Origin of the sequence: Comamonas nitrativorans, from assembly GCF_042654765.1 — a bacterium.
Taxonomy (GTDB): Bacteria; Pseudomonadota; Gammaproteobacteria; order Burkholderiales; family Burkholderiaceae_C; genus Comamonas; species Comamonas nitrativorans.
In genome coordinates this window covers 55,555-168,239 of the sequence record NZ_JBHSEW010000009.1, presented here as the reverse complement: position 1 = coordinate 168,239, position 112,685 = coordinate 55,555, and the positions used below count along the sequence as shown (strand labels likewise).

General features: G+C 65.4%; 104 protein-coding genes and 1 tRNA gene (1 of these 105 running past the window's edge). 75 read left to right on the top strand and 30 right to left on the bottom strand.

What is annotated here, in order from left to right; genetic code table 11:
• Both lpxC and ACFO3A_RS11495 read left to right on the top strand, forming a co-directional pair.
• Window positions 1-434, top strand: partial view of a UDP-3-O-acyl-N-acetylglucosamine deacetylase gene (gene lpxC, locus ACFO3A_RS11500; protein WP_377726506.1) — the final stretch only. 490 nt of this gene lie to the left of the window's left edge; 434 of the gene's 924 nt are visible here — the last part of the coding sequence; its start codon lies beyond the left edge, outside the window; it ends in the stop codon at window positions 432-434.
• 23 nt (window positions 435-457) lie between these two features.
• On the top strand, window positions 458-634 hold the full coding sequence (locus ACFO3A_RS11495; RefSeq protein ID WP_377726454.1) for a hypothetical protein: 177 nt from the start codon (window positions 458-460) through the stop codon (window positions 632-634).
• 13 nt (window positions 635-647) lie between these two features.
• Here ACFO3A_RS11495 and ACFO3A_RS11490 read toward each other — a convergent pair whose 3' ends face one another.
• Window positions 648-1,538, bottom strand: a complete 891-nt coding sequence (locus ACFO3A_RS11490) for an NAD(P)-dependent oxidoreductase (RefSeq protein WP_377726451.1) — start codon at window positions 1,536-1,538, stop codon at window positions 648-650.
• Between the two features lie 153 nt (window positions 1,539-1,691).
• On the opposite strand from ACFO3A_RS11490, the gene ACFO3A_RS11485 reads away from it, so the two are divergent.
• From ACFO3A_RS11485 to ACFO3A_RS11465, 5 genes are all read left to right on the top strand, one after another.
• Window positions 1,692-2,798, top strand: a complete 1,107-nt coding sequence (locus ACFO3A_RS11485) for a metallophosphoesterase family protein (RefSeq protein ID WP_377726450.1) — start codon at window positions 1,692-1,694, stop codon at window positions 2,796-2,798.
• On the top strand, window positions 2,795-5,479 hold the full coding sequence (locus tag ACFO3A_RS11480; RefSeq protein ID WP_377726448.1) for an AAA family ATPase: 2,685 nt from the start codon (window positions 2,795-2,797) through the stop codon (window positions 5,477-5,479). Before ACFO3A_RS11485 ends, ACFO3A_RS11480 begins: the two co-directional genes overlap by 4 nt.
• A 184-nt stretch (window positions 5,480-5,663) precedes the next feature.
• The gene (locus tag ACFO3A_RS11475) at window positions 5,664-8,117 is read left to right on the top strand and encodes a ribonucleoside-diphosphate reductase subunit alpha (protein ID WP_377726446.1); all 2,454 of its coding nucleotides are present in this window, start codon (window positions 5,664-5,666) and stop codon (window positions 8,115-8,117) included.
• A 20-nt stretch (window positions 8,118-8,137) separates the two neighbouring features.
• A complete protein-coding gene (locus ACFO3A_RS11470) occupies window positions 8,138-9,247 on the top strand; it encodes a ribonucleotide-diphosphate reductase subunit beta (protein ID WP_377726445.1) in 1,110 nt (369 codons plus the stop codon).
• Window positions 9,248-9,298: 51 nt separating this feature from the next.
• Window positions 9,299-9,556 carry a glutaredoxin domain-containing protein gene (locus tag ACFO3A_RS11465; RefSeq protein ID WP_377726443.1) on the top strand — a complete coding sequence of 86 codons (258 nt, stop codon included), beginning with the start codon at window positions 9,299-9,301 and terminating at the stop codon, window positions 9,554-9,556.
• A 271-nt stretch (window positions 9,557-9,827) separates the two neighbouring features.
• Here ACFO3A_RS11465 and ftsY read toward each other — a convergent pair whose 3' ends face one another.
• Window positions 9,828-11,144 (bottom strand): signal recognition particle-docking protein FtsY, encoded by a 1,317-nt coding sequence (gene ftsY, locus ACFO3A_RS11460; RefSeq protein ID WP_377726442.1) that lies wholly within the window; start codon window positions 11,142-11,144, stop codon window positions 9,828-9,830.
• 28 nt (window positions 11,145-11,172) lie between these two features.
• Here ftsY and ACFO3A_RS11455 point away from each other — a divergent pair, with 28 nt between their 5' ends.
• The 7 genes from ACFO3A_RS11455 to ACFO3A_RS11425 all read left to right on the top strand — a co-directional run bounded on the left by ACFO3A_RS11455 (window position 11,173) and on the right by ACFO3A_RS11425 (window position 18,307).
• Entirely contained in the window at window positions 11,173-12,609 is a 1,437-nt protein-coding gene (locus ACFO3A_RS11455) for a M16 family metallopeptidase (protein WP_377726441.1), read from the top strand.
• Window positions 12,610-12,635: 26 nt separating this feature from the next.
• Complete coding sequence (locus ACFO3A_RS11450) at window positions 12,636-13,961, top strand: M16 family metallopeptidase (RefSeq protein ID WP_377726439.1); 1,326 nt, start codon at window positions 12,636-12,638, stop codon at window positions 13,959-13,961.
• Window positions 13,958-14,674: a 16S rRNA (guanine(966)-N(2))-methyltransferase RsmD gene (gene rsmD / locus ACFO3A_RS11445; protein ID WP_377726438.1), complete on the top strand. Its 717-nt coding sequence runs from the start codon at window positions 13,958-13,960 to the stop codon at window positions 14,672-14,674. The genes ACFO3A_RS11450 and rsmD overlap by 4 nt, the downstream gene beginning before the upstream one ends.
• 8 nt (window positions 14,675-14,682) lie before the next feature.
• Window positions 14,683-15,171, top strand: a complete 489-nt coding sequence (gene coaD, locus ACFO3A_RS11440) for a pantetheine-phosphate adenylyltransferase (RefSeq protein WP_377726437.1) — start codon at window positions 14,683-14,685, stop codon at window positions 15,169-15,171.
• 13 nt (window positions 15,172-15,184) lie between these two features.
• Window positions 15,185-16,600: an aminotransferase-like domain-containing protein gene (locus tag ACFO3A_RS11435; RefSeq protein ID WP_377726435.1), complete on the top strand. Its 1,416-nt coding sequence runs from the start codon at window positions 15,185-15,187 to the stop codon at window positions 16,598-16,600.
• Between the two features lie 239 nt (window positions 16,601-16,839).
• Window positions 16,840-17,709, top strand: coding sequence for a DMT family transporter (locus tag ACFO3A_RS11430; protein WP_377726433.1), 870 nt, complete (start codon window positions 16,840-16,842; stop codon window positions 17,707-17,709).
• Between the two features lie 70 nt (window positions 17,710-17,779).
• The gene (locus ACFO3A_RS11425; RefSeq protein WP_377726432.1) at window positions 17,780-18,307 is read left to right on the top strand and encodes a DUF2628 domain-containing protein; all 528 of its coding nucleotides are present in this window, start codon (window positions 17,780-17,782) and stop codon (window positions 18,305-18,307) included.
• A gap of 31 nt (window positions 18,308-18,338) precedes the next feature.
• Here ACFO3A_RS11425 and ACFO3A_RS11420 read toward each other — a convergent pair whose 3' ends face one another.
• Window positions 18,339-18,962: a LysE family translocator gene (locus ACFO3A_RS11420; RefSeq protein WP_377726430.1), complete on the bottom strand. Its 624-nt coding sequence runs from the start codon at window positions 18,960-18,962 to the stop codon at window positions 18,339-18,341.
• A gap of 90 nt (window positions 18,963-19,052) precedes the next feature.
• Between ACFO3A_RS11420 and ACFO3A_RS11415 the strand changes: the two genes are divergently transcribed.
• Window positions 19,053-20,525: an aminotransferase-like domain-containing protein gene (locus tag ACFO3A_RS11415; RefSeq protein ID WP_377726429.1), complete on the top strand. Its 1,473-nt coding sequence runs from the start codon at window positions 19,053-19,055 to the stop codon at window positions 20,523-20,525.
• A 58-nt stretch (window positions 20,526-20,583) separates the two neighbouring features.
• Here the strand turns inward: ACFO3A_RS11415 and ACFO3A_RS11410 are convergent, their stop codons facing one another.
• The 6 genes from ACFO3A_RS11410 to gpmA form a co-directional block, all read right to left on the bottom strand.
• Window positions 20,584-20,820: a helix-hairpin-helix domain-containing protein gene (locus ACFO3A_RS11410; protein WP_377726428.1), complete on the bottom strand. Its 237-nt coding sequence runs from the start codon at window positions 20,818-20,820 to the stop codon at window positions 20,584-20,586.
• A 53-nt stretch (window positions 20,821-20,873) separates the two neighbouring features.
• Complete coding sequence (ccoG, locus tag ACFO3A_RS11405; protein WP_377726427.1) at window positions 20,874-22,334, bottom strand: cytochrome c oxidase accessory protein CcoG; 1,461 nt, start codon at window positions 22,332-22,334, stop codon at window positions 20,874-20,876.
• Window positions 22,335-22,463: 129 nt separating this feature from the next.
• Window positions 22,464-22,832 carry a YfeK family protein gene (locus tag ACFO3A_RS11400; RefSeq protein WP_377726426.1) on the bottom strand — a complete coding sequence of 123 codons (369 nt, stop codon included), beginning with the start codon at window positions 22,830-22,832 and terminating at the stop codon, window positions 22,464-22,466.
• Window positions 22,833-22,852: 20 nt separating this feature from the next.
• On the bottom strand, window positions 22,853-23,635 hold the full coding sequence (locus ACFO3A_RS11395) for a HesA/MoeB/ThiF family protein (RefSeq protein ID WP_377726425.1): 783 nt from the start codon (window positions 23,633-23,635) through the stop codon (window positions 22,853-22,855).
• 104 nt (window positions 23,636-23,739) lie between these two features.
• Window positions 23,740-25,200 carry a S41 family peptidase gene (locus ACFO3A_RS11390; protein ID WP_377726424.1) on the bottom strand — a complete coding sequence of 487 codons (1,461 nt, stop codon included), beginning with the start codon at window positions 25,198-25,200 and terminating at the stop codon, window positions 23,740-23,742.
• A gap of 75 nt (window positions 25,201-25,275) precedes the next feature.
• Entirely contained in the window at window positions 25,276-26,019 is a 744-nt protein-coding gene (gpmA, locus tag ACFO3A_RS11385) for a 2,3-diphosphoglycerate-dependent phosphoglycerate mutase (RefSeq protein ID WP_377726423.1), read from the bottom strand.
• Between the two features lie 247 nt (window positions 26,020-26,266).
• Here gpmA and ACFO3A_RS11380 point away from each other — a divergent pair, with 247 nt between their 5' ends.
• From ACFO3A_RS11380 to secB, 3 genes are all read left to right on the top strand, one after another.
• Entirely contained in the window at window positions 26,267-26,674 is a 408-nt protein-coding gene (locus tag ACFO3A_RS11380; RefSeq protein ID WP_377726421.1) for a rhodanese-like domain-containing protein, read from the top strand.
• Between the two features lie 50 nt (window positions 26,675-26,724).
• Window positions 26,725-26,982, top strand: coding sequence for a glutaredoxin 3 (gene grxC, locus ACFO3A_RS11375; RefSeq protein WP_377726419.1), 258 nt, complete (start codon window positions 26,725-26,727; stop codon window positions 26,980-26,982).
• Between the two features lie 98 nt (window positions 26,983-27,080).
• Entirely contained in the window at window positions 27,081-27,542 is a 462-nt protein-coding gene (secB, locus tag ACFO3A_RS11370; RefSeq protein WP_377726418.1) for a protein-export chaperone SecB, read from the top strand.
• 66 nt (window positions 27,543-27,608) lie between these two features.
• On the opposite strand, the gene ACFO3A_RS11365 is transcribed toward secB, so the two are convergent.
• Window positions 27,609-28,763: a 3-deoxy-7-phosphoheptulonate synthase gene (locus ACFO3A_RS11365; protein WP_377726417.1), complete on the bottom strand. Its 1,155-nt coding sequence runs from the start codon at window positions 28,761-28,763 to the stop codon at window positions 27,609-27,611.
• Here ACFO3A_RS11365 and ACFO3A_RS11360 point away from each other — a divergent pair.
• Together ACFO3A_RS11360 and ACFO3A_RS11355 are read left to right on the top strand one after the other, a co-directional pair.
• Window positions 28,762-28,905, top strand: a complete 144-nt coding sequence (locus ACFO3A_RS11360; RefSeq protein ID WP_377726415.1) for a hypothetical protein — start codon at window positions 28,762-28,764, stop codon at window positions 28,903-28,905. The two genes, ACFO3A_RS11365 and ACFO3A_RS11360, sit on opposite strands and share 2 nt — an antisense overlap.
• Before the next feature lie 60 nt (window positions 28,906-28,965).
• Window positions 28,966-29,193, top strand: coding sequence for a hypothetical protein (locus ACFO3A_RS11355; protein ID WP_377726414.1), 228 nt, complete (start codon window positions 28,966-28,968; stop codon window positions 29,191-29,193).
• Between the two features lie 61 nt (window positions 29,194-29,254).
• Here the strand turns inward: ACFO3A_RS11355 and ACFO3A_RS11350 are convergent, their stop codons facing one another.
• Entirely contained in the window at window positions 29,255-29,896 is a 642-nt protein-coding gene (locus tag ACFO3A_RS11350; protein ID WP_377726412.1) for a response regulator transcription factor, read from the bottom strand.
• On the bottom strand, window positions 29,893-31,818 hold the full coding sequence (locus ACFO3A_RS11345) for a sensor histidine kinase (protein ID WP_377726410.1): 1,926 nt from the start codon (window positions 31,816-31,818) through the stop codon (window positions 29,893-29,895). Before ACFO3A_RS11345 ends, ACFO3A_RS11350 begins: the two co-directional genes overlap by 4 nt.
• A 124-nt stretch (window positions 31,819-31,942) precedes the next feature.
• Between ACFO3A_RS11345 and ACFO3A_RS11340 the strand changes: the two genes are divergently transcribed.
• Complete coding sequence (locus ACFO3A_RS11340) at window positions 31,943-32,983, top strand: c-type cytochrome (protein ID WP_377726408.1); 1,041 nt, start codon at window positions 31,943-31,945, stop codon at window positions 32,981-32,983.
• A 112-nt stretch (window positions 32,984-33,095) separates the two neighbouring features.
• Here ACFO3A_RS11340 and tldD read toward each other — a convergent pair whose 3' ends face one another.
• Window positions 33,096-34,556 (bottom strand): metalloprotease TldD, encoded by a 1,461-nt coding sequence (gene tldD, locus ACFO3A_RS11335; protein WP_377726406.1) that lies wholly within the window; start codon window positions 34,554-34,556, stop codon window positions 33,096-33,098.
• A gap of 38 nt (window positions 34,557-34,594) precedes the next feature.
• Window positions 34,595-35,767, bottom strand: coding sequence for a rod shape-determining protein RodA (rodA, locus tag ACFO3A_RS11330; protein WP_377726405.1), 1,173 nt, complete (start codon window positions 35,765-35,767; stop codon window positions 34,595-34,597).
• A 39-nt stretch (window positions 35,768-35,806) separates the two neighbouring features.
• Here rodA and ACFO3A_RS11325 point away from each other — a divergent pair, with 39 nt between their 5' ends.
• The 19 genes from ACFO3A_RS11325 to ACFO3A_RS11235 all read left to right on the top strand — a co-directional run bounded on the left by ACFO3A_RS11325 (window position 35,807) and on the right by ACFO3A_RS11235 (window position 59,799).
• Window positions 35,807-36,391: a YqiA/YcfP family alpha/beta fold hydrolase gene (locus tag ACFO3A_RS11325; RefSeq protein ID WP_377726403.1), complete on the top strand. Its 585-nt coding sequence runs from the start codon at window positions 35,807-35,809 to the stop codon at window positions 36,389-36,391.
• Window positions 36,392-36,445: 54 nt separating this feature from the next.
• The gene (locus tag ACFO3A_RS11320; RefSeq protein WP_377726402.1) at window positions 36,446-38,527 is read left to right on the top strand and encodes a ribonuclease catalytic domain-containing protein; all 2,082 of its coding nucleotides are present in this window, start codon (window positions 36,446-36,448) and stop codon (window positions 38,525-38,527) included.
• Window positions 38,524-39,369: an energy transducer TonB gene (locus tag ACFO3A_RS11315; RefSeq protein ID WP_377726401.1), complete on the top strand. Its 846-nt coding sequence runs from the start codon at window positions 38,524-38,526 to the stop codon at window positions 39,367-39,369. The genes ACFO3A_RS11320 and ACFO3A_RS11315 overlap by 4 nt, the downstream gene beginning before the upstream one ends.
• Before the next feature lie 90 nt (window positions 39,370-39,459).
• Window positions 39,460-40,308 carry a shikimate dehydrogenase gene (gene aroE, locus ACFO3A_RS11310; protein ID WP_377726400.1) on the top strand — a complete coding sequence of 283 codons (849 nt, stop codon included), beginning with the start codon at window positions 39,460-39,462 and terminating at the stop codon, window positions 40,306-40,308.
• On the top strand, window positions 40,305-41,036 hold the full coding sequence (mtgA, locus tag ACFO3A_RS11305; RefSeq protein ID WP_377726398.1) for a monofunctional biosynthetic peptidoglycan transglycosylase: 732 nt from the start codon (window positions 40,305-40,307) through the stop codon (window positions 41,034-41,036). The genes aroE and mtgA overlap by 4 nt, the downstream gene beginning before the upstream one ends.
• Window positions 41,037-41,134: 98 nt before the next feature.
• Complete coding sequence (gene ruvC / locus ACFO3A_RS11300; RefSeq protein WP_377726396.1) at window positions 41,135-41,692, top strand: crossover junction endodeoxyribonuclease RuvC; 558 nt, start codon at window positions 41,135-41,137, stop codon at window positions 41,690-41,692.
• A 42-nt stretch (window positions 41,693-41,734) separates the two neighbouring features.
• Complete coding sequence (locus ACFO3A_RS11295) at window positions 41,735-42,274, top strand: thermonuclease family protein (protein ID WP_377726394.1); 540 nt, start codon at window positions 41,735-41,737, stop codon at window positions 42,272-42,274.
• Window positions 42,275-42,333: 59 nt separating this feature from the next.
• Entirely contained in the window at window positions 42,334-42,945 is a 612-nt protein-coding gene (locus ACFO3A_RS11290; protein ID WP_377726393.1) for a hypothetical protein, read from the top strand.
• Complete coding sequence (locus tag ACFO3A_RS11285; RefSeq protein ID WP_377726391.1) at window positions 42,942-43,502, top strand: TlpA family protein disulfide reductase; 561 nt, start codon at window positions 42,942-42,944, stop codon at window positions 43,500-43,502. The genes ACFO3A_RS11290 and ACFO3A_RS11285 overlap by 4 nt, the downstream gene beginning before the upstream one ends.
• 148 nt (window positions 43,503-43,650) lie before the next feature.
• On the top strand, window positions 43,651-44,109 hold the full coding sequence (accB, locus tag ACFO3A_RS11280; protein ID WP_377726389.1) for an acetyl-CoA carboxylase biotin carboxyl carrier protein: 459 nt from the start codon (window positions 43,651-43,653) through the stop codon (window positions 44,107-44,109).
• A 114-nt stretch (window positions 44,110-44,223) separates the two neighbouring features.
• Window positions 44,224-45,579 (top strand): acetyl-CoA carboxylase biotin carboxylase subunit, encoded by a 1,356-nt coding sequence (accC, locus tag ACFO3A_RS11275; RefSeq protein ID WP_377726505.1) that lies wholly within the window; start codon window positions 44,224-44,226, stop codon window positions 45,577-45,579.
• Between the two features lie 137 nt (window positions 45,580-45,716).
• Window positions 45,717-46,604 carry a 50S ribosomal protein L11 methyltransferase gene (gene prmA, locus ACFO3A_RS11270; protein WP_377726387.1) on the top strand — a complete coding sequence of 296 codons (888 nt, stop codon included), beginning with the start codon at window positions 45,717-45,719 and terminating at the stop codon, window positions 46,602-46,604.
• A gap of 77 nt (window positions 46,605-46,681) precedes the next feature.
• Window positions 46,682-47,878 carry a zinc-ribbon and DUF3426 domain-containing protein gene (locus ACFO3A_RS11265; RefSeq protein ID WP_377726385.1) on the top strand — a complete coding sequence of 399 codons (1,197 nt, stop codon included), beginning with the start codon at window positions 46,682-46,684 and terminating at the stop codon, window positions 47,876-47,878.
• 15 nt (window positions 47,879-47,893) lie between these two features.
• Window positions 47,894-48,802 (top strand): carbohydrate kinase family protein, encoded by a 909-nt coding sequence (locus ACFO3A_RS11260; protein WP_377726383.1) that lies wholly within the window; start codon window positions 47,894-47,896, stop codon window positions 48,800-48,802.
• Between the two features lie 26 nt (window positions 48,803-48,828).
• Window positions 48,829-52,191, top strand: coding sequence for an MHYT domain-containing protein (locus ACFO3A_RS11255; RefSeq protein ID WP_377726382.1), 3,363 nt, complete (start codon window positions 48,829-48,831; stop codon window positions 52,189-52,191).
• 87 nt (window positions 52,192-52,278) lie between these two features.
• Window positions 52,279-55,113, top strand: coding sequence for an ATP-binding protein (locus tag ACFO3A_RS11250; RefSeq protein ID WP_377726381.1), 2,835 nt, complete (start codon window positions 52,279-52,281; stop codon window positions 55,111-55,113).
• Window positions 55,110-56,102, top strand: a complete 993-nt coding sequence (locus tag ACFO3A_RS11245; RefSeq protein ID WP_377726379.1) for an HD domain-containing phosphohydrolase — start codon at window positions 55,110-55,112, stop codon at window positions 56,100-56,102. The genes ACFO3A_RS11250 and ACFO3A_RS11245 overlap by 4 nt, the downstream gene beginning before the upstream one ends.
• A 266-nt stretch (window positions 56,103-56,368) precedes the next feature.
• Entirely contained in the window at window positions 56,369-58,015 is a 1,647-nt protein-coding gene (locus ACFO3A_RS11240; RefSeq protein WP_377726376.1) for a methyl-accepting chemotaxis protein, read from the top strand.
• A gap of 155 nt (window positions 58,016-58,170) precedes the next feature.
• Window positions 58,171-59,799 (top strand): methyl-accepting chemotaxis protein, encoded by a 1,629-nt coding sequence (locus tag ACFO3A_RS11235; protein ID WP_377726375.1) that lies wholly within the window; start codon window positions 58,171-58,173, stop codon window positions 59,797-59,799.
• 84 nt (window positions 59,800-59,883) lie between these two features.
• Here the strand turns inward: ACFO3A_RS11235 and queF are convergent, their stop codons facing one another.
• The 5 genes from queF to ACFO3A_RS11210 form a co-directional block, all read right to left on the bottom strand.
• Window positions 59,884-60,747 carry an NADPH-dependent 7-cyano-7-deazaguanine reductase QueF gene (gene queF, locus ACFO3A_RS11230; RefSeq protein WP_377726374.1) on the bottom strand — a complete coding sequence of 288 codons (864 nt, stop codon included), beginning with the start codon at window positions 60,745-60,747 and terminating at the stop codon, window positions 59,884-59,886.
• A 9-nt stretch (window positions 60,748-60,756) separates the two neighbouring features.
• Window positions 60,757-62,751, bottom strand: coding sequence for an OPT family oligopeptide transporter (locus ACFO3A_RS11225; protein WP_417286501.1), 1,995 nt, complete (start codon window positions 62,749-62,751; stop codon window positions 60,757-60,759).
• Window positions 62,752-62,769: 18 nt separating this feature from the next.
• Window positions 62,770-63,546, bottom strand: a complete 777-nt coding sequence (gene yaaA, locus ACFO3A_RS11220) for a peroxide stress protein YaaA (RefSeq protein ID WP_377726371.1) — start codon at window positions 63,544-63,546, stop codon at window positions 62,770-62,772.
• 100 nt (window positions 63,547-63,646) lie between these two features.
• Window positions 63,647-66,562: an Rne/Rng family ribonuclease gene (locus ACFO3A_RS11215; protein WP_377726369.1), complete on the bottom strand. Its 2,916-nt coding sequence runs from the start codon at window positions 66,560-66,562 to the stop codon at window positions 63,647-63,649.
• 140 nt (window positions 66,563-66,702) lie between these two features.
• Complete coding sequence (locus tag ACFO3A_RS11210; protein WP_377726368.1) at window positions 66,703-66,882, bottom strand: hypothetical protein; 180 nt, start codon at window positions 66,880-66,882, stop codon at window positions 66,703-66,705.
• Between the two features lie 233 nt (window positions 66,883-67,115).
• On the opposite strand from ACFO3A_RS11210, the gene ACFO3A_RS11205 reads away from it, so the two are divergent.
• From ACFO3A_RS11205 to ACFO3A_RS11195, 3 genes are all read left to right on the top strand, one after another.
• A complete protein-coding gene (locus tag ACFO3A_RS11205) occupies window positions 67,116-68,111 on the top strand; it encodes an RluA family pseudouridine synthase (RefSeq protein ID WP_377726366.1) in 996 nt (331 codons plus the stop codon).
• A gap of 10 nt (window positions 68,112-68,121) precedes the next feature.
• Window positions 68,122-68,781, top strand: coding sequence for an HAD family hydrolase (locus ACFO3A_RS11200; RefSeq protein ID WP_377726364.1), 660 nt, complete (start codon window positions 68,122-68,124; stop codon window positions 68,779-68,781).
• A 75-nt stretch (window positions 68,782-68,856) separates the two neighbouring features.
• Window positions 68,857-69,861 (top strand): S49 family peptidase, encoded by a 1,005-nt coding sequence (locus ACFO3A_RS11195; protein ID WP_377726362.1) that lies wholly within the window; start codon window positions 68,857-68,859, stop codon window positions 69,859-69,861.
• 89 nt (window positions 69,862-69,950) lie between these two features.
• On the opposite strand, the gene ACFO3A_RS11190 is transcribed toward ACFO3A_RS11195, so the two are convergent.
• The gene (locus ACFO3A_RS11190) at window positions 69,951-70,718 is read right to left on the bottom strand and encodes an SAM-dependent methyltransferase (protein WP_377726503.1); all 768 of its coding nucleotides are present in this window, start codon (window positions 70,716-70,718) and stop codon (window positions 69,951-69,953) included.
• A 26-nt stretch (window positions 70,719-70,744) separates the two neighbouring features.
• A complete protein-coding gene (locus ACFO3A_RS11185; RefSeq protein WP_377726360.1) occupies window positions 70,745-71,356 on the bottom strand; it encodes a Maf family nucleotide pyrophosphatase in 612 nt (203 codons plus the stop codon).
• A gap of 27 nt (window positions 71,357-71,383) precedes the next feature.
• Between ACFO3A_RS11185 and ACFO3A_RS11180 the strand changes: the two genes are divergently transcribed.
• The 15 genes from ACFO3A_RS11180 (at window position 71,384) to ACFO3A_RS11110 (ending at window position 83,712) form a co-directional block, all read left to right on the top strand.
• On the top strand, window positions 71,384-71,953 hold the full coding sequence (locus ACFO3A_RS11180; protein ID WP_377726359.1) for a YceD family protein: 570 nt from the start codon (window positions 71,384-71,386) through the stop codon (window positions 71,951-71,953).
• 94 nt (window positions 71,954-72,047) lie between these two features.
• The gene (rpmF, locus tag ACFO3A_RS11175; protein ID WP_207573806.1) at window positions 72,048-72,230 is read left to right on the top strand and encodes a 50S ribosomal protein L32; all 183 of its coding nucleotides are present in this window, start codon (window positions 72,048-72,050) and stop codon (window positions 72,228-72,230) included.
• Window positions 72,231-72,325: 95 nt separating this feature from the next.
• A complete protein-coding gene (gene plsX, locus ACFO3A_RS11170; protein WP_377726357.1) occupies window positions 72,326-73,366 on the top strand; it encodes a phosphate acyltransferase PlsX in 1,041 nt (346 codons plus the stop codon).
• An 8-nt stretch (window positions 73,367-73,374) separates the two neighbouring features.
• A complete protein-coding gene (locus ACFO3A_RS11165) occupies window positions 73,375-74,364 on the top strand; it encodes a beta-ketoacyl-ACP synthase III (RefSeq protein WP_377726356.1) in 990 nt (329 codons plus the stop codon).
• A gap of 57 nt (window positions 74,365-74,421) precedes the next feature.
• On the top strand, window positions 74,422-75,366 hold the full coding sequence (gene fabD, locus ACFO3A_RS11160; RefSeq protein WP_377726354.1) for an ACP S-malonyltransferase: 945 nt from the start codon (window positions 74,422-74,424) through the stop codon (window positions 75,364-75,366).
• Window positions 75,363-76,100 (top strand): 3-oxoacyl-ACP reductase FabG, encoded by a 738-nt coding sequence (gene fabG, locus ACFO3A_RS11155; protein WP_377726353.1) that lies wholly within the window; start codon window positions 75,363-75,365, stop codon window positions 76,098-76,100. Before fabD ends, fabG begins: the two co-directional genes overlap by 4 nt.
• A 115-nt stretch (window positions 76,101-76,215) precedes the next feature.
• Window positions 76,216-76,455: an acyl carrier protein gene (gene acpP, locus ACFO3A_RS11150; protein ID WP_019575021.1), complete on the top strand. Its 240-nt coding sequence runs from the start codon at window positions 76,216-76,218 to the stop codon at window positions 76,453-76,455.
• Between the two features lie 44 nt (window positions 76,456-76,499).
• A complete protein-coding gene (gene fabF, locus ACFO3A_RS11145; RefSeq protein WP_377726351.1) occupies window positions 76,500-77,744 on the top strand; it encodes a beta-ketoacyl-ACP synthase II in 1,245 nt (414 codons plus the stop codon).
• 75 nt (window positions 77,745-77,819) lie between these two features.
• Window positions 77,820-78,302 carry a hypothetical protein gene (locus ACFO3A_RS11140; RefSeq protein WP_377726350.1) on the top strand — a complete coding sequence of 161 codons (483 nt, stop codon included), beginning with the start codon at window positions 77,820-77,822 and terminating at the stop codon, window positions 78,300-78,302.
• Between the two features lie 31 nt (window positions 78,303-78,333).
• The gene (rpoE, locus tag ACFO3A_RS11135; RefSeq protein WP_377726349.1) at window positions 78,334-78,963 is read left to right on the top strand and encodes an RNA polymerase sigma factor RpoE; all 630 of its coding nucleotides are present in this window, start codon (window positions 78,334-78,336) and stop codon (window positions 78,961-78,963) included.
• 39 nt (window positions 78,964-79,002) lie between these two features.
• The gene (locus ACFO3A_RS11130) at window positions 79,003-79,644 is read left to right on the top strand and encodes a sigma-E factor negative regulatory protein (protein ID WP_377726347.1); all 642 of its coding nucleotides are present in this window, start codon (window positions 79,003-79,005) and stop codon (window positions 79,642-79,644) included.
• Between the two features lie 65 nt (window positions 79,645-79,709).
• A complete protein-coding gene (locus tag ACFO3A_RS11125) occupies window positions 79,710-80,516 on the top strand; it encodes a class I SAM-dependent methyltransferase (protein ID WP_377726345.1) in 807 nt (268 codons plus the stop codon).
• A 35-nt stretch (window positions 80,517-80,551) separates the two neighbouring features.
• Window positions 80,552-81,865, top strand: coding sequence for a DUF3422 family protein (locus ACFO3A_RS11120; RefSeq protein ID WP_377726344.1), 1,314 nt, complete (start codon window positions 80,552-80,554; stop codon window positions 81,863-81,865).
• Window positions 81,866-81,933: 68 nt separating this feature from the next.
• Window positions 81,934-82,839 (top strand): DMT family transporter, encoded by a 906-nt coding sequence (locus tag ACFO3A_RS11115; RefSeq protein WP_377726343.1) that lies wholly within the window; start codon window positions 81,934-81,936, stop codon window positions 82,837-82,839.
• Between the two features lie 48 nt (window positions 82,840-82,887).
• Window positions 82,888-83,712 carry an SDR family oxidoreductase gene (locus ACFO3A_RS11110; RefSeq protein WP_377726341.1) on the top strand — a complete coding sequence of 275 codons (825 nt, stop codon included), beginning with the start codon at window positions 82,888-82,890 and terminating at the stop codon, window positions 83,710-83,712.
• Window positions 83,713-83,756: 44 nt separating this feature from the next.
• Here ACFO3A_RS11110 and ACFO3A_RS11105 read toward each other — a convergent pair whose 3' ends face one another.
• Entirely contained in the window at window positions 83,757-85,139 is a 1,383-nt protein-coding gene (locus ACFO3A_RS11105) for a dicarboxylate/amino acid:cation symporter (RefSeq protein ID WP_377726340.1), read from the bottom strand.
• Between the two features lie 159 nt (window positions 85,140-85,298).
• On the opposite strand from ACFO3A_RS11105, the gene ACFO3A_RS11100 reads away from it, so the two are divergent.
• Entirely contained in the window at window positions 85,299-87,446 is a 2,148-nt protein-coding gene (locus ACFO3A_RS11100; RefSeq protein ID WP_377726339.1) for an ATP-binding protein, read from the top strand.
• Between the two features lie 21 nt (window positions 87,447-87,467).
• Here the strand turns inward: ACFO3A_RS11100 and ACFO3A_RS11095 are convergent, their stop codons facing one another.
• The 7 genes from ACFO3A_RS11095 to ACFO3A_RS11065 all read right to left on the bottom strand — a co-directional run bounded on the left by ACFO3A_RS11095 (window position 87,468) and on the right by ACFO3A_RS11065 (window position 96,189).
• Window positions 87,468-88,106 (bottom strand): response regulator, encoded by a 639-nt coding sequence (locus ACFO3A_RS11095; protein ID WP_377726337.1) that lies wholly within the window; start codon window positions 88,104-88,106, stop codon window positions 87,468-87,470.
• A 29-nt stretch (window positions 88,107-88,135) separates the two neighbouring features.
• Window positions 88,136-89,035, bottom strand: a complete 900-nt coding sequence (locus tag ACFO3A_RS11090) for a DMT family transporter (protein WP_377726336.1) — start codon at window positions 89,033-89,035, stop codon at window positions 88,136-88,138.
• 74 nt (window positions 89,036-89,109) lie between these two features.
• Entirely contained in the window at window positions 89,110-90,750 is a 1,641-nt protein-coding gene (locus ACFO3A_RS11085; protein ID WP_377726334.1) for a Na/Pi cotransporter family protein, read from the bottom strand.
• Between the two features lie 61 nt (window positions 90,751-90,811).
• Window positions 90,812-91,318, bottom strand: a complete 507-nt coding sequence (lspA, locus tag ACFO3A_RS11080) for a signal peptidase II (protein WP_377726332.1) — start codon at window positions 91,316-91,318, stop codon at window positions 90,812-90,814.
• Window positions 91,319-91,411: 93 nt separating this feature from the next.
• A complete protein-coding gene (gene ileS / locus ACFO3A_RS11075; protein WP_377726330.1) occupies window positions 91,412-94,279 on the bottom strand; it encodes an isoleucine--tRNA ligase in 2,868 nt (955 codons plus the stop codon).
• A gap of 110 nt (window positions 94,280-94,389) precedes the next feature.
• Window positions 94,390-95,448 carry a bifunctional riboflavin kinase/FAD synthetase gene (locus ACFO3A_RS11070; protein WP_377726329.1) on the bottom strand — a complete coding sequence of 353 codons (1,059 nt, stop codon included), beginning with the start codon at window positions 95,446-95,448 and terminating at the stop codon, window positions 94,390-94,392.
• A gap of 63 nt (window positions 95,449-95,511) precedes the next feature.
• A complete protein-coding gene (locus ACFO3A_RS11065; protein WP_377726327.1) occupies window positions 95,512-96,189 on the bottom strand; it encodes a YceH family protein in 678 nt (225 codons plus the stop codon).
• 44 nt (window positions 96,190-96,233) lie between these two features.
• Here ACFO3A_RS11065 and purN point away from each other — a divergent pair, with 44 nt between their 5' ends.
• Both purN and ACFO3A_RS11055 read left to right on the top strand, forming a co-directional pair.
• On the top strand, window positions 96,234-96,815 hold the full coding sequence (purN, locus tag ACFO3A_RS11060; RefSeq protein WP_377726326.1) for a phosphoribosylglycinamide formyltransferase: 582 nt from the start codon (window positions 96,234-96,236) through the stop codon (window positions 96,813-96,815).
• 9 nt (window positions 96,816-96,824) lie between these two features.
• Entirely contained in the window at window positions 96,825-98,096 is a 1,272-nt protein-coding gene (locus ACFO3A_RS11055) for an RsmB/NOP family class I SAM-dependent RNA methyltransferase (protein ID WP_377726325.1), read from the top strand.
• 135 nt (window positions 98,097-98,231) lie between these two features.
• Here ACFO3A_RS11055 and ACFO3A_RS11050 read toward each other — a convergent pair whose 3' ends face one another.
• Window positions 98,232-99,812 (bottom strand): methyl-accepting chemotaxis protein, encoded by a 1,581-nt coding sequence (locus tag ACFO3A_RS11050; RefSeq protein ID WP_377726324.1) that lies wholly within the window; start codon window positions 99,810-99,812, stop codon window positions 98,232-98,234.
• A gap of 271 nt (window positions 99,813-100,083) precedes the next feature.
• Here ACFO3A_RS11050 and rpsO point away from each other — a divergent pair, with 271 nt between their 5' ends.
• From rpsO to nuoI, 14 genes are all read left to right on the top strand, one after another.
• A complete protein-coding gene (gene rpsO / locus ACFO3A_RS11045; RefSeq protein ID WP_377726323.1) occupies window positions 100,084-100,350 on the top strand; it encodes a 30S ribosomal protein S15 in 267 nt (88 codons plus the stop codon).
• 232 nt (window positions 100,351-100,582) lie between these two features.
• The gene (pnp, locus tag ACFO3A_RS11040) at window positions 100,583-102,832 is read left to right on the top strand and encodes a polyribonucleotide nucleotidyltransferase (RefSeq protein ID WP_377726322.1); all 2,250 of its coding nucleotides are present in this window, start codon (window positions 100,583-100,585) and stop codon (window positions 102,830-102,832) included.
• 87 nt (window positions 102,833-102,919) lie between these two features.
• Window positions 102,920-103,669: a triose-phosphate isomerase gene (gene tpiA, locus ACFO3A_RS11035; RefSeq protein WP_377726320.1), complete on the top strand. Its 750-nt coding sequence runs from the start codon at window positions 102,920-102,922 to the stop codon at window positions 103,667-103,669.
• A gap of 36 nt (window positions 103,670-103,705) precedes the next feature.
• Window positions 103,706-104,050, top strand: a complete 345-nt coding sequence (secG, locus tag ACFO3A_RS11030) for a preprotein translocase subunit SecG (protein ID WP_377726318.1) — start codon at window positions 103,706-103,708, stop codon at window positions 104,048-104,050.
• A 125-nt stretch (window positions 104,051-104,175) separates the two neighbouring features.
• Window positions 104,176-104,260 (top strand) — tRNA-Leu (locus ACFO3A_RS11025).
• A gap of 74 nt (window positions 104,261-104,334) precedes the next feature.
• Entirely contained in the window at window positions 104,335-104,694 is a 360-nt protein-coding gene (locus ACFO3A_RS11020; RefSeq protein WP_377726316.1) for an NADH-quinone oxidoreductase subunit A, read from the top strand.
• A 30-nt stretch (window positions 104,695-104,724) separates the two neighbouring features.
• Window positions 104,725-105,204, top strand: coding sequence for a NuoB/complex I 20 kDa subunit family protein (locus ACFO3A_RS11015; protein WP_377726315.1), 480 nt, complete (start codon window positions 104,725-104,727; stop codon window positions 105,202-105,204).
• A gap of 9 nt (window positions 105,205-105,213) precedes the next feature.
• Complete coding sequence (locus ACFO3A_RS11010) at window positions 105,214-105,822, top strand: NADH-quinone oxidoreductase subunit C (protein ID WP_377726313.1); 609 nt, start codon at window positions 105,214-105,216, stop codon at window positions 105,820-105,822.
• A gap of 33 nt (window positions 105,823-105,855) precedes the next feature.
• The gene (locus tag ACFO3A_RS11005; protein WP_377726311.1) at window positions 105,856-107,109 is read left to right on the top strand and encodes an NADH-quinone oxidoreductase subunit D; all 1,254 of its coding nucleotides are present in this window, start codon (window positions 105,856-105,858) and stop codon (window positions 107,107-107,109) included.
• Complete coding sequence (locus ACFO3A_RS11000; protein WP_377726309.1) at window positions 107,106-107,597, top strand: NADH-quinone oxidoreductase subunit NuoE family protein; 492 nt, start codon at window positions 107,106-107,108, stop codon at window positions 107,595-107,597. The genes ACFO3A_RS11005 and ACFO3A_RS11000 overlap by 4 nt, the downstream gene beginning before the upstream one ends.
• Window positions 107,598-107,599: 2 nt before the next feature.
• Entirely contained in the window at window positions 107,600-108,955 is a 1,356-nt protein-coding gene (gene nuoF, locus ACFO3A_RS10995) for an NADH-quinone oxidoreductase subunit NuoF (RefSeq protein WP_377726502.1), read from the top strand.
• Window positions 108,956-108,966: 11 nt separating this feature from the next.
• Window positions 108,967-111,081 carry an NADH-quinone oxidoreductase subunit NuoG gene (gene nuoG / locus ACFO3A_RS10990; RefSeq protein ID WP_377726307.1) on the top strand — a complete coding sequence of 705 codons (2,115 nt, stop codon included), beginning with the start codon at window positions 108,967-108,969 and terminating at the stop codon, window positions 111,079-111,081.
• Window positions 111,078-112,154, top strand: a complete 1,077-nt coding sequence (gene nuoH / locus ACFO3A_RS10985) for an NADH-quinone oxidoreductase subunit NuoH (protein ID WP_377726305.1) — start codon at window positions 111,078-111,080, stop codon at window positions 112,152-112,154. The genes nuoG and nuoH overlap by 4 nt, the downstream gene beginning before the upstream one ends.
• A 14-nt stretch (window positions 112,155-112,168) precedes the next feature.
• Entirely contained in the window at window positions 112,169-112,678 is a 510-nt protein-coding gene (gene nuoI, locus ACFO3A_RS10980) for an NADH-quinone oxidoreductase subunit NuoI (protein ID WP_377726303.1), read from the top strand.
• The last annotated feature ends 7 nt before the right edge of the window (window positions 112,679-112,685 follow it).

Below are 112,685 nucleotides of genomic sequence, written 5' to 3'. Positions count from 1 at the left end.
TTGCCCATCCTGCGGTCGATTCCACCGGGCAAAGTTTTGAATTCGATTGGGCAGCCGGGGACTATGTGCGGGATATCGCCCGCGCCCGTACTTTCGGTTTTACCCGGGATGTGGAAATGCTGCGCACCCATGGCCTGGCTTTGGGCGGGGGCCTGGACAATGCGATCGTGATGGATGACTACAAGGTCCTCAATAGCGATGGGCTGCGCTATGGCGATGAATTTGTCAAACACAAGATTCTCGATGCCATTGGCGACCTGTACCTGATCGGCCATCCCATTCTGGGGGCGTACAGCGCTTTTCGCTCCGGGCACGCAATGAATAACCAGTTGCTGCGGGCTTTGCTGGAGCAGCCCGACAGTTGGGAGATGGTGACTTTTCCCCAGCGGCGGGATGCCCCTGCCGGGTTCGATCAAACGGCTGCGGCCTGGTAGTTCGGCCATCGGATGCTGCAAGCATGTTAATTTTCCGCTGGCTGGTTCTTTTCCTGCTCCTGGGGGCAGCGCTTTCCCTGGCGTTTTATCTGGGCACGGGCCGTGCGCGTTACAAACGCTGGGCGCTGCTGATTCTCAAGTGGAGCGTGATTGCCGGGGTTACCTTTTTTGCGGTGCTGATGCTGGGGCGCATTCTGTAGCGCGGTGCGGTGGCTACTGCATCCCGTTGCGCCGCGCCAGTTCGGCAAACAGGCCGCTGTGGTCGAACTGGTCGAAGCCATGTGCCACCGCGTCGGCGTAAAGCTGCGCGAACAGGGCGGTAATCGGGGTCTTCAGACCAATCTCCTCGGCAGTGGCCAGGGCGTTGCGCATGTCCTTGAGCTGCACGCCCATGCGGGCGCCGGGCGTGAAGTTGCGCTGCACCATGCGCTGGCCGTGCAGTTGCAGGATGCGGCTGTCGGCAAAGCCGCCGGTAATCGCCTGGCGTACCCGGGCCGGGTCGGCGCCGCCCTTTTCGCACAGCAGCAAAGCCTCGGCCACCGCGCCGATGGTGATGCCCACGATCATTTGATTGGCCAGCTTGGCCAACTGGCCGGCGCCGTGGGGGCCGACATGGGTGGCACGGCCCAGTGCTTCGAAAACAGGAGCTGCTTGCGCAAAATCGGCGCCATTTCCACCCACCATAATAGCCAAGGTGCCCGATTCTGCACCGACAGTACCTCCTGAAACAGGAGCATCCAGGTGGCGCACGCCCTGGGCTTGCAGGCGTTGGGCATGTTCCCGGGCCTGGCGCGGCTGGATGGAGGCCATGTCGATCACCAGGCTGCCTGCGGCCAGGCCATGGCAGGCGCTGTCGCCGCCGCAGCCGAACAGCACCTGCTCGACCACGGCGCCGTTTTCCAGCAGGCTGACGGCGACGTCGGCCCCGGTGCAGGCCTGGTGCGGGGTGTCGCAAAGGGCGACGCCGTCTGCCAGCAAGGGGATGGCCTTGTCCCGGGTGCGATTCCAGGCACGGACATGGTGGCCGGCCTGGGCCAGACGCCGGGCCATGGGCAGCCCCATGTTGCCGGTGCCCAGGACGGAAATGGTCAGCGGTGTGGTCATGGCACGAGTCCTCAAGAAAAAACTGGGGTGGATTATTTATGAAAAAAGTAGCTGTTTGCGCTGATGAAATAAGCGTTTACGCCCTGTTTTCATCAAAATAATTTTGCAAAAAACCATGGGTATGATGGCCGACTCCTGCAACGATGAGATGCCATGCCCAAGTTCCTTCATACCGCAGATTGGCAAATCGGCCGCACCTATGTCGGCTTTGACCCGGAGGTCGCCCCCCTGCTGGCACAGGCCCGCTTGGCGGCCGTGCAGCGCCTGGTCGCGTTGGCGGTCGAGCAGGCCGTCGATGCCGTTCTGGTTGCGGGCGACGTGTTCGATGCCCAGACGGTGTCCGACAAATGGGTGCGCCGCCTGTTCCAGGCCCTGGCGGGTTTTTCCGGGCCGTGGATCATGATCAGCGGCAACCATGATGCGGCCCTGGCGCAAAGCGTCTGGACGCGGGCCGTGGCCCTGGGGTGCGTCCCCGAAAACGTCCACCTGCTGCTCCAGCCGCAGGTGCGCGTTTTCGACGGCTTTGCCGTGCTGGCCGCGCCCCTGACGCAACGCCATTGCTACGACGACCTGACGGCATGGATGGACGACGCTGCCACCCCGCCGGGCCTGGTGCGCATCGGCCTGGCCCACGGCAGCGTGCAGGGGCTGCTGCACGATGCCATCGACAGCCCCAATCCGATTGCGCCGGAGCGCAGCATCCGGGCGCGGCTCGATTGGCTGGCCCTGGGGGACTGGCATGGGATGCAATTGCTCAACCCCCACATGGCCTACAGCGGAACGCCCGAGGCCGACCGCTTTCACAACAACCAGCCGGGCCACGCGCTGGTGGTGGAGATCGCGGCCCCGGGGGCGCTGCCCACCGTCACCCCCGTGGCCGTCGGCCAGTACCGCTGGCAGCGGCAGGCATTTACCTTCGTGCTGGAGGACGATGTAGACCACGCCATCGACTGGCTGGGCCAATTGACGACCCGGGACGTGGCGCACCTGCAGCTGCACGGCGTGCTGGGCTGGGCGCAGCACCAGCGCCTGCAAGCCGCCCTGGCGCAGGCGCAAGCGGCGGCCTGTTATTTGCAACTTGAGCAGGACGATTTGCGCCTGGCCCCCAGCGATGCGGAGCTGGCCAATCTGCAGGCCGATGGCTATGTCGACACCGTTTTGCAGCAATTGCGCAGCGAAAGCCAGCAGGGCGACGCCGCTGCCCAGGACGCCCTGGCCGTGCTGACCCAGGCACTGTGGCTGCAGCGGGAGGCCGTATGACCGCCGCGCAGCACACACCGGCGTTTTACCTGCAACGCCTGCGCTTGCAGCAGGTGCGCAAATTTGCGGATTTGGAACTGGCCGACCTGCGTCCGGGCCTGAATCTTTTCGCGGGACCGAACGGCGCCGGCAAAAGCTCGGTGGTGCGTGCCATCCGGGCGGCGTTTCTGGAGCGGCACAGCTCCAACTCGGCTGCCGACCTGCGGCCCGAATACGACAGCAGCGCGGCCCCCTCGGTGGCGCTGGAGTTTTTCCTGCAAGGCCAGCCTTACCGGCTGGAGAAAAGCTTCTTGAAGAAAAAGCGCTGCGACCTGACCAGCGGCAGCCGGCACTGGAGCGCCCAGGAGGCCGAGGACTATCTGGCCCAGCTGCTGGGCTTCGGCTTCCCCGCCAAGGGCAACAAGCCGGAACATTGGGGGGTGCCCGGCCTGCTGTGGGTCGAGCAGGGCGCTTCGCCCCAGGACTTCAAAACCAGCCTGGGCCATGCAGGCCAGCACCTGCACGCCGCCCTGCACAGCCAGGCGGCCAGCGAGCAGACCTCGGCGCTGGCTGCGACGGCGGGAGATGGCCTGATTGCCCAGCTGGAGCAGGAACTGGGCACCTTCATCGGCAAAACCGGCAAGCCCGTCGGCCCGCTGGCCCAACTGCTGCAGGCGCTGCACGATGACCAGACCCGGCTGGCCACCCTGCAAACCAGCATTGCCGATTACCGCAGCCAGGTGGATGCGCTGGCCGACTTGCTGCGGGCCCAGGCCGACGATGAGCGCCTGCGCCCCGAAACGGCCTGGCAGGCCGAACTGGCCCAGGCGCAAGCGCATCGGCAGCAGGCGCAGCAATTGCAGCAAAGCCACCAGCAGGACCAGCAGCAGTTGGAACACTTGCAGCGCCAGATGGACTGGCTTGCCCAGACCCTGCAGGCCCAGGCCACGCAGGCGCAGCGCCTGGAGCAGCGCAAGCAAGCCCAGGCCCAGGCGCAGGACGATGTGGAACAGGCCCGCCAGCACCTGGCACGCTGCCAGCAGGAAGCCGAACGCCTGCACCAGGCGCTGGAACAGGCCCGGCAGCAGTGGCAGCAGGCCCAGGAAGCGCAACACCGGGCCCGGCAGCGCAGTGAACTGGAGCAGCATTGGCAAGCCAGCCAGAAACAGCAACAGACGTTGCAGGAAAGTTGGCAGCAGGCGCAGGTGTGTTTGCAAAAAGTGCAGCAGCTAGCGCAGGAACTGTCTGCGGTTACGCTCAAAAAGACCGATATTTCCCGGTTGCAGCAGCTGGAGCGGGCCGTCCACATCGCCAGCGCCCAGTACCAGGCAGCCGCCACCGTGGTGGCCTTTGACCTGCCCGCCAGCGCTGCGGTGCCGTGGCAATCGGACGGGGCTGCCGGGTGCTGGCAGGGCCGGGGACAGATGGCGCTGGATGCCGCCACCGTCGTGCAATTGCCGGGCGGCGGGCAGCTGACCATTACCCCTGCCGGGCAGGAAGCGGCCCAGGCCCGCCAGCGGCTGGCCCAGGCCCAGGCGCAACTGGCAGCGGCCCTGGCCCCACTGGGTGTGGCCGATGTGGACGCCGCCCAGACCCTGTGGGAACGGCAGGCACAGGGGCAGCAGCAACTGGCCCTGGCCGAACAAGCCCTGCAGCTGCATGCCCCGCAGGGGATAGAGCTGCTGCATACCCAGTGGCAGCAGGTTCAGGCGCAGACGCAGGCCTATGCGGCCCAATGGGAGCAGATCCCCGCCGCTGTGGCCGATTCCCCGGCCTGGGACGGGGCACAAAGTGCGGCACAGGCGGCAGAGCAAGCCTGGAAGGAAGGGCTGCAGCAACTGCAACAGGCACGGCAAACCCATGCCCTGGCCGAACAGCAGCACCACACTGCCCAGCGGGAATACACCGCCCTGGCCGAGCAATTGCAGCAGGCGCCCGTTCAGCAGGCCCAGGATCGGCAGCAGCTGGTGCAGCTGCAAACCCAGGCCGCTGCCTTGCAGCAGAGCCTGCAGGCCCAGGCGCAGGCCCTGCAGGCACCGGAACTGCAATGGGCGCACCAGGACATCGAGCGCCTGCAGAACAGCCTGGCCGCACATGCCCAGCAGCGCCAGATCCGCAAGGAGAAAATCGCCGCCCTGCGGGCCCTCCTGGATGCCGTGGGCGCCAGCGGCCTGGAGGAAGAGGCAGCGCTGCTGGCCGCCACCGTGGCCCAGCAGGAGCGCCGCGCCCAGGCCCAGCAGCGCCGGGCGGATGCCTTGCAGCTCCTGGTGCAGCGCTTGAAAGCGGCTCGCCTGGCGGCGGTGCAGCGGCTGCAGGCGCCCCTGGCCCAGCGTTTGCAGCACTATGTGCGGCTGTTGCAGCCGGGCGCCACGCTGGAGCTGGATGGCCAATTGGCGCCAGCGCATATCCACGCTGACACCGGGGGTGCTGGCACGTTCCAGGGGACGGTGGAATTGCTCAGTTATGGCAGTCAGGAGCAGCTGGGCATCCTGAGCCGCCTGGCCTACGCCGACGTGTTGCGGGAGGCGGGGCAGCCCACCTTGCTGATGCTGGACGACGCCCTGGTGCACAGCGATGCCCAGCGTTTGGCGCAGATGAAACGGGCCTTGTTCGATGCTGCGCAGCGCCATCAGGTACTGCTGTTTACCTGCCGTCCGCAGGACTGGGGGGATGCCGGCGTGCCCCTCCGATTTTTGCCTTGAGACATGCGTTGTTACAGCCGGCGGCATTCAACGGGTCTACAATCCGGGACACTATAGGTAGTATTCTCAGTATAAAAAAACACTAGATATTGTGTTTTTGGCGCTGTTGCTACTTTTATTGCTCCTAGATTGATACTGACCGCGAATTCACCGTAATGAGCGGTCTTTTTGCTGAAGAAACGCCATGCTCGAGTCCATTATCAAGCGCGACGGCCACACAGAGCCGTTTACCCCCTCCAAGCTCAACCAGTGGGGAGAATGGGCCGCACAGTCCCTGGGTGATTCGGTGGATTGGCCTTCGGCGGTGCTGGAAACCGTCTCGTCCATGTCCACCACGGCCACCTCGCGCGAGTTGCAGCAGCAGCTCATCCGCACCTGCCTGAACTTCGATACCTGGTCGTACAACCGCATGGCCGGGCGCCTGTACGCCACCCTGATCCGCAAGGACCTGTACCGCAACCGCCGCCCCACGGTGCTCGATCTGCACCGCAAGCTGCAACAGCTGGGCTTCATGGAAATGCTGGATTACTCCGAATCCGAATACGCGGTGATCCAGGAGTGGATCGACCACGAGCGCGACTTCGAGTACGCCCACTACCAGCTGCACACCCACCTGACCAAGTACGCCATTGCCGACCGGGTCAAGGGCGTGTACTACGAATCGCCCCAGTTCATCTACATGCGCATGGCGATGGCGCTGTCCGTCGACCAGCCGCGCGAGCGCCGGATGCGCGACGTGCAGCGTTTCTACGAACATCTGTCGAAAAACCGCATCAACGCGCCCACCCCCAACCATGTGAACCTGGGCACGCCGCTGCGCGGCTACGCCAGTTGTTGCCTGTATACGGTGGGGGACAACGCCCGCTCGATCGCCGTGGGCAACCACATCGCCAACACCATGACGTACATGAGTGCAGGCATCGGGGCGCACATCAATACCCGTTCGGTGAACGACCCGGTGCGCGGCGGCGTCATCCGCCACCAGGGCAAGCTGCCCTACTACCGGGCGCTGGTGGCCGAGGTCAAATCCAACCTGCAAAACGGCCGGGGCGGTGCTTGCACGACCTACTTCCCGATCTTCGACCCGGAAGTGGACACCCTGTTGCGCCTGAAGAACCCCATGTCCACCGAGGACAAGAAAATCCGTGGCATGGATTATTCGTGGGGCGGCAACCGCTTCTTCGCCCGCAAGGTGGCCCGCAACGAAGACATCTTTTTGTTCAACATCTTCACCGCCCCCGATCTGCACGCGGCGCTGTACAGCGGCGATGAAGCCAAGTTCGAGGAAATCTACGAGCGCTACGCCGCCGACGAGAACTTCCCGAAGACGTGGGTCAGCGCCCGCGAACTGCTCATTACCGCCAGCAACGAGTGGAACGAGACGGGCCGCGTGTACGAACACAACATCTCGGAGATGAACCGCCACACGCCGTTCAAGGACACGATCTACAGCTCCAACCTGTGCGCCGAAATCGCCCTGCCTACGGCACCGTACAACCATGTGACGGAGCTGTACGCCGAGGACGACATCTCCTTCGTCGAAGTGCAACTGGCCGACGGCACCCGCCGCACCCTGCCCGGCAAGACCCAGGTGCAGGTGCAGCGCGGTTCGCAAAACAGCCTGATGTGGCCGGACGACCTGCAGGCGGGCGATGCGCTGGAAGGCACGCCGATCGACTTCATCGTGCGCCGCTCGGCACCCGAGGTGGCCACGTGCAATCTGGCGGGCATCGTCGTCTCCAACGTCGAGTCGGAAGAGCAGTACGCCGAAGTGGCCTACTACGCGCTCCTGATGATCGACAAGTGCATCCACCTGGCCCACTACGAGCTGCCCCAGGTGGGCGTGACCAGCCGCAAGCGCCTGAATGCCGGCGTGGGCATCCTGGGCCTGGCGCACCTGATGGCCAAGGAAGGCAAGCGCTACACCGACCAGGCAGGCAAGCAGTTCATCCACGAAGTGGCCGAACGCCACTACTACCACCTGCTCAACGCCAGCCTCAAGCTGGGCAAGGAGCTGGGCAACGCCCCGTGGATGCACAAGACCCGCTGGCCCGAAGGCTGGCTGCCGCTGGATACCTGCAACCAGCACGTGGACAAAATCGCCCCGTTCAGCCTGCGCTACGACTGGGAGGCGCTGCGCCGCGCCATCGTCGCCAATGGCGGCATCCGCAACTCGGTGCTGGTGGCACACATGCCTACGGAAACCTCGGCCAACGCCTCGGGCACCACCAACGGCCTGTACCCGGTGCGCGAGCTGACCATGATCAAGACCGACAACCAGCGCGTGAACTACTGGGCCGCGCCCGATAGCGACACCCTGGCCGACCGCTACGAATCGGCCTGGGACGTGCCCACGCAGGACATGACCGAGATGTACGCCATCGTGCAGAAGTGGACCGACCAGGGCATCTCCGCCGACTTCTACCGCCGGGTGATCGGCGATGCGTCGATTGCCTCGTCCGAGCTGATTGCGGACTACCTCTACCGCGTCAAGCTGGGCCTGAAGTCCAAGTACTACATGAACCAGAAAACGTCCAACGGGATGCGCCAGGTCGACGACGTGCCCGCCGTGGCGGCGGCTGCGGCAGATACGACCGCCGACGCCCAGGACGCCGATTGCGAAGCCTGCACCCTGTGAGCCGAAGGAGAGCCACCACCATGACCGATACCGCTACCGATACCGTTTTCAACTACGACAAGACCGACTACGAAAAACCCCTGCTGCTGCTGGGCCAGCGCCCGGGCCTGTTCGATACCGTCAACCGTCACTATCCTGAAATCTGGAAGCTATACAAGGCACAGAAGTCCCTGGACTGGGACGAGAACGAGTTCGACTACTCCAGCTGCAATGCCGATTTCAAGAGCTGCTCGCGTGCCACCTACGACATGATGATCAAGACCCTGGCCTGGCAATGGGAGGCCGATTCGGTCGCCTCCCGCGCCATCGCGCCGGTGCTGGCGCCCTTCATCACGTCCAGCGAGCTGTGGGCGGCGTGGCAGCGCATTTCGGACAACGAAGTGGTGCATGCCGCCACCTATTCCGAGATCGTGCGCAACTCGTTCGACGACCCCAGCGTCATCCTCGACGAAATCCTGCGCGTGCAGGAAGCGCACGACCGCCTGGGCGAAGTGGCCCGCGCCTTTGCCGAAGGCTACGAGGCCTCGCACAAATACGCCATCGGCCAGTTGCCCAACGACCAGGCCACCTACAACGCCGTGTTCATGACCATCGTGGCGCTGTTGTGCATGGAGCGCATCCAGTTCATGGCCAGCTTTGCCGTCACCTTCGCCATCTGCGACACCGGCCTGTTCCAGCCCATCGGCAAGGCCATCCAGAAAATCGCCCAGGACGAGCTGGAAATCCACGTCGAACTTGACCGTGCGGTGCTGCTCAACGAGCTGAAAACCGAGCGCGGCCAGGCCGCCTTTGCCCAATGCCGCGCAAGCATCGAGAAGATGATCGAGGAAGTGGTCGATAGCGAACTGCGCTGGATCAACTACCTGTTTTCCGAAGGGCGCGAGCTGGTCGGCATGAACGCCGACCGCCTCTCGGCCTGGACGCTGTACTGCGCCAAGGACGTGTACCAGCTCTTTGGCCTGACCACCGACAAATACCCGCTGCCTGCGCACAACCCGCTGAAATTCATGGAGAAGTGGCTGAACATCTCCAAGACCCAGGCGTCCCCGCAAGAGCAGGACATTGCCGCGTACAGAGTGGGCGTCATGCGCCGAACCGACGAGAACCAGGTGTTCGACGTCGATTTCTAACCCCCTTCAATTTCCCTTTGTTTTTTCCGTCCGTTGTTATCAGGAGTTTTTATGGAAGTCATCATTTACGGCAAAGCCGGCTGCACCAATTGCGACAAGACCCGCATGCTGTGCCAGATCCAGTCGCTGCCGTTTCAGTACCTGACCGTGGGCGAGGACATCAGCGCCGAAGCCCTGCAGGAACAGGTCGGCCAGCCGGTGCGCAGCCTGCCGCAGATTTTCCTGCGCAACGACGAAGGCACGACCTATGTCGGCGGCTACGACGATCTGCGCACCCACCTGCGCCAGCTGTCCCTGGCTGCTGCTTGAAAATAAAAAAGAGAGCTGTTGCCGATGATGTAGCAACACTTTCAGCATGAAAATAGCTGCAATCGCTTGTATGTCAAGCGGTAGCAGCTATTTTTTTTTGGGATGCTCTGCACGAATCACGCGGCCAAGTGGGTGCTGCGGATCGGGATGGGCTGCAAGGCGCAAACCGCAGCAATAGCGGTGCTATTGCGAGGATTTGCAACGCCGCAGACGGCCCGATGCCGCAGATGCCCACGGCGCGATGATTCGTGCAGAGCATCCCTAGGTTTGTTTAGCCCAGCAATGCCTGGGCAAACTCCCGTGCGTTGAAGGTCTGCAGGTCTTGCACCTGCTCGCCCACGCCGATGAAGTAGACGGGAATCGGTTTTTCCTGCGCAATTGCCGCCAGCACGCCGCCCTTGGCCGTGCCGTCCAGCTTGGTGACGATCAGTCCGGTCAGGCCCAGCGCCGCATCGAACGCCTTGACCTGGTGCAGCGCGTTCTGCCCGGTGTTGCCGTCGATGACCAGCAGCACCTCGTGCGGGGCGCCGGCGTCGGCCTTGGTGACCACGCGCTTGATCTTTTTCAGCTCTTCCATCAGGTGCAGCTGCGTGGGCAGGCGCCCGGCGGTATCGACCAGCACCACATCCTTGCCCCGGGCCTTGCCGGCGGTGACGGCGTCGAAGCTGACGGCCGCCGGGTCGCCGCCTTCCTGGCTGACGATTTCCACCGTGTTGCGCGTGGCCCACACGCCCAATTGTTCGCGGGCGGCGGCGCGGAAGGTGTCGGCAGCGGCCAGCAGCACCTGCTGGTCGTGGTCGGCCAGGAACTTGGTCAGCTTGCCGATCGAGGTGGTCTTGCCCGCGCCATTGACCCCCGCCACCATGATGACGGTGGGCTGGTGGGCACCGATGACGATGGACTTTTCCAGCGGCTGCAGCATGTCGGCCAGCGCATCGGCCAGCAGCCCCTTGACGGCGGTAGGGTCGGTGGCCTTGGCGTCCTTGACGCGGCGCTTCAAGTCCTGCAACAAGGCCTCGGTGGCCTTGACGCCGGTATCGGCCATGAGCAGGGCGTCTTCCAGCTCTTCGTACAGCGCATCGTCGATCCGGGTGCCGGTGAATACCGTGGTGATGCTGCTGCCGGTCTTGCGCAAACCGGCCTTCAGGCGGGCCATCCAGCCCTGGCGCTCGGCGGCCTGGGGCTTGGCCTGCGGCTCGGGGCTGGCGGGGGGTGGCGGCAGGTCGGGCGCGGTGGCGGCAGGAACAGGCACGGCGGGGGCAGCAGGTGCAGCAGGTGCCGTTTCCACGGATTCCACCGTGCGGGGCGGGACGCTGGGGGCTGCTTCGGCTGCCTGGGGTGTGGCGGCGGGCCGGGGCGTTGCCGTCGCTACGGGGGGCTGGGCCTCGGGGCTGGCCGGTGCCGGAGTTTCCAGCGCCGGTGTTGCAGGCGGTTCGGGCGTGACGGCGGGGGTTTTTTCGCCCAGGCCGAACATCGAACGCAGCTTGCCCATGGCCCCGCCGGGGGCGGCGGCAGGCGCGGGCGCGGCGGGCTGGTCGTCAGCGGCCGCAGGCGGAGGAGGAGATTTTTTTTTAAGGAAACTGAACATTGCGCACTTCTTAGAATCAGCCGATTCTATGAAACACTTCCTACCCCTACTTTGTTTGGCCGTCAGTTTGCACGCTGGGGCCGAGAATCCCCCCGTTTCAGCCCCCCCGGACACGGCGACGCCGTCCGCGCAAGTGCAGCAATTCACGCTGGACAACGGCCTGCAGGTGCTGGTGCTGCCCGACCGCCGCGCCCCCACGGCAGTGCAGATGCTGTGGGTGCGCACCGGCGCGATGGACGAGGTCGATGGCCGCTCGGGCCTGGCGCACATGCTGGAACACATGCTGTTCAAAGGCTCCAAGGCACTGCCGCCGGGCGCGTTCTCGCGCCGCGTGGCCGCGCTGGGCGGGCAGGAAAACGCCTTCACCAGCCGCGACTACACCGGTTACTACCAGCAGGTGCCAGCCAGCCGCCTGCCCGACGTGATGCAGTTGGAGGCCGAGCGCTTCGCCCATAACCAATGGCCGGACGAGGAATTTGCCAAGGAGCTGGAAGTCGTCAAGGAAGAGCGGCGCATGCGCACCGAGGACAGCCCGCGTGCCATGCTGATGGAGCAGCTCTACGCCACCATGTTCAGCGCCGCCCCGTACCGCCGCCCCATCGTCGGCTGGATGAGCGACCTCGATTCCATGCACCCCGATGACGCCCGCAGCTTTTACCGCGACTGGTACGTCCCGAACAATGCGGCCCTGGTCGTCGCGGGCGATGTCGATCCCCTTCAGGTCAAGGCCTGGGCGCAGCAGTATTACGGCCCGATGGCCGCCCGTACCCTGCCCGAGCGCAAGCCGCGCACCGAGCCGCCGCAACTGGGCATCAAGCGCATCAGCGTCAAGCAACCAGCCGAGCAGGCCTACGTCGCCCTGGCCTGGAAGGTGCCCGCCTTGCGCCAGGTGACGGACATGGAGGCGCAGGACAAGGACGCCCTGGCGCTGCTGGTGCTGTCGGCGGTGCTGGATGGCTACGACGGCGCCCGGCTGGAACGCCACCTGGTGCAGACCCGGCTGGCCGACAGTGCCGGCAGTGGCGCCGACGTGTTTGGTCGGGGGCCGGCGGTGTTCCTGCTGATGGGCGCTCCGGCCAAAGGCCAGACCAGCGCGGCCCTGGAAGCCGGTTTGCGTGGGGAGATCGAGCGCATTGCCCGCGAAGGCGTGGATGCCGCCGAATTGCAGCGCGTGAAAACCCAGTGGCAGGCCAGCCAGGTGTATGCCCGCGATTCCGTCATGGGCCAGGCGCAGAGCCTGGGGCATAACTGGGTGGTCGGCCTGCCTGTGGATGCCGACGTCCAGCTGTTGCAGCAGGTGCAGGGCATCACCTCTGCCGACGTGCAATCGGTGGCCCGGCGCTACTTTGGCGACGACAACCTGACCGTGGCCACCCTGGTGCCCCAGCCCCGGGCACAGGCCGCCAACACTTCGGCGCCATCCTCGACGCGACCTTCGACACAATCGGCAAAGGAAGAAAAATAATGAAAAAAATAGCACTTCGCGCAGGTATGGTAAGCGCTATTGCCACTTTTTATCTGAATTCTGCCTGGGCCATTCTGCCCATCGAACACTGGCAGCAGCCCAGCGGCGCCCAGGTCTGGCTGGTCACCAGCCCGGGCATCCCCATGGTCGATGTGCAATTGCAATTCGACGGCGGTAGCCGCCGCGATCCGGCTGGCCAGGAAGGGCTGGCGAATGCCGTGGCGCTGATGGCCGGCAAGGGCGTGCAGGCCGGCCCGGGGGAAAAAGCCCTGGACGAGAACGCCCTGGGCCAGGCCTGGGCCGACCTGGGTGCGGGCCTGAGTGCCGGTGCGGGCAACGACGGCTTCAGCTACAGCCTGCGCAGCCTGACCCAGCCCGACCTGCTGGCGCAGGCCGCCACCCTGGCCAGCCGCCAGATCGCCCAGCCGCTGTGGAATGCCAAGGTGTGGCAGCGCGAACGCCAGCGCTGGTCTGCCGCCCTGGCCGAGTCCGACACCCGCCCCGGCACCGTGACCGGCAAGGCCTTTGCCCAGGCCGTGTACGGCGGCCATCCCTATGGCCGCTTCACCACCGCGCAGACGCTGGCCAAGGTCGATATTCCGGCCATGCAGGACTTCCATCGCCAGACGGTGCTGCCATGCCGCGCCAAGGTCAGCGTGGTCGGGGCGCTGGACAAGACGCAGGCCGATGCCCTGGTCACGCAACTGTTGCAGCGCCTGCCCCAGCCTGACACCTGCCCGGCCCTGCCCGCCGTGGGCGAAGTGCCGGAACTGGCCCAGGCGCAGGACATCCGCATTCCCTTTGCTGCCGCCCAGGCGCAAATCATTCTGGGCCAGCCCGGCATCCGGCGCAGCGACCCGGACTTTTTCGCCCTGATGCTGGGCGACCACATCCTGGGCGGGGGCGGCTTTACCTCGCGCCTGATGGAAGAAGTGCGGGAAAAGCGCGGCCTGACCTACGGCATCTCCAGCAGCATGGCCCCGGGCCTGCACGCCGGGGCCTTCACCATCGGCCTGAAAACCCGCCCCGATCAGGCCGAGCAGGCGCTGGCCATCACCCGCCAGGTGCTGGCCGACTTCGTTGCCAACGGCCCGACCGAAGCCGAATTGCAGGCCGCCAAGGACAACCTGATCGGCGGCTTCGCCCTGCGCCTGGACAGCAACCGCAAGCTGCTGGGCAACGTGGCCAACATCGCCTGGAACGGCCTGCCGCTGGACTACCTGGAGCATTGGACGGATCGGCTGCAGGCCGTGACCGTGGCCGACGTGCGGGCCGCCTTGCAGCGCCACTGGCAGCCTGACCGGCTGGTCACCGTCGTCCTGGGCGCACAAACTGCGGAGAAGCAACCATGAGCCGCAACCGCGTCCGTACCCTGGAAGAAGCCCTGGCCATGGAGGCTCGCTTCAAGAAAATTCAAGAGCGCCAACTGGCCGAGATTGCTACTGCCAAAGCATTGAAGGTAGCTAAAAATACCAGCCATCCAGCGCAAGGCGCTACCAAAGGAAGAGCAGGCGAGGTGCGCATCATCGGCGGCCAGTGGCGGCGCAGTAAACTGGGCGTGGCCCGGCGCCCCGGCCTGCGCCCCACGCCCGACCGCGTGCGCGAAACCCTGTTCAACTGGCTGGGCCAGGATTTGACCGGCTGGCGTTGCCTGGATGCCTTTGCCGGCACCGGCGCCCTGGGTTTCGAGGCCGCTTCGCGCGGCGCCCAGCAGGTGCGGCTGGTTGAGCAGGATGCGGGTCTGGCGCAGCAACTGGAGCGCATCAGCACCCAGCTGGGCGCCCAGGCTGCCGTCCAGGTGCAGCGCGGCGACGGCATTGCCGCGCTCAACGCCAGCGCTCCCGGCCACTGGCATGCCATCTTCATCGACCCGCCGTTCGGCATCGACAGCCTGTTCGTCCCCGCGCTGCAAGCCGCCGCCCAGGTGCTGGCGCACGACGGCTTCATCTACCTGGAAGCCCCGCAGGCGTGGGACGAAGTGCAACTGGCCCCGCTGGGCCTCACGCGCTACCGTTACCTCAAGGCCGGTGCCGTTCACGCCCACCTGTTGCAAAAACCGAACTGAGGACGTTCATGCCCGCACTCATCCGCGCCGTCTTTCCCGGCACCTTCGACCCCATCACCCTGGGCCATGAAGACATGCTGCGCCGTGCCTGCGCCCTGTTTGGCGAGGTCATCGTCGCCGTGGCCATGGCCCACCACAAGAAAACCCTGTTCACGCTGGACGAGCGCCTGGCCATCACCCGCCAGGCGCTGGCGGGCCTGCCCAACGTGCGCGTGGAGCCGTTCGACGGGCTGGTGACCGAGTTTGCCGTGGCCCACAACGCCCAGGTCATGGTGCGCGGCCTGCGCTCGGGCACCGACTTCGACTACGAGCTGCAACTGGCCAGCATGAACCGCCGCCTGCGCCCCGAGGTGGACACCGCCTTCCTCACCCCCGCGCCGCAATTGCAGTGCATCAGCAGCACCCTGGTGCGGGAAATCGCCACGCTGGGCGGGGATGTCGGCCAACTGGTGTCGCCCGCCGTGCTGGCCGCTTTACAAGCGCGGCTGGCGCGTTAGCGCCACTTCCCGGATGAAGCGCTACCAGGCCCTGGCGGCGGACATCGAAGATTCCATCCGCACCGGGGTGTTGCAGCCGGGCGACCGCCTGCCCTCGGTGCGCCACACCTGCGAAAGCCGGGGGGTGAGCGCTTCCACCGTGTTCCAGGCCTACTACCTGCTGGAGGCGCGGGGACTGGTGCGGGCGCGGGAGCGCTCGGGCTACTACGTCAGCGACGGTGCGGCGCAGCAACTGCCCCAGCCCGAGCAGGCGTCGCAGCCCCCGGATGCCAGCATTGCCGTGGACGTGAGCGAACTGGTCTTCGAAGTGCTGCACGCCAGCACCACGCGCGAGGTGGTGGCGTTGGGGTCGGCCTTTCCCAGCCCCTTGCTGTTCCCTTTGGCGCGGCTGGGCCAGTCGGTGGCGGCCACGGCCCAGGCGCTCGACCCCTGGAGTACGGTGGACGATCTCTCGCAAGGCAACCCGGACTTGCGCCGCCAGATCGCGCTGCGCTATCTGGCCGATGGCCTGCAGGTGCCGGGCGAGGAAATCGTCATCACCCACGGCGCCCTGGAGGCGTTGAACCTGTGCCTGGGCGCCGTCACCCGCCCCGGCGATGCCGTGGTGGTGGAAGCGCCCACTTTCTACGCCGCCTTGCAGGCGCTGGAGCGCATGGGCCTGCACGCCATCGAAGTGCCCACCCATCCGCGCGAAGGCATCGACCTGGGGGCGCTGGAGCACGCCATCGTGCGCCACGGCCCCAAGGCCTGCTGGCTGATGACCACCTTCCAGAACCCCCTGGGCAGCCTGATGCCCGAGGCCAAGAAGCGCGATCTGGTCGCCCTGCTGGCCCGCCACGGCCTGCCGCTGATCGAGGACGACGTGTACGCCGAGCTGTATTTCGGCGACAAGCGCCCCCTGCCCGCCAAAGCCTTCGACCAGCAGGGGCTGGTGCTGCATTGCAGTTCCTTCTCCAAATGCCTGGCCCCGGGCTACCGCCTGGGCTGGGCCGCGCCGGGGCGCTTCACCCAGGCCGTGGCGCGGCAGAAGCTGACCACCACCCTGGGCGTGGCCACCCCGGTGCAACTGGCGTTGAGCGACTATCTGCGCCGTGGCGGCTACGACAAGCATCTGCGCCGCCTGCGCCAGACCCTGGCGACGCGCAAGCTGCGGATGCTGGAAGCCGTGGGCCGCCACTTCCCGCCCGGCACCCGCGCTACCCAGCCCGAAGGCGGCTACTTCGTCTGGGTGGAGCTGCCAGCGGGCTGCGACACCCTGGCGCTGCACCGGCAGGCGTTGCAGCGCGGCATCAGCATTGCGCCGGGGCCGATTTTTTCGGCCTCGCGCAGCTTTGCCCATTGCCTGCGGCTGAACTACGGGCAGGAATGGAATGCCCGCACCGAGCAAGCGCTGGCCACGCTGGGGCAACTGGCCCACGCCTTGTATTGATGCGGCAGGTGGATTGGCCGCCGCCTGCCCGTATCGCCCGTCTGATAGGGTGTTTTTCAGGGCAACTGCTGCTGGTGGGCAGCCTGCGGGCCTGCGTATAGTGGCGGGCTTTGCCGCGCCAGACGGATTCCCGTCCTTCATGACCATGACCGCCACGCATCCCTTTGCCATTTCCCCTTTGCCCACCCGGCCCGGCAGGGTGTTGCCGCTTCATTTGTCCCGCACCAACGGCGCATCTCATGCACACCAGCGATAACTTCAAGGGCATCTGCTGGATGGTCGCTTCCATGGGTGCGTTTGCGCTGGAGGACGCCTTCGTCAAGGCCGCTGCGCGGCAGTTGCCCATCGGCCAGTTGCTGATGATGTTTGGCCTGGGCGGGATGCTGGCCTTTGCCGCCTTTCCCCGGCGGGGCGGGGTGGGGCTGCTGCATCCGGCGGCACGCTCCAAAGCCATGCTGGTGCGGGCGGGGTTCGAGTTCGTCGGGCGGCTGTTCTACGTGCTGGCCATTGCGCTGACGCCGCTGTCTTCGGCCACGGTCATCCTGCAGGCCACGCCGGTGCTGGTGGTGCTGGGGGCCAGCGTTTATTTCCGTGAAAGTGTCGGCTGGCGGCGCTGGGTGGCCGTGGTCATGGGGCTGGTGGGCGTGCTGGTCGTGCTGCGCCCTTCGGCGGCGGATTTTTCCTGGCTGTCGCTGCTGACCCTGGTCGGCATGGTCGGCTTTGCCGGGCGCGATCTGGCCAGCCGTGCGGTATCGCCCCTGCTTACCACCCGGCATCTGGGCTTTTACGGTTTTCTGACCATTGTGGTGGCCGGCGCCCTGTACGGGCTGTGGGAGGGCCGCGCCCTGGTGCGTCCGACCGTAACCAGCACCGCTGCCGTGGCATCTGCGGTGGCCATTGGCGTACTGGCCTACGCCTGCCTGATGAAGGCCATGCGCACGGGCGACATCGCCACCGTCACGCCGTTTCGCTATACGCGGCTGCTGTTTGGCGTCGGTCTGGGGGTGGTGGCCTTCAACGAAACCGTGGACACCCCCATGCTGCTGGGCTGCGCCATCATCGCCGGGGCGGGGCTGTTCATTGCCTGGAGCGGGCGGCGGAGGCGGTAGAACGCCAGCCCTGGGCAGCAGAAATACTGCGCTACCATGCCCGCCCGCCTGTCCAGAAAGTATTTCCGCCATGGATGACAACGCTTTTCCCCGGAATATCCATTCCACCCTGCCCGCTGCCGCCGATCAGCCCCCTCGGGCCGACGACGCCATCCGGCAGTTTGTCGGCAAGAAGGCCGATTACTACCTGGGCAAATGGGTGGATGGCGGCAATTCCTTCAATGTGGCCGGATTCTTTCTTGGCCCCGCCTGGCTGCTGTACCGCAAAATGTACCGGCCTGCCGGGCTGATTCTGGCCGCCCTGCTGATAGAGACGATGCTGGAAATCATTCTTTTCCCCGATATGTCCGAAAGTACCAGCACCGCCCTGTCGCGTGCCATTGGCTTGGGCGTGGCCGGGCTGATTGGCACGTTCGGCAATGGCTGGTACAAAACCCACGTTGAAAAAGCCGTATCGGATTTGCAGGCCATCCATGCCCCTGCCGAAAGTTATGTCCGCCAGGGCGGAACCAGCTGGGCCGTGGCTATCCTGGGCAGCCTGGGCTTCTTGCTGCTGCTATTCCTTGTAATAGCTGCGCTGCTGCCCGAAGGCTATTGAACGCCCCCCGGCCCGAGCAGAACACAGCCGCTTACCCGCCGGTCAGTAACGGATACAGCGACAGCAGCAGTAAAACGGCCATCGTTGCATTGAAAGCCTGCAGCGCCCGGGGCGATTGCAGCCAGCGGCCGATCACGCTGCCGAACAGTGTCCACACGCTGATGCAGGGGTAGTTCACCACCAGCATCACCACGGCCCCCAGCGCCAGGCTGGCCCAGTAGGCCGTGGGCGAGGTGTAGGCCGCCACTACGCCCACCGACATCAGCCAGGCCTTGGGATTGACCCACTGAAACGCTGCCGCCTGCCAGAAGTTGAAGGGCTGCGGCCGGGCCTGCCCCGTCTGCACGCGGCCTGCCGTGGCGATTTTCCAGGCCAGCCACACCAGATACGCTGCGCCCACCCATTGCAGCAGGGTGTAGAGCCGGGGCAGCCGCTCGAATACCGCGCCCAGGCCCGCGCCGACGACCAGCAGCATCAGCGTGGCGCCCACCGAAATCCCCAGCATGTGCGGCACGCTGCGCTGGTAGCCGAAATTGGCGCCCGAGGCGGTCAGCATCACGTTGTTCGGCCCCGGCGTGATCGAGCTGACAAAGATGAACGCCGCCAGGGGCAGCAGCACCGGACTATGGGCCAAGGCGGAAAAATCGAAAGACATGCAAACACTCCCATTCAACAGTGGTGTGGATGCTAGAGCGATAAAGCGGTACAGTAGCCATACACTTTCACAAGTCGATTGACCTACTGTATGGATAAAACCACCCCCACAGTGCGCAATGTCGCCACTACTGTCGCCAGCAACGCCCTGGGCTGGCAGCCGCAACGCGCCCCGGGAATGCCGCCGCTGGTCGAGCAACTGGTGCAGCACTGCCGGCAATTGCTGGCCAGCCACAGCCTGCGTGCCGGCACGCGCCTGCCTTCGGTACGCCAGCTGGCCGACAGCACCGGCGTGAGCCGCGACACCGTGGTGCAGGCCTATGACCGGCTGGTGGCCCAGGGCGTGGCCCACTCCCGTCCGGGTGCTGGATTTTTTGTGAGCGCCCAGCGCTTTCCCCATAAGGGACAGGGCGCAAAAACACTGCAAACCCCCAGCCTGTCTGCAGATGCCGCCTTCGATACCCCGTTTCTGCTGCGCAGCATGTTCCGCCCCACGCAGGAGGCGCAGTTCGACGGCAGTACCGGCATCCTGCCCGCCAGCTGGCTGGACCACGACATGCTCAATGCCGCTGTGCGCAGCGTGGGCCGCAGCGCCGGCCTGCAACTGCTGGGCTATGGTGCGCCGCAAGGCTATGCGCCGCTGCGCCAGCAACTGGCGGCCTACCTGCTGGCCCAGGGGCTGGCGGTCGACCCCGAGCAGGAATTGATGACCGTCAGCGGCGTCACCCAGGGCATGGACCTGGTACTGCGCAGCCACCTGCGTCCCGGCGATGCCGTGCTGGTCGAAGACCCCGCCTGGTTCATGGTGTTCGGCCTGCTGCGTGCCCTGGGCGTGCAGGTGCTGCCTGTGCCGCGCCTGCGCGATGGCCCCGATCTGGACGCCCTGCAGCGCCTGGCCGCAGCGCACCGGCCCAAGCTGTTCATCGCCAACACCGTCGTCCACAACCCGACCGGCTTTGGCCTGGCCTTGCCCGTGGCCTACGACGTACTGCGCCTGGCCGAACAGCATGATTTCCTGATTCTGGAAGACGACACCTACGCCGACTTCGCCCCGCAGCAGCCCCTGCGTCTGGCTACGCTGGACCGCCTGCGCCGCGTGCTGCTGGTGGGCGGCTTTTCCAAAACCCTGGCGGGCAGCCTGCGCGTGGGCTATATCGCCGCCAGCCCCGAGCGCATCCGGGCGCTGACCGATGCCAAGCTATTGAGCGGCCTGACCAGTCCCGAGCTGGGCGAGCGCGTCGTCCACCGCATCCTGGCCGACGGCCAGTACCGCAAGCACGTCCAGCGCCTGCGCGAGCGGCTGGACAGCACCCGCCAGCGCTGCCTGAAGCTGGTGGAAAACCTCGGCCTGCGCGTGCATCAGGAGCCGCTGGCCGGCATGTTCGTCTGGGCCGATGCCGGGCAGGACACCGAAACCCTGGCCCGCCAGGCCGCCGCCCAGGGCGTGCTGCTGGCTCCGGGGGTGCTGTTTTCGGCCACCCAGCAACCATCGACCATGCTGCGTTTGCCGGTCTCCATGGCCGACGACCCGGCCAGCATGGCGGTGCTGGGGCGGTGCTTGTGAGCTACCCGGTTTCAGCCGACGTGCATCCATTTCAGCCAGCTTCGACAGGGCAGAAAAATCATTGCCTGGATTTCGCCAAATCAATGGCGGCTTGAATCGCCGCTTTTGCTTGCGGACTGTTTTTCCAGCAGCTTGAACCTGTCAATCCGGCTGCGGCGGTCACGATTTCCAGCGTGTCGGCGTGGGCCAGCGCGGGCAAAGAATCCAGGCCCATTTGTTCCAATCGCTGGATGACCGCCGGCCCGATGCCCTTGACCGCCAAAAGTGCTTCCCGATCTTGCGTGGAGAACGCCATCACTGCTCCTGATGAAACCCGGTGCTGCCGGGCCAAAAGCCAGCATTCTCGCGTCAATCGGGAACCTGAAACACCGTCCGTTCCTGCACCGCCATGGGTTCCTGCCCTGCGGCAGCGACTACAAATTCCACCGCATGGGCACCGGGCGCTGCGCTGCCGTAGGGGATGCGCACACGCACCGTGACCCAGCGTGATTCGATGGGGGCCAGCTCCAGGTCACGGTCTTCTTCCACCACGTTCAATCCTTCCAGGCCGCTGGCGCCGATGCGGTAGCGCTGCGGCATCTCGGTGGCGTTCATGATCTGCAGGCGGTACAGGTTTTCCAACTGGCCGCCCGGTGCAATACGGGCCAGCGAGGCGCGGTCGCGCAGCACATTCACTTTCAGCGGCGTGCGCTGGGCCAGGCTCACCGCCAGGGCTGCACAGAACGCCAGGGTGATGGCGGTGTAGACCAGCACCCGTGGGCGCAGTACCCGGCGCAGCATCTGCGCCTTGCCCCAGCGGTTGTCCATGCCGTTTTGCGTGGCAAAGCGGATCAGCCCGCGCGGCAGGTTCACCTTGTCCATCACGCTGTCGCAGGCATCCACGCACAGGCCGCAGCCGATGCACTCGTACTGCAGGCCGTTGCGGATGTCGATGCCCACGGGGCAGACCTGTACGCACAGCGTGCAGTCGATGCAGTCGCCCAGGAGTGCGGTGGGGGCCGTGGCAGCGCTGCCACGGGTTTTGCTGCGCATCCAGCGCGGCTCGCCGCGCTGGCTGTCGTAGGTGACGATCAGCGTGTCCTTGTCCAGCATGGCGCTCTGGAAGCGGGCATACGGGCACATGTGCTTGCACACCTGTTCGCGCAGGAAACCGGCGTTGCCGTAGGTGGCCAGGCCGTAGAAGAAAATCCAGAACATCTGCCACGGCCCTTGCAACGCCATGACTTCCACTGCCAGGGTGCGAATCGGCACGAAGTAGCCGACAAAGGTAAACCCCGTCCACAGCGACAGCAGCAGCCAGCTGCCGTGCTTGGCGCTGCGCTTGAGGATTTTTTCCAGCGTCCAGCCGCTGTGGTCCAGGCGCAGGCGGGCGCTGCGGTCGCCCTCGGTGATGCGCTCCAGCCACATGAAAATTTCGGTGTATACCGTCTGCGGGCAGCCAAACCCGCACCACAGCCGCCCGGCCACGGTGGTGAACAAAAACAGCGCCAGGGCGCAGACGATGAGCAGCACCGCCAGGTAGATGAAGTCCTGCGGGTACAGCACCAGCCCGAACAGGTAGAAGCGCATGGTCTGCAGGTCGAACAGCAGGCTTTGCCGGTCGCCCCATTGCAGCCAGGGCACGCCGTAGAAAAACAGCTGCGTGGCCCACACCATGGCCCAGCGCCAGCGGGCAAACAGGCCGCTGATGGAGCGAGGCTGGATTTTCTTGCGGGCCTCGAACAGGGGCGGGGATGTTTCCGCCGCGATGGGGATGGTGTGCTTTTTTGTCGGAGAAGTCCGGCCGGATTCCGGGGATGGTGTGTTCATGCAGAGCCTCTATTGCGGACCCCGGCGTGCGCCACGGCACGCCGGGGTGTGGATAGAGGAACTATTGCGGTTTTGCCCTGGGAAAAACAGCAGCAGATGCCGCCGATTGGGGCGTATCAGGGGCAACGGCTAGCGCCGGCTGCCACCACGCAGTGCATCCAGCTGGCCGCTGAACCAGGCCTGGCTGGAAACCGCCGGTGCTGTGCCGCAGCGCACCTGGTAGGGCTGGCCCGAGACGCTGCTTTGCGTGGCTGCCAGTTTGATGAAGGATTCGGTCGATCGAACCAGGTCTTTTTTCAGCAGGTAATCGTATTTGCGCTGCAAGTGTTCGCTGGCCTGGGCGGCGCTGTACCAGGTGCCATTGCGTGAAAACGTGCAGCCCGACTGTTCCAGTGCTGTAAACAACTGGCGGATTTCCTGGTCGGCTGCCGGTGCTGGCGTCTGGGCACCGGCCGTGCTGGCCATCAGCAGGGTGGCGGCAAGGAGGGCGGCTTTCATGGGGGCGGGTGCTTGCGGGTTCACGACCACTGCAAATCTTGCGGCTGGGCCGTCTCCCCATTCCCGCAGACCTTGCATTCCGGGTTCCTGGCCGTGTGCAGCCGGTTCCAGTCCATGCTGCGGGCGTCCAGCAGCAGCAGGCGGCCAGCCAGGCTGTCGCCGGTGCCGACGATGAGTTTCAGGGCTTCCGCCGCCTGCACGCTGCCGACGATGCCGACCAGGGGGGCCAGCACGCCCATGGTGGCGCATTGCACTTCCTGAAAATCGGCGTCGGGGTCGAACAGGCAGGCGTAGCAGGGGGCATCGTCCTGGCGCGGGTCGAAAACGCTGACTTGCGCATCCCAGCGGATGGCCGCGCCGCTGACCAGGGGGATGCGGTGGCGCACGCAGGCGGCGTTCACCCTCTGGCGCGTCTGGTAGTTGTCGCAGCAGTCCAGCACCACGGTCACGCCGGGCAGCAGGCTGTCGAGCAGGGCCGCGTCGGCGCGTTGCTGCACGGCATTCACCTGCACTTCGGGATTGAGGTCGGCCACGGCCCGGGCCAGCGAGGCCACCTTGGGCTGGCCGACGCGGGCGGTGGTGTGGGCGATCTGGCGCTGCAGGTTGGTCAGGTCGACCGCATCGTCGTCGATCACGGTGATGCGGCCCACGCCGCTGGCCGCCAGGTACAGCGCTGCCGGGGCGCCCAGGCCGCCGGCGCCCAGGATGAGGGCATGGGCGGTGCAGATGCGTTCCTGCCCTTCGATGCCGATTTCGTCGAGCAGGATGTGGCGCGAGTAGCGCAGGAGTTGGTTGTCGTTCATAAAAACAATAGTGTTTTCCGCTGATGAACAAAGGGTTTCAGATAGAAAACCATCTGAAACCCTTATTTATTCAGCGGGAGTAGCTATGGAAATAGCGACGGTGCTTATTCGGCGTCCCCGGCCTCTTCATCGTCGTCCTTTTTCTCGGGCTTGCGCTCGGTCAGGGTCTTGCTGACCAGCACGGGCTGGCCCTTGAGCTGGTTGAGCGCCTGCTGCAACTGGAAGTCCTTCTCGGAGCCGAATTCGGGCAGGCGGCGCTGCTCGGGCGGCTTCTTGCTGTCTTCCTCCAGGCGCTTGCGGGCTTCCTCGCGGGCCTTTTCACGGGCGGCGACGGCCACGTTTTCGTCCGCCTTGTCGACCGAGAGGTGCTTGTCCAGATCGGCCTCGCGCATCCGCAGGGCGGCGTAGACATCGCCCTCGGCAGTCTCGTCGACCATGATGTCGGGCACGATGCCCTTGGCCTGGATGGAGCGGCCATTGGGCGTGTAGTACAGCGCGGTGGTCAGCTTCATGCCGGTGTCCGGCCCCAGCGGACGCACCGTCTGCACCGAGCCTTTGCCGAAGGTCTGGCTGCCCATCAGCGTGGCGCGTTGGTGGTCCTGCAGGGCACCGGCGACGATTTCGCTGGCCGAGGCCGAACCTTCGTTGACCAGCACCACCAGCGGCACTTTTTTCAGCGCGGCGGGCAGGCCCGCCAGCGGGTCGCTGCTGCCCCGGGCGTAGGAGCGCGGCTCGGCCTTGAAGGTGGATTTGCTTTCTTCGAGCTGGCCGTTGGTGCTGACCACGGTCACGCCCTGGGGCAGGAAGGCGGCGGAGATGGCCACGGCGGCATCGAGCAGGCCGCCGGGGTCGTTGCGCAGGTCCAGCACCAGGCCTTTCAGTTTCGGGTCCTGCTGGTACAGGTCGGAGACTTTGCGCACGAAGTCTTCCACCGTGCGTTCCTGGAACTGGCTCAGGCGCACCCAGCCGTAGCCCGGTTCGATCATCCTGGCCTTGACCGACTGGGTCTTGATTTCCTCGCGCGTGATGGTGACGGGGAAATTGCGGGCCTCGTCGCGGCGCAGGATGGTCAGCGTCACCTTGGTGTTGGGTTCGCCGCGCATGCGCTTGACGGCTTCGTTCAGGGTCAGGCCCTTGACCGCGGCGTCGTCGATCTTGGTGATCAGGTCGTTGGTCTTCAGCCCCGCGCGGTCGGCGGGCGAGCCTTCGATGGGCGAGACGATCTTGATCAGCCCGTCCTCCTGCGTGATCTCGATGCCCACGCCGACGAACTTGCCGCTGGTGCCCTCGCGAAATTCCTTGAACGACTTCTTGTCGAAATACTGCGAATGCGGGTCCAGGCTGGAGACCATGCCCGAGATGGCGTCGGTGATCAGCTTGCGGTCGTTCACCGGCTCGACGTAGTCGGTCTTGATGATGCCGAAGACGGCCGACAGCTGCTGGATTTCTTCCAGCGGCAGCGGAGCAATGCCGCCGCGTGCCACGGTTTGCAGCGACACGGTGGTCAGCGCCCCGGCGAGCACGCCCAGCGAGACCCAGCCGGTGATTTTCAACTTTTGCCCCATGAATCTTCCTTTGACGACGGGCCTGCGCCCAGGCCATGCCCAGGCGGTGTCAGCCCGCAGGGTTGCTTACGCTTCTTACGCTTTGCCTTGTGCGGCCACGGCCGCAGCGGCTTTGGCAGCAGCCTCGGCATCGCCCAGGTAGTAGCTGCGGATGGGTTTGAGGTCGGCGTCCAGCTCGTAGACCAGCGGAATGCCGTTGGGGATGTTCACACCGACGATGGCATCGTCGGCGATGTTGTCCAGATACTTGACCAGAGCGCGGATGGAATTGCCGTGCGCAGCCAGCACGATGCGCTGGCCGCTGCGGATGCTGGGCGCCAGCACTTCCTGCCAGAACGGCACCACGCGCTCCACCGTGTCCTTGAGGCACTCGGTCAGCGGAATCTGCTCCGGTGCCAGCTTGGCGTAGCGGCGGTCGCCGCGCTGGCCGCGCGGGTCGTCCGCCTCCAGGGCCGGGGGCGGGGTGTCGTAGCTGCGGCGCCAGACCAACACCTGCGCGTCGCCGTACTGCTTGGCCATGTCGGCCTTGTTCAGGCCTTGCAGGCCGCCATAGTGGCGTTCGTTCAGGCGCCAGTCCTTGACCACGGGCAGCCAGGTGCAATCCATGGCGTCCAGCGTGTGCCAGAGGGTGTGGATGGCGCGTTTCAGCACGCTGGTGTAGGCCACGTCGAATTCAAAGCCTTCGGCCTTGAGCAACTGGCCCGCCGCCTGGGCCTGGGCCACCCCGGTGGCGGTCAGTTCCACATCGGTCCAGCCGGTGAAGCGGTTTTCCAGATTCCACGTCGATTCGCCGTGGCGGATAAGCACGAGTTTGTACATAGCAGGGCAGTTTTTAAAGTGATTCAATCAGTGCCAAGAACGTGTCCGCGCGGAGATCGTAAACACGTTCTAAACAGTCCGGGCAGCAGCAAAAAGCGGCCCGGATGCCGGTAAACGCGCCATTCTAGGTGTTGAGTGAAGCCTCTGTTGCTGGCAGCCTTGGGCAAACGCCTAAAATCCGCAGTTTTGGCGCAAACGTTTGCACTTTTTTTCGTTTCCTTTTTTCCGCTGATTTGCAAGGACTGTTGTGAGCTTTTTTATTGAAAACTGGTATCTGATCGTGCTGGCCCTGGTGTCCGGCATTGGCCTGGCCCTGCCGGTCTTGCGTGGTGGCGCAGGCATCGGCCTGTCGCCCCAGGCGGCGGTGCAGCGCATCAACCGCGACAAGGCCGTGGTCGTCGATGTGCGCGAGGCCGAGGAATACGTCAGCGGCCACATCACCAATGCCCGGAACATCCCCCTGTCGCAACTGGAGGAACGCCTGCCCCAGGCCGTGAAGAACAAGGCCCTGCCGGTCATCCTGGTGTGCGCGACCAGCCCGCGCTCGGCACGCGCCCAGCTGGTGGCGAAAAAGCTCGGCTATGCCCAGGCCGAGGTGCTGGCAGGCGGGATGAAGGCCTGGCGCGAAGCCGCCTTGCCGGTTGTGAAAACCTGAAGCGTCCCCAATTGCCGCTGATTGCCATCAAGACAGGAAAAGGCCCCGCCATGCAAGCCGTAAAAATGTTCACCACCGCCGTGTGCCCTTACTGCATCCGTGCCAAGCAACTGCTCAAGGCCCGGGGGGTGGAACAGATCGAAGAAATCCGCATCGACCAGGACCCCACCGCCCGCACCGAGATGATGGAAAGCACGGGCCGGCGCACCGTGCCGCAAATCTTCATCGGCGCGACCCATGTAGGCGGCTGCGACGATCTGATGGCGCTGGATGCCAAGGGCGGGCTTTTGCCTTTGCTCAATAGCTGACGCCTGCGCCAGCACCCGCGCCTGCCGGGCGCTGGCGCCTTCTGCCGGGGCGGCATAATCCCCGGCTTCTCTCAACCCCGAACTGGATCGACCCTTTCATGTCCGACGAACAAGCCACCTCCCCCGTTTTCCAAATTCAGCGCGTCTACCTGAAAGACTTGTCGCTGGAGCAGCCCAACTCCCCCGCGATTCTGCTGGAGCAAGAGCAGCCCGGCCTGGATATCCAACTGGGTGTGGAAGCCACCCCCGTGGCCGACGGCATCTATGAAGTGGCGGTGATGGCGACCGTGCAGACCAAGATCGAAGACAAGACCGTCTTCCTGGTCGAGGCCAAACAGGCCGGCATCTTTGAAATCCGTGGCATCCCGGAAGAGCAGCTGAACACCGTCATCGGCATCTCCTGCCCGCAAATCCTCTACCCCTACCTGCGCGGCAACGTGGCCGACATCATCAACCGTGCCGGCTTCCCGCCCGTGCACATGGCCGAAATCAACTTCCAGGCCCTGTACGAGCAGCAGCAGGCCGCTGCCCAGGCCAAGGAAGAAGGCCAACTGCAATAAGCGGCCGGTCTGTTTCCCCACAAAAAAGACCCTTGCGAGGGTCTTTTTTGTGGGTAAGCGGTGCGTTTATTCCACCAGGGCCGCTTCCGGCGCCCGGGCGCGTTCCCGGCGGGTTTGTACGGCGTGCGAGAGTTGTTCCAGCACCGTGACGGTATCGCCCCAGCCGATGCAGGCGTCGGTAATGCTCTGCCCGTAGGCCAGCTTGCAGACGTCGTCCTGCCCGGCGCTGAACTTTTGCGCCCCGGCGACCAGATGGCTTTCCAGCATCACGCCAAACACCTGGCGCGAGCCGCCCTCGATCTGCCCGGCGATGTCGGCGGCCACGTCCTTCTGGCGCTCGTGCTGCTTGCTGCTGTTGGCGTGGCTGCAATCGACCATCAGCGTGGCGGGCAGGCCGGCTTTTTCCAGGTCGGCGCAGGCGGCGGCGACGTGGGCGGCATCGTAGTTGGGCGTTTTGCCGCCGCGCAGGATGACGTGGCAGTCCTGGTTGCCCGCCGTGTTCACGATGGCGACCTGGCCGTTTTTATGCACGGACAGGAAGTGGTGCCCCCGGCTGGCGGACTGGATGGCGTCGGTGGCGATGCGGATGTTGCCGTCCGTGCCGTTCTTGAAGCCGATCGGCGCGGAGATGCCCGAGGCCAGCTCGCGGTGCACCTGGCTTTCGGTGGTGCGGGCGCCGATGGCGCCCCAGGAGATCAGGTCGCCGATGTATTGGGGCGAGATCACGTCCAGGAACTCGCTGGCCGCCGGCACGCCCAGGCGGTTGATGTCGATGAGCAACTGGCGGGCGATGCGCAGCCCCTCGTCGATGCGGTAGCTGCCGTCCAGGTAGGGGTCGTTGATCAGGCCCTTCCAGCCCACGGTGGTGCGGGGTTTTTCGAAATACACGCGCATGACCACTTCCAGCGTGTCCTTGTACTGCTCGCGCACGTCGGCCAGACGGCGGGCGTAGTCCAGCGCGGCTTGCGGGTCGTGGATGGAGCAGGGGCCGACGATGACCAGCAGGCGGTCATCCTCGTTGCGCATGATGCGCTGGATGCTGCGGCGGGTGTTGCTGACCAGCGCCTCGGCAGGGGTGCCTTGGATGGGGAAGAAGCGGATGAGATGCTCGGGAGGGGGCAACACGGTGATGTCCTTGATACGTTCGTCGTCAGTCTGGCCAGTTTTGGGGGCGGGACTGCGGTACCAGGTATCGCCGGGAGGGGAGTATTGAGCGGTCATGTCTGCCTCTGTGTTTGAGAAAAGTGATCGTGGAAAACAAAAAACCGCCGGGCTTTTCAGCTTCGGCGGTTCTTTCGAGGGTCTGTTCGTGGGTGTGCGAGCGCTTGCCTCTCATCCGCCTGGGATAGAGAACCAAAAGTAAAAGTAAAAAGCGCTGAACACCTGTTGCATAGCGGGCGAATGTAGCACTTCATTTCTTGCGATGCAACATGAAGGGTTTTTGGTTTTCAATAAAACTGCGTTATTCGAGCAAGAAAAAGCCGAAATTGGCAAAAAATCTGACTTTTTTCTGAAAAACGCAAGAATGTTGCGCAATATGGCGATTTACGCAGCCATCGTTTCCGTCATCTGCCCGCGCCCCGTGCCTGGGCCACGGCCTGGGAGTGGAGACTTTGCTTTGTTAAAAGGAGCTGCCTCCGATTGTTATTGAATGATTTCAGAAATAAAACATTTTGAAATCAAGCAATGACAAGAGGAATAAGCTTCTTTTTTTAATAAATCCCTTCTTCCAGCTCCTGCGGCGCGGCACGCAGGATGAGGCGGGCGAGGTCGGCGGCGTGGCCGGAGCCGGTCTTGCGGGTGATGCCCTGGCGGTGGACATGGACGGTGTGGTCGCTGATGTCCAGCCGTCGGGCCACTTCCTTGTTGCTGTGGCCCAGGGCCAGCAGGCGGGCCACGTCGCGCTCGCGCGGGGACAGGCGTTGCAGTACCGCCAGCGCCTGGGCCTGCCGGGCCTGCTGGCGCTGGGCCTGAACGCTGGCGGTGACGGCGCGGTTGAGGGCGTCCAGCAGGGTCTGCTCGCTGAACGGTTTTTGCAGAAAGTCCGCCGCGCCGCCGCGCAGCGCCTGCACGGCCTGATCGACGTCGCCGTGGCCGGTCATGAAGACGATGGGCATTTCCGGCTGCGCGTGCAGGCGCCGTTGCAGCTCCAGCCCGCTCATGCGCGGCATGCGGATGTCCAGCAGCAGGCAGCAGCCCTGGGGCGCAGGCACGGGCGCGGCGTGCAGGAAGTCTTCCGCCGTGGGGTAGCCGACGGCGTCGAAGCCCAGCCCTTGCAGCAGGAACAGCAGGGAGCGCAGGAAGTTGGCATCGTCATCCACGACGTGAATGCGGGGGGCGGGGGCAGCGGTCATGCGGGCAAATCCTCGGCGGGCGGGCTGGTGGGACTGGGGGAGGCGGGCGGCGGCAGGTCGGCCAGCGGCAGCAGCAGCACCATGCGCATGCCGCCGCCTTCGGCCAGGGGCACGGGCCGGGCGTGCAGGGCGCCGCCGTGGGCCTCGGCAATGCCCCGGCTGATGGACAGGCCCAGGCCCAGCCCGTCGGGCTTGGTGGTGTGAAAGGGGGTGAACAGCAGCGCCTGGGCCTGCGGCGGCAGGGGCGGGCCGTGGTCGCGGACGGCCAGGGCCAGTTGGCCGCTTTCGTTGTCGCTTTCATTGTCGTTTTCGCTGCCGATTTCCAGGTCGATGGGCTGCCGGGCATCGCTCCCGGCCAGCCGGTGCGCGTCGCGGGCGTTTTGCAGCAGGTTGATCAGCACTTGCAGCAGTTGCTGGGCATCGCCGCGCACGCGCAGCCGGTCGGCGCCGGGGGCGCAGCGCAGGCGGATGTCCGGGCTGCCGTGCCCGCCGCCCAGCAGGGCCAGCGCCTGCCGGGCCAGGGTCTGGGGGGCGATGGCTTCGCGCTCCGGCACGCGCTTGCGGGCCAGGGCACGCACGCTGTCGATGACGCGGGCGGCGCGTTCGCTTTCCTGGGCGATGTCCTGCAAGGCCTGCTCCAGCGCCTGCGGGGCCAGATTGCCCTGGGCGGCACGGCGGCGCAGGCCGGCGGCGTAGTTGCCGATGGTGGCCAGCGGGTGGGTCAGCTCATGCGCCAGCATGGCCGAGAGCTCCCCCAGGATGGACAGGCGCGAGAGATGGCCCAGCGCCTCCTGGTGCCGGGCGTTCTGCTGCGCCAGGCGCTCGCGTTCGTGCAGGCTGTGCGTCAGCTCCGCCGTGCGGCGCTTGACCAGCACTTCCACGCGCAGCAGGTAGGCCGTGCCTGCCAGCGTCAGCGCCAGCAGGGCCGCCGCCCACCCCCAGTAGCGGCGCAGCAGGGCCTGCAGGCGGGTGGCGCGTAAAAAGGCATACGGCTCGACCTGGAGCTGGCGCAGCACGTCATGCACGGGCTGGTAGTCGGCAGGCACCGTCCAGGCGCCGCCAAAGCCATCGCCCAGGGCATCGCCAGCGCCGTCGGGCTGGGCCAGCAAGGCCAGCAGCACCTGGCGCGACAGCTCGGGTGCGGTGCCGGGCAGCGCGGCAAAGGCCCAGCCGGGGTAGAGCGGGGTGGAGGTGCGGCAGGTCGGCCGCTGCGCCGGCGCCTGCCCTGTGGCCAATGCGGGCACCACGTGCAGCGCTCCGGCGGGGACGATGCCCTGGCGCTCCCACTGCTCCAGCAGGCAGGTGCGCAGGATGCCGGCATCGGCCTGTCCGGTCAGCACCGCCTGGGCCACGCGCTGCATGGGATAGCCGGTGAAGCTGCGCCGCAGTCCGCCTTCTTCGGCGTCCACGCCCTGCGCCAGCCAGGCTGCGGCGGCCAGCTGGTAGCCGCCAAAGGCCTCTTCGGCCACGGCGGCGACGCGCCAGCCGTGCAGATCGGCCAGGGCCGCAGGCGCGGCCCCAGCGGTTTCGGCCCGCACCACGACGGCCGAGCCGACGGCATGGGCCGGGTCGCCCTGCGCAGCGGACAGGGTGGCGATGCGGGCCGCGCCATGCCGTGCCTCCAGCGCGACGTAATGGCCGGGGTTGGTAACGACGAAATCCACCGCCCCCCGGGCCACGGCGGCCTCCAGCGCGGCCAGATCGTGCGTTTGCAGATGCACGGGCCGGCCCAAAGCCGCCTGCAAGCCCTGGGCCAGCGGCTGCCACTGGCGCTGGGTGTCGTCATCGGCCAGCACGGACAAAGCGCCCAGGCGCACGGTGGCGCCTGGCTGCGCCTGCGCGGCGGGTGCCAGCAGCGCGGCCAGGCCCAGCAGCCAGGCGGCTGCCTGCCGTTGCAGTGTGGAAATACCCGGGTTGCACATGCAAAAAGTATAGGGAGCAGGCGGCGGCCATCCTGGCGTGGGCGCATCCCCTAGCCTGTTCCGGCTAGGTTCGTCACCGATGGAGAGAATGGGCGGCCAGAACGACCCTTCTTACGATAGGGTCATGATGAAACCCCGTACCACCTTCACCTTCCTTCTCGCCGGCCTGTCCGCCCTGCTGGGCGCCAGCCCCGCCCTGGCCGCCGACACTTCCATGACCGTCAAGCTGGCAGACCATGCCGTGCCTGACATCGAGCAACTGCCCCCCGGCCACTACAAGGACCTGGTGCAGTACGGTCATGCGCTGACCACGCGCACCTTTGCCCACATCGGGCCGGAGGTGCTGAACGTGGGCAAGCGCTATGCCGGCAACAACCTGGCCTGCGCCTCCTGCCACCAGCAGGCGGCGACCAAGCCCTTTGCCATGCCGTGGACGGGAGTGAGCGCCACCTTCCCGCAGTACCGGGGCCGCGAGGACGATATCAGCACCGTCGAAGAGCGCGTCAATGGCTGCATGGAACGCAGCATGAGCGGCCAGCCGTTGCCGCTGGATTCGCGCGAGATGAAGGCCTTTGTCACCTACATCTCCTTTTTGTCACGCGGCATTCCGGTGGGCGCCACCGTCGAGGGCGCAGGCATGGTGCAAAGCAAGATGCCCAACCGCCGCGCCGATCTGGAGGCCGGTGCCAAGGTGTACGAGGCCAAGTGTTCCGTCTGCCACGGCCCGGACGGCCAGGGCGTGCGGGCCGGCCAGCCGGGCGATGCGCAGGGCTACATCTTTCCGCCGCTGTGGGGCAACGACACCTTCAACAACGGCGCGGGCATGAACCGCCTGGCGATGGCGACGCGCTTCGTCAAGCACAACATGCCGCAGGGCACCAGCTTCGATGCGCCGCAGCTCACCGACGACGAGGCCTATGACGTGTCGGCCTACATGCTGTCCAAGCCCCGCCCGGTGAAGGCGAACCTGGAAGTGGACTTCCCTGCCCGCTGGAACAAGCCGGTGGACTCTGCCTTCCCGCCCTACCTGCTGGGGGCGCCCGCCGACCAGCACCGCTTCGGCCCCTTCCCGCCGCTGGTCGAGAAGCAGCGTCAGATGGCCGAACAGCTCAAGGCCCAGGGTGTTGCCGAACGCGCCAAGGCCGCCGAAGCGGACAGGAAGTAACACTTGCCGCCGCACCATGCGGACATGCAAAAAGGGACGCTTCCAGCGTCCCTTTTTTTAATAAAAATGGCTTGAAACCCTTGCTGGGTAAGCGCCAGAAGCTATCAAAACATCAAGCCGTGCCGCCCACGGTCAGCCCGTCGATGCGCATGGTGGGCTGGCCCACGCCCACGGGTACGCTCTGGCCCTCCTTGCCGCAGGTGCCTACGCCGCTGTCCAGGCGCATGTCGTTGCCGATCAGGCTGACTTTTTTCATGCACTCCGGGCCGTTGCCGACCAGGGTCGCGCCCTTGACGGGGTATTGAATCTTGCCGTTTTCCACCCAGAACGCCTGGCTGGCCGAGAAGACGAACTTGCCGCTGGTGATGTCCACCTGCCCGCCGCCGAAGTTGGTGGCGTACAGCCCTTTCTTGATGCTGGCGACGATTTCGCGCGGGTCCTTGTCGCCGCCGAGCATGTAGGTATTCGTCATGCGCGGCAGCGGCAGGCTGGCGTAGCTTTCGCGCCGGCCGTTGCCGGTGGGCTTGACGCCCATCAGGCGGGCGTTGAGCGCGTCCTGCATGTAGTTTTTCAGGATGCCGTCCTCGATCAGCACGTTGGCCTGGGTGGCGTGGCCTTCGTCGTCGATGTTGAGCGAGCCGCGCCGGTCGGGCAGGGTGCCGTCGTCCAGAATCGTCACGCCCTTGGCGGCGACGCGCTGGCCGATGCGGCCACTGAAGGCGCTGGAGCCTTTGCGGTTGAAGTCGCCCTCCAGCCCGTGGCCCACGGCCTCGTGCAGCAGCACGCCGGGCCAGCCGGAACCCAGCACCACCGTCATCTCGCCCGCCGGGGCGGGGCGGGCGTCCAGGTTGGTCAGCGCCTGGCGCACGGCTTCGCCCACGTAGTCGGCAATCAGCACGTCGTCGAAGTAGGCCAGGCCAAAACGCCCGCCGCCGCCGGACGAGCCGACCTCGCGCCGCCCGCCCTGTTCGGCAATCACGGTGACGGACAGGCGCACCAGCGGGCGCACGTCGGCTGCCAGGGTGCCGTCGGCGCGGGCCACCAGCACCACGTCGTATTCGCTGGCCAGCCCGGCCATGACCTGCACGATGCGCGGGTCCTGGGCGCGGGCCAGGGCTTCGACCTTGCCCAGCAGTTCCACCTTGTCGGTGCTGCCCAGGGTGGCGATGGGGTCGAGTGCCGGGTACAGGCTGCGGCTGGGGGCCACCTTGGTTTTGGGGATGCGCACCTTGGCGCTTTTGCCTGCTGCGCCGATGGCCCGCACAGTGTGGGCCGCGTCCATCAGGCTGGGCAGGGAGATGTCGTCCGAATAGGCAAAAGCGGTTTTCTCGCCGCTGACGGCCCGCACGCCTACGCCCTGGTCGATGGAGAAGGAGCCGGTCTTGACGATGCCTTCCTCCAGGCTCCAGCCTTCGGCGCGGGTGTATTGGAAGTACAGGTCGGCATCGTCCACCGCATGGGCGCGGATGGCGGCCAGCGCCTGCGCCAGGTGGCTTTCGTCCAGACCGAAGGGTTCCAGCAGCAACTGCCGGGCCGTGGCCAGGCGCTCAATCGTGGGTTCGCGTGCAATCATGGGGATGGATTGTAGTTAGAACGTGTTTACGTTCTTAGTTAAAGACTGCGTCGCGCGGCCCGCCGTGCCAGACGCTGGGCGCGGGCAATCGACATCAGGATGCCCAGTGCCAGCCCCAGCGTGACCATGGCCGTGCCGCCGTAGCTGACAAAGGGCAGGGGCACGCCCACCACGGGCAGGATGCCGCTGACCATGCCCATGTTCACGAAGGCGTAGGTAAAGAAGATCACCGCCACCGCCGCTGCCATCAGGCGGCCGAACAGCGTGTTGGCCTTCAGCGCAATCGCCAGCGCCCGCCACACCAGCAGGACGAAGCCGGCGATGAGCGTCAGGTTGCCGGCCAGGCCGAATTCTTCGGAAAACGCCGCAAAGATGAAGTCCGTCGTGCGCTCGGGGATAAATTCCAGGTGGGTCTGCGTGCCCGCCATGAAGCCCTTGCCCCACACGCCGCCCGAGCCGATGGCGATCATCCCCTGGATGATGTGAAAGCCCTTGCCCAGCGGGTCGCGCATCGGGTCGAGCAGGGTGCAGACGCGGGTGCGCTGGTAGTCGTGCAGGAAGTACCAGCTCACGCCGTCGGTGCAGAGCTGGTCGGCATTCCAGATCAGCAGGGCGATGCCGATGGCGCCCAGCAGCACCGGTGGCAGCACCAGCTTCCAGGACAGCCCGGCAAAAAAGATCACCGCCAGCCCCGAGGCCAGTACCAGCAGGGAGGTGCCCAGGTCGGGCTGCTTGAGAATCAGCGCCGTGGGCACGGCCAGCAGGCCGAAGGCGATGACGAAGTCGCCCGCCCGGGTCAGCCCCTCGCGGCGCTGGAACCACCACGCCAGCATCAGCGGCATGGCGATTTTCAGCAGCTCGGACGGCTGAATCACCACCCCGACGTTCACCCAGCGCTGCGCCCCCTTCTTGGTGATGCCGAACAGCAGCACCGCCACCAGCAGCGCCACGCCCAGCCCGTACAGCGGCACGGCGGCCAGCATGATGCGCTGCGGCGGAACCTGCGCCACCACGAACAGAATCCCCCCCGCCAGCAGCATGTTGCGCCCATGGTCGACAAAGCGCGTGCCATGGTCGTAGCCGGCGGAATACATCGCCAGCAGGCCCAGGCCGGCAAGCAGGGCGATCAGCAGCAGCAACACCCAGTCAAAGCCCAGGAACATGGGCACAATGCGTTGCAGCAGGGAAGGCTTGTCAAATTCAGCGGGCATAACCCGCCATTATCCGGTGCTAACTTGCCGCTTTGTCCTATGTCCACGACCCATTTGCTCTATCTGCACGGTTTTCGCTCCTCCCCCCAATCGGCCAAGGCCCGCATGGTGGCCGACCATGTGCGGCGCCACCATCCCCGGGTGGTCTGGCTGTGCCCGCAGCTGCCCGCCTCGCCTGCCCAGGCCATGCAGCAGGTGCTGGCTGCGGTGGCCGACTGGCCGGGGGCGAGCATGGCGGTGGTCGGCTCCTCGCTCGGCGGCTACTACGCCAGCCATGTGGCGCAGCGCAAGCGCTGCAAAAGCGCCTTGCTCAACCCCGCCGTTTTTCCTGACCAGACCCTGGCGCAATACATCGGCACCCAGCCCCAGTGGCACAACCCGGAGGAAGCCATCTTCTTCCGCGCCGAATACATCGACGAGCTGCGTGCCCTGTCCACCCGCGACCAGCCCCCGGCCGGGCCGGAGCTGGGCATTTTCTGCACCGGCGACGAGGTGCTGAACTGGCGCGACATGGTGCAGCGCTACCCGCAGGCGCAGCAGCACATCGTCGAGGGCGGCGACCATGCCATCAGCGACTTTGCCCGGCATCTGCCGGTGCTGATGGCGTTTCTCGACCTGGCGTGAATTGCCGCGCAGGATTTGCCGTTGCACCCAGGCGCCGTGGGACAATCCGGCCCCATGCACGCACTGTTTGAAGACGCCGGCAAATTTTTCGCCGGTCGCATCCTGTCGGAGGCCGATGCCTCCTCCCAAATCGAGCTGGACTCGGGCAAGCGGGTCAAGGCCAAGGCCGCCAACATCCTGCTCAAATTCGACAAACCCGGCCCTGCCGAGCTGCTGGCCCAGGCGCAGGCTCTGGCTGCCGAGGTAGAGCTGGACCTGGCCTGGGAATTTGCCCCCGAGGCCGAGTTCGGCTTTGCCGAGATTGCGCGGGACTACTTTTCCGAGAACGCCAGCCTGATCGAGCAGGCGGCGATGCTGCTGGCGCTGTTCGGCGCCCCGCACTATTTCCGCCGCGCGGGCAAGGGGCGGTTCAAGAAGGCCCCGGCAGAGATCGTGCAGCAGGCGCTGGCGGCGATCGAGAAGAAAAAGCAGCTCCAGGCGCAGATCGACGCCTGGGTCGGGGAGCTGGTCGGTGGCCGCTGCCCGGCGCCGATTCAGGAGCAGCTCTACAAGATTCTGTTCCGGCCCGACAAGAACGCGCCGGAATACAAGGCCGTGGTCGAGGCCAGCCGCCAGGCGCAGCAGGCGCCGCTGCAACTGTTGCAGCAGGCGGGGGCGATTGCCTCGGCCTACCAGTTCCACTGGCAGCGCTTCTTGCTGGACAACTTTCCCAAGGGTACGGGCTTTCCCGCGTTGCAGGCGCCCCAGCCGCCCGAGGATTTGCCGCTGGCTGCCGTGCAGGCGTATTCCATCGACGATTCGCAGACCACCGAAATCGACGACGCCTTGTCGGTGACCGGGCTGGGCAGCGGCAAGGTGACGGTGGGCATCCACATCGCCGCGCCGGGGCTGGCGATTGCGCCGGGTTCCGAGCTGGACAAGCTGGGCCGCCAGCGCCTTTCGACGGTGTACATGCCCGGCTTCAAGATCACCATGCTGCCCGACGAGGTGGTGCAGATCTACACCCTGGATGCGGGCCGCGCCAACCCGGCGGTGTCGCTGTACGTCACCTACGACGAGGCCAGCCTGGAGGTGCTGGAGAAAACCACCCGCCTGGAGCGCGTGCCCGTGGCGCACAACTTCCGCCATGACCAGCTTGATCACATCGTAACCGAGGAGCATCTTGCGCAGGATACAAGCCAGATTCAGCTAGAAAACATCCCGCAATCCTTGAAAGACGTGTGGCAGGAGCTATCGTTTCTGCATAAACTGGCCCGGCACCTCAAGGCCCAGCGCGAAACGGTGCGCGGCAAGCCGGAAAACTTCAGCCGCCCGGACTACACCTTCCGCCTGGACGGCAACGGCAAGAACGCCCCCGAGGGCAGCGAAACCGTGCAGATCACCACGCGCAAGCGCGGCGCCCCGCTGGACTTGATCGTGGCCGAGGCGGCCATCGTCGCCAACAGCACCTGGGGCCAGATGCTGGCCGATTACGGCGTGCCCGGCATCTACCGCAGCCAGGCCAGCATGGCCCCGGGGGTGAAGGTGCGCATGTCCACCAAGGCGCTGCCGCACGCGGGCATGGGCGTCAAGTGCTACACCTGGGCCACCTCGCCGCTGCGCCGCTACGTCGATCTGGTGAACCAGTGGCAGGTGATTGCCTGCGCCCGCCACGGCGCCACGGCGGCGCTGGCTGCGCCGTTCAAGCCCAAGGATGCCGATCTGTTCTCCATCATCAGCAGCTTCGAGGCCACCTATGGCGCCTACAACGGCTACCAGGCCGGGATGGAGCGCTTCTGGACGCTGAAATACCTGGAGCAGAACCAGATCACCGAGATCGACGGCGCCCTGATCCGCGACGATGCCGCAGGCGGCGCCCTGGTGCGGGCCGACACCTTGCCGCTGGTGGTCAACGTGCTGGGCGCCCAGGGCATGGGCCGGGGGGCGCGGGTGCGTGTCAGGCTGGGGCAGGTCGATCTGATCAGCCTGGACATCCACGGCACCGTCACCGCCCGCCTGGACGACCCGCACGACCCCGGCGACGATGCGCCGCTGGACGACGAGGACGGGAGCGAGGGCGAGGAAGTCACCGCCGGCCCCATCGCCATCGCCGTGGACATGAACGAGGCGCAGAGCGCCGATAATTCCACCCCGTGAAAAAAACCGCCTCTCCCCTGGCCATTGCGCTGATCGTCTCGCTGGCCGTCCATGCCGTGCTGCTGACGGTGCGGTTCGTTGCGCCGCAGCAGTTCAACCGGGTGTTCCAGGACACGCCGCTGGAGGTCATCCTGGTCAATGCCCAGAGCCAGGAGCGCCCGGAAAAAGCCCAGGCCATCGCCCAGGCGAATCTGGCCGGGGGCGGCGACGTGGCCCAGGGGCGGGCGACCAGCCCGCTGCCGTATTCGGCGCTGACCAGCATCGGCGACGATTTCGAAGAGCGCCAGCGCCAGCTCGATGCCCTGCAACAGCAGCAGGCCACGCTGCTGACGCAGTTGCGCAAGCGCCTGGACAGCCTGCCGGAATACGACCCGCGCGAAGCGGCGCAGCAACAGGCCCGCGAGCAGCAGGAGCAAAGGCGCAAGCAGCTGCTCAAGCAGCTGGCCGAGCTGGAAAAGCGCATCAACGAAGAAAACGCCCGCCCGAAAAAGCGCTACATCAGCCCGGCCACGCAGGAGGCCGCCTATGCCGTCTACTACGACGCCCTGCGCCACAAGGTCGAGGACAAGGGCACGGAAAACTTCCCCGAGGCGCAGGGCCGCAAGCTCTACGGCGACCTCATCATGGTGCTGACCATCAACTACGATGGCCGCGTGCTGGAGACGGAAGTCGTGCAAAGCTCGGGCAATGCGGACCTGGATCGCCGCGCCCAGGCCATTGCCTATGCCGCCGGCCCCTTCGGCCCGTTCAGCCCTGCCATGCGAGCGCAGGCCGACCAGATCGCCGTGGTGGCCCGCTTCAGCTTCACCCGCGAACAAACGCTGCAAACCAATGTGCGTTAGTGCCTGTTGGAACCAGTTGGCAGCCGTTGCGGGGGATTGGCTCCATGAACCCATCCTGTATCGGCGTCCCCCCACAGCCTGGATAGCACCATGACCTCTTGCGATCTTTACTGCGTTTTCGGCCACCCCATTGCCCACAGCCGCTCGCCCTGGATTCACCGGCGTTTTGCCGAACTGACCGGGCAGAACCTGGATTACCAGGCGCGTCTGGCCCCGTTGGAGGGTTTTGCCGACAGTTTGCGTGACTTTATTGCCGAAGGTGGCCGGGGCGCCAACGTCACCGTGCCGTTCAAGCACGAGGCGGCGGCCTGCGCCCAAACGCGCAGCCAGCGCGTCGAACTGGCCGGGGCGGCCAATACCCTGGTGATCGGGGCCGATGGGCAGATGCACGCCGACAACACCGACGGCCTGGGCCTGGTGGCCGACATCACGCGCAATGCCGGCGTGGCGCTGGCCGGGGCCGACGTGCTGCTGGTCGGTGCGGGCGGCGCGGCAGCGGGCGTGCTGGGGCCGCTGATCGAGCAGCGGCCGCGCAGCATCACCCTTTGCAACCGCACCCGCGCCAAGGTCGATGCCCTGGCGCTGCGCCACCAGGTGCTGGCCCGCGCCGCCGGGGTGACGCTGGCGGTGCAGGAGCAGGCCGCGCTGGCGGGCGATTTTTCCGTGGTCATCAACGCCACGGCGGCCAGCCTGCAAGGCGGCGGCGTGCCCATTGCCGCGCAGGCGCTGCGCCCCGGCGCTTTGGCCTACGACATGATGTACGGCCCGGCGGCACAGGGCTTTCTGGCCTGGGCACAGCAGCATGGCGCCGTGGCCCGCGACGGCCTGGGCATGCTGGTCGAGCAGGCTGCAGCCGCTTTTGCCCTGTGGCGCGGCGTGCAGCCGCCCGCCGCCCAGGTGCTGGCCGAGCTGCGGGCACAACTGGCGCAAGGGGCATGACCGCGCTGAAAGTTTTTACTGCCGGCCTGGAGCGCTGGCTGCTGGCCGTGATTGCGGCGGGGGTGTTGCTGCAACTGTTTTTCGTGCTGCGCATCGCGCTGATGGCGTGGTGGGCGCCGCAATCGACGGCGTTCGAGCGCAGCCAGCTCTGGCAGCACTGGCAGTCGGGCGCGGCAACGCCCTGGCGCCAGCAGTGGGTGGATTACGCGCAGATCACCCCGGCGCTGAAAAAAGCCGTTTTGACGGCAGAAGACGACTTGTTCACTGAACATGACGGCGTGCGCTGGCAGGCGATCGAGAAAGCCTGGCAGCGCAACCAGCAGGCGCAGGCCAAAGCCCAGCCGGGCAGCCGACCGGCCAAGGTCTACGGTGGCTCCACCATTACCCAGCAGCTGGCGAAGAATCTGCTGCTCTCGGGCGAGCGCAGCCTGCTGCGCAAGGGCCAGGAGCTGGTGCTGACGTTTCTGCTGGAGCAATTGCTGGACAAACGCCGTATCCTGGAGCTGTACCTGAACCATGCCGAATGGGGTCAGGGCATTTTCGGCGCCCAGGCGGCGGCGCAGCATTACTTCAGGAAACCGGCCAGCCAGCTCACCACGCTGGAGGCGGCCCGTCTGGCGGTCATGCTGCCGCGCCCGCGCTATTTCCAGAACCACCTGCAATCGCCCTACCTGCACCAGCGGGCGCAGGCGATTGCCCGGCGCATGGCGGCCACGGCGATTCCGTGAACTATCGAAAACAATAGCTGTTTCCGCATGGATTATCTTGTTTTCAGATGGTTTTATTATTGAAACTGTTTATTCATCAGCGCAACCAGCTCACTTTTATGAGAATCCTTGGCATCGACCCCGGCTTGCAGACCACCGGCTTTGGCATCATCGACTGCCAGGGGCGGCAGTTGCAGTACGTGGCCAGCGGCACCATCCGCACCACGCGCACTCCGGGGATCGAGCTGGGGGATTTGCCGGGGCGGCTGAAAATTATTTTTCAAAGCCTGGGCGAAGTCGTGCAGTGCTACCAGCCCAGCGTGGCGGCGGTGGAGATCGTGTTCGTCAACGTCAATCCGCAGTCCACCCTGCTGCTCGGGCAGGCACGCGGCGCGGCCCTGACGGCGCTGGTGGCGCACGATCTGGCCGTGGCCGAATACACCGCCTTGCAGATGAAGAAGGCCATGACCGGCAATGGCCGCGCCGCCAAGGCGCAAATCCAGGCCATGGTGCAGCACATGCTGCGCCTGCCCGGCCTGCCCGGCCCGGACGCCGCCGACGCGCTGGGCCTGGCCATCACCCATGCCCATGCCGCACCCATGCTGGACAAGCTGGCCAGCCAGGCCGGTTTGCAGCGGCGCCAGCACGCCATGCTCAAGGGCGGGCGGGTGTATTAAGGGCGTATTAAAAAAGAAAGTCGGGAAAGTTTGCAGAAGTTGTTGAGCGATAGGCGCATGCGCCTGGGGTTGGCCATCTGGCTGCTGCTGGCCGCGTGTGCCGTGCAGGCGGCGGGCACCTTGCACGGCAAGGTCGTCGGCGTGGCCGATGGCGATACCGTCACGGTGCTGGATGCCCGCAAAAAGCGCCACAAAATCCGCCTGCAAGGCGTCGATGCGCCCGAGCTGCGCCAGGCTTTTGGCCGCAAGTCCAAGCAATCGCTGTCCGATCTGGTGTTCGGCCAGCAGGTCAAGGTGATCCTTCAGCAGCGCGACCGCTACGGGCGCTGGCTGGGCAAGGTCATGGTGGCCGACCCCGGCTGCCGTGCCGCCAGGTGCCCCCTGACGCTGGATGCCGGGCACGCCCAGCTCACCCGGGGGCTGGCCTGGTGGTACCGCGCCTATGCCAAGGAGCAAAGCGCTGCCGATGCCGCCGCTTATCGGTGGGCCGAGCAGGAGGCCCGCGCCCGCCGTGCCGGTCTGTGGCAAACCGCCAGGCCGACGCCGCCCTGGGCGTGGCGGCGCAAGCACGCACGATCCTGACTGCCTCCATTACGGGTTTACGCCGAGGCAGTGAATACGTTCTGATACCCTTGGCCGTTATGCGTACTGCCAGACACCAGGATTGCAGCCTGGAAATTGCCGAGACTGCCGCCCGCCTGATCGTCGAAGAAGGGCTGGAGTGGGGCGCGGCCAAGCGCCGCGCCGTCAAGCAGCTGGGCCTGCCCGTGCGCACGGCCTTGCCGGACAACGCTTTGCTTGAAGACGTGGTGCGCGACTACCTGGCGCTGTTCTGCGCCGACACCCAGCCGCAGGAGCTGCGGGCGCTGCGCGAGCTGGCGCTGGTGTGGATGCAGCGGTTGCAGGACTTTCGCCCGCACCTGACCGGCGCCGTCTGGCGCGGTACGGCCACGCGGTTGTCGGATATTTACCTGCAATTGTTCTGTGATGACCCCAAATCGGCAGAAATTGCCCTGATCGACCGCCAGGTGCGCTTTGACGTCAGTCAGGTGCCCGGTTTCAAGGGGGCGTTGGTCGATGCCCTGAGCATCCACAGCCTGTGCCAGCCGCTGGGCGAGATGGTGGGCGTGCACCTGCTAATCCATGATTTTGACGAGCTGCGCGGCGCCTTGAAGCCCGACAGCCAGGGCCGCAGCCCCCGGGGGGACATGCACGCCTTGCAAACCTTGCTGGCCGAACCGGAGGAACCATGACCGTAGAAAAAACCAACCCATCGACCTCGCGCCGCCACTGGCTGCTGGCCGCTGGCGGCGTCGCCGTGACGGCCGGCGCGGGCATCGGGGCATGGCAATACCTGCGCCCCAGGGCCGAGCTGGACGCCGCCCTGGATGCCTTCTGGGCGCAGCAATGGCCCACCGCCACCGGGGAAATGGTCGCTTTGCGCCAGTACCGGGGGGGCCAGCCGCTGCTGGTGAACTTCTGGGCCACCTGGTGCCCGCCGTGCGTGGAGGAGCTGCCGCTGCTCGACCGCTTTGCCCAGGCGCAAGGCCAGGCGGGCCGCCAGGGCGTGCGCGTGCTGGGTATCGCGGCGGACAGGGCCGCCAGCGTTACCCGCTGGTTGCAGCGCCAGCCGCTGGCCTACCCGGTGGTGATCGCCGAAACCGGCGGCGTGGCCGTGACCCGCACCCTGGGCAACAGCAATGGGGGGCTGCCGTTTTCCCTGCTGTTCGATGGGGCCGGGCAGCTTAGGCAGCGTAGAATCGGTGCCTTCTCCGAAGAAATCCTGCAGCGCTGGGCCGCTGCCGTTTAGCAGCAGATAGCGACAAAGGTCTGCAACAACGCACCGTCATAGAAAAATTCCACAATGACGTTGATTGAAAATAGCTACCGAAGAACGCAAAAGGCCTAAATTAAGGTACATTCGCGCCCTTGTTCAGTCTTTAGCTGTTGGAGCTTTCATGGATCTGCGTAAACTCAAAACCCTCATCGACCTGGTGTCCGAGTCCAATGTCTCGGAGCTGGAAATCACCGAGGCCGAGGGCAAAGTCCGCATCGTCAAAAGCGCTGGCGTCGTGCAGCAGTTCGTCGCTGCCGCTCCCGTGGCTGCGGCCCCCGCACCGGCGGCTGCGCCCGCTGCTGCCGCCCCCGTGGCGGAACTGCCGGCCCCGGCGGCCGCCGCCACCGGCCACCAGGTCAAGTCGCCCATGGTGGGCACCTTCTACCGCGCTTCCAGCCCCGGCGCCAAGCCGTTCATCGAGATCGGCGCCCAGGTCAAGGAAGGCGACGTGCTGTGCATCATCGAGGCCATGAAGATTCTCAACGAGATCGAGGCCGACAAGTCCGGCACCGTCACCCGCGTGCTGGCGGAAAACGGCCAGGCGGTCGAATACGGCCAACCGCTGTTCGTGATCGAGTAATCGTCACCGTTCACTGTCGTGGGCGCCAGCACGGAAATCATCGTCGATGGCGTCAGCGTCGTGCAGGACGAACTCGCCCCGCTGCGGGCGCGAAACAACGAGGAGCCTTCTTTCATGTTTAAAAAAATCCTGGTGGCCAACCGCGGTGAGATTGCCTTGCGCATCCAGCGTGCGTGCCGCGAAATGGGCATCAAGGCGGTCATGGTGTATTCCGAAGCCGACCGCGATGCCAAATACGTCAAGCTGGCCGACGAGGCCGTGTGTATCGGCCCCGCGCCCTCGCCGCTGTCCTACCTGAACATGCCGGCGCTGATCTCGGCGGCCGAGGTGACGGACTCCGAAGCCATCCATCCCGGCTACGGCTTCCTGGCCGAGAACGCCGACTTTGCCGAGCGTGTCGAGCAAAGCGGCTTCCAGTTCATCGGCCCCACCGCCGAATCCATCCGCATCATGGGCGACAAGGTGTCGGCCAAGCAGGCCATGATCAAGGCGGGCGTGCCCTGCGTGCCCGGCTCGGAGGGCGAGCTGCCGGACGACCCGGCGCACATTCGCCGCATTGCCAAGTCCATCGGCTACCCGGTCATCGTCAAGGCCGCTGGCGGCGGCGGCGGGCGCGGGATGCGCGTGGTGCATACCGAAGCGGCCCTGGTCAATGCCGTGCAGATGACCAAGGCCGAGGCGCAGGTGGCCTTCGGCAACCCGGCGGTCTACATGGAGAAATTCCTGCAGAACCCGCGCCACATCGAAATCCAGATTCTGGCCGACAAGCACAAGAACGCCGTCTACCTGGGCGAGCGCGATTGCTCCATGCAGCGGCGCCACCAGAAGGTGATCGAGGAAGCCCCGGCCCCCGGCATTCCGCGCCGCCTGATCGAGAAGGTGGGCGAGCGCTGCGTCACGGCCTGCAAGAAAATCGGCTATCGCGGTGCAGGCACCTTCGAGTTCCTGTACGAGAACGGCGAGTTCTACTTCATCGAGATGAACACCCGCGTGCAGGTCGAGCACCCCGTGACCGAGCTGATCACCGGCGTGGACATCGTGAAAACGCAGATCATGGTCGCCGCCGACGAGAAGCTGCCCTTCACCCAGCGCCAGATCAACGCGCAGATGCGCGGCCACGCCATCGAGTGCCGCATCAACGCCGAAGACCCGTTCAAGTTCATCCCCTCGCCCGGGCGGGTGACGATGTGGCACATGCCCGGCGGCCCCGGCGTGCGCGTGGACTCGCACGTCTACAACAACTACTTCGTGCCGCCCAACTACGACTCGATGATCGGCAAGCTCATCGTCTACGGCGATACGCGCGAACAGGCCATGGCGCGGATGCGCACGGCGCTGTCCGAAGTGGTGATCGAAGGCATCAAGACCAACGTGCCCCTGCACCAGGAGCTGATGGTCGATGCCGGCTTTGCCGAAGGCGGCACCAACATCCACTACCTGGAGCATTGGCTGGAGCAGCGCAAGCGCTGATGCCGTTCCCATTCCGACAAAAACACCAGAAAACATAGCTATCACCGCTTGCTATCATTGGATTTCAGGGTTGAATGATTCTGAAACCATTGAATGGCAAGCGGTGATAGCTATTAACGTTATAGAAAGCCCCGGCCATGTTTGAGCTGATCCTGATGTGCCCCCAAGAACAGGTGGAAGACGTAAGCGACGCGCTGGACGCGCTCGATGCCCTGAGCGTCTCGGTCGAGGACATGGACGCACACACCGACGCCGAGCAGGCCCTGTTCGGCGAACCCGGGATGCCCGCCCCCAAGGACGGCTGGAACCGCAGCCGCATCACCGCCCTGTTCCAGGAACGCGCCGGTGCCGACGAAGCCGCGCGGCTGCTGGCCCTGCAGGATTTCTTCGCCGGCTGCGAAGTGCTGGGCATCCAGCCCCTGCAACAGCAGGACTGGGTGCGGCTGACGCAGGCGCAATTCCAGCCGGTGGACATCACGCCCGAATTCTGGATCGTGCCCACCTGGCACGAACTGCCCGAGGCCGCGAAGGTCAGCATCCGCCTGGACCCCGGCCTGGCCTTCGGCACCGGCACCCATCCCACCACGCGCATGTGCCTGCGCTGGATTGCCCGCCAGAGCGCGGGCAGCCTGGGCCGCGTGCTGGACTACGGCTGCGGCTCGGGCATCCTGGCCATCGGCGCGGCCAAGTTCGGGGCGCAGGCCATCGACGCGGTGGACATCGACCCCGATGCCGTCACCTCCTGCCAGCTCAACGCCCAGGCCAACCACGTGCAGCTGCACGCCGGGCTGCCCGACCAGGCCAGCGGCCAGTACCAGACCGTGCTGGCCAACATCCTGGCCACGCCGCTGAAAGTGCTGGCCCCGCTGCTGTGCAGCCATGTCCAGGCGGGCGGTCACCTGGTGCTGGCCGGCATTCTGGAGCGCCAGACCGAGGAACTCATCGACGCCTACGCCCCCTACCTGCCCCTGCAGGTGGCCGACAGCGAAGACGGCTGGGTGCTGATGACCGCACAGCGCCCGTAAGAGCGTGTTGACGATCTCTGCGCGGGTGTGACGGGGATACTGAGGATGCCTGCGGCAGCTTCTACAATCGCCGGGCCATGAGCTTGATCACCTGCTGCCCCTCCTGCGGAACCCGGTTCCGGGTCGTGCCCGACCAACTGCGCATCTCCGATGGCTGGGTGCGCTGCGGGCGTTGCCAGGAAGTGTTCGATGCCGCCGCTGCGTTGCAGGAAGTGCCGCCAGTGGAACCCCCGACGGCGCCACTAGCCCCTGTGGTGCCGCCAATGGCCGATCAGCCGCAGCCTGAACCTGCGCCGGAGCCGGAGCCGGAGCCGGAGCCGGAGCCGGAGTTTGTGTCCGAACCCGAACCCGAACCCGAACCCGAGTTTGTCCCGGAACTGGAACTAAAACCGGAGCCGGTTCGGGTGCCCGAATCCCAGCCAGAGCCAGAGCCAGAGCCAGAGCCAGAGCCAGAGCCAGAGCCAGAGCCAGAGCCAGAGCCAGAGCCAGAATTTTTCCCGGAACGGCTGTCATCTTCCCCCCCGAAGGTTGAACCGGCGCTGGAGCCATCCCCGCCAGCAGCGCAAGCATGGGCTGCGGATGGTTTGGAGGGAGAACCGTCCCTGCCTGCGGTGGCGGACGATTTCACCGTCACCTTGACCCCCGAGGAAATGGCGCCCGCCGCCCTGGCGGCAGACCCGGACGGTGCGGCGGACGCCGACGTTCGGCTCGATCTGGCCGATCCCCCGTTCGATGCTGCGGGACAGGACGATGTGCCGCCCCCCAGCTTTGTGCGCCAGGCCCAGCGCCGGGCCCGCTGGAACCGGCCCTGGCTGCGGTTTGTGGCCTGGACTTTGCTTGTGCTGCTGCCTGTGCTGCTGGGGTTGCAGTTCTTGCTCTACCAGCGCAACCCCCTGGCGGCGCAAGTTCCGGCGCTGCGGCCCTTGCTGGTCAGCCTGTGCCAGGTGGCCGGATGTTCGATTGCCGCGCCGCACAACATCGCCATGGTGGTGGTGTCCGGCTCGGCCTTCAACCAGGAGGCGCAGCCGGGCCAGTACCGTCTGGGCCTGAGCGTGCGCAACCAGTCCAGCAGCATCGTCGCCACCCCGGCGCTGGAGCTGACGCTGACCGATGCCAGCGACCAGCCCCTGGTGCGCAGGATTTTCCTGCCTGTCGAGCTGGGGATGCCCGCCGAGCTGGGCCCCCGGGCCGAATGGAGCGGCAGCCTGCCTTTGGCCGTGCAGCCCTTGCCCCAACCCATTGCGGGTTACCGCATGGAACTGTTTTATCCCTGACTAGAAAGATTTTTTATGACCGCCCTGATCTGCGGCTCCCTGGCGTTTGACACCATCATGGGCTTCGAAGGCCGCTTTGCCGACCAAATCCTGCCCCAGCAGCTGCACATCCTGAACGTGTCGTTTCTGGTGCCTTCGCTGCGCCGCGATTTTGGCGGCTGTGCCGGCAACATCGCCTACAGCCTGAAGCTGCTGGGGGGCGAGCCCCTGCCGATGGCCACCGTCGGGCAGGACGGTGCCGACTACCTGCAGCGCCTGCGGGACTTGGACATCGACACTGGCTGCATTCGCGAGGTGCCCGACACCTACACCGCCCAGGCGATGATCATGACCGACCGCGACAACAACCAGATCACCGCCTTTCATCCCGGCGCGATGAACCAGGCCCACCTGAACACGATCGACGCCAGCCTGGGCGCAAAGATCGCCATCGTTGCCCCCGATGGGCGCGATGCCATGCTGCAGCACGCGGCGCAGTTGCACGCGGCCGACATTCCCTTCGTTTTTGACCCGGGCCAGGGGCTGCCGATGTTCAACGGCGAGGAATTGCTCACCTTTATCGAGCAGGCCAGCTGGATTGCGGTCAATGACTACGAAGCGCAAATGCTGTGCGAGCGCACCGGGCTGGACCTGGCCGCCCTGTCCGGCAAGGTGCAGGGGCTGTTCGTCACCCTGGGCGCCCAGGGCTGTCAGGTCTGGCAGCAGGGGCAGGTGACGACGGTGCCTGCCTGCACGCCCAAGGCGGTGGTCGATCCCACCGGCTGCGGCGATGCCTGGCGCGGGGCCCTGCTGTTCGGCCTGCTGCAAGCTTGGGATCTGCCCCGCTGTGCCGCCCTGGGCAACCGGATGGGGGCGCTGAAAGTGGCGGCCCAGGGGCCGCAGAACTATCGGCTGGACTTTGACCCCTTAAACTGCGCCGGGTAGCAGACACGCTGGAGGGGAGGTAGCCTATGCTGGCGCAGTTTTTCGTGCAAGGCTGGGCGCCCGATCCCCTGCTGTGGGGGCAGCACGACCCCTGGCTGGTGCTGCTGTCGGTGCTGGTGTCGGTCGGGGCGTCCGCCGTGGCGCTGCACATGGCGCAACTGGCCCGCAAGGCCCAGAACGCACAGGGACGCAACCTGGCGCTGGGCTCGGGGGCCCTGGCCCTGGGCTGCGGCGTCTGGACCATGCACTACGTCGGGATGCTGGCCTTTGCCGTGTGCGGGCAGGCCAGCTTCCACCCCTGGATGACGGCCCTGTCCGTGCTGCCGAGCATCGTCGCGTCCTGGGTGGCGCTGCGGCTGCTGATGCGTGAAACCGTCACTAGGCCGGTGCTGCTCAAGGCGGCGGTGCTGATGGGGGCGGGCATTGGCACCATGCATTACCTGGGCATGGCCGCTTCCGACCTGGCCCCTGCCATGCGCTACGACGCGCTGGGCTTCGTGCTGTCCATCGTCGTTGCGGTGGTTCTGGCCGCCCTGGCGCTGTGGGTGCGCTTTGGCGTGCAGCGCTATTTCCCCCTGGGCTCCATGCGCAATACGGCCCTGGCCGGGACGGTGATGGGGGCGGCGATTGCCGCCATGCACTACACCGGCATGGCGGCTCTGCGCTTTACCGAGCCGATTGCCGAGCTGCAGGTGGAAGCATCGGCGCTGACCATCCCGTTGCAGGCCACCTTGTCGCTTGCCATTGCCGTGGTGACGGTCACCTTGAGCCTGCTCATCCTGGCGATCAACGGCAATTTGCGCTATCGCTACCTGCTCGACCAGATGCAGGCGGCGCGGCAAAGCCAGCAAGACGCCGAGGAACTGCTGCGCCGCAGCGAAGAGCAGTTCCGTTCCCTGGTGAAAAACATCCCCGGGGCCACCTTTCGCTGCCGTATCGATGCCATGTGGAGCATGGCCTTCGTCAGCGATGCCGTGCTGGAGCTGACCGGGTGGCCGGCCCGCGACTTCATTGCCGGGCAGGTGCATTTCGGGCAGATCCTGCACCCCGAAGACGAGGAATGGGTCGGCCCCGCCATTGCCCGTGCCGTGACCCTGCGCCAGCCCTACCGGCTGGAGTACCGCATTGCCCACCGCGACGGCATGGTGCGCTGGGTGTCCGAGACGGGCCGCGCTGCCTACAGCGACCGCGATGGCCAGCTGTACCTGGACGGGGTGATCCTGGACATCACCGCCTCCAAACTGCGGGCTGCCGAGTTCGAGGGCACCGTGGCCGCCATCAACCGGGTGCAGGCCATGGTCGAGCTGGATCTGGATGGCCACGTCATCGGCGCCAATGCCAACTACCTGACGCTGATGGGCTATACCCTGGAGGAAGTGCTGGGCCTGCACCACCGCAACTTCTGCACCGACCGGGAAACGACCAGCCCCGCCTACGCCCGGGCGTGGCAGCAGCTTCTGGCGGGGCAGCCGGTGATCGGGGAATTTCTGCGCGTGGCCAAGGATGGGCACCGGGTCTGGATTCTGGGGTCGTACAACCCGATCTTCGATGCCGAGGGCAAGGTCTTCAAAATCATCAAATTCGCCACCGACCTGAGCGGGCGCCGGGCGATGGAAGAAGCCCTGCGCCAGGCGAAGGAACATGCCGAGGTGGCAGCCGCTGCCCGCAGCAGCTTCCTGGCCAACATGAGCCACGAAATCCGCACGCCGATGAACGCCATCATCGGCTTCAGCGAAGTGTTGCTCGACAGCCCTTTGGATGCCACCCAGCGCCAGCAGCTGACCACGGTGCGTCAGGCCGGGTTGTCATTGTTGCGGCTGCTCAACGACATCCTGGATTCCGCCAAATTGGAGAAAGGCGCCATGCAGCTGGAGGAGGCCGATTTTTCCCTGCGCCAACTGTGCGAGGAAGTTCTCGATACCCAACGTCTGGGGGCTGTGAAGAAAGGTTTGGCCGTGGTGCTCGATTACCCGGCCAGGGTGCCCGAGTTTTTCCATGCCGATGCGCTGCGCATCCGGCAGGTACTGCTCAACCTGCTCAGCAATGCCGTGAAGTTCACGGAGGCGGGGCAGGTATGCCTGCGCGTTGACCATGGCCCTGACGGTCTGGTGCTGCAAGTGGCCGATAGCGGCATCGGCATGTCGCCGGAGCAGCAGCAGCGCATTTTCGATCCCTTTGCCCAGGCCGATGCCTCGACCACCCGCCGCTATGGGGGGACGGGGCTGGGCACGACCATTGCCCGCCAGCTGGTGCAATTGATGGGGGGCAGCATCACCGTGGACAGTGCAGCGGGGCAAGGCTCGACCTTCAGCGTGCTGCTGCCCCTGCGGCAGGTGCAAGGGGCCATGGTTGCCAGTCCGGGCGAGGAGAGGGCGCAGCCCCTGCCGCCGCTGCGCGTGCTGTGTGCGGATGACATGCCGGAAAATCTGGAGCTGCTGCGCATCGTGCTGGGGCGGGGTGGCCATCAGGTGACCCTGGCCCCTGGCGGGCAGGAAGCCGTGGCGCAATTTACCCGGCAGCCTTTCGATCTGGTACTGATGGACTTGCAAATGCCCGAGGTCGATGGCTACAGCGCAGCGCGGCAAATCCGTGCCATCGAGGCCGCACGGCAGCAGCCCCCCACGCCGATCATCGCCCTGTCGGCCAGCGTGCTGGAAGCAGATCGTGCCCTGGCCCTGCAGGCCGGGATGAACGGCTTTGCCCATAAGCCCCTGCATACGCCTCACCTGTACGCTGAAATTGCGCGGGTGCTGCAATTGCCCTCGGCCCTGGCAGCGTCGGAAGCGGCGGCGGAGCCGGGCGCCGGGATGGAGCCGCCCTGCGCCGCCTGCGTCAGTCCCTGGAATGCCCAGGCCGCCCAGGCCCTGTGGGGGGACGAAACCACCTGGCGGCAAGCGCTACGGCGCAGCGTGCAGCAGTACCGGCATGGCCTCGAACCATTGCGTGCAGCGCTGGCGGTACAGGATTGGGCCGCCGTGGTGCAGCACGCGCACCGCTGGCGCGGCGTGGCGGCCAATCTGCAACTCCAGCCCCTGGCCTGTGCGCTGCAGCAGCTGGAGTCGGCGGCACTGGCCGAAAGCACTGCCGAGGTGGATGCCGCACTGGCCCTGGTGCAACAGGTGTGGCATCAGGTGCAGCAGGCCGTTGCACAGTGGGAGGCCGCACCTGCCGACCTGCCGGTCCAGCCGCAGAAAACGCCGCCGGATCCGCGACTGGGCCCGTGGGTTGCCGAGGCCGTTGCCCTGCTGCAGCAAGGCGAATTGCCCGGTGGGGTTCTGGCACAGCTGCAATCGGTACTCAGTGCCGTGGAATTTGAAGCCATCCGAAATGCCATCGATGATTTCGACTTTTCCCGTGCGCAGCAGTTGCTGTTGCGGGTAGTTGAGTAACATTTATTGCAAATACACTTCAAAAGGTAAAAAGTTGTGCGGAATTACGGCGGGTCACACCCTCTGGCACTGACGGATCCCCAGGGGATGCCGGACAGGGCAGCGTTGCACGAATTGCAGGCTTTGGCACAAACGGCCAGTCCGGCGGCACAGCAGGCGCTGGCCGATCTGCTGTCGGCTGCCGAGCAATCGGCGCAGGCACAAGCGCAGCGTCTGGCAGCGGAAAAGCACCTGGCCGACCTGCAGGCCGTGGTCGACCGCATGGTGCAAACCGTGGGCGTGCGCATCAAGCACTGGGATCAGCCGCAGCGGGCCTTGCTGCAGCTGGCCGTGACGGCCGATGACTTCGAAGCGCAGTACAAGGGAATGCTGCTGCGCGAGCGCACGCTCAACCAGCATGCCATCGTCAGCGCCACCGACGTGCAGGGCACCATCACCTACGTCAATGACCTGTTCTGCCAGATCAACGGCATGGCCCCGCACGAACTGCTGGGGCAGAACCACCGCATCATTGCCTCGGGCCTGCACCCCCAGGGGTTTTACACGCAGATGTGGGTGACGATCAGCCAGGGCGAGACCTGGCACGGCGAGATCTGCAACCGCTCCCCGGCCACCGGGCGGCTGTATTGGGTGGATGCCACCATCGTGCCGTTTCTGGACGTCAATGGACTGCCGCAGGAATACATCTCGGTGCGCACCGACATTACCGAGCGCAAGTACCTGGAGCAGACCTTGGCGCGGGAGCAGCATTTCCTGGCCAACATCACCGCCAACCTGGGCAAGGGCGTCATGGTGCTCGACCGCCACGAGCATTGCACCTACCTCAACCCCGAGGCCGAACACCTGCTGGGCTGGACGCAGCAGGAACTGCAAGGCCGGGCGCTGCACGAAAAAATCTATTTTTGCGCCGAGCAGGATGTGGCCGCAGGCCACGACAGTTGCCCTGTCTGCGTTTGCTACGGCCTGGGCGAAGTCGTCCACTTCGACGTGCAGGACGACCTGGTGCTGCTGCACAAGGAACGCGGCGCCTTCTCTGCCGCCATGACGGTTTCGCCCCTGTTTGAAAACGGCATCCTCACCGGCTGCGTGACCGTGTTTCACGACATTACCGAACACAAGCGCTACGAAGCCGAGCTGCGCCAGGCCAAGGAGCAGGCCGAGCAGGCCAGCCAGGCCCGCAGCAGTTTCCTGGCCAATATGAGCCATGAAATCCGCACCCCGCTCAATGCCATCATCGGTTTTACCGAAGCCCTGCTCGACACCCCGCTGGATGCCGGCCAGCAGCGTCAGCTGACGACCGTGCGCCAGTCGGGCCATGCCTTGCTGCGCCTGCTCAACGACATCCTGGATACCGCCAAGCTCGACAAGGGGGCGGTCGTGCTGGAGGTGGCCGATTTTTCCCTGCGCAAGCTGTGCCGGCAGCTGCTGGACATGCAGGCCCCCAATGCCGCGAATAAGGCCCTGGCCCTGAAGCTGGACTACCCCCCGACCGAGCCGGAATTTTTCCGTGGCGACGCCCTGCGGCTGCACCAAGTGCTGTTGAACCTGCTGTCCAACGCCATCAAATTTACCGAAGCCGGCAGCGTCACCCTGCATGTGCATCACACGGGGGCACAGGGCCTGTGCCTGCGGGTGCAGGACAGTGGCATCGGCATGACCCCGGCCCAGCTGGCACGGATTTTTGCGCCCTTCGCCCAGGCCGATGCGTCCACCACGCGCCGCTTCGGTGGTACGGGCCTGGGCACCACCATTGCCCGCCAGCTGGTGGAGCTGATGCACGGACGCCTGGAGGTGACCAGCACCCCCGGGCAAGGTTCGTGCTTTACCGTCTGGCTGCCGCTGGCGCAAGGCCAGCCCGTGCAGCAGCCGCCCCAGGCCTGCGGCCCGCAACTGCCCCCTTTGCGCATTTTGGGGGTGGACGATATTTCGGAAAACCTGGAGCTGCTGCAACTGGTGCTGCGCCGTGGCGGCCACGACGTCACCCTGGCCGGTGGCGGCCAGCAGGCCCTGGCCCTGCTGGCCGAACAGGACTTTGACCTGGTGTTGATGGATGCCCACATGCCGGATGTGGACGGCTTTACCGCCGTGCGCCGCCTGCGGGCCCTGGAAGCGGCCCGGGGAAAGGCCAGAACCCCGGTGATCGCCCTGTCGGCCAGCGTGCTGGACGAAGACCGCCAGCAGGCCCGGCAGGCGGGTATGGACGGGTTTGCCCACAAACCGTTGAATGTCCCCCGGCTGAATGCGGAAATCGCCCGGGTGTTGCAGCTGTGGCCGCAGGTGCCAGCGGCCCCCCTGGCAGACTTGTGCCCGGGCAGCGATGCCGTTTGGGACGAAGCCGCCGCCCTTGCCCTGTGGGGCGATGCCTCGCGCTGGCATTCCGCTTTGCAGCGCTGTCTGGAAACCTATCGCACGGCACCGGCACAGCTGGCACAGCGCAATGCCCAGGGCGATGCAGCCGATGTGGCCGCCCTGGCCCACCGCTGGCGTGGAGTGGCCGGCAACCTGCAGCTTGTGGCCCTGGCCGAAGCCTTGCAGGAGGTCGAGGGCCAGGCGCAGCACGGACATGCCGTGGCCGATGCGGCCCTGCACACCGTGGCGCAGGCCTGGCAGGCCGTCCAGCAGCGCTGTCTGGCCCTGGGCATGGCTGAACCGCAGGCCAGTGCCGGGATCTGGGTGTCCGTCGCCCCGACCACGGCGCTGCCTTCGCCCCTGGATGGGCAGGCCGAACGTGCGTTGGCCCAGGCGCTGGCCAGTCTGGAGCGTGGGGAATGGCCCGACCAGGGGCTGGCCGCCCTGGCGCCTTGGCTGCCTGCTGCCGTGCTGCAACCCGTGGCCCAGGCGTTGGAACATTTCGATTTTGAGCGTGCCGGCCAATTGCTGCGCCAGCACGCGGTATCTTCTTCACAGGCTGCCGCCCTATGATTGCTTCCCCAGACCATCGTCCCCGCCTTCTCCTGGTGGATGACGAACCGACCAACCTGCAGGTGCTGCGCCAGGTACTGCAGCAGGATTACCGCCTGCAGTTTGCAACCGATGGCAACCGGGCCCTGGCGCTGGCCCGGCAACATGCGCCGGATTTGATCCTGCTGGACGTGATGATGCCCGGCATGGACGGCCACGCCGTCTGCCGTGCCCTGAAGGCCGATGCCGGCACTGCCGCCATTCCGGTGATCTTCGTGACGGCGCTCAGCGATGTGGCCGACGAGGTCGGCGGTTTTGCTGTCGGCTGCGTGGACTACATCGCCAAGCCGATCAGCGCACCCATCGTGCGGGCGCGGGTGCGCACCCACCTGTCCCTGGTGCGCATGGATGAGTTGCGCGAAACGCGGCTGCAAATCGTCCAGCGCCTGGGCCGTGCTGCCGAGTACAAGGACAATGAAACCGGGATGCACGTCATCCGCATGAGCCACTTCTCCCAATTGCTGGCCCTGGCCGCCGGGTGCGACCCCCTGTGGGCCGAAGACCTGCTCAACGCCGCGCCGATGCACGACGTGGGCAAGATCGGCATTCCGGACGCCATCCTGCAAAAACCGGGCAAGCTGACCGAAGAGGAATGGGCCGTGATGCGCCGCCACCCGCAGATCGGCGCGGAAATCATCGGGCACGACCCCTCGCGCGTCCTGTGTCTGGCCCGTTCGGTGGCCCTGTACCACCACGAAAAATGGGATGGCAGCGGCTACCCGCATGGCCTGGCCGCAGAGGCCATACCGCTGGAGGCGCGTATCGTCGCCCTGGCCGATGTGTTCGATGCCCTGACCAGCGAACGTCCCTACAAGAAAGCCTGGCCGGCGCAGGAGGCCATGGCCCTGATCCAGTCCGAAGCCGGAAAGCACTTCGACCCTGCACTGGTCGCGCTGTTCGTGCCGCTGGTGGACGAGCTGCTGACCATCCGTCAGCGCTGGGGGGACTGACCACCGGAGGGGACATCGCGAGCTGCCCCGGGTTTGTCAAAGAGTGCAAAGCACGTCGATGAACCCGGCAGCAATCGGTAAGGTTTTATTACACTTCGGCCCCTTCCCGCCGGTTCTTGCAGGGCTGCAAGTCGTGCGGGGAAAAAGCCGGTCGACCGGCGGTGCCCAATGTCAGGCGGGGCAACAGCAAATCTGCGCCGTTGGAATGCGCTTGAACATTTATTTTCCAATCCTGTTTTCATTCTCGCCCCAAAGGCGTTTTCTCCATGCGCAAGAACCTGCCCGTTACCCAGAACAATTACGACTTTCCGGCGCACCAGACCCTGATTTCCATCACCGATACCAAGGGCCGCATCACCTACTGCAATGCCGACTTCATCGAGGTGAGCGGCTACACCCAGGACGAACTGCTGGGCCAGCCTCACAACCTGCTGCGCCACCCGGACATGCCGTCCGAGGCGTTCCGGGATTTCTGGGAGACGATTCAGAAAGGCATGTTGTGGAGCGCCGTCATCAAAAACCGGCGCAAGAACGGCGACCACTACTGGGTGCGGGCCAATGCCACGCCCATGCGCGATGGGCAGCGCATCGTCGGCTACCTGTCGGTGCGCACCCGTCCCAGTGCCCAGGAGGTTGCGGCCGCAGAAAAACTCTATGCCGCCATGAACCAGGAAGCGGCGGCCGGGCGGCGCATCCACACCCTGCAACGCGGCGCGGTGCGCCGGGGCGGTCTGGCGGGGCGGATCTGGGGTGGGCTGCGCCCGGGGTTCGAGGGCAAGCGCAACCTGCTGCTGTTGCTGTCCGTCTGCGGCCCGGTACTGGCCGCGCTGCTGCAAACGCCCTGGTGGGGCGTGCTGCTGGCCGCTATCGCCACGGCCACCCTGGCGGGTTGGGGGCTGGCGCGGCTGACCTTGCGCCCCGTCCGGCAGGTGCTGGAGGTTTCGCGCCAGCTGGCCAGCGGGGACTTGTCGCAATTCGTGGCCGTGCCCGAGCATGGCCTGGGGCGGCGCCTGCTGCTGCCGGTGGCGCAACTGGGGCTGTCGATCCGCACCGTCATGGCCGATGTGCGCGAAGACCTGGCGCAATTGCAGGGCCAGGCCGGGGAAGTGGCCAGCGGCAGCCACGATCTGGCCTCGCGCCTGGAGGCGCAGGCCAGCAGCCTGGAGCAGACCGCTGCCGCCATGGACCAGATCAACAGCACCGTGGGCCAGACCGCCGACCTGGCCAGCAACGGCGTGGCCTTGGCGCGTGAGACCACGGCCAGCGCCGAGCGCAGCCAGGAAGCGATGCGCGGCATGGCCGCGACCATGGGGGAGATCACCGACTCGGCCCGGCGCATCGGCGACATCATCCAGACCATCGAAAGCGTGGCCTTCCAGACCAACATCCTGGCGCTGAATGCGGCGGTGGAAGCGGCCCGCGCGGGCGAGCAGGGGCGCGGCTTTGCCGTGGTGGCAGCCGAGGTGCGGGCCCTGGCCGGACGCACCACCGGGCTGGCCAAGGAGATCAAGGATTTGATCGACGAATCGCAAACCCGCGTGGCCGCCGGCAGCACCCGCGCCCAGGAGGCCCGCACGCGCATGGACGAGGCCCTGGCCCAGGTGCAGCAGGTCGGTCAGGTGCTGGAACACATCAACACGGCAGCCCGCGAGCAGGCGCTGGGCGTGCGCCAGATCAGCGAGGCGGTGCAGCACATGGACCAGATCACCCAGCAGAACGCCGGCGTGGTCAGCCAGATGGACGCCTCGGCCAAGCGGATGCACGCCCGGGCCAGCGAGGCGCGGGACAACATCCGCGTATTCCGCCTGGCCAGCGGCGAACACACGCACGCCGAAACCGATGCCGTTGCCTTGCGCCAGCAAAGCCGTGCCCGCAGCGACGCGGAGGCTGCTGTAGCGCTGGAGTACGCGTAAACACGGTCTAAATACAAACCCGTGCGACCTTGGCACATCATCCCTGGCGCAAGGGTGCAGGGGCAGGGCTTTCCCAGGCCCTTTCCCTCTACAGCAAACGGGGAAGAATCTGATATGAATGCAAGCACTTCAAGAAATCTTGGAAAGGGCTTGCGATGCGTACCAACCTGCCTGTTACCCAGCGGAACTACACCTTTCCGGTGCACAAGACCTTGATTTCGGTGACAGATACCAAGGGCCGGATCACTTATTGCAATACCGATTTCATCGAGGTGAGCGGCTACACCCAGGATGAACTGCTGGGCCAGCCGCACAACCTGCTGCGCCATCCGGACATGCCTGCCGAGGCCTTCCGCGACTTCTGGGACACCATCCAGAAAGGCCAGCTGTGGAGCGCCATGATCAAAAACCGGCGCAAGGACGGCGACCATTACTGGGTGCGGGCTAGTGCCACGCCGATGCGCAATGGCGAAAAGGTGGTGGGCTATCTTTCCATCCGCACCTGCCCCACAGCCCAGGAAATTGCCGCAGCGGAAAAGCTGTACGCCACCATGCGCGAGGAAGCGGCAGCGGGGCGGCGGGTGACGGGCCTGCTGCGCGGAGGCGTCGTGCGGGTGGATGTCTGGGGGCGCTGCGCCACCGGGGTCAAGCCCGGGCTGGACACCAAGCTGAATTTGCTCATGGGCACGGCGGCGCTGGGCCCCTTGCTGGCGGCGCAACTGGGCGCCCCGTTGTGGGGCATGTGGCTGGTCGGGGGAATCGGCGTGGTGGTGGCCCGCACGGTTCTGGAGCATTCCATGCGCCGGCCCATCCGCCAGGCAGTTTTTGCGGCCCGCGACCTGGCCAGTGGCGACCTGACCACGTTTGTCAAAGTGCCGGAAAGCGGCGTTGGACGGCGGCTGATGCTGCCCATTGCCCAGATGGCCTTGTCCACCCGCACCCTGATTGGCGATGTGCGGGCCGATCTGGACCGGCTGCGCGAGCAGGCCCAGCAAGTGGCCGGCAGCAGCCAGGAAATGGCGGTGCGCCTGGAAAGCCAGGCCAGCAGCCTGCAGCAGACGGCAGCGGCCATGGACGAAATCACCGGCACCGTGCAGCAAACCGCCGAGCGGGCCGACCAGGGCGTGCGTCTGGCCGGGGATACCACGGCTGCCGCCCGGCGCAGCCAGGAGGCCATCGTGCAGATGGGCAGCACCATGGGGCAGATCAGCGAATCGTCGCGGCACATCGGCGACATCATCCAGACCATTGAAAGCGTGGCTTTTCAGACCAACATCCTGGCGCTCAACGCCGCCGTGGAAGCGGCCCGCGCGGGCGAGCAGGGCCGGGGTTTTGCCGTGGTGGCCAGCGAGGTGCGGGCCCTGGCGGGGCGCACGACGGGGCTGTCCAAGGAGATCAAGGATTTGATCAACCAGTCGCAGCAGCGCGTGAACGCGGGCGAGCGCACCGCCCAGGAGGCCCGCCAGCGCATGGACGAGGCCCTGGCCAAGGTGCAGCAGGTGGCCCAGATGCTGGACGAAATCGACCATGCCGCCCGCGAGCAGGCGCAGGGCGTGCGCCAGGTCAGCCAGGCGGTGCAGCACATGGACCAGATCACCCAGCAAAACGCCGCCGCCGTGGCGCAGATGGACCACAGCGCCCAGGCGATGCGCCAGCAGGCCGTGACCGCCTACGAAAACATGCGCGTTTTCCGCATTGCCGAGGACGACATCACCCACGCCGAGCTGGATGCGGTGGCGCTGCGCAAGCAGCACAAAGGCTTGCTGGTGGGGATGGATGATTAAAATTGATAGCTTTTTCCCCTTTTCAATCAAGGATTTCAGGCAATAAACAGCCTGAAATCCCCGTATTTACAGCGGAACCAGCTATTACTGCCGCGCAGTGCGTACCGAGGGCGGCAACTGCATCGGGTGACTGGTGCGCAGCGGGTTGATGTCCAGCCCGCCCCGCCGGGTGTAGCGGGCGTACACCGTCAGCTTGATCGGGCGGCAGCGCTGCCAGATGTCCATGAAGATGCGTTCGACGCATTGCTCGTGGAACTCGTTGTGGTTGCGAAAGCTGACGATGTAGCGCAGCAGCCCTTCCTGGTCGATTTGCGCTCCGCTGTAGCTGATCTGCACGCTGCCCCAGTCGGGCTGGCCGGTCACCAGGCAGTTGCTTTTCAGCAGGCGGCTGGTCAGCACTTCGGTCACCGGCGCTTCGTCGTGGTTGGCGTGCAGCAGTTCGGGGGCGGGGTGGTAGTCGGTGCATTCCACGTCCAGGCGGTCCAGGTTCAGGCCGCTCAATTCCTCGATGGCCTGCTGGTCGAAATCTTCCGGCGCGATCAGGCGCAGGCCGATGCTGCCCGTCTGGGCGCTGCCCTGCCAGGCGGCAGCGCTCAGGTCGGTGCGCAGGTGCTCGCGCACGGCGTCGATGCTGGCAAAGCGGGTGTTGTTGAAGCTGTTCAGGTACAGCTTGAACGACTTGCTTTCGATGAGCTGCGGCGTCTCGCACGGGATTTGCGCCTGCAGCAGCGCCACCTGCGGCTTGCCGCGCAGGTTCAGCCACGAGACTTCGTAGCCCGTCCACAAATCCGCGCCGAAAAACGGCAGCGCCTGCCCCGGGGCCAGCCCCAGGGCGGTGCGGTTGGTCTGGCGCGGCAGGGGAAAGAGCAGGCTGCGGTCGTACTGGTCGGCGTAGGCGCTGGCCTTGCCCAGGGGCGATTGGGTGGGGGAGGGGTCGGGTGCCGTCATGGTGCTTTTTCAGCGGCGCAGCATACTGCGGTGGAAGAACAGGGCAATGCCCGCGAAGGCCAGCAGACCCAGCCAGGGGGCGGCGGCAAAGTCGGCGCCGACCAGCGCCAGGGGGGCGTCCTGGCCGCTGAAGCCGATCACGGCGGCCAGCAGCAGGCCCATCAGGCTCTCGCCCACGATCAGCCCGGCGGCCAGCAGCAGGCCGCGCTCTTCGGCAGCGGCCGCCCAGTCCTGGCCGTGGCGGGCGGCCCGTTGTTTGATCGCGCGTTGAATGCACCAGCCGAGGATGGCGCCAAAGGTCAGCGTCAGGCCGATGGTCGGCGGCAGGTAAATGCCCAGGCCTACGGCCAGCGGGGGCAGGGCGCCCCGGCCGCTGCGCCGCAGCAGGGCGTCCACGGCAATCGCCACGGCGCCGATGGCCACGCCCAGGCCGAGCATGGCCCAGTCCAGCCCGCCGCTGAAAATGCCGCTGGCAATCTGCTGCATCAGCGTGGCCTGCGGGGCGGCCAGGGCCTGGGCCTCGTCCATGCCTGCACGCGGCAGGGCGCCGGCAAAGCCGTAGGCGTTGTAGAGCAGGTCCAGCACCGGCGGAATCACCAGCGCCCCGACCACGCAGCCGATGATCAGCACCACCTGCTGGCGCCAGGGCGTCGCGCCGACGAGGTAGCCGGTTTTCAGGTCTTGCAGGTTGTCGTTGGAGATGGCGGCCATGGCCAGGATCACCGACACCATGAACAGCACCAGCGCCACGCCCATCTGCCCGGCAATGCTGCTGCTGAAGGCCGGCACCAGGCGGTGCAGGGCCAGCAGGGTTAGCCCCATCAGAATCGTGGCGATGATGCCGATGCCCGAAATCGGGCTGGCCGACGACCCGACCAGCCCCGCCATGTAGCCGCAGGCTGCGGCGACGAGAAAGCCGAAGAAGGCCGCAAACACCACGCACAGCGCGGCCAGGGCCAGGCTGCTGGCGGTGCCCAGGTCGGGCATGTGCTCCTGCACGAATTGCAGGGTCACGCCCAGCAGCACGGCCAGGGCCACGCCGCCGATGGCCAGCATCCAGCCACGGGACAGGTCTTTGTCGGTCTCCCCCTGCAACTGCGGCGTGCCGGCCGTGCCGCCCGTGGGCTGGTTGGCAATAGCGCGGAGGATGGGGCGGATGAGCGAGGCCACCGTCCACAGCGCGGCAATGGCGATCACCCCCGCGCCCATGAAGCGCACCTTGCTGGCCCACAACTGGGTAGCCAGGGCGTTCAGGCTCTGGCCTTCGGCCAGGGTGGCGTGGGCGGTCAGCCACGGCACGGCAATGCCCCAGCAGACGATCAGCCCCAGCAGCACGGCGATACCGGCGGCGGCGCCCATCAGGTAGCCGGCGGCCAGCAGCGCGGGGGAGAAACCGGCGGCGACGCGAAACACCACGCCCCCGGCGGGAATCCAGAAATTGACCGCTTCGCCCAGGATGCGCAGCCCGCCGCTGAAAAAGCTGAACAGCGCCGCCAGCCCCGTGCCCCAGCCCAGGTTGCGCAGGCTGGCGCTGGCGTTGGCTGCATGGCTGCGCTGGGCCTGACCGACGCGCAGCACCTCGGCGGCGGCCACGCCTTCGGGGTAGGGCAGGCTGGACTGCACCACCATCACCCGGCGCAGCGGAATGGTGTACAGCACGCCCAGCGTGCCCCCGGCGGCGCAGATGAGGGCGGTCTGCCAGAACGGAAAGCCGTTCCACAGCCCGAGCATCAGCAGCGCCGGCAGGACGAAAATCACCGCCGACAGCGTGCCCGCTGCCGAGGCCTGGGTCTGCACCAGGTTGTTTTCCAGGATGTTGGAATCCTTGAAGCGGTACAGCAGCGCCATGGAAATCACCGCTGCCGGGATAGCCGAGGCAAAGGTCAGGCCCACTTTCAGGCCCAGGTAGACGTTGGCGGCAGTGAAGGCCAGAGTGATGACGGCGCCCAGAAGGACGCCGCGCAACGTAAATTCACGCAAAACAGGAGGGGAAGTCATAAGCATCGGACATGCAGGGGCGAATCAGGCCGCATGGCGGCGGAAAACCAGTCGTTGGGGGGTGGAGAGGGCGGCGGTGAAGGCATAGCCTTCCAGGTCGAAGCCTTGCAACTGCTCGGGGGTGCGCACGCGGTGCTGGATGGCCCAGCGGGCCATCAGCCCCCGGGCACGCTTGGCGTAGAAGCTGATGATCTTGTACTGGCCACCTTTGCCATCCTCGAACACGCACTCCACCACCGGCGCCCGCAGGGTTTTCAGATCGACCGCCTTGAAGTATTCCTGCGAGGCCAGGTTGATCACCACCGGGGCGGCTTCCTGCGCCTGCTGGTCGTTCAGCGCCTGGGCGATGCGGCTGCCCCAGTAGGCATACAGCGTGCTGCCGTGGGGGTTGGCCAGCCTGGTGCCCATCTCCAGCCGGTAGGGCTGCATCCAGTCCAGCGGGCGCAGCACGCCGTACAGGCCGCTCAGGGTGCGCACATGCTCCTGCGCCCAGGCCAGGTCATCCAGGCCCAGGCTCCAGGCGTCCAGTCCTTCGTAGACATCGCCGTTGAAGGCAAACAGCGCCTGGCGGGCATTCTCGGCGGTGAAGTCGCTCTGCCAGGCGGCGTAGCGGGCCACGTTCAGGGCGGCCAGGGGGTCGCTCAACTTCATCAGCGCGGCCACTTCGGCGGGACTGCGCTGGCGCAGGATGTCGATCAGCGCCTGCGCCTCGGGGATGAACGCGGGCAGGGTGTGCGGGAGCTTGTCCGGCAGGGGGCGGGTGTAGTCCAGCGCTTTGGCGGGGGAGAGTAAAAACAGCATGGCGCAGTCTCGGAACGGGTTGGTGGTCTTTCCGGTTAAAAAAACAACGGGGGCACCCGGCCCCCGTCGTGTTCCTGGAACGCGGCGGCGTTCCCGCCCGTCAGGCGTTGCGGGCAGGGTCCGCTTCGAAAGGCAGGCGCATGTCGGCCAGGTCTTTGCGGGTTTCTACCAGGATCAGCGGCACATCGTCCAGCACGACCGGCGCAGGGCGCTCGCGCGGGACGCGCACCGGGGCCGGTTCGGCCGCAATGGCGGCCTGCACGGCAGCGATTTTTTCTGCGTCGGACTGCACCCATTGCAGGCCCGCTGCCTGTGCCAAGGCACTGAGCTGGTCGGTGGGCAGGGCATAGGGTGCGGCAGATTCTATGGTTTCAGGAGCTGCTTGCGCTTGATCTACCACAATTTCAGCAGCTTTCTCCTCTGAAACAGCGATGGGTTCAGCAGGAACAGCTTCCGTAACCGTAGCATCGGCGGCTGCCGGCACTTCCGTCGGCACGGCGGCGGCAGTTTCTGCTGCGGCCTCTGCCGGGGCGGTGGCGGCGTCGGTCTCTGCCTCTGCTTCTACTTCTGCGGTCGGCAGGACATTGGCAAAGTAGCTGCGGCGCGGGGCAGGGGCAGCGTCCTGCGGGACTGCATCGTCATGCTCGGCCACGGCAGGCAGGGCGATGTCGAGGGGCGTGCTGTCCAGCGGCTCGTCGGCAGCCTGCTCGTCGCGTGCAGCGCGTTCGCTCCGGTTGCCCCGGCGGTCGCGCCCGTAGCGGTCACGGCTGCGGCGGCCATTGCGCGGGGCGGTTTCTTCCCCATTGGTTTCCGGGGCCGGGCTGGTGTCGATGACGGTATCCACGGCTGCCGAAGTGGCCTCTACCGGGGCGCTGGCTTGCGCTTCCAGCATGTCGGGGTGGGTGGGCGCAGCTTCGACCGGACGGCGCTCACGGCGCGGGCGGCTGGGACGGCTGTCCTTGCCGGCGTCGTCGGTGGCAGCATTTTCCTGCTCGGCGCTGCGGGGCTTGCGGCTTTCGCGGCTGTCCCGGCCTTCGCGGCTTTCGCGCTGCGGGCGGTTGTCGCTGCGCTCGCCGTTGCTGCTGCGTTCGCCGCGGCGGCTGCGGCTGTCGCCGCGTTCCTGGCTGCGTTCTCCGTTGTCGTCGCGGTCATTGCTGCGGCTGCGTTCGCCACGTTCGCTGCGCTCACCGCGTTCGGGGCGCTTGCGGCCGTCGCCAGTGCGTCGGCTGGCCGGTTTGCTGGTGGCGGCGGCGGCGGGCGGCGGCGCGACCGGTGCTGCGGGCGGCGTGCCAAAGCCGAACAGGCTTTTCAGCCAGGCAAAGAAGCCTTGCTCCTGCACGGCAGGCTGGGTGCTGGCGGTCGCAGCGGCCGGGGCCGGTTTGTGCGGTGCGGGTGCCGGTTGCGGCGCCGGCGGGGCGTCGGGCAGCACGCCCTTGATGACCGGGGTCTGGCGGTTGGTCGGCTCTTGCGAGCGGCGCGTGACCGGGGTGGCGTCCTCGATCTCCTCGGCCAGCTGGTAGCTGGCCTGCAGGCTGTCCAGGCGCGGGTCGTCGTGCTTGAGGCGCTCCAGGCGGTAGTGCGGCGTCTCCAGCCCCTTGTTGGGCACCATCAGCACGGCAACGCGCTGCTTGAGTTCGATCTTGGAGATTTCCGCGCGTTTTTCATTCAGCAGGAAGCTGGCCACTTCCACCGGCACCTGGCAATGCACGGCGGCGGTGTTGTCCTTCATCGATTCTTCCTGAATGATGCGCAGGATTTGCAGGGCCGAGCTTTCCGTGTCGCGGATGTGGCCGGAGCCGCTGCAACGCGGGCAGTTGATGTGGGCGCCTTCGGACAGCGCGGGCTTGAGGCGCTGGCGGCTCATTTCCATCAGGCCGAACTTGCTGATGGTGCCGAACTGCACGCGGGCGCGGTCCTGGCGCAGGGCATCGCGCAGGCGGTTTTCCACCTCCTTGCGGTTGCGCGACTCTTCCATGTCGATGAAGTCGATGACGATCAGGCCGCCCAGGTCACGCAGGCGCATCTGGCGGGCCACTTCGTCGGCGGCCTCCAGGTTGGTGCGGGTGGCGGTTTCCTCGATGTCGCTGCCCTTGATGGCGCGGGCCGAGTTCACGTCCACGCTGACCAGCGCCTCGGTGTGGTCGATGACGATGGCTCCGCCCGAGGGCAGCTGCACGGTGCGGCTGTATGCCGATTCGATCTGGTGTTCGATCTGGAAGCGCGAGAACAGCGGCGCATCGTCGCGGTAGCGCTTGACGCGGTTGGCATGTTCGGGCATGACGTGCGCCATGAACTGCTGCGCCTGCTCGTAGATGTCGTCCGTGTCGATCAGGATGTCGCCGATGTCGTTGTTGAAATAGTCGCGGATGGCGCGGATCACCAGGCTGGATTCCTGGTAGATCAGGAAGGCGCCCTTGCCCGCCTTGGCCGCGCCGTCGATGGCGGTCCACAGCTTCAGCAGGTAGTCCAGGTCCCATTGCAGTTCGGGGGCGCTGCGGCCGATACCGGCGGTGCGGGCGATGATGCTCATGCCCTTGGGGTAGTCGAGCTGGTCCATCGCCTCTTTCAGCTCGGCGCGTTCCTCGCCCTCGATGCGGCGCGAGACGCCGCCGCCGCGCGGGTTGTTGGGCATCAGCACCACATAGCGCCCGGCCAGACTGATGAAGGTGGTCAGCGCTGCGCCCTTGTTGCCGCGCTCTTCCTTTTCGACCTGGATGATCAGCTCCTGGCCTTCCTTGATCACTTCGTTGATGCGGGCCTGGCTGGGCGAGACGCCCTCGGCAAAGTATTGGCGCGAGATTTCCTTGAACGGCAGAAAGCCGTGGCGCTCTTCGCCGTAATCGACGAAGCAGGCTTCCAGCGAAGGCTCGATGCGCGTGACGACGGCTTTGTAGATGTTGCCCTTGCGTTGCTCGCGGCCTTCGATTTCGACTTCGTAGTCCAAGAGCTTCTGGCCATCGACAATGGCCAGGCGGCGCTCTTCGGTCTGGGTGGCGTTAATCAGCATCCGTTTCATGATGCACTTCCTTTTCTATGGGTGGACGCGCCGGCCAGGGGCCAGCGTGCCTTTGAATCAAGACGACAAACAGTCGTGCCTGTGAAAAGCATGCAGTACTGAAACGAAACAGGCCGCCCAGGGCGCACCCCTTGCCGGATTTAGGCAAGCAAAGGAGGCGGAGGCAGGGCGCAGGGGGCCAGCACAAACGAGTGGATGCGCCCAGGTGCGGGCATACGGGCCACGGCCTGCGCATCCAGGTCAGCGGGCTTGGACGTGCGGACGCGCACGGGAGGATGCCCCGCAAACGCGCCGATGAACCAAGAGAGAAAAGCCCACATACCTATGCTGGTGTCGTAAAACGGCTGCGGCCCGAAAAAACAGGAGGCTGCAGCCGGGAAAAAATTCGTTCAGTGTTGCAATGCGTTCACGGGTGAAAATGCGTACCTTGTCAGCTTTGAGAGCTGTTTTTACTTGGAAAGCACATTTCAAGCATCGACCGGCCTACGCCTTAGTAACGGGTGCTTGGATCAAAAATCCAGAAAATCAACCACTTACATATATTGACGCGCAGGTGAAGCACATTATAAAGGGGATGCAGCCCCCACTGCCCGCTGCCGCAGCGCCCGCCGTGCGCTGGCTCCAGGTTGGCGAGGAGGACGCCGGCCAGCGCCTGGACAACTTTCTCATCCGCCATCTGAAGGGCGTGCCCAAGACCCACGTCTACCGCATCATCCGCAGCGGCGAGGTGCGCATCAACAAGGGCCGCTGCGCCGCCGATACCCGCGTGCAGGCCGGGGATACGGTGCGCGTGCCGCCGGTGCGCGTGGCCGAAAAAGCGCCGGAAACCGCTGCCGCCCCGGCACGGGAATTTCCGATTCTGTTCGAGGACGAGGCCTTCATCGCCCTGGACAAGCCGGCGGGCGTGGCCGTGCATGGCGGCAGCGGCGTGAGCTTTGGCGTGATCGAGCAGTTGCGCCGTGCCCGGCCGCAGGCGAAGTTTCTGGAACTGGTGCATCGGCTGGACCGGGAAACCTCGGGCATCCTGCTGGTGGCAAAAAAGCGCTCGGCCCTCAAAGCCCTGCAAGACCAGTTCCGCGAGCGTTCCACCGGCAAGACCTATCTGGCCCTGGTGCAGGGTGCGTGGCCGGCGAACAAGAAAGTCATCGACACCCCGCTGCACAAATACCTGCTGCCCGATGGCGAGCGGCGCGTGCGCACCACCACCGCCGACGACCCCGATGCCATGACGGCGCTGACCCTGGTGCAGCTGCGCCAGGGGCTGCCGCCGCGTCCGCTGCAAGGGCTGCCCGCCATGAGCCTGCTGGAGGTGACGATCAAGACCGGGCGCACCCACCAGATCCGCGTGCATCTGTCCAGCCAGGGCCACGGCATTGCGGGGGACGACAAATATGGCGACTTCGCCCTGAACAAGCGCCTGCCCAAGCAGGGCCTGAACCGCATGTTTCTGCACGCCTGGCGGCTGCGGCTGAACCATCCGGTGACGGGGGAGTCTTTGACCCTGCTGGCCGAGCTGCCGCCGGAATTGGCGCAATTTATTGACTTTTGAGAGGAATACCGTGGCACAACGCCGTTTTGATTTGCTGGCCTTTGACTGGGATGGCACCCTGTTCGATTCCACCGTGGCGATTACGCGCAGCATCCAGCAGGCCGTGCTGGACGTGGGCGGGCAGCGCCCCAGCGACGAGCAGGCGGCCTACGTGATCGGCATGGCGCTGGGGCCGGCGCTGGCCCATGCTGCGCCGGACGTGCCGCGGGAAAAGCACACCGAACTCTCCAACCGCTACCGCTACCACTATCTGAAATTGCAAGCGCAGGTGACCTTGTTTGCGGGCATCGAGCCGTTGCTGGGCGAGTTGCGCTCCCGTGGGCATTACCTGGCCGTGGCCACGGGCAAAAGCCGGGTGGGGCTGAACAGCGCCTTGCAGCAGGCGCAACTGGGTGCCTTGTTCGATGCCACGCGCACGGCGGACGAAACGGCGGGCAAGCCCAACCCCCTGATGCTGCATGAACTGATGGCCGAGCTGGACGTGCCCGCCGAGCGCGTGCTGATGATCGGCGACACCACGCACGACCTGCTCATGGCCCGCAATGCCGGCTGCGCCAGCGTGGGCGTGGCCTACGGGGCGCACGATGCGGCCATGTTTGCCCAGTGCCCGCCGCTGTTTACCGCGCAGACCGTGGCGCAACTGCGCGATTGGTTGTGCAACCACGGCTAAATCGGGGTTTTGCCTGAAGGGCGCTGGCATACACTGGCGCCCTTCTCTTTATTTGCTTTAGCAGGATAGGCATCCATGAACGCATTGCCGCCCTCGGGAGGGCCCCAGCAACCCGGACAAGACTTGTGGCAGCAGCCAGGGCAGAACGGTGCGGATGCCGGGTGGGAGCGCGACGTGCTCGAACGCCTGGTGTTTGCCACGGTCAACGAGCAGCGGGCGGCCCGCCGCTGGCGGATTTTCTGGCGTCTGGTGTGGATCGGCCTGGCGGGTGCCGCCATCTGGTTTTTCAACAAGGAGGGGGCGACCACGGCCGTCTCCGGCCCGCACACGGCGGTGGTGGAGATCAAGGGCGCCATCGCCAGCGGTGCCGATGCCAGCGCCGAATCGGTCAATGCCGCCATGCGCTCGGCGCTGGAGGATTCCGGCTCGCGGGCGCTGGTGCTGCTCATCAACTCGCCCGGCGGCAGTCCGGTGCAGGCCGGCATGATCAACGATGAAATCGTGCGTTTGAAAGCCCTGTACCAAAAGCCGGTGTATGCCGTGGTGGAAGAAAGCTGCGCCTCGGCGGCCTACTACATCGCCGCTGCTGCCGATGAGATTTACGTGGACAAGGCCAGCATCGTCGGCAGCATCGGCGTGCTGATGGACGGCTTTGGCTTTACCGGCACGATGGAAAAGCTCGGGGTCGAGCGGCGCCTGCTCACCGCCGGGTCGAACAAGGGCATGCTCGACCCGTTCAGCCCGCTGACCGATGAGCAGCGCGTCCATGCTCAGCAGATGCTGGACACCATTCACCAGCAGTTCATCGACGTGGTGAAGCAGGGCCGGGGCAAGCGCCTGCATGAAACCGACGAAACCTTCAGCGGCCTGTTCTGGACGGGCGAGCAGGCCGTGGCCCTGGGGCTGGCCGACAAGCTGGGCTCTCTCGACTCGGTGGCCCGCGACATCGTGCAGGCCGAGGAGATCATCGACTACACCCGCCGCGAGAACATGGCCGAGCGCCTGGCCAAGCGCTTTGGCGCCGCCCTGGGGGCCGGTGCCGTGCAGGCCGGTAAAAGCTGGGGAGTGACGATTCATTAAAAAAAGGAGCTGTTTGCGCTGATGAATAAACGATTTCAGGTGCTATTAATCCTGAAATTCTTGTTGAATCAGCGGAAATAGCTCCTTTTTTATTGGCCAAAGGCAAACACGGTCGGAACGTGCTTGTCCGGCTGCCAGGTCTGGCGACGCCAGTCGGCCACGCTGCGCGACTGGATGGCGGCATCGGCCAGGGTCAGGCCGCTGGCCACGGCCAGCCGGGTGCCCGGTTGCAGCGTGGCCAGCAAGGCCTGCCACAGGGCCGGGTTGCGGTACGGGGTTTCGATGAAGATGTGCGCCTGGCCGGTCTTCAGGCTGACGCTTTCCCACTGGCGGATGTGCTGGCAGCGCTCGGCACCGTCTTGCGGCAGGTAGCCGTGAAAGGCAAAACTCTGGCCGTTCAGGCCGCTGGCCGCCAGCGTCAGCAGCAGCGAAACCGGCCCGACCAGCGGCACCACCGTGGCCCCCAGGTCGTGCGCCGCACGCACCACCGAGCTGCCCGGGTCGGCCACGGCGGGCATCCCGGCCTCGCTGACCAGCCCCATGTCGTGGCCATTCAGCAGGGGGTCCAGCAGTGCCCGGGCATCCCAGGCCGGGGCCGCACCGCCGCCTGCGTGGTCGCCTTTTTTATGCACGTGGCGCGGCAGCTCCCGAATGTCCTGCGCCTGCAGGGGCGCGGCCAGCGGGGCCAGGGCGTCGATGCGTTTCAGGTAGGCGCGGCAGCTTTTCGCGTTCTCGCAGACCCAATGGGTCAGCCGCGCCGCCTGCTCCAAGGTGGCCGCAGGCAGCACCGCATCCAGCGGCGTCTGGCTGGCGCAGCCGAAGTCCAGGGGCGCGGGCACCAGGAACAGCCGCCCCATAGTCAGAGGGATAGTGTGCGGCGCAGTCACGGCAGCGGCACCCCGGCCTCGCGCAGCAGGCGGGCGGTGGCAATCAGCGGCAGGCCGATCAGCGCCGTCGGGTCGTCGCTGTGGATGGCTTCCAGCAGGCTGATGCCCAGGCTTTCGCTTTTGGCGCTGCCCGCGCAGTCGTACGGCTGGTCGATGTGCAGATAGCGCTCGATCTCGGCATCGCTCAGGGTGCGGAACTGCACCGTCACGCGGCTGGTATGGCTTTGGCAGAAGCCGTCGTGCTGGCACACCACGGCAATCGCCGTGTGAAAGACCACGCTGCGGCCCCGCATGGCCTGCAATTGCGCCACGGCCCGGGCGTGCGTGCCCGGTTTGCCCAGGGCATGGCCGTCCAGGTCGCACACCTGGTCGGAGCCGATGACGATGGCATCGGGGTACACCGCCGCCACGGCCCGGGCCTTGGCCAGCGCCAGGCGCTCGGCCAGCTGCGGTGGGGTTTCGCCCGGCAGGGGCGTTTCATCGATCAGGGGCGCGGCGGCGGTAAAGGGCAGGCGCAGGCGTTGCAGTAATTCACGCCGGTAGCGCGAGGTGGAACCCAGAATGATCGGGCGAACCAGAGAGGGGGAGGGGGGGGAGACATCAGGCATGGGCGGATTCTCTTACACTGCCGCCCTATGTCGAAAGAACCCAAAGCATTCAACGCCCAGCACATCGATATCGCCGCCTTTGCCCGCGGGCAGGAGTCTCTGACGCAACAGACCTCGGCAGCGGCGTTTCCCCGTCTGGCCGAAGAGCTGCAAGGCGATCCGGCTGCGCAGCCGGTGGCCTGGCAGGCCCAGGGGCAGTGGCACGCGCAAACCGGCGGGGCGGGCCAGCCCTGGCTTGATCTGGGGGTGCAGGCCACGGTGACGCTGACCTGTCAGCGCTGCCTGCAGCCGGTGGAAGTGCCGCTGGATGTGCAGCGGGCATTTCGCTTCGTCAAGGATGAAGCCACGGCCGAAGTGCAGGACGAGGAAAGCGAAGAAGACCTGCTGGTCATCAGCCGCGACTTTGACCTGCACGCCTTGATCGAGGACGAGCTGCTCATGGAGCTGCCCCTGGTGCCCCGGCATGAACAGTGCCCCCGGCCGCTGGTCTTGAACGATGCAGTCACCTCGGCGCAGGAGGTTCAGGAACGCCCCAATCCCTTTGCCGTGCTGGCGCAGTTGCGCCAATCCCCGGATGCTCCAGGCGACAAGGATTGAGTTTGGGCTATAATCTAAGGCTTCGCGCGAAACCCCTCGTGTCTTTAATGGGCTGATCGCGTTTTTACCAACCCCTTAAGACCCAGGAGCCATCATGGCTGTTCAACAAAACAAAAAGTCCCCTTCCAAGCGCGGTATGCACCGCTCGCACAATGCACTGACCACCCCGGGTACCGCTGTGGAAGCCACCACCGGTGAAGTGCATCTGCGCCACCACATCAGCCCCAACGGCGTGTACCGTGGCCGCCAAGTGCTGAAAAACAAAGCCGAAGCTTAAATCCAGCATTGGCTGCCGAAGCAAAGCCCGCAGCTACCCTGTAGCGCGGGCTTTTGCCTTTGGGCGGTTGGCAGAAACAGAACAAAGAGTTACCGATGATCACTTTAGCCGTCGATTGCATGGGGGGCGACCATGGCCCGAGCGTTACCCTGGAGGCCTGCCGGAAATTTCTGGCCACCCATGCCGATGTCCACTTGCTGCTGGTGGGCAAGCCCGAGGCTTTCGGCGCCTGGATTGCCCATCCCCGCGCCAGTGTGGTCGCCGCCAGCGAGGTGGTCGCCATGGACGATGCGATCGAAGTGGCGCTGCGCAAGAAAAAAGATTCTTCCATGCGTGTTGCCATCCAGCAGGTGAAGGATGGCAAGGCCGATGTGGCGGTATCTGCCGGGAATACAGGCGCTTTGATGGCCATTGCCCGCTATCTGCTGAAAACCCTGGACGGCATCGACCGTCCCGCCATTGCCACGCAGATGCCGCATGAAAAAGGCGGCGCTACCACGGTGCTTGACCTGGGGGCGAATGTGGACTGTCAGCCCGAACACCTGCTGCAATTTGCCGTCATGGGCGCAGCGCTGGTGTCGGCCCTGCAACCGGGCGGGCAGGAACCCCGTGTCGGCCTGCTCAATATCGGCGAGGAAGCCATCAAGGGCAATGAAGTCATCAAGCGCACCGGGGAGCTGCTGCGTTCTGCCGGACAGGCCGGGGCGCTGAATTTTTACGGCAACGTCGAAGGCAACGATATCTACAAGGGCACTGTCGATATCGTGGTGTGCGACGGTTTTGTCGGCAACGTGGCGCTCAAGGCCAGCGAAGGCGTGGCGGCGATGATCGTCGGCGGGCTGAAGCAGGAGTTCAAACGCACCATCTTTACGAAAATTGCCGCCATCGTTGCCTATCCGGTGTTAAAAGCCTTGATGTCCCGTATGGATCACCGGCGCTACAACGGTGCAGCGCTGCTCGGCCTGCGCGGCCTGGTGTTCAAGAGCCACGGTTCGGCCGATGCCCAGGCCTATGAACACGCCCTCAATCGTGCGTATGATGCGGCTCGCAACCAGCTCCTGGACAAAGTCCGGGGGCGTATCGTTGCCGCAGCACCGCTTCTGGCGGCTGCCACCACCTCGGCGATTGCCGCTTAAGTCTTGCCATGACATCTGTTCCTCGTTTTGCACGCATCACCGGCACGGGCAGCTATCTGCCGCCACGCCGTATCACCAACCATGAACTCGCGGCCGATCTGGCCCGGCGCGGTGTGGCAACCTCGGATGAATGGATTGTCGAGCGCACCGGCATTCATGCCCGCCACTTTGCCGATCCCGGCGTCGCCAGCAGCGATCTGGCCTTGCCGGCCTGTCAGCAGGCCCTGGCGGCGGCGGGCGTGCAGGCGCAGGAAATCGACCTCATCATCGTCGCCACGTCCACCCCGGACATGGTTTTTCCCTCCACCGCCGCCATCCTGCAGCGCAAGCTGGGCATCACCAACGGCTGCCCGGTGTTCGACGTGCAGGCGGTGTGCAGCGGTTTCGTCTACGCCCTGACCGTGGCCGATGCCATGATCCGCGCCGGCAATGCCCGCTGCGCCCTGGTCGTCGGGGCCGAGGTGTTCAGCCGGATTCTGAATTTCGACGACCGCACCACCTGCGTGCTCTTTGGCGATGGCGCCGGGGCGGTGGTGCTGCAGGCCTCCGAGACGCCCGGCATTCTTGCCAGCGACCTGCACGCCGATGGGCGTCATACCGACATTCTGTGCGTTCCCGGTCATGTCAACGGTGGTCAGGTGCTGGGTTCGCCGCTGCTGGTCATGGATGGGCAGGCCGTTTTCAAGATGGCTGTCGGCGTGCTGGAAAAAGCCGCCCGCACCACCTTGACCAAGGCCGGGGTCGATGAAAGCGCGATCGACTGGCTCATTCCCCACCAGGCAAACATCCGCATCATGCAGAGTACGGCCCGTAAGCTCAAACTGCCGATGGAAAAAGTCATCGTCACCGTGCATGACCATGGCAATACCTCGGCAGCGTCGATTCCCCTGGCACTGGACCATGGGGTGCGTTCCGGCCAGATCCATCCCGGCCAGAATGTTCTGCTCGAAGGCGTCGGCGGTGGTTTCACCTGGGGTGCGGTTTTTGTAAAAATGTAGCTGTCAGCGCTTTGCTGGCAAGCGTTCCCCCTGATTTTTCTGAAAAAATAAAAGACCATGAAAAAGTTTGCTTTTGTATTTCCCGGCCAGGGTTCGCAGGCCGTAGGGATGCTGGATGCCTGGGGCACGCACCCGGCAGTGCGCCAGGCTGTGCAGGAAGCTTCCGACGCCCTGGGCGAAGATCTTGGTGCCTTGATTGCCAGCGGCCCGAAAGAGGCCCTGGCCCTGACCACCAACACCCAGCCGGTGATGCTGTTGGCCGGTGTCGCCGCCTGGCGCGTATGGCAGGCCGAAGGTGGCGCCTTGCCCGATGCCGTGGCGGGGCACTCCCTGGGCGAATACTCTGCCCTGGTGGCGGCCGGGGTGTTGACGCTGTCCCAGGCGATTCCCCTGGTGCGCCTGCGTGCTGCGGCCATGCAGGAGGCCGTGCCGGTGGGCACGGGCGCCATGGCCGCCGTGCTGGGGCTGGAGGCCGACAAGGTCAAGGCCGTCTGCGCCCAAGTCACGGCAGACCTCGGTGGTGCCGAAGTGGTCGAAGCCGTGAATTTCAACGACCCGGGGCAGACCGTGATCGCCGGTTCCAAAGCCGCAGTGGAAGCCGCTGGTGCCGCCATGAAAGCCGCCGGGGCGAAGCGTGCCCTGCCGCTGCCGGTGTCGGCCCCATTCCATTCCAGCCTGATGCGTCCGGCGGCAGAAAAATTGCAGGCAGCCCTGACGCAGGTGACTTTTTCCGTCCCGCACATCGACGTCATCAACAATATCGACGTGGCCGTGGTGCAGGACGGTGCGGCCATTGCCGATGCGCTGTACCGCCAGGCCTTTGGCCCGGTGCGCTGGGTGGAAAGCATCCAGGCCATGAAGGCGCGGGGCATCACCCATGTGGTCGAATGCGGCCCGGGCAAGGTGCTGGCCGGCATGGTCAAGCGCATTGATGCCGAGCTGGTGGGCGCGGCTTTGTACGATCCGGCAACGCTTGCTGAAGTGAAGGAGTTATTGGCATGACAGACAACAACCGTTCCATTGCCCTGGTCACCGGGGCGACCCGGGGGATTGGCGCCGCCATTGCCCGGGAGCTGGCCGGCCGGGGCTATACCGTGATCGGCACGGCCACCACGGACGAGGGTGCCCAGCGCATCAGCGCTGCCCTGATCGATCAGGGCGGGCGCGGCGTCAAACTGGACGTGAACGATGCGGCCAGTGTCGATGCGCTGATTGATGGCATCGTGAAAAACGATGGCGGTTTGCATGTGCTGGTGAACAACGCCGGCATTACCAAAGACCAGATCACCATGCGCATGAAGGATGAGGACTGGGATGCCGTGCTGGACACGAATCTGAAAGCCGTATTCCGACTGAGCCGTGCGGCTATTCGCCCGATGATGAAGCAGCGTTTTGGCCGCATCATCAGCGTCACCAGCGTGGTCGGCAGCATGGGCAATCCCGGGCAGGCCAATTACGCTGCCGCCAAGGCCGGTGTGGCCGGCATGAGCCGTGCCCTGGCACGCGAGCTGGGCAGCCGCAACATCACCGTAAATTGTGTGGCGCCTGGTTTTATTGCTACAGATATGACGGCTGTTCTGCCCGAAGAGCAGAAAAAGGCGCTGGCTGCGCAAATTCCGCTGGGCAAGCTGGGCGAACCCGGCGACATTGCCCATGCCGTGGCGTTTCTGGCCTCTGCGCAGGCTGGATACATCACCGGCCAGGAATTAGCCGTCAATGGCGGCATGTACATGTAATTGCCGCTTTTTGCACGAAGTTATGCCGTTTCCTCGCGACGGCAAGCCGTTTGCAGGATTTCCTGCCGATGCGGCTAGAATCGCGGGTTCATTTACACAACCCCTGAGGGAAACCATGAGCGATATTGAAGCACGTGTCAAAAAAATCATTGCTGAGCAACTCGGCGTTGAAGAGTCTCAAGTCACCAACGAAAAAGCCTTCGTGGCCGACCTGGGTGCCGACTCGCTGGACACGGTGGAACTGGTGATGGCCCTGGAAGATGAATTCGGCATCGAAATCCCCGATGAAGACGCTGAAAAAATCACGACGGTGCAAAACGCCATCGACTACGCCAACACCCATCACAAGGCCTGAGTCCCCGCTGGGGCCTGCTACAGCGATAAGTAAAGGTTGAACGCATGAGCCGTCGTCGCGTTGTCGTGACCGGCCTGGGTTGCATCAGTCCCGTGGGCAACACGGTGGCGAGCGCCTGGGCCAATCTCTTGGCCGGTCAGTCCGGTATTGACCGTATTACCAAGTTCGATGCGGAGGCCTTCTCCTGCAAGATTGCCGGTGAGGTCAAAGGCTTTGACGTCGAGGAGTACATGAGCGCCAAGGACGCGCGTTCCATGGACACCTTTATTCATTACGGTATCGCTGCAGCAGATCAGGCAGTCAAGGATGCCGGCCTGCCTACGGGCGAGGCCTTGTCCGACGATCTGGCCACCCGCATCGGCTGCGTGGTGGGGTCGGGGATTGGCGGCCTGCCGCTGATCGAGAACACCCAGATCGAGCTGTCCAACCGCGGCCCGCGCCGCATTACCCCATTTTTCGTGCCTGCCTCCATCATCAACATGGTGGCCGGGCATGTGTCCATGCGCTTTGGTTTCAAAGGGCCGAACCTGTCGGTGGTCACGGCCTGTACGACCGGCCTGCACTGCATCGGCGAAGCCGGGCGCATGATCGAATACGGCGATGCCGACATCGTCGTCGCTGGCGGTGCGGAAGCCACCGTTTCGCCCCTGGGCGTGGGCGGCTTTGCCGCCATGCGGGCGCTGTCCACGCGCAACGACGACCCGAAAACCGCCTCCCGCCCCTGGGACAAGGACCGCGACGGCTTTGTGCTGGGCGAGGGCGCCGGCGTGCTGGTGCTGGAAGAGTACGAACACGCCAAGGCCCGTGGGGCAAAAATCTATGCCGAATTGAGCGGCTATGGCATGAGCGCCGATGCGGGTCACATGACCGCGCCGAACATGGACGGCCCGCGCCGCGCCATGCTCAACGCCATGCGCAACGCGGGGATCAATCCCGACCAGATCGGTTACCTGAACGCCCACGGCACCTCCACCCCGCTGGGCGACAAGAACGAAACCAATGCCATCAAGGCGGCGCTGGGCGATGCGGCGTACAAAACCGTGGTCAGCTCCACCAAGTCGATGACCGGCCACCTGCTCGGTGGCGCTGGCGGCATCGAAAGCGTTTTCACCGTGATGGCGCTGCACACGCAGAAGATCCCACCGACGATCAACCTGTTCAACCAGGATCCCGAGTGCGATCTGGACTACTGCGCCAATACCGCCCGCGATGCCAGGATCGATGTCGCGCTGAAGAACAACTTCGGTTTTGGCGGTACCAACGGCTCGCTGGTCTTCAAGCGCATCTGATATTGACGGCTGTGCTGGCAGTGACCGGTTTCAACCCGCTTCGGCTTGGCAACGGCTGAAGCGGGTTTTGCATTCATGACGCTGCGCCACCATAGCCCGCCACCGGTGCAGATGTGCGTTGCCCCCGGGCCGCTGCTGGGCGCAGGCGCTGCTGCCGTTGCCATCGCGGGGCTGCTGGCGCTGTCGTACTGGTGGGGCTTCAGCAGCGCGGCCTGGTGGCTGCGCGGGGCGGTGGCCGGGGTGTGGCTGGCGGCGGTACTGTGGGCTGTCCGGGCGTGGCAGCGTTTGCCGACCGGGGTCTTGCGCTGGGATGGGCAGGGCTGGCTTTGGCAGCCCCGGCTGCGGTCGGGTGAAACGGCCAATGAAAAGAATTTCGTAGCACTTACCGCCCTCCAGGTGGTGTTTGACATGCAGTTTGTACTTGGATTGCATGGCACGGTGGGCGCAAAGCGCTATTTTTTCTGGTTGCAGCGCAGTGCCAACCCTGGAGGCTGGGATGCGGCGCGGCGTGCGGTATATTCCAGCGCTTTGGTCACGCCGCCGCAGGCGGTGCCGTGACCGGCCTTTCTTCTTTTTCGCTTTGGCGTTCATGACGGTAGCCCCCTTGCCCCTTTCTTCCAACGACAGCGATCTGCAACTGGTGCAGCGCACGGTGGCGGGCGATCAGCGGGCGTATGAGCTGCTGGTGCTGAAATACCAGCGCCGCATCGAGCGCCTGGTGGCCCGCATGGTGCGCGACCACGATCTGGTGCAGGACATTGCCCAGGAGACGTTTTTACGCGCCTACCGGGCGCTGCCGCAGTTTCGCGGCGAGGCGCAGTTCTACACTTGGCTGTACCGCATTGCGGTGAATACGGCCAAGAAATTCCTCATGGACATGCGCCGCGACCCGGTGCTGACCGAAAGTGCCCTGGCACCGGTGCAGGACGACGAGGAAACTTTTCGCAACCGCCACGAACCAAGCACGGACGAGACGCCCGAGACGGTGCTGGCAGCGCAGGAAATTGCGGCTGCCGTGCAGGCGGCGATGGATGCTTTGCCCGAAGAATTGCGCCAGGCGGTGACGCTGCGCGAGATCGAAGGGTTGAGCTACGACGAGATTGCCCAGGCCATGGGCTGTCCCATCGGCACGGTGCGCTCGCGTATTTTTCGGGCACGGGAGGCGATTTCAGCGCGGGTCAAGCCGCTGCTGGAGCGCCAAACGGGCAAGCGGTGGTAACACGGGGATGCGGGCTGTCCGCAAACAGCAGGTAGAACCATGAAGGACGATGTAGTAAATACGCAGGAATTGCTTTCGGCTCTGGTCGATGGCGAGTTGACAGGGACTGAGCTGGAACAGGCTTTGGCCGTGGCCGAGGATGCCCAGGGGCAGCGCAATTGGCAGCTCTACCATTTGGTGGGCGATGTGCTGCGCTCGCCCGATCTGGCGCACCACAGCCAGCGCGATGTGCTGACCGGGCTGCGGGCCAAACTGGCGCAGGAGCCGCCGCTGCAAAGCACCCAGGAAACCGCTTTGCAGCTGGCGCCCGGCGTGTTGGAGCAGGTGCAGGCGCCCGCTGCGGTGCGGGATCAGGCGGCCAATGCGTCGGTGTTTCGCTGGAAGCTGGCGGCAGGCTTTGCCTCGATTGCGGCGGTGGCGGCCGTGGGCTGGCAGGTCATGGCTTTGCAGGCGGTGCCTATCAGCGGGGCACAACTGGCGCACAACGCGATGCCGGCGGCCCCGGCCGTCGTGGCGGTGGCGGCCGACGATGGCAAGACCGTGATGCTGCGCGACCCGAATCTGGATGCCCTGCTGGCCTTGCACGAGCAATACGCCAACCGCCCGGGCTTGCAGGTGCCGGCCGAGTTCCTGCGCAATGCCAGCCTGGCCCATGCGGGCGGCCCGCAGCGGGCACCGTAAACTCCTGTCCTTTCCTATCTTGTTCTGCGGGGCCGATCGGCCCCGTTGTCGTTTGAGGCGTTGTTGTGGTCACTCGCAAAAAAAGCAAGGCAGCGGCAGAGCTGCCCACGGTCAGTATCTCGGAGGGCGAAATCGCCCGTTATCTGCACCTGGGCACGCCCTGGGTGCAAGGTTCGATGCGCCTGAAAGACCCGTTCATGCTCGATCTGGAATATGTCCAGCGCATGATGGCCTGGCTGCTGTTCACGCCCGCCGACGAGGATTTGACCGCGCTGCACGCCGTGCAGTTGGGCCTGGGCGCGGCGGCGCTGACCAAGTTTCACCACAAGGTGCTGGGGATGCGCACGACGGCCATCGAGATCAATCCCCAGGTGATCGCCGCCTGCCGGGGCTGGTTCAAATTGCCGCCGGACAGTGCCAGCTTGCAGGTATTGCAGGCCGATGCGGCCGAGGAAATCCGTCGTCCGCACTGGCAGGGGGCCGTTCATGCGCTGCAGGTCGATCTGTACGACCACGATGCGGCGGCCCCGGTGCTGGACAGCCCGGACTTCTATGCCGACTGCCGCGCCATGCTGGCCCCGGAAGGCTGCATGACGGTGAACCTGTTTGGCCGGCGCAGCAGCTACGCCGCCAGTCTGGAGAAGATTTGCGCGGCCTTCGGGCCGGACAACGTCTGGGCGTTCAAGCCCACGCGCGAGGGCAACACCATCGTCCTGGCCCTGCGCGTGGCGCAGCCGCGCGACGTGCTGCAACTGCAAAGCCGGGCGCAGGCCGTGCAGGCGCAATACCAGCTTCCGGCGACGAAATGGTTGAAAGTGTTGCGTCCCGTCGTCGAAGACGTCAGCCAGGGCGGGCTGGAGCGTGGGCAATAACGGCACAATAGCCGGTTTCACTCGTCTTCCCCACCATGCCAGTTGTGCCCCAGCCTGCCCAGCACCCGCAACGTGCTTTGCTGCATAACGAAATCCACGCCCGCCCGCCGGAGTCGGTGCAGGCGCCTGCGGTGCTGACCCACATGGTCATGGTCTGCGACAGCGCCCAGCGCGAGGCCAGCCGCCAGCATCTGGCCGCCCTGCTGCGCGACCACCACCGCAGCGTGCCCGATGAGAGTACGACCCACGTGCGCGTCGACCTGGGCGGCCTGCGCGTGCGCTGGGAGCTGCACACCGAGTTTGTCAGCTGGACCTTCCAGGTAGCCCTGTCGGCCGATACGCTGCTGGATACGCGCACCCCGCCCACGGCGGCCGAGGAAGTGCCCCAGGCCTGGCTGGCCGCGCTACCGGGGCAGTGCCTGGGCTGCATCCACATCTGGCTGGTGCAGTCGGCGCAGTGCGGCAGCGGCGGCATGGAACAGGTGGTGGCGCAGTTGCTGAATGCGGACACGCTGGCCGGTTCCCTGGTGCATCGGGGGCAGACGCAGGTGTGTACCGACTTCGCCATCCACGCCGACGGCTGCTCGCGCATGTTGGTGCAGCCGGGGCCGGAGATTTCGGCCCCGCGCCTGGGACGGCTGGTGCAGCGCCTGCTGGAGATCGAGACCTACCGCATGATGGCGCTGCTGGGGATGCCTGCCGCCCGGCACGCCGTGGCCGTGTTGGGCCATGCCGAGCAGGAGCTGGCCGAGCTGGCCCAGGCCATCCGCCAGGCTGATCGCCGCTCCGAACCGGCGCTGCTCGACCGCCTGACGCGCCTGGCCGGGCAGGTGGAAAGCGAGTACGCCGCCAGCCATGCCCGCTTTTCGGCCAGCCGGGCGTATTTCGAACTGGTGGAAAAGCGCATCCTGGATTTGCAGGAGGAGCGCCTGTCCGGCTTTCTGAGTTTTCAGGAGTTCATGGCCCGGCGCCTGGCCCCGGCCCGCAGCACCTGCGAATGGGCGGCGCGGCGGCAGAACGCCCTGTCCGAGCGCGTCTCGCGCGTGAGCAACCTGCTGCGCACCCGCGTGGAGATCGAGCAGCAGCAAAGCAGCCAGCAACTGCTGGGCAGCATGAACGAGCGCCAGGCCATGCAGCTGAAACTGCAATCGACGGTGGAGGGGCTGTCGGTGGCGGCCATCACTTACTACATCACCGGCCTGATCAGCTATCTGGCCAAAGGGGCGCACGGCCTGGGCTGGCCGCTGTCGGCGGAAAGCACCGCGGCGCTGGCGATTCCGGTCGTGGCCTTCGGGGTCTGGTGGTCGCTGCGGCGGCTGCACCACAAGCTGTTTGGCGCCAAGCATTGATAAAAAGAAGAGCTGCTACCGCCTGACAGCACTTGGTTTGAGGTTTTAAGTTGTCTATAAATGAATCTGTGCCAGCGCAAGCAGCTCAGAAAAAAGTAGCGGTGGGCCTGACCCTGGCTGCCTTGGGCGCGGTGGGGTTCAGCGGCAAGGCCATCATCGTCAAGCTGGCCTACCGCTACGGGGTGGATGCCGTCACCCTGCTGATGTACCGCATGTTGTTTTCCCTGCCGATTTTCCTGCTCATGGGCTGGTGGGCCGGGCGGGGACAAAGGCCGCTGACGCGCCAGGACGGGTGGGGCATTCTGGGCCTGGGGTTTTGCGGCTACTACCTGGCGAGCTTTCTGGACTTTGCCGGGCTGGCGTACATCACCGCCGCGCTGGAGCGGCTGATTCTGTACCTCAACCCCACTTTGGTGGTGCTGCTGGGCTGGGTGTTCTACCGCCGGGGCGTCACGCGCGGGCAGCTTTTGGGCATGGCGCTCAGTTACGGCGGCGTGCTGCTGGTGTTCGGCCACGAGGTCGGCGCCCAGGGCGAACACGCCATCCTGGGGGCGTTGCTGGTGTTGGGCAGCGCCATCAGCTACGCCGTTTATCTGGTCTACAGTCACCAGCTGGTGCAGCGCCTGGGGGCACTGCGGCTGGTCGGGCTGGCCACCAGCGTGGCCTGCGTGCTGTGTCTGGCGCAGTTTGCGCTGATGCGCCCGCTGTCGGCGGCGCTGGTGCCCGCGCCGGTGCTGTGGCTTTCCGTCCTCAACGCCACCTTGTGTACCGCCGCTCCGGTGGTGATGGTGATGCTGGCGGTGGAGCGCATCGGCGCCAGCACGGCTGCGCAGGCGGGCATGATCGGGCCGCTTTCGACCATCGTCCTGGCGCTGTGGCTGCTGGACGAGGACGTCAACGCCTGGATGCTGGGCGGCACCGTGCTGGTGATGGGCGGTATCTACGTCTTTACCCGCATGGCGCGGAGACCGTGAACAGGTTCTTGGCAGAGACAATCCCTCTTTTCGTGAAGGAGAAAAACCATGGATTTAGGCATTGCCGGTAAATGGGCGCTGGTCTGCGCTGCCAGCAGGGGGCTGGGTTTGGGCTGTGCCCAGGCGCTGGTGGCCGAGGGCGTGAACGTGGTCATCAATGCCCGCACCGAAGGCCCTCTGCAGCAAGCGGCGGAAAATTTAAGAGCAACTGCCGCAGACCGGGCCAGGGCCAGCGGGCAGACAGCGCCGGCAGTCATCGCCGTGGCCTGCGACATCACCACTGCGGCAGGCCGTGCGGCGGTACTGAGTGCAGCCGGTGGCCCGGGGGTGGATTTCGATATTCTGGTCAATAACGCTGGCGGCCCGCCGCCCGGCGATTTCCGCGACTGGCAGCGCCAGGAGTGGATCAAGGCGCTGGATGCCAACATGCTCACCCCGATTGAATTGATCCGGGCGGTGGTCGACGGCATGGCGGCCCGGGGCTTTGGCCGCATCGTGAACATCACCTCCAGCGCGGTGAAAGCGCCGATCGACATCCTGGGCCTGTCCAACGGCGCCCGCAGCGGCTTGACCGGGTTCATCGCCGGGCTGGCCCGCTCCGACCTGGCGGCCCGGGGCGTCACCATGAACAACCTGCTGCCGGGCAAGTTCGATACCGACCGCCTGCAGGCCACTTTTGTCAGCACGGCAGCCAGAACCGGGCAGACGCCCGAACAGGTGCGGGCCAGCCAGCAGGCCCAGGTGCCCGCCGGGCGCTTTGGTACGCCCGCAGAGTTCGGGGCGATCTGCGCTTTTCTGTGCAGTCAGCAGGCCGGGTATGTGAACGGGCAGAACATCCTGCCCGATGGCGGGCTGTACCCCGGCACTTTTTGAGGATTCCGGGGGGCAGGCTCCGGGTGCCCCGGGAAGCTGGGCGCTCAGGCCGACAGGGATACCTCCGTCCGGGCCACGGTAGCAGTGCTGGCGGCAGCGGGGAGGGCCGTGGCGGGTGCGGCAGGAGCGGGCGCAGCCGTGGGCGTGCCGTCCAGCGCGGTACGCAGGCGGTCCATGTCCACGCCCTTTTCCCAGCGCGAGACGACCACGGTGGCCACGGCGTTGCCGATGAAGTTGGTCAGGGAGCGGCATTCGCTCATGAAACGGTCCACGCCCAGAATCAGCGCCATCCCGGCCACGGGCACTTCAGGCACCACGGCCAGCGTGGCCGCCAGGGTGATGAAGCCTGCGCCCGAGACACCGGCGGCCCCCTTGGACGAGAGCATGGCCACCAGCAGCAGCATGATCTGGTGGCCCAGGGACAGGTCGATGTTCGTCGCCTGGGCGATGAACAGCGCCGCCAGCGTCATGTAGATGTTGGTGCCGTCCAGGTTGAAGGAATAGCCCGTGGGCACGACCAGACCGACGATGGACTTCTTGCAGCCGGCCTTTTCCATCTTTTCCATCAGCGAGGGCAGGGCCGATTCGGACGAGGAGGTGCCCAGCACCAGCAGCAGCTCTTCCTTCAGGTAGCGGATCAGCTTGAACACCGAGAAGCCGCAGGCGCGTGCCACCGTGCCCAGCACCACCACCACGAACAGGAGCGAGGTCAGGTAGAAGGCCAGCACCAACTCGGCCAGATTCAGCAGCGAACCCAGGCCGAACTTGCCGATGGTGTAGGCCATGGCCCCGAAGGCGCCGATGGGCGCGGCCTTCATGATGATGCTGACCAGCTTGAACACGGGTTTGGTCAGCGTCTCGAAGAAGTGCAGCACCGGCTTGCCCGCTTCGCCCGTCATGGCCAGCGAGATGCCGAACAGCACGGCCACCAGCAGCACCTGCAGGATGTTGTCGCCCACGAAGGGGCTGATCAGCGTCTTGGGGATGACGTCCATCAGGAAGTTGGTCAGCGTCATGTCGTGGGTCTTGGCCACGTAGCCTTTCACGGCGGTTTGGTCGAGGTCGGCGGGGTTGATGTTCATGCCCGCGCCCGGCTGCACCACGTTGGCCACGATCAGGCCCACGACCAGCGCCAGGGTGGAGAAGGTCAGAAAGTAGGCCATGGCCTTGCCGAAAACCCGGCCCACGGCGCTCAACTGCGTCATGCCTGCAATGCCGGTGACGATGGTCAGAAAGATCACCGGCGCGATGATCATCTTGATCAGCTTGATGAAGGCATCGCCAAACGGCTTCATGGCTTCGCCGTAGGCCGGTTCGAAGTAGCCCAGCAGGATACCGGCCACGATGGCAAACACCACCTGGAAGTACAGCTGGCGGTAGAACGGGAGTTTGAGCTGGGCAATGGTCTCGGCATGAATCGGATGCATACGGAATCTTCCACGGGCAACGGTTGGCACCACGCAGGTGCGGATGGCTGGTTGTACCCGTCGCAGGCGAGGATGCCGATAACCCATTGGTATTAGATGGCGCGTCCATGCGACGGTCGGCGCTTGGACGCGCCCTGCGATCGGGGCACACTCGGAGCCATGCCTGCCCGCCTGCATCGCCGTTCACTCTGGATCACCGCCCTGCTTGTCGGCGGCATGTTGTCGAGCATGCTGGCCGTGGGCTGGCTGACGTGGCAGCACGCCCTGCGCAGCGAAAGCATGCTGTTCCAGCGCCAGCTGGCGGCACGCGCCCAGGCGCTGGTGCAGCGCGTGGACCGCTATCGCACCCTGCCCGAGGTGCTTGCGCTGGATATGGAGCTGCGCCAGGCGCTGCAGCGTCCCCTGGGCCCGCAGGAGGTGCAGGCACTCAACCGCAAGCTGGAGCGGGTGAACGGGGCCAGCCAGTCGTCCACCCTGACGCTGATCGACCGGCGGGGCATGGCCATTGCCGCCAGCAACTGGCAGCAGCCGCGCAGCAACGTGGGGCAGGACTATGGCTACCGCCCCTACGTGCAGCAGGCGCTGGCAGCGGGCAGCGGGCGCTTTTACGGCATCGGCACCACGACCGGCCAGCCGGGGTACTTTCTCTCGCAGGCCATTGACGACGATGCCGGGGCGGTCATTGGCCTGATCGCCATCAAGATCGAGCTGCACGCGCTGGAGCATGAATGGCCCGATGCCAGCGCCAGCGACGTGATGGCCGTGTCCGACGGCCTGGGCATCATCTTCCTGTCCAGCCACGCGGCATGGCGCTACCGTTTGCTGCGTCCGCTGACGCCGCAGGCCCAGGCCGAACTGGCCGCCACGCGCCAGTACCAGGGGCAGATCCTGGCACCCCTGGTCTGGCGCGAGCGCCAGCGCCTGGCCGACGGTGGCCGCCTCGTCACCGTGGAAGATGCGCAACTGCCCCGGCAGATGCTGCTGCACAGCATGGCCGTGCCCGGCACCGGCTGGCAGATGCACTTGCTGCACGACACCCGGGCCAGCGCCGCCACCAGCCGCTGGGCCGCCGCAGCGACGGCGGGCCTGTGGCTGGCGGGCATCCTGCTGGTGCTGTTCGCCCGCCAGCGCCAGCGCACCAGCCGCGTGCTGGAAGCGGCCCGCCAGCAGGCCGAGCGGGCCAACCGCTACAAAACCCGCTTTGTGAATGCCGCCGTGCATGACCTGCTGCAACCCTTGAACGCCGCCCGCATGTTCACCAGCCTGCTGCCCAACCACGTGCAGGACGAAGCGGGCCGCCGTGTGGCCGAGAGCATCGAGTCCGCCCTGGCCTCGCAGGACGCCATCCTGACCAGCCTGCTGGACATTGCACGCATGGAATCGGGCCAGCTGGAAGTGCATGTGCGTGACTTTGCCCTCGATGCCTTGCTGCAGGTGGTGCATAACAATTTTTGCCTGCTGGCCGACAGCGAAGGGCTGCAATTGCGCACCCATGCCTGCGCCCTGGTGGTGCGCAGCGACGAGGCGCTGCTGCGCCGCATCGTGCAGAACTTTGTTTCCAACGCCATCCGCTACACCCGCACCGGTCGCATCGTGGTGGGCTGCCGCCGCGTGGGCCGGCAGGTGCGCATCGAGGTGCATGACCAGGGGCCGGGCATTCCCGTCAGCTTGCAGCGCGAAATCTTCGAGGAATTTCGCCGCCTGGACGAGGGCCATGCCGACGACCGGGGCACCGGCCTGGGGCTGGCGATCGTCGAGCGCCTGGGCAAGCTGCTGGGCCATCCGATCGGCCTGCGCTCCACGCCGGGGCGGGGCAGCGTCTTCTGGGTGCAGGTGCCGCTGGGCGATGCCCGGGCCTTGCCGCCGGCGGCCCCCAGCGGGGTTCCGACGGGCCAGGAGGATGCGCCCCTGCAAGGCCGCGTGGTCTGGTATATCGACGACGACCACCAAACCTGCGCCGCCACCCGCGCCCTGTTGGAGCGCTGGGGCTGCGCCGTGCCGTGCGCCGCTGGCCCGCAGGAGGCGTTGGCCCTGGCGCTGGCCCACCCCCAGGCGGTGCCGCACCTGGTGCTGCTGGACGTGCATCTGGGCGGCGGCCTGTACGGCCCCGACTTCTATGCCCAGCTCGCGGCCCAATGGGGGCAGGCGCCGTCCGTCATTCTGGTCACTGCCGAGCACGATGCCGCCTTGCGCCGCCAGGCTGCCGAGCGCGGCTGGGGGTTTCTGGCCAAACCCGTGCGTCCGCCGGCCTTGCGTGCTTTGATGAGCCAGACCCTGCTGCGGCTGGGGGAAGGCGATGGACGCTGACATTCCGTCAGCGTGGGGGACTCATGCTTCCTGGTCGTTTTCCAGGCTTTTGACCAGCACGGCGGCCTGCGTGCGGGTATAGCAGCCGAGTTTTTTCAGGATGGCCGTCACATGCACCTTGACGGTGTTCTCGGCCAGCCCCAGCTCATGGGCGATCTGCTTGTTGAGCAGCCCGTCGGCCAGGCACAGCAGCACGCGAAACTGCTGGGGCGTGAGCTGGGCCAGCCGGGCGGCCAGGTCGGCATCGGCCTGCGAGCGCTCGGCGGCCATCGGCGGAAACCAACTGCCGCCGTCCAGCACGGCCGCCACGGCGTCGGCAATGTCCTGCCCGGAGGCGGATTTGGGGATGAAGCCCGCCGCCCCGAACTGCTGGGCGCGGCGGATGACGCGGGGATGGTCGTTGGAAGAGATGATGGCCACGGGAATGTGCGGGTACTCGCCCCGCACATGCAGTAAGGTGGAAAAGCCCCGCACGCCGGGCATGGTCAGGTCCAGCAGCACCAGCTCGACCTGCGGGTGCGCTTGCAGCGTGCTGCTGACGGCAGCGGCGCTGGCGGCCTCCAGCGTGGCGTATTGCGTGAAGCGCTCGCGCAGCACATGCAGCATCGCAGCGCGAAACAGCGGGTGGTCGTCGGCAACGAGCAGGGTGGGCTGTGACATCGCGGTGCAGTCCGGTCATGCCGCCGGCATCAGCGGCGGGACGCCACCCAGATGCCGCCCACGATCAGCACGAAGGCACCGGCGTGGTACAGCTGGGGCGCCTGTCCCAGCACCAGCACCGACAGAATGGCGGTGAACAGCGGAATCAGGTTGGCAAAAAAGCCCGCCACCGTGGGGTTGGAACGCCGCACCCCGGCGCCCCAGCAGCGGTAGGCCAGGATGGCCGGGCCGATGGCGATGAACAGCAGGGCAGCGGCCAGCGGCCAGCCCGGGGTCAGGTGAAAGCCGCCCAGGCCGATTTCTGCCCCGGTCAACAGTCCCGACCACAGCACGCCGAACACCAGCTGGGCCAGCAGGAAGGCGGCCCAGTCGCTTTTGAATTCCTGCGGGCCGGGCGCTTTGGTGAGCAGCCAGGTGTAGAGCGACCACAGCAGCGTCGCCAGCAGCATGAACAGGTCGCCGGGCACCAGCCGCAGGTGGCGCAGCACGTCGATATCGCCGCGCGTAAGCACCAGCACCACCCCGGCAATCGACAGCAGTGCCCCGACGATCTGGCGGCCACTGATGCTGGTGCCCCAGAACAGGCGCCCCAGGCCCATCATCCAGATCGGCATGCTGGCGCTGACCAGGGTGACGTTGAGCGGACTGGAGGTTTTCAGCGACAGGTACAGCAGGCTGTTGTAGCAGGCAATGCCCAGGAAACCCAGCACGGCATAGGCACGCCAGTGCTGCCACAGCGGACTGCCCTTGGCCAGCACGCGCCAGGCGATGGGCAGCAACAGCAGCACGGCCAGGGTCCAGCGCACGAAGTTCAGCGCGAAGGGTGAAATCAGGTCGTGTACCAGGCGGCCCACGATGGCGTTGCCGGCCCACAGCAGGGGGGCGGCGGTCAGCAGGGCGGCCGTGCCCAGGTTCAAAGGTGCGGTCATCGGGCGATGCTAATGCCTGTGCCGCCAGTGGCGCGGCAGCCGGCGCGGGAAGATGGCAGGGGTATCCAAGAACATCAGTGCAGGTCGCGCAGGCGCGGGGCGATGGCCCCGGCGGCTTCCAGCACCGGGTAGGCCAGGGAGCAGAGCAGGGAGTTGATGCGTTTCAGGTCGCTGATCATGTCGATGTGCAGGGCGCTGGTTTCGATGCTCTTGACCTTGCCGTCGGACAGGCGGTTGAGGTGGCTGGCCGAGTAGGCCAGCTCCAGATCGCGGAAACGTGCCTTTTCTTCCAGCAGGCGCTGCGCGTCGCGCACGTTGCCGCTGAGAAAGACGCTCATCGCCAGCCGCAGGTTGGCCACCAGATGGGCGTGCATGCGGTTGATTTCCTCCAGCCCGGCGCTGGAGAAGTCGCGGCCCTTCTTGATCTTTTTGTCTTCCACTTCCTGCAGGATGCGCTCGACCAGATCGCCCACCTGCTCCATGTTGATGGTGAAGTTGATGACTTCCGTCCAGCGCTGGCCCTCGCGCTCGTCCAGCTCGGCGCGGGAGATTTTGGTCATGTAGTACTTGATGGCCGAATACAGGTCGTCCACCTGATCGTCCAGGGTGCGCAGGTGCCGGGCCAGCTCGGCGTCGTTGTCTTCCCAGACTTTTTTCAGGCCGCCGAGCATGGTCTCGACGATGTCGGCCTGGTGCAGCGCCTCGCGGGCGGCGCAGGAAATCGCCAGCGATGGCGTGGCCAGCGCCGAGCCGTCCAGGTGGTGCGGGCGGGTGGACGAGGGCGCAGCCACCTCGGTGGGCAGGATTTTTTCCACCAGCCGGGCAAAGTGCCCGGTGAACTGCACGCACAGCAGGGCCACCACCAGGTTGAACAGCAGGTGGAACAGCACCACCTGTGCGCCGATATTGGGCACCAGGGGGGCGATGTAGGTCAGCCAGGGCTGGATCAGCCCGATCATGGCGGCCACGCCGACCACCTTGAACAGCAGGTTGCCCAGCGGCACCTGGCGCACCTGCACGCTGGATTTGAGCGTGGTCAGCAGCGCCAGCATGCCGCTGCCCAGATTGGCGCCCAGCACCAGTCCCAGGGCCACGTCGCCCGGAATGCCGCCGGAGCCGGCCAGGGCCGACACCAGCAGCACGGTAGCCAGGCTGGAATAGGAAATGATGGCCAGCACCGCACCGGTGATGATCTCCAGCGTGATGTCGCTGGTGACGGCCAGCAGCAGGGTGCGCACCGTCTCGGACTGGGTCAGCACCAGCGTGGCCTCGGTAATCAGGCGCAGGGCCAGCAGCATCAGCCCCAGGCCGATCAGCACGCGGCCGATACGGCCCACCTTGGTGTCCTGGCGGGCGACGTACAGCACCACGCCGGTGAAAATGCACAGCGGCGAGAGCCAGGACAGGTCCAGCGAGAACACCACCGCCATCAGGCTGGAGCCGACGTCCGCCCCCAACATGACGATCAGGGCCGAAGTCAGCGAAATCATCCCCTGCCCGACGAAGGCCGAGACGATCAGCGCCGTGGCGGTACTTGATTGCACGATGGCCGTCACCCCCACGCCGGAGAGCAGGGCCGTCAGCCGCGTGCTGACGCCTCGGGAAATCAGTTGGCGCAGGTTCGCGCCGAAGACCCGCAGGATGCCGGTACGCACCATCTGGATGCCCCACACCAGCAGGGCAATGGCGGCCAGGAGATTGAGTAGATGCTGCATAAAGCCTAAAAAACAAAGCCCGCCAATATACGCCCCGGCGGACAAGCCTGCTGGCCTCGGTTCACGGCGCGGCGGGCTTGCTGCTGCGGCGGCTGCGCAGCAGCTCGTCGAGGATGAGCAGCGCCGCGCCCAGGGTGATGCCCATGTCGGCCACGTTGAAGGCCGGGAAGTGGCGGCTGCCCCAGTAGAAGTCCAGAAAATCGACCACGTAGCCGTGCATCAGCCGGTCGATCACGTTGCCGATGGCTCCGCCCAGGATGCTGGACAGCGCCAGGCAGAACAGCTTCTGCCCGGGGTATTTGCGCAACTGCCAGACGATCAGCACCGTTGCGCCCGCGCCGATGCCGACGAACAGCCAGCGCTGCCAGCCGTCGTGGTCGGCCAGGAAGGAGAAGGCCGCGCCGGTGTTGTGCGCCCGCACGATGTTGAAGAAGCTGGTGACGGGCGTCCAGTCGCCCCACTGGTAGCGGGCCAGAATCCACTGCTTGGTGAGCTGGTCGATCACCAGCACCAGCAGCGCCCAGGCCAGCCAGGGCCAGATGCGGGGGCGGGTAGAAGAGGGGTTCATTGTTTCAATAGCTTTTCCCGCTTGAAATACAAGGATTTCAGCATGTTTGATACTTGAAATCCTTGCATATCCTGCGGAACAAGCTCCTTTTTATCAAGCAAAGTGGCGCACTTCGCCGCTGCCGTGCAGGTTGCTGTCGCAGCGTCCGCACAGCGTCGGGTGGGCGCTGTTGGTGCCCACGTCGGCGCGGTAGTGCCAGCAGCGTTCGCATTTGGCGTGGGTGCTGACCTGCACGTCCACCGCCAGGGCGTCGCCCGGTCGGGCCTGCGCGGCGCTGGTGATGAGGACGAACTTCAAATCCTCGCCCAGCGATTGCAGCAGGGCCAGGTCTTCCGGCTCGGCGCTCAGGGTCACTTCGGCTTGCAGCGAGGCGCCGACCTGACCGGCTTCGCGCCGGTTCTCGATTTCCTTGTTCGTCACGTCGCGGATGGCGCGGATGCGCTCCCACTTGGTCAGCAGCGCGGCATCGCCCGCAGGCAGGGTCTGGTAGGTTTCCAGGAAAATGGAGCTGCTGCTGCCGACGATCTTCCATGCTTCCTCGGCGGTGAACGAGAGGAAGGGCGCCATCCAGCGCAGCATGGCGTGCAGGATGTGGTGCAGCGCGGTCTGGGCGCTGCGCCGCGCCGCGCTCTTGGCGCCGCTGGTGTAGAGGCGGTCTTTCAGCACGTCCAGGTAGAAGCCGCCCAAATCCTCGGAGCAGAACAGTTGCAGCTTGGCGACCACAGGGTGGAACTCGTACACCTTGAAATGGCCCAGCACCTCGGCCTGGAACTGGGCAGCGCGGGCCAGCGCCCAGCGGTCGATTTCCAGCATCTGCTCGTAGGGCACGGCGTCCTGGGCGGCGTCGAAGTCGCTGGTGTTGGCCAGCAAAAAGCGCAGCGTGTTGCGGATGCGGCGGTAGGCGTCCACCACGCGGGCCAGAATCTTGTCGTCGATGGCCAGATCGCCCGAGTAGTCGGTCGAGGCGCACCACAGGCGGATGATTTCCGCGCCCATCTTGCTGCTGACCTCCTGCGGCGAAACGGTGTTGCCCAGCGACTTGCTCATCTTCTTGCCCTGGCCATCGACGGTGAAGCCGTGCGTGAGCAGGCCCCGGTACGGCGCCCGGCCAAAGATGGCGCTGGCCAGCAGCAGCGAGGAATGGAACCAGCCCCGGTGCTGGTCGTGGCCTTCCAGGTACAGGTCGGCCTCCGGCCCCTGGTCGTGGTGCATCCCGGCGTGGGTGCCGCGCAGCACGTGCCAGAAGGTGGAGCCGGAGTCGAACCACACTTCCAGAATGTCGGTGCTTTTGGTGTAGTTTTTGGCGTCCTGAGCGCCCAGGATGTCTTCCGTGGTCACGCGGCTCCAGGCTTCGATGCCGCCTTGCTCGACGATGCTGGCCGCCTGGTCGATGATCTCCATCGTGCGCGGGTGCAGCGCCCCGGTGTCCACGTGCAGGAAGAAGGGCAGCGGCACGCCCCACGAACGCTGGCGCGAGATGCACCAGTCGGGCCGGTTGGCGATCATGTCGCGCAGGCGGGCTTTGCCGTTTTCGGGGTAGAAACTGGTCTGCTCGATCGCTGTCAGGGCGATCTGGCGCAGGGTTTGCGCGGGTTTCTGCGCCGGGTCGGTGAAGACGCCCTCGCCCTCGTCCATGCGCACGAACCACTGCGCGGCGGCGCGGTAGATCACCGGCGACTTGTGCCGCCAGCAGTGCGGGTAGCTGTGCGTGATGCCGGCGGTGCCCATCAGGCGGCCCGCCACTTTGAGCGCATCGATGATGACCGGCACGGCCTTCCAGATCGGCTGGCCGCCGAACAGCGGGAAGTCCGTCGCGTACTGGCCGTTGCCCTGCACGGGATTGAGGATGTCCTGGTAGGCCAGCCCGTTGCCCACGCAACTGTTGAAGTCGTCCACGCCATAGGCCGGGGCGCTGTGGACGATACCGGTGCCGTCCTCGGCCGTGGCGTACTCGGCCACGTAGACGGGCGAGAGGCGGTCGTACCCCGCATCGACGTGCGCCAGCGGGTGCTTGAAGGGCATCCGATCCAGCTTCTGCCCCACGGCGGTAGCGATCACCTGACCGGCGATGCCCCAACGCTCCAGGCATTTTTCCACCAGGGCGCTGGCGACGACGAGCAGGCCGCGCTCGGTATCGACCAGGCTGTATTCCAGTTCCGGGTTCACGTTCAGCGCCTGGTTGGCGGGAATCGTCCACGCGGTGGTCGTCCAGATCACGGCAAAGGCGGGCTTGTCCAGTGTGTCCAGGCCGAAGGCGGCAGCCAGCCGGGCCGGGTCGGCGGCGGGGAACATCACGTCCAGCGTCTGGCTTTGCTTGTCGGCGTATTCGATTTCAAATTCGGCCAGGGAGCTGGCGCAGTCGAAACACCAGTAAACCGGCTTCAGCCCCCGGTAGATGAAGCCGCGCTCCATCACCTTCTTCAGCGCCCGCAACTGGTGCGCCTCGCTGGCGAAGTTCATGGTCTTGTACGGATGGTCCCACTCGCCCAGCACGCCCAGGCGTTGGAAGTCCGCCATCTGCTGGGCGATCTGCTCGGTGGCAAAGGCGCGGCCCTTGGCCTGCATCTCGTCGCGCGGCAGGTTGCGGCCATGCAGTTTTTCGATGGCGTTCTCGATCGGCAGGCCGTGGCAGTCCCAGCCGGGGGTGTAGAGCGCGTCGAAGCCTTCCAGCTGGCGGCTCTTGACGATCATGTCCTTCAGGATTTTGTTCATCGCGTGGCCGATGTGGATCTGGCCGTTGGCATACGGCGGGCCGTCGTGCAGGATGAACTTGGGCGCACCCTGGCGGGCGGCACGCAGTTGCTTGTAGACGCCTTGCTCGTCCCAGTCCCTGGCCCATTGCGGCTCGCGCTTGGGCAGGTCGCCGCGCATGGGGAAGGGCGTGTCGGGCATGTTCAGCGTGGCGCGGTAGGCGCTTTCCGGGGCGTTCTTGGCTTTTTTCGGGGCGGGCTGTTCGGACATGAAAAATCTTTCTCGCTTCAAGGCAAAGCCCAGGGCGCGGCCTGGGCTGGAAATTCAGGGGAAAAACCGGGGATGCCGGTGGAAATCCGTCGCGGTGATGATGCCGGGCATCAAATTCGGTCGCGCGTGGTCTGGCGCTGGGTTTGCGCGGGGGTCACGCTGGCGGCGGACAGTTGTCCGGCAAAAAAGGCGCGGGCATCGGCGCAGTCTTGCGCGATGCCCTGGGTGAGCGCATCCAGGCTGTTGTATTTCAGCTCGTCATGCAGTTTGTGCAGCAGTTCCACGCGGATGATTTTACCGTAGCCCCCATCGCCGCCCAGGTGCTGCGGCCAGTCCAGGCAATGCGTCTCCAGCAGCACGCGGCCGCCGTTCACGTCATGGGGGTCCAGGGACGGGCGCACGCCCAGGTTGGCCACGCCCGGCAGGGGCGCATCGGTCAGGCCATGCACCAGCACGGCGAAGATGCCGCTGGCGGCGGGCTTCCAGTGGTCGAAGCGCAGGTTCAGCGTGCGAAAGCCGTCGCCCAGGCCCGGGGCGCTCTCGGCCAGGCTGCGGCCCAGCTTGCGCCCATGCACGACGTGGCCGCTGATGGTGTAAGGGCGGCCCAGCAGGCGCTCGGCCTCCTGCATCTGCCCGGCTGCCAGGGCGGCGCGTACCTCGGTGCTGGAAACGCGCAGGCCATGCACCTCGTAGCTGTTCATGCGGGCCACTTCAAAGCCCTGGGCCTGCCCGGCGGCATCCAGCAGGGCGTAATCGCCCGCCCGCTTGGCGCCAAAGCGGAAGTCGTCGCCCACCAGCACGTAGCGGGCGCCCAGGCCGTCCAGCAGCACCTCGTCGATGAAGGCCTGGGGCGCCAGGCTGGCCAGCGCGTGGTTGAAGGGCAGGATCACCACCTGGTCCAGCCCGCAGACGCGCAGCTGCGACAGCTTGTCGCGCAGCGTGCCGACCCGGGCCGGGGCCAGCTCCGGCTTGCCCAGCACCCCGGCGAAGTAGTCGCGCGGGTGCGGCTCGAAGGTCACCGCGCAACTGGGCAGGCCGCGTTGGGCGGCTTCGGCCCGCAGCAATCCCAGCATGGCCTGATGCCCACGGTGTACGCCGTCGAAGTTGCCGATGGTCAGGGCGCAGGCCGGGGCCAGGCCCGCCTGCCGGTAGCCGAGGAAGATCTTCATGCCAGGGGGAAGGTGTGAGGATGAAAAAACAAAACCGCACAGTATAGGCCGTGCCCCGCAGGCTCAGTCGCCCAGGGAGCGGGTCAGCGCATCCAGGCGCTGCTGCAACTGCGCTACCTGGGTTTCCAGCAGGGTGACACGTTCGGTCAGGTCGGCCAGTCCGGTGGTGGCAGCGGCGTTAGCAACGGTGGCGTGGCTGGCGGCAGCCGCTGCGGGCAGGATTGGCTCCCCGCACAGCAGATGCGCCCAGCGGGCCTCGCGGGCGCCGGGGGCCTTGGGCAGCAGTTGCACCAGCGGGCCGCCTTTCTCTGCGCTGCGTTCTTGCAGTTCTTCCAGAAAAGCTTCGACCGAGGAGGTATCGGCAAAGCGGTGCCAGCGCTCGGCATTGGTGCGCAGCTCGGCGGCGGTTTGCGGGCCGCGCAAGATCAGCAGGCCCAGCAGGGCCGAGGCCTGGCTGGGCACGCCCAGCACGCGCTCGAAGTTGTGTTCCCAGCGCATGGCGCGTTGGCCGCTGACCTCGATGACCAGATGGCGCTCGCGCAGCGCATCCAGGGCGGCCAGGGCGTCGGCCTCGGTCAGTTGCATCAGCGGCTCGCGGCTGGTTTTCTGGTTGCAGCCGGACAGCAGGCTGTTCAGCGTCAGCGGATAGCTGTCCGGCACGGTGCGCTGCTTTTCCAGCAGCGTGGCCAGGACGCGGGCCTGTTCGGCGCTCAGGGGGGTGTTTTGGTGGTCAAAAGGCATGGCAGATGGCGAAATGGGATGGGGCAGGGATAATCGCGCCCTCTATGAAAAACATCGTGATTCTCATCTCAGGCAGCGGCTCGAACATGGCCGCTATTGTGCGTGCGGCCCAGCAGGGCGACTGGGCCGGGCAGTATGGCGCCCGCATTGCCGCCGTGATCAGCAACAAGGCCGACGCCAAGGGGCTGCAATTTGCGCAGGACAACGGCATCGCCACCGCCGTACTCGACCACAAGGCCTTTGCCAGCCGCGAGGATTTCGATGCCGCCCTGGCGCAGTTGATCGACCAGTACCAGCCCGCCCTGGTGGTGCTGGCCGGATTCATGCGCATTCTGACGCCCGGCTTCGTCGCCCACTTTGCCGGGCGGCTGCTGAACATCCACCCCTCGCTGCTGCCCGCCTTCACCGGCCTGCACACCCACCAACGCGCCATTGATGCGGGCTGCAAGTTTGCTGGCTGCACCGTCCACGTCGTCACGCAGGAGCTGGACGACGGCCCCATCCTGGAACAGGCCGTGGTGCCCGTGCTGCCCGACGACACCGCCGACACCCTGGCCGCCCGCGTGCTGACGCAGGAACACGTCATCTACCCGCGTGCCGTGTGCAACTTCATCAAAAACATCTAAAAAACCGCCATGCACCCTAAAGCCCTTCTGGAAGCCTGCGCCGAACTGGTGCAGCAAGTCATGTTGCTGCAACACCCGGCGGACAGCGTCGTCTCGCGCTTCTTTCGCCAGCACCGCAACCTCGGCCCGCGCGAACGCGCCACGCTGGCGGAAACCGCCTACACCGTGCTGCGCCATAAGCTGCGCTTCGAAGCCCTGGCCCGCTCCGGCAGCGGGGCGCGGGAGCGCCGCCTGGCGATCCTGGGCTTTGCCGGGCCGCGCACCCTGCTGCAAGCGGCCCTGAACCCCGCAGAAAAAACCTGGCTGCAAGAGTGCGACGCCGTGCAGACCGCCGACCTGCTGCCCCAGCACCGCCACAACCTGCCCCAATGGCTGGCCGAGGCGCTGCAAGCCCAGGTGGGCGAACAGTTCGACGCGCTGGCCGCCAGCCTGCTGGCAGCCGCGCCGCTGGATTTGCGCGTCAATACCCTGAACGCCAAGCGCGAAGCCGTCATCAAGGAACTGGCCGCAGAAGGCATCGCGGCAGAGGCTACGCCGTACTCCCCCTGGGGCCTGCGCGTTCAGGAAAAACCCGCGCTGACCCGGCTGGACGCCTTCCAGCAAGGCCGCATCGAAGTGCAGGACGAAGGCTCGCAACTGCTGGCCCTGCTGCTGGACGCCAAGCGCGGCGAGATGGTGGTGGACTTCTGCGCCGGTGCGGGCGGCAAGACCCTGGCCATCGGGGCGCAGATGCGCAACACGGGCCGTCTGTATGCCTTCGACGTGTCGGCCCACCGTCTCGAAGCCCTCAAGCCCCGGCTGGCGCGTTCGGGCCTGTCGAACGTCCACCCCGCCGCCCTGGCGCACGAGCGCGACGAGCGCGTCAAGCGCCTGGCCGGCAAGATCGATCGCGTGCTGGTCGATGCCCCCTGTTCCGGCCTGGGCACCCTGCGCCGCAACCCCGACCTGAAATGGCGGCAAAACGCGCAGTCCGTCGCCGAACTCACGGCCAAGCAGACGGCCATCCTGGACAGCGCCGCCCGTCTGGTGAAAAGCGGTGGCCGTCTGGTCTACGCCACCTGCTCCATGCTGCCCGAGGAAAACGAACGCATTGCCGAAGCCTTCCAGCAGGCCCACCCCGATTTCGTGGCGCTGGATGCGGGCGATACCCTGGCGCAGCTGAAGGTGGACAACGCCGCCAGCCTGTGCGCAGGCGGCGCCACCGGCACGCAATACGTGCGCCTGTGGCCGCATACCCATCAGGTCGATGGCTTTTTTGCGGCGGTGTGGCAGCGCAAGTAAAACGACGCAATAAAAATAGCTGCTTCCGCAGATAAATAGACAATTTCAAATAGTTTTATACCTGAAATCGTTTATTTATCTGCGGAAGCAGCTATTTTTTTAAGCTTCCTGTTCGCCGTGCGGCAAACCTGCCGCTCAAGCCAGTTGCAAGCGTGCTGCCGGGGCGGATTCCAGCGCCGTCGCGCCGTGCCCCAGGTCGAAGATGCTGACGGATTGCACCAGCGTCTGCGCCTGGCTTTGCAGGCTGCTGGCGGCGGCGGCCATTTCCTCGACCAGGGCCGCGTTCTGCTGGGTCATCTGGTCCATCTGGCTGATGGCGGCACCGACCTCGGCGACGCCCTGGCTTTGCTGGCTGGTGGCGGTGCTGATTTCCCCCATCAGCGCGGTGACGCGGCGGATGGCCTCGACCACTTCCTGCATGGTGGCCCCGGCGCGGCCGGCCTGGGCGGTGCCGGCCTGCACGCGCTGCACGCTGTTGTCGATCAGCTGCTTGATTTCCTTGGCCGCTTCGGCGCTGCGCCCGGCCAGGGAGCGCACCTCGCTGGCGACGACGGCAAAGCCCCGGCCCTGTTCGCCGGCGCGGGCGGCCTCGACGGCGGCGTTCAGCGCCAGGATGTTGGTCTGGAAGGCAATGCCGTCGATCACGCCGATGATGTTGGCCATGCGCTCGGAGCTGGTGGCGATCTCCTGCATGGTGCCGACCACTTCCTGCACCACCTCGCCGCCGCGCTCGGCCACCTGCGAGGCGGACTGTGCGAGCTGGTTGGCCTGCTGTGCGTTGTCGGCGTTGTGGCGCACGGTGCTGCTCAGTTGCTCCATCGAGGCGGCGGTCTGCTGCAGGGCGCTGGCCTGCTGTTCGGTGCGGCTGCTCAGATCCAGATTCGCCTGGGCGATTTCCGCGCTGGCCCCGGCCACGCTTTCCGAGCCGCTGCGCACCTGCGTGACGACCTGGCGCAGTCCCCCGACCATTTCCTGCTGCGCCTGCAGCAGCAGGGCGGTTTCATTGGTGCCGGCCACGGGCGGGCGCTCGCGCAGCTGGCCCGCTGCCACGGCGCGGGACAGGCCGACCACCTCCTGCAGCGGCTTGGTGATGGCCAGTACGGTCGAGCGGGCCAGCAGTAGCGCGGCGGCCAGGGCCAGCCCGATGCTGAGCCAGACGCCGCTCTGGATGGCCGTAATGTCGGCATGGGCCTGGGTGACCGAGGCATTCAGGCGCTGGCTTTGCAGGGTCTTGAGCGCGGCGATCGCTGCGCCGTAGCCGTGCAGGATGCCGCCCACCTCGTCCATCAGGTAATTGCGGGCGCTGCCCTGATTGCCCTTGTCCATCAGGCCGATGAGGTGTTCCTGGGCCTGCACGTACTGCTGGCGCTGGGCCAGTACGGCCTGCAGCAGCGCCTGGCCTTCCGTGTCGGTGATGCGGGTTTGCAGTTGCTCCACCACTTCGCCGATGCGTTTGCGCGAGGCGTAAATCTGCTGCTTGAGCGCGTCGTATTCTTCCAGCCCCTTGACGATCAGCAGATCGCGCAGGGCCTCGGCGATGATGTGGCGGTTCTCGTCGACTTCATTGAGCATGGAGACATTGGGCATGTCCTGCTCGCTGATCTGGTTGAAGCCGTGGCCGATGGCGGCGCTTTTGTACAGGGCCACGGCCCCTTGCAGGCAGATCAGCAGGCTGATCAAGGCAAAGCCCAGGGTCAGGCGGGTGGCGATTTTCATGGGGAGGGCCTCCTTGTGGGGGGAGAGTCATCGGTGCGGGTAAGCACCTTCGTACCAGGCGGGTGTGCCAGAGCAAGCCGGGGTTTTTAGCAGGGGTAACACACTGTAAACAACAGGGGGAACCCCTATGGAGGCGCGGCCCCCTTGGGGAAATTGGACGAAAGTGTTAGAATTACCGGGTTTTGCATGGTGCAGAACGCACGTCGGGGCCTTTCCAGTCCTGGCGCAAGTCATTAGGGTGCGCAGCACCCGTTCATACCAAGGAAATACCATGATCGCTGCCTCTGTGAAGGCTGAAGTTGTCAAAGCCAACGCTCGCTCGGAAAACGATACCGGTAGCCCGGAAGTGCAAGTCGCACTGCTGACCGCCCGTATCAACGAACTGACCCCCCACTTCAAACAGCACGCCAAGGACCATCACGGTCGCCGTGGCCTGCTGCGCATGGTGAGCCGTCGCCGCAAGCTGCTGGACTACCTCAAGGCCAAGGATGCCGACCGTTACGTCGCCCTGATCGCCAAGCTGGGCCTGCGCAAGTAAGCACAGTGCCTGCGCACTTGACTCGGTAAGGAATGCCTGCGCTGGCCACGGTCAGCGCAGGCGTTTTTGTTTTTCATTCACCGGGGGATTGCAGAGCGAAGCTGTGTCATTCCACGTCGATACTTGCAAATCAATAGCTGCAAGCGTCGATCTGGAATGGCATCGCGATCTGTATCACCCTGAAAACCTTGCTACCCGTGCGGTAGCAGCTATTTTTAAAGGATTGATCGTTATGACCATGTTCAACAAAGTCACCAAAACCTTCCAGTGGGGCCAGCACACCGTCACCATGGAAACCGGCGAAATCGCCCGCCAGGCCAGCGGTGCCGTGCTGGTGAACATCGACGACACCGTGGTGCTGGCCACCGTCGTCGCCTCCAAGAACGCCAAGCCCGGCCAGGACTTCTTCCCCCTGACCGTGGACTACATCGAAAAGACCTACGCCGCCGGCAAGATCCCCGGCAGCTTCTTCAAGCGCGAAGCCAAGCCGTCCGAGCTGGAAACGCTGACCAGCCGCCTGATCGACCGCCCCATTCGCCCGCTGTTCCCCGAAGGCTTCTACAACGAAGTGCATGTGGTCATCCACACCATTTCGCTGAACCCCGAGGTGGACGCCGACATCGCCGCCATGATCGCCGTCTCTGCCGCCCTGTCGGTGTCCGGCATTCCCTTCAACGGCCCCATCGGTGCGGCCCGCGTCGGCTACATCAACGGTGAATACGTCCTCAACCCCGGCCAGACGCAGCGCAAGAACAGCCAGATGGACCTGGTCGTGGCCGGTACCGAAGCCGCCGTGCTGATGGTCGAATCCGAAGCGCAACAACTGCCCGAAGACGTCATGCTGGGTGCCGTGGTCTACGGCCACGAGCAAGGCCAGATCGCCATCAACGCCATCCACGAACTGGTGCGCGAGGCCGGCAAGCCCGTGTGGGACTGGCAGCCCGAAGCCAAGGACGAAGCCCTGATCGCCAAAGTGGCCGAGCTGGGCGAAGAAAAACTGCGTGCCGCCTACCAGAACCGCAACAAGCAGGTGCGCACCCAGGCGTGCCGCGAAGCCTACGCCTTTGTCAAGGCCGGTCTGACCGAGCAGGGCGTGGCGTTCGACGCCGTGAAGGTGGACAACATGCTGTTCGACATCGAAGCCCGTATCGTGCGCAGCCAGATTCTGGCCGGCGAGCCGCGCATCGACGGCCGCGACACCCGCACCGTGCGCCCCATCGAAATCCGCAACTCCGTGCTGCCGCGCACCCACGGTTCCGCCCTGTTCACGCGCGGCGAAACCCAGGCGCTGGTCATCTCCACCCTGGGCACCGAGCGCGACGCGCAGCGCATCGACGCGCTGGCCGGCGAGTTTGAAGACCGCTTCCTGTTCCACTACAACATGCCTCCCTTTGCCACCGGCGAAGTAGGCCGCATGGGCTCGACCAAGCGCCGCGAAGTCGGCCATGGCCGCCTGGCCAAGCGTGCCCTGGTGGCCTGCCTGCCGAGCAAGGAAGAATTCCCCTACACCATCCGCGTGGTGTCGGAAATCACCGAATCCAACGGCTCTTCCTCGATGGCCTCCGTCTGCGGCGGCTGCCTGTCGATGATGGACGCCGGCGTGCCCATGAAGGCGCACGTCGCCGGCATCGCCATGGGTCTGATCAAGGAAGACAACAAGTTCGCCGTGCTGACCGACATCCTGGGCGATGAAGATCATTTGGGCGACATGGACTTCAAGGTGGCCGGTACCACCGCCGGTATCACCGCCCTGCAGATGGACATCAAGATTCAGGGCATCACCAAGGAAATCATGCAGGTCGCCCTGGCCCAGGCCAAGGAAGCACGCATGCACATCCTGGGCAAGATGCAGGAAGCCATGGGCGAGGCCAAGGCCGAAATCTCCAGCTTCGCGCCTAAGCTGTTCACGATGAAGATCAACCCCGAGAAGATCCGCGACGTGATCGGCAAGGGCGGCGCCACCATCCGCGCCCTGACCGATGAAACCGGTTGCCAGATCAACATCGAGGAAGACGGCACCATCACCATCGCCGCCACCGAGGCCGCCAAGGCCGACGAAGCCAAGCGCCGCATCGAGGAAATCACCGCCGAAGTGGAAATCGGCAAGGTCTACGAAGGCCCGATCGTCAAGATTCTGGACTTCGGTGCCCTGGTGAGCGTGCTGCCCGGCAAGGACGGCCTGCTGCACATCAGTCAGATCGCCCACGAGCGCGTGGAAAAAGTCACCGACTACCTGCAGGAAGGCCAGATCGTCAAGGTCAAGGCGCTGGAAGCCGACGACAAGGGCCGCATCAAGCTGTCCATGAAGGCGCTGATCGAGCGCCCCGCCGGCATGCCCGAGCGCGAGCCGCGTGAACCGCGCGAGTACCGCGAACGTGCCCCGCGTCAGCCGCGCGAAAACCGCGAGTACCGCGAGCCGCGTGAACCCCGCGAGCAACGTGAACCGCGTGCCGAGCAGCCCAACCAGTCCGAACAAGGGTGATTGCTTGCATTAAAAGAGCTGCTGGCGCTGGTAAATAAAGCGTTGGCAGCTACTTTTATTCAGTTTTTGTTTTGGAGTAAGCGGAAAATGCTACAAAAATTGATAGCCGGTAACTGGAAGATGAACGGCAGCCTGGCCGCCAATCAGGCTCTGCTGGCCGACATCCTGGCCGGTCTGGCCGCGCAGGCGCCCGCGTGCCAAGTCGCCGTCGCCGTACCCGCGCCGTATCTGGCGCAGGTACAGCAGCTCACGGCGGGTTCGGCCATCGCCCTGGGGGCACAGGACGTTTCCGCGCACGCCAGCGGTGCCTTCACCGGCGAAGTCTCGGCACAGATGCTGGGCGACTTCGGCGTGCGCTACGCCCTGGTCGGGCATTCCGAGCGCCGCCAGTACCATGGCGAAACCGATGCCGCCGTCGCCGCCAAGGCGCAGGCCGCGCTGGCTGCGGGCATCACCCCCATCGTCTGCCTGGGCGAAACCCTGGCGCAGCGCGAAGCGGGCGAAACCGAAGCCGTGGTGCAGCGCCAGCTGGCCGCCGTGCTGGATGTCGTCGGCCAGGGTGTGACCCGTCTGGTCGTCGCCTACGAACCGGTCTGGGCCATCGGCACCGGCAAAACCGCCACGCCCGAACAGGCGCAGGCGGTACATGCCGCCCTGCGGGCGCAGCTCGTCCAGGCCAACAGCGCTGCCGCGCAAGTGCCGCTGCTGTACGGCGGCAGCATGAACGCGGCCAATGCCGCCCAGTTGCTGGCCCAGCCGGACATCGACGGCGGCCTGATCGGCGGAGCAGCGCTGAAAGCCGCAGATTTTCTACACATCATTGCTGCAGCGGCGTAAGTCACCGCACGGCAGGTATTTTTTCAAGGAGTCGCTATGCAGGGTTTTGCAGGCATCATTCTGGCGGTCCAGATTCTGGCCGCCTTGGGCATGATCGGTTTGATTTTGGTGCAGCACGGCAAGGGGGCCGACATGGGCGCTGCCTTCGGCGGCGGTGCCTCGGGCAGCCTGTTCGGTGCCAGCGGCAGTGCCAACTTTCTGTCGCGCTCCACGGCGGCCATGGCCACCGTGTTTTTTGTCGCCACCCTGGCGCTGGCCTACCTGGGCAATGCCCGTCCGACCAGCGTCGGCAGCGTGCTGGAAAACACGCCTGCCGTGGCACCGGCCGCAGTCCCCAGCGAACCGGCCCAGGGGGCCGATTTGATCCCGACCAACAAGTAGCCGAAAAGGGACAAACTTGAAAAGGTTCCCCGAAAAGGGGAATTTTTCAAGCTAGAATGCTTAGGTTTTTCGGGGTGAACTTGGTATCGATAGGTAACAAATCCTCCCGAAATTCCAGAGACAACGCCGTCGTGGTGGAATTGGTAGACACGCTATCTTGAGGGGGTAGTGGCGAAAGCTGTGCGAGTTCGATTCTCGCCGACGGCACCATCAACATAACAGCCTGCCCATGTATCAGGCCATGGTCGAGGGCAGGTCAATGCAAGCGGGAAACGCGACCTGTCATGAATCTCGATCAATATCTTCCCGTCCTTATTTTTATCTTGGTTGGCTCTCTGGTGGGTATCGGCCCGCTGGTTCTGGGCTACATCCTCGGGCCCAATCGCCCGGATGCTGCCAAGAATTCCGCCTACGAATGCGGTTTTGAAGCTTTCGAGGACGCACGTATGAAATTCGACGTGCGCTATTACCTCGTGGCCATCCTGTTCATCCTGTTCGACCTGGAATTGGCCTTTCTCATGCCGTGGGCAGTAGCATTGGACGATGTCGGGGTCACGGGTTTTGTGGCGGTACTGATTTTCCTGGCGGTTCTGGTCGTGGGTTTTGCCTACGAATGGAAAAAAGGTGCCCTGGACTGGGAATAAGTCGCCGGGCTGCCGGAAGAAGGAAAAGCAATGATTGAAGGCGTGATGAAGGAAGGCTTTGTCACCACCAGCTATGACGCGGTGGTGAACTGGGCCAAGACCGGGTCGATCTGGCCCGTTACTTTTGGTCTGGCCTGTTGTGCGGTGGAAATGATGCACGCCGCTGCGGCGCGTTACGACCTGGCGCGTTTCGGCGCCGAGGTGTTTCGTGCCTCGCCGCGCCAGTCCGACTTGATGATCGTGGCGGGCACGCTGTGCAACAAAATGGCCCCGGCCTTGCGCAAGGTGTACGACCAGATGGCCGAGCCGCGCTGGGTGCTGTCCATGGGCTCCTGTGCCAATGGCGGCGGCTATTACCACTACAGCTATTCCGTGGTGCGCGGCTGCGATCGTATCGTCCCGGTCGATGTTTACGTGCCGGGCTGTCCGCCGACGGCCGAGGCGCTGATCTACGGCATCATCCAGCTGCAGCAGAAAATCCGCCGCACCAACACCATCGCCCGGGTCTGAGGAGAACGTATGTCAGCCATTGCCATTGCTCCTGAGATCCTGCGTGCAACAGTAGCAAAAACCCTGGGCGATCTAGCCCGCAGCGTCACGCTCGAACATGGTGAAGTCACCGTCGAGGTGGCAGCTGCCAATTACCTGGCGGCGATGCAGAAATTGCACACCGCCCCCGGCTGCCAGTTCGAGCAGTTGATGGACTTGTGCGGTGTGGACTACTCCGCCTACAAGGAAATCGGTACCGACGGTCTACGCTATGCCGTGGTGTCGCACCTGCTCTCGATCAGCTTGAACCAGCGCGTGCGCGTGCGCACTTTCTGCCCCGAGGACGACTTTCCGGTGATCCCTTCGGTCACCGGGATCTGGAACGGTGCCAACTGGTTTGAACGCGAAGCTTTTGACCTGTACGGCATCTTGTTCGAAGGGCATGCCGACTTGCGCCGCATCCTGACCGATTACGGCTTCATCGGTCACCCTTTCCGCAAGGACTTCCCGCTGTCCGGCCACGTGGAAATGGCCTACGACGCCGAGCAGCGCCGGGTGATCTACCAACCCGTCACGATTGAGCCGCGCGAGATTACGCCTCGTATCATCCGTGAAGACAACTACGGAGGGCTGCACTGACCGACGCGCAACGCGTTGGCAGGCGAAAGAATCATGGCTGAAATCAAGAACTATTCCCTGAACTTCGGGCCCCAGCACCCGGCAGCGCACGGTGTGCTGCGTTTGGTGCTGGAACTGGACGGCGAGGTGGTGCAGCGTGCCGACCCCCACGTTGGCCTGCTGCACCGTGGTACGGAAAAGCTGGCGGAGTACAAAACCTACGTCCAGTCCCTGCCCTACATGGACCGTCTGGACTACGTGTCCATGATGTGCAACGAACATGCTTATTGCATGGCCGTGGAGAAGCTGCTCGACATCCAGGTGCCGGTGCGGGCGCAGTACATTCGCGTGCTGTTCTCCGAGATCACCCGTGTGCTCAACCACCTGATGTGGCTGGGCTCCAACGGGATGGATCTGGGCGCATCCACCGTGCTGATGTACACCTTCCGCGAACGCGAAGAGCTGTTCGATATGTACGAGGCCGTCTCTGGCGCCCGGATGCACGCGGCCTATTTCCGTCCCGGCGGCGTCTACCGCGATCTGCCGGAAACGATGGCGCAGTTCAAGCCCAGCAAGCTGCGCAACGCCAAGGCGATGGAGAGTTTGAACCGCAATCGCCAGGGGACGCTGCTCGATTTCATCGAAGACTTCTGCCAGCGCTTCCCCAAGCGTGTGGATGAATACGAAGCCCTGCTGACCGAGAACCGTATCTGGAAACAGCGCACCGTCGGCATTGGTGTCGTCACGCCTGAGCGTGCCTTGAACCTGGGCTTCAGCGGCGTCATGCTGCGCGGCTCGGGGATTGCCTGGGATTTGCGCAAGAAGCAGCCCTACGAGGTCTACGACCAGATGGACTTCGACATCCCGGTCGGCAAAGAGGGCGACTGCTACGACCGTTATCTGGTGCGCGTGGCCGAAATGCGCCAGTCCGTGCGCATCATGCAGCAGTGCATTGCCTGGCTCAAGGCCAATCCCGGCCCGGTGATTACGGAGAACCTGAAAGTGGCCCCGCCCAAGCGGGAAAGCATGAAGGAGGGCATGGAAGACCTCATTCACCACTTCAAGCTGTTCAGCGAAGGTTTCCGTGTTCCCGAAGGGGAAGCTTACGCCGCCGTGGAGCACCCGAAAGGGGAGTTTGGTATTTACATGGTCAGCGATGGTGCCAACAAGCCCTATCGTCTGAAAATTCGTGCGCCGGGCTTTGCCCACCTGTCGGCTTATGACGAGCTGACCCGTGGTCACATGATTGCCGACGCTGTTGCCATGATCGGCACCATGGACATCGTGTTCGGAGAGATTGATCGATGATTACGGAAGCAACCAAGGCGCGGTTTGCGCGTGAAGTGGCCAAGTATCCGCAAGGGCAGCAGCGCTCTGCCGTGATGGCGTGCCTGTCCATCGTGCAGCAGGAGCAAGGCTGGATCAGCCAGGAAAGCGAAGCGGAAATCGCCGCCTACCTGGACATGCCGGAAATTGCCGTGCATGAAGTCACCACCTTCTACAACATGTACAACCAGCATCCGGTGGGCAAGTTCAAGGTGGCGGTCTGTACCAATCTGCCCTGTCTGTTGCGCAACGGCTACGAGGCGTTGCGCCACCTGGAAGAAAAACTGGGCATCAAAGTGGGCGAAACCACGGCCGATGGCATGTTTACCCTGCAACAGTGCGAATGCCTGGGCTCCTGCGCCGATGCCCCGGTGATGCTGGTCAATGACCGCAATATGTGCAGTTTCATGGACGACCAGAAGCTCGATGCGCTGGTGGACGGTCTGCGTGCTGCGGAGGGCCAGGCATGACGATGAATGCTGCTGCGCAAGCGGTGCTGGCCAAGTTCGCCGCATCGGGCCAGGAAACGTGCTTCCACGACCGCCATATCAATCCGCAAATCTATGCCGGAATCAATGGCAACAACTGGTCGATCCAGGACTACGAAGCGCGTGGTGGCTACCAGGCGCTGAAAAAACTGCTGGGCAAGGACGGCGGCGCCGGCCTGACCCAGGACGAAGTCATTGCCACCCTGAAGGAATCTTCCCTGCGTGGCCGTGGCGGCGCGGGCTTTCCGACGGGCCTGAAGTGGAGCTTCATGCCCCGCCAGTTTCCGGGCGAAAAGTACGTGGTGTGCAACTCCGACGAAGGGGAGCCCGGCACCTGCAAGGATCGCGAAATCCTGATGCACAACCCCCACACGGTGATCGAAGGCATGATCATCGCCGGTTTTGCCATGGGGGCCTGTGCCGGCTACAACTACATCCACGGCGAGATTTTTCAGGCTTACGAACGCTTTGAAGCCGCCCTGGACGAGGCGCGTGCGGCAGGCTACCTGGGCAAAAACATCCTGGGCACCGACTTCAGCTTCGAGCTGTTTGCCCACCACGGTTTTGGGGCCTATATCTGCGGCGAAGAAACTGCCTTGCTGGAATCGCTGGAAGGCAAAAAGGGCCAGCCGCGCTTCAAGCCGCCTTTCCCGGCCAGCTTCGGCCTGTACGGCAAGCCCACGACGATCAACAACACCGAAACCTTTGCGGCCGTGCCGTGGATTCTGCGCAACGGCGGGCAGGCTTACCTGGAGTGCGGCAAGCCCAACAACGGCGGTACGAAGATCTTCTCGGTCAGCGGTGATGTCAATCTGCCCGGCAACTATGAAATTCCGATGGGTACGCCGTTTTCCAAACTCCTGGAACTGGCGGGCGGCGTGCGTACCGGGCGCAAGCTCAAGGCGGTGATCCCCGGCGGTTCGTCTTCCCCGGTGATTCCGGGCGACATGATGATGGAATGCACGATGGACTATGACTCCATCGCCAAGGCAGGCTCCATGCTGGGTTCCGGCGCGGTGATCGTGATGGACGATTCCCGCGATATGGTGGAGTGCCTGGAACGTCTGTCCTACTTCTACCAGCACGAATCCTGCGGGCAATGTACGCCGTGCCGCGAAGGGACGGGCTGGCTGTGGCGTGTGGTCAAGCGCATCAACCACGGTCAGGGCCGCCCTGAGGATATTGCCTTGCTCGACGATGTGGCTTTCAACATCATGGGCCGCACGATCTGTGCGCTGGGCGATGCCGCAGCGATGCCGGTGCGGGCGATGATCAAGCATTACCGCCACGAATTTGAAGCCAAGATTGCTGCTGCCCAAGCGGCTGCCAAGGCGGCCTGAGCGAGAGTTATATGGTTGAAATTGAACTAGACGGTAAAAAGGTCGAGGTCGCCCCCGGCAGCATGGTCATGCATGCTGCGGAAAAAGCCGGGGTCTACATTCCTCACTTCTGCTACCACAAGAAGCTGTCGATTGCGGCGAACTGCCGCATGTGCCTGGTCGAGGTGGAAAAAGCCCCCAAGGCTTTGCCCGCCTGCGCCACGCCCGTAACCCAGGGCATGATCGTGCGCACCAAGAGCAAGAAGGCTCTGGATGCGCAGAAATCGGTCATGGAATTCCTGCTCATCAACCACCCCCTGGATTGCCCCATCTGCGACCAGGGCGGGGAATGCCAGCTGCAAGACTTGGCCGTGGGCTATGGGGCCGGCGCTTCGCGTTTTGGCGAAGAAAAGCGCGTGGTCGAGCCCAAGGACATTGGCCCCCTGGTGTCCACCCGGGAAATGACCCGTTGCATCCACTGCACCCGTTGCGTCCGTTTTGGCGAAGAAATCGGCGGGGTGATGGAGCTGGGCATGGTCAATCGCGGAGAGTATTCCGAGATCACCACGGTGCAGGGCGATACCCTGGATTCCGAACTGTCCGGCAACGTCATCGACATCTGCCCGGTGGGCGCCCTGACCAGCAAGCCGTTCCGCTACAACGCCCGTACCTGGGAACTGTCGCGCCGCAAGTCGGTGTCGCCGCACGATTCGACCGGTGCCAACCTGATCGTTCAGGTGAAGAACCACCGGGTCATGCGCGTGGTGCCCATGGAGAACGAGGCCGTCAATGAATGCTGGATTGCCGACCGCGATCGTTTCTCCTACGAAGCGCTCAATAGCGAAGAACGCCTGACCCGTCCCATGATCAAGCAGGGCGGCCAGTGGCAGGAAGTCGATTGGCCCACTGCGCTCAATTACGTGGTCAAAGGCCTCAACCAGGTCAAGGACCAATACGGCCCGGCAGGCATTGGCGCTCTGGTCAGCCCCCACAGCACGCTGGAAGAGCTGTATCTGGCAGCCCAATTGTTGCGTGGTCTGGGTAGCGACAACATTGACTACCGCCTGCGCAACGCCCAGTTCAATGCCGCCGAAGGCGTGCGTTGGCTCGGGATGCCGATTGCTGCGCTGCAAGAGCTGCAATCGGTGCTGGTGGTCGGCTCCAACCTGCGCAAGGATCATCCTCTGTTTGCCCACCGGGTGCGTCAGGCCGCCAAGCGCGGTTGCAAGGTGTTTGGCATCAACGCCCAGGTGCATGACTGGGCCATGCCGGTGGCGGCCTCGGTCGTTGCGGCCAAGGATTGGGCCCAGGCCCTGGCCGATGTGGCTGCGGCGGTGGCCGAAGCCAAAGGCGTGCAGGCCCCGGTGGCCGGTGCGGCCAATGCCGAGGCGCAGGCCATTGCTGCCGCCCTGCTGGCCGGGGAACGCAAAGCCGTCTTGCTGGGCAATGCTGCCGCCCACCATGGCCATGCCGCTGAGCTGCTGGCACTGGCCCAGTGGATTGGCGAGCAGACCGGCGCCACCGTCGGCTACCTGACCGAAGCGGCCAACACCGTCGGCGCCCAGTGGGTGCAGGCCCAGCCGCAACAGGACGGCAAGAACGCCGGTGAAATGCTCGCCGGAGGTATCAAGGCTGCGGTCTTGCTGCATACCGAACCGGCGTTCGATGCCGCAGTGGGTGCGCAGGGGCTGGAGCAGGCCGATATGGTCATTACCCTGAGCCCGTTCAAAGCCAACATGGACATCAGCGACGTGCTGCTGCCCGTGGCGCCGTTTACCGAAACCTCCGGCACCTTTGTGAACGCCGAAGGCCGGGTGCAAAGCTTCCATGCCGTGGTCAAGCCCTTGGGTGAAACCCGTCCGGCCTGGAAAGTGCTGCGCGTGCTGGCCAACCTGCTGGAGCTGCCGGGCTTTGACCACGAATCGTCGCAAGACGTGCTGGTCGCCGCGATCGGTGCGGAAACTCAAGAAATTCCTAGCACCTTGCGCAGCAATACCACCAAAGTTGCAGCAAAAGTACCTGTAAACGAGGCTGCTGAACCGGTAGTAGCTAGCATTTATCAACTCGATGGAATCGTGCGCCGCGCCACGTCGCTGCAATTGACGGCCGATGCACGGTTGGCACGTGAGGGAGGTGCCGTAGCATGATTGATGCACTCAAGAATGCCGGCGCCGGCCTGGTGGCGGCGCCGTGGTGGACGGAAATGGCCTGGCCGGTGGTTTGGGCCTTGCTCGGCATCGTGGCGATTGTTGCGCCCCTGATGCTGGCCGTGGCCTACCTCACCCTGTGGGAGCGCAAGCTGCTGGGCTGGATGCAGGTGCGTCCGGGGCCGAACCGGGTCGGGCCGTGGGGGCTGTTGCAGCCTATCGCCGACGGCCTGAAGCTCCTGACCAAGGAACTGATCATGCCCACGGCAGCAGCCAAGGGTCTGTTCTATGTCGGGCCGGTGATGGCCATCATGCCGGCCTTGGCGGCCTGGGTCGTGGTGCCGTTTGCCCCCGATCTGGCGCTGGCGAATGTCAATGCAGGCATCTTGCTGGTGATGGCCATCACCTCGATCGAGGTGTACGGCGTGATCATCGCCGGCTGGGCGTCCAACTCGAAATACGCTTTCCTGGGTGCCCTGCGGGCTTCGGCACAAATGGTCAGCTATGAAATTGCCATGGGTTTCTGCTTCCTGATCGTCATCATGGTGACCAAGAGCATGAACCTGACGCAGATCGTCCTGGGCCAGGGGCAGGGGATGTTCGCCGACATGGGCCTGGGCCTGCTGTCGTGGAACTGGCTGCCGCTGCTGCCGATTTTCTTCGTCTACATGATTTCCGCCGTGGCGGAAACCAACCGCCACCCGTTCGACGTGGTGGAGGGCGAGGCCGAGATCGTGGCCGGCCACATGGTCGAATACTCGGGCATGGGCTTTGCCGTGTTCTTCCTGGCGGAGTACGCCGCGATGTGGCTGGTGTCGATTCTGGCGGCGATCATGTTCCTGGGCGGCTGGCTGCCCCCGGTGGCGGCGCTGTCCTTCATCCCCGGGTGGATCTGGCTGGGCCTGAAAACGGCGGCTGTCGTCAGCCTGTTCATCTGGATTCGTGCCACCTTCCCGCGCTACCGCTATGACCAGATCATGCGTTTGGGCTGGAAGATCTTCATCCCGGTCACCCTGGTGTGGCTGGTCATCGTGGGTGCATGGCTGCACTCGCCTTGGAATATCTGGAAATAAGCGGGGACACATCCATGGCTGCTGTTACTGCTGCACCTTTCTCTCTCAAGGATTTCTTCAAGAGTTTCATGCTGGTGGAACTCTTCAAAGGGATGGCTCTGACCGGGCGCTACGCTTTCGCGCCCCGCGTCACGATCCTGTACCCGGAAGAAAAAACACCACTGTCGCCGCGTTTTCGTGGCCTGCACGCCCTGCGCCGTTATGAAAACGGCGAAGAGCGCTGCATTGCCTGCAAGCTCTGCGAGGCCATTTGCCCGGCAATGGCCATCACCATCGAATCGCACCAGCGCGAAGACGGCACCCGCCGTACGACGCGCTACGACATCGACCTGACCAAGTGCATTTTCTGCGGCTTCTGCGAGGAAAGCTGCCCGACCGACTCCATCGTCGAGACGCAGATCTTTGAATACCACGGCGAAAAACGTGGCGACCTGTACTACACCAAGGACATGTTGCTGGCCGTGGGCGATCGTTATGAAGCCGACATCGCTGCCGCCAAGGCGGCCGATGCCAAGTACCGCTGAAGCGGCT

Bases quoted from the DNA above. Each gene is read 5' to 3' on its own strand.
- ACFO3A_RS11495 (WP_377726454.1), top strand. From the start codon at position 458: ATGTTAATTTTCCGCTGGCTGGTTCTTTTCCTGCTCCTGGGGGCAGCG.
- ACFO3A_RS11490 (WP_377726451.1), bottom strand. From the start codon at position 1,538: ATGACCACACCGCTGACCATTTCCGTCCTGGGCACCGGCAACATGGGG.
- ACFO3A_RS11485 (WP_377726450.1), top strand. From the start codon at position 1,692: ATGCCCAAGTTCCTTCATACCGCAGATTGGCAAATCGGCCGCACCTAT.
- ACFO3A_RS11480 (WP_377726448.1), top strand. From the start codon at position 2,795: ATGACCGCCGCGCAGCACACACCGGCGTTTTACCTGCAACGCCTGCGC.
- ACFO3A_RS11475 (WP_377726446.1), top strand. From the start codon at position 5,664: ATGCTCGAGTCCATTATCAAGCGCGACGGCCACACAGAGCCGTTTACC.
- ACFO3A_RS11470 (WP_377726445.1), top strand. From the start codon at position 8,138: ATGACCGATACCGCTACCGATACCGTTTTCAACTACGACAAGACCGAC.
- ACFO3A_RS11465 (WP_377726443.1), top strand. From the start codon at position 9,299: ATGGAAGTCATCATTTACGGCAAAGCCGGCTGCACCAATTGCGACAAG.
- ftsY (WP_377726442.1), bottom strand. From the start codon at position 11,144: ATGTTCAGTTTCCTTAAAAAAAAATCTCCTCCTCCGCCTGCGGCCGCT.
- ACFO3A_RS11455 (WP_377726441.1), top strand. From the start codon at position 11,173: ATGAAACACTTCCTACCCCTACTTTGTTTGGCCGTCAGTTTGCACGCT.
- ACFO3A_RS11450 (WP_377726439.1), top strand. From the start codon at position 12,636: ATGGTAAGCGCTATTGCCACTTTTTATCTGAATTCTGCCTGGGCCATT.
- rsmD (WP_377726438.1), top strand. From the start codon at position 13,958: ATGAGCCGCAACCGCGTCCGTACCCTGGAAGAAGCCCTGGCCATGGAG.
- coaD (WP_377726437.1), top strand. From the start codon at position 14,683: ATGCCCGCACTCATCCGCGCCGTCTTTCCCGGCACCTTCGACCCCATC.
- ACFO3A_RS11435 (WP_377726435.1), top strand. From the start codon at position 15,185: ATGAAGCGCTACCAGGCCCTGGCGGCGGACATCGAAGATTCCATCCGC.
- ACFO3A_RS11430 (WP_377726433.1), top strand. From the start codon at position 16,840: ATGCACACCAGCGATAACTTCAAGGGCATCTGCTGGATGGTCGCTTCC.
- ACFO3A_RS11425 (WP_377726432.1), top strand. From the start codon at position 17,780: ATGGATGACAACGCTTTTCCCCGGAATATCCATTCCACCCTGCCCGCT.
- ACFO3A_RS11420 (WP_377726430.1), bottom strand. From the start codon at position 18,962: ATGTCTTTCGATTTTTCCGCCTTGGCCCATAGTCCGGTGCTGCTGCCC.
- ACFO3A_RS11415 (WP_377726429.1), top strand. From the start codon at position 19,053: ATGGATAAAACCACCCCCACAGTGCGCAATGTCGCCACTACTGTCGCC.
- ACFO3A_RS11410 (WP_377726428.1), bottom strand. From the start codon at position 20,820: ATGGCGTTCTCCACGCAAGATCGGGAAGCACTTTTGGCGGTCAAGGGC.
- ccoG (WP_377726427.1), bottom strand. From the start codon at position 22,334: ATGAACACACCATCCCCGGAATCCGGCCGGACTTCTCCGACAAAAAAG.
- ACFO3A_RS11400 (WP_377726426.1), bottom strand. From the start codon at position 22,832: ATGAAAGCCGCCCTCCTTGCCGCCACCCTGCTGATGGCCAGCACGGCC.
- ACFO3A_RS11395 (WP_377726425.1), bottom strand. From the start codon at position 23,635: ATGAACGACAACCAACTCCTGCGCTACTCGCGCCACATCCTGCTCGAC.
- ACFO3A_RS11390 (WP_377726424.1), bottom strand. From the start codon at position 25,200: ATGGGGCAAAAGTTGAAAATCACCGGCTGGGTCTCGCTGGGCGTGCTC.
- gpmA (WP_377726423.1), bottom strand. From the start codon at position 26,019: ATGTACAAACTCGTGCTTATCCGCCACGGCGAATCGACGTGGAATCTG.
- grxC (WP_377726419.1), top strand. From the start codon at position 26,725: ATGCAAGCCGTAAAAATGTTCACCACCGCCGTGTGCCCTTACTGCATC.
- secB (WP_377726418.1), top strand. From the start codon at position 27,081: ATGTCCGACGAACAAGCCACCTCCCCCGTTTTCCAAATTCAGCGCGTC.
- ACFO3A_RS11360 (WP_377726415.1), top strand. From the start codon at position 28,762: ATGTCTGCCTCTGTGTTTGAGAAAAGTGATCGTGGAAAACAAAAAACC.
- ACFO3A_RS11365 (WP_377726417.1), bottom strand. From the start codon at position 28,763: ATGACCGCTCAATACTCCCCTCCCGGCGATACCTGGTACCGCAGTCCC.
- ACFO3A_RS11355 (WP_377726414.1), top strand. From the start codon at position 28,966: ATGCAACATGAAGGGTTTTTGGTTTTCAATAAAACTGCGTTATTCGAG.
- ACFO3A_RS11350 (WP_377726412.1), bottom strand. From the start codon at position 29,896: ATGACCGCTGCCCCCGCCCCCCGCATTCACGTCGTGGATGACGATGCC.
- ACFO3A_RS11345 (WP_377726410.1), bottom strand. From the start codon at position 31,818: ATGTGCAACCCGGGTATTTCCACACTGCAACGGCAGGCAGCCGCCTGG.
- ACFO3A_RS11340 (WP_377726408.1), top strand. From the start codon at position 31,943: ATGATGAAACCCCGTACCACCTTCACCTTCCTTCTCGCCGGCCTGTCC.
- tldD (WP_377726406.1), bottom strand. From the start codon at position 34,556: ATGATTGCACGCGAACCCACGATTGAGCGCCTGGCCACGGCCCGGCAG.
- rodA (WP_377726405.1), bottom strand. From the start codon at position 35,767: ATGCCCGCTGAATTTGACAAGCCTTCCCTGCTGCAACGCATTGTGCCC.
- ACFO3A_RS11325 (WP_377726403.1), top strand. From the start codon at position 35,807: ATGTCCACGACCCATTTGCTCTATCTGCACGGTTTTCGCTCCTCCCCC.
- ACFO3A_RS11320 (WP_377726402.1), top strand. From the start codon at position 36,446: ATGCACGCACTGTTTGAAGACGCCGGCAAATTTTTCGCCGGTCGCATC.
- aroE (WP_377726400.1), top strand. From the start codon at position 39,460: ATGACCTCTTGCGATCTTTACTGCGTTTTCGGCCACCCCATTGCCCAC.
- mtgA (WP_377726398.1), top strand. From the start codon at position 40,305: ATGACCGCGCTGAAAGTTTTTACTGCCGGCCTGGAGCGCTGGCTGCTG.
- ruvC (WP_377726396.1), top strand. From the start codon at position 41,135: ATGAGAATCCTTGGCATCGACCCCGGCTTGCAGACCACCGGCTTTGGC.
- ACFO3A_RS11290 (WP_377726393.1), top strand. From the start codon at position 42,334: ATGCGTACTGCCAGACACCAGGATTGCAGCCTGGAAATTGCCGAGACT.
- ACFO3A_RS11285 (WP_377726391.1), top strand. From the start codon at position 42,942: ATGACCGTAGAAAAAACCAACCCATCGACCTCGCGCCGCCACTGGCTG.
- accB (WP_377726389.1), top strand. From the start codon at position 43,651: ATGGATCTGCGTAAACTCAAAACCCTCATCGACCTGGTGTCCGAGTCC.
- accC (WP_377726505.1), top strand. From the start codon at position 44,224: ATGTTTAAAAAAATCCTGGTGGCCAACCGCGGTGAGATTGCCTTGCGC.
- prmA (WP_377726387.1), top strand. From the start codon at position 45,717: ATGTTTGAGCTGATCCTGATGTGCCCCCAAGAACAGGTGGAAGACGTA.
- ACFO3A_RS11265 (WP_377726385.1), top strand. From the start codon at position 46,682: ATGAGCTTGATCACCTGCTGCCCCTCCTGCGGAACCCGGTTCCGGGTC.
- ACFO3A_RS11260 (WP_377726383.1), top strand. From the start codon at position 47,894: ATGACCGCCCTGATCTGCGGCTCCCTGGCGTTTGACACCATCATGGGC.
- ACFO3A_RS11255 (WP_377726382.1), top strand. From the start codon at position 48,829: ATGCTGGCGCAGTTTTTCGTGCAAGGCTGGGCGCCCGATCCCCTGCTG.
- ACFO3A_RS11250 (WP_377726381.1), top strand. From the start codon at position 52,279: ATGCCGGACAGGGCAGCGTTGCACGAATTGCAGGCTTTGGCACAAACG.
- ACFO3A_RS11245 (WP_377726379.1), top strand. From the start codon at position 55,110: ATGATTGCTTCCCCAGACCATCGTCCCCGCCTTCTCCTGGTGGATGAC.
- ACFO3A_RS11240 (WP_377726376.1), top strand. From the start codon at position 56,369: ATGCGCAAGAACCTGCCCGTTACCCAGAACAATTACGACTTTCCGGCG.
- ACFO3A_RS11235 (WP_377726375.1), top strand. From the start codon at position 58,171: ATGCGTACCAACCTGCCTGTTACCCAGCGGAACTACACCTTTCCGGTG.
- queF (WP_377726374.1), bottom strand. From the start codon at position 60,747: ATGACGGCACCCGACCCCTCCCCCACCCAATCGCCCCTGGGCAAGGCC.
- ACFO3A_RS11225 (WP_417286501.1), bottom strand. From the start codon at position 62,751: ATGCTTATGACTTCCCCTCCTGTTTTGCGTGAATTTACGTTGCGCGGC.
- yaaA (WP_377726371.1), bottom strand. From the start codon at position 63,546: ATGCTGTTTTTACTCTCCCCCGCCAAAGCGCTGGACTACACCCGCCCC.
- ACFO3A_RS11215 (WP_377726369.1), bottom strand. From the start codon at position 66,562: ATGAAACGGATGCTGATTAACGCCACCCAGACCGAAGAGCGCCGCCTG.
- ACFO3A_RS11210 (WP_377726368.1), bottom strand. From the start codon at position 66,882: ATGTGGGCTTTTCTCTCTTGGTTCATCGGCGCGTTTGCGGGGCATCCT.
- ACFO3A_RS11195 (WP_377726362.1), top strand. From the start codon at position 68,857: ATGAACGCATTGCCGCCCTCGGGAGGGCCCCAGCAACCCGGACAAGAC.
- ACFO3A_RS11190 (WP_377726503.1), bottom strand. From the start codon at position 70,718: ATGGGGCGGCTGTTCCTGGTGCCCGCGCCCCTGGACTTCGGCTGCGCC.
- ACFO3A_RS11185 (WP_377726360.1), bottom strand. From the start codon at position 71,356: ATGCCTGATGTCTCCCCCCCCTCCCCCTCTCTGGTTCGCCCGATCATT.
- ACFO3A_RS11180 (WP_377726359.1), top strand. From the start codon at position 71,384: ATGTCGAAAGAACCCAAAGCATTCAACGCCCAGCACATCGATATCGCC.
- rpmF (WP_207573806.1), top strand. From the start codon at position 72,048: ATGGCTGTTCAACAAAACAAAAAGTCCCCTTCCAAGCGCGGTATGCAC.
- plsX (WP_377726357.1), top strand. From the start codon at position 72,326: ATGATCACTTTAGCCGTCGATTGCATGGGGGGCGACCATGGCCCGAGC.
- ACFO3A_RS11165 (WP_377726356.1), top strand. From the start codon at position 73,375: ATGACATCTGTTCCTCGTTTTGCACGCATCACCGGCACGGGCAGCTAT.
- fabD (WP_377726354.1), top strand. From the start codon at position 74,422: ATGAAAAAGTTTGCTTTTGTATTTCCCGGCCAGGGTTCGCAGGCCGTA.
- fabG (WP_377726353.1), top strand. From the start codon at position 75,363: ATGACAGACAACAACCGTTCCATTGCCCTGGTCACCGGGGCGACCCGG.
- acpP (WP_019575021.1), top strand. From the start codon at position 76,216: ATGAGCGATATTGAAGCACGTGTCAAAAAAATCATTGCTGAGCAACTC.
- fabF (WP_377726351.1), top strand. From the start codon at position 76,500: ATGAGCCGTCGTCGCGTTGTCGTGACCGGCCTGGGTTGCATCAGTCCC.
- ACFO3A_RS11140 (WP_377726350.1), top strand. From the start codon at position 77,820: ATGACGCTGCGCCACCATAGCCCGCCACCGGTGCAGATGTGCGTTGCC.
- rpoE (WP_377726349.1), top strand. From the start codon at position 78,334: ATGACGGTAGCCCCCTTGCCCCTTTCTTCCAACGACAGCGATCTGCAA.
- ACFO3A_RS11130 (WP_377726347.1), top strand. From the start codon at position 79,003: ATGAAGGACGATGTAGTAAATACGCAGGAATTGCTTTCGGCTCTGGTC.
- ACFO3A_RS11120 (WP_377726344.1), top strand. From the start codon at position 80,552: ATGCCAGTTGTGCCCCAGCCTGCCCAGCACCCGCAACGTGCTTTGCTG.
- ACFO3A_RS11110 (WP_377726341.1), top strand. From the start codon at position 82,888: ATGGATTTAGGCATTGCCGGTAAATGGGCGCTGGTCTGCGCTGCCAGC.
- ACFO3A_RS11105 (WP_377726340.1), bottom strand. From the start codon at position 85,139: ATGCATCCGATTCATGCCGAGACCATTGCCCAGCTCAAACTCCCGTTC.
- ACFO3A_RS11100 (WP_377726339.1), top strand. From the start codon at position 85,299: ATGCCTGCCCGCCTGCATCGCCGTTCACTCTGGATCACCGCCCTGCTT.
- ACFO3A_RS11095 (WP_377726337.1), bottom strand. From the start codon at position 88,106: ATGTCACAGCCCACCCTGCTCGTTGCCGACGACCACCCGCTGTTTCGC.
- ACFO3A_RS11090 (WP_377726336.1), bottom strand. From the start codon at position 89,035: ATGACCGCACCTTTGAACCTGGGCACGGCCGCCCTGCTGACCGCCGCC.
- ACFO3A_RS11085 (WP_377726334.1), bottom strand. From the start codon at position 90,750: ATGCAGCATCTACTCAATCTCCTGGCCGCCATTGCCCTGCTGGTGTGG.
- lspA (WP_377726332.1), bottom strand. From the start codon at position 91,318: ATGAACCCCTCTTCTACCCGCCCCCGCATCTGGCCCTGGCTGGCCTGG.
- ileS (WP_377726330.1), bottom strand. From the start codon at position 94,279: ATGTCCGAACAGCCCGCCCCGAAAAAAGCCAAGAACGCCCCGGAAAGC.
- ACFO3A_RS11070 (WP_377726329.1), bottom strand. From the start codon at position 95,448: ATGAAGATCTTCCTCGGCTACCGGCAGGCGGGCCTGGCCCCGGCCTGC.
- ACFO3A_RS11065 (WP_377726327.1), bottom strand. From the start codon at position 96,189: ATGCCTTTTGACCACCAAAACACCCCCCTGAGCGCCGAACAGGCCCGC.
- purN (WP_377726326.1), top strand. From the start codon at position 96,234: ATGAAAAACATCGTGATTCTCATCTCAGGCAGCGGCTCGAACATGGCC.
- ACFO3A_RS11055 (WP_377726325.1), top strand. From the start codon at position 96,825: ATGCACCCTAAAGCCCTTCTGGAAGCCTGCGCCGAACTGGTGCAGCAA.
- ACFO3A_RS11050 (WP_377726324.1), bottom strand. From the start codon at position 99,812: ATGAAAATCGCCACCCGCCTGACCCTGGGCTTTGCCTTGATCAGCCTG.
- rpsO (WP_377726323.1), top strand. From the start codon at position 100,084: ATGATCGCTGCCTCTGTGAAGGCTGAAGTTGTCAAAGCCAACGCTCGC.
- pnp (WP_377726322.1), top strand. From the start codon at position 100,583: ATGACCATGTTCAACAAAGTCACCAAAACCTTCCAGTGGGGCCAGCAC.
- tpiA (WP_377726320.1), top strand. From the start codon at position 102,920: ATGCTACAAAAATTGATAGCCGGTAACTGGAAGATGAACGGCAGCCTG.
- secG (WP_377726318.1), top strand. From the start codon at position 103,706: ATGCAGGGTTTTGCAGGCATCATTCTGGCGGTCCAGATTCTGGCCGCC.
- ACFO3A_RS11020 (WP_377726316.1), top strand. From the start codon at position 104,335: ATGAATCTCGATCAATATCTTCCCGTCCTTATTTTTATCTTGGTTGGC.
- ACFO3A_RS11015 (WP_377726315.1), top strand. From the start codon at position 104,725: ATGATTGAAGGCGTGATGAAGGAAGGCTTTGTCACCACCAGCTATGAC.
- ACFO3A_RS11010 (WP_377726313.1), top strand. From the start codon at position 105,214: ATGTCAGCCATTGCCATTGCTCCTGAGATCCTGCGTGCAACAGTAGCA.
- ACFO3A_RS11005 (WP_377726311.1), top strand. From the start codon at position 105,856: ATGGCTGAAATCAAGAACTATTCCCTGAACTTCGGGCCCCAGCACCCG.
- ACFO3A_RS11000 (WP_377726309.1), top strand. From the start codon at position 107,106: ATGATTACGGAAGCAACCAAGGCGCGGTTTGCGCGTGAAGTGGCCAAG.
- nuoF (WP_377726502.1), top strand. From the start codon at position 107,600: ATGAATGCTGCTGCGCAAGCGGTGCTGGCCAAGTTCGCCGCATCGGGC.
- nuoG (WP_377726307.1), top strand. From the start codon at position 108,967: ATGGTTGAAATTGAACTAGACGGTAAAAAGGTCGAGGTCGCCCCCGGC.
- nuoH (WP_377726305.1), top strand. From the start codon at position 111,078: ATGATTGATGCACTCAAGAATGCCGGCGCCGGCCTGGTGGCGGCGCCG.
- nuoI (WP_377726303.1), top strand. From the start codon at position 112,169: ATGGCTGCTGTTACTGCTGCACCTTTCTCTCTCAAGGATTTCTTCAAG.